Genomic DNA, 115,343 nt, shown 5'->3' with positions numbered 1-115,343 from the left:
TATCGAAAAAGTAAAAGCATTTGCCGGAGTAAAAAATACCGAATCTGTTTTTCCGGATATCAGTAAAATGTACAACCTGCGTGTAGAAAAGAAATCCAACGCCGATGCTCAGAGAAAACTAGATCAGGCTTTTAATTATTTTGTTTCGATGCAGCCAGCAAAAGCAAAACAGTTAATAAACGAAATAAAATAAGAGCCGTAATTAATACCAATACATAATGAGAAACATAAGATATAGATACTGTATAATCGCTTTAGCTTCAATGCTGGTTTTAGCCTGCAGTACTAAAAAAACATATAAAATCAGTTCACCTGGAAAAGTTACTGAATTAATCTTTGAATTAACAGCCTCGGGACAACCGCAATACAGCTTTTCTAAAAACGGTAAATCGGCTATAGAGCCTTCTTTAATGGGATTTGAATTTCAGGGAATTCAAAAAATGACCGAAGGCTTTGAAGTCGTTTCTACCGAAGAAAAAACAGCTGATGAAACCTGGGAACAGCCGTGGGGCGAATTTAAAAAAGTCCGCGATCATCACAACGAATTGATTGTTCACTTAAAAGAATCTAAAGGACAGGAACGTTTGGTTGATATTATTTTCAGGGTTTTTGATGACGGTGTAGGATTTCGATATGAGTTTCCTAAACAGCCTAATTTAGGTAAAGTGAAAATCTCGAATGAAATCACACAGTTTACTTTTAAATCAGATAATGATGTGTGGTGGATTCCGGTGCACCGCGAAAATAGTTATTACGAAAGTGAATACCGCAAAACACCGGTTAGTAAAACGGATACGATTAATACGCCGGCCACTTTTGAAACAAAAGAAAAATTGTATGTTGCGATTCACGAAGCCAATTTAACTGATTTTGCTTCAATGACACTTTTAAAAACAAACGATAAACAATACAAAAGCGATTTAGTGCCTTGGGCAGACGGTGTAAAAGTATATGCTGAAACTCCGTTTAAAACGCCTTGGAGAACCATTGTTGTAGGTGAAAATCCGGGAGAGGTTGCAACTTCCACGATCATGCTGAATTTAAATGAACCTTCAAAAATTGAAGATCTTTCCTGGATTACGCCTTCAAAATACATTGGAATCTGGTGGGGAATGCATTTGGAGAAATTCACCTGGGGACAAGGGCCAAAGCACGGCGCTACCACAAAAAATACAAAAGAATACATTGATTTTGCTGCGAAAAACAATTTTGACGGCGTTCTGGTTGAAGGCTGGAACGAGGGCTGGGACGGCGACTGGACTGCTGACGGAACGGCATTTAGCTTTGTAAAGGCTTATCCTGATTTTAATTTGGAAGAAATTACAAAATATGCGGCCATGAAGAATGTTCGTTTGATAGGGCATCACGAAACGGCAGGTGCTTCTAAACATTATGAAAGCCAATTGGAAGATGCATTTAAATTGTATCAAAAAATGGGCGTGAATTCGGTTAAAACGGGTTATGTAAATAAATATCTGGATAAAAAAGAATGGCACGACAGCCAGTATGCATCACGCCATTACAGAAAAGTAATCGAAACGGCTGCCAAATATCATATCATGATCGACAATCATGAACCAATAAAAGGTACAGGTTTACAGCGTACTTATCCAAACTTTATGTCACAGGAAGGCGGAAGAGGACAGGAATACAATGCCTGGTCTGTTGATGGAGGAAATACACCGCAGCATTTAACGACTTTACCTTTTACAAGAATGCTTTCAGGCCCGTTTGATTATACGCCGGGCAACTTCAATTTTGATTATAAAACGCCATCCGGAGCTCGTGTACAGACAACACTGGCCAACCAATTGGCTTTGTATGTTATTATATTCAGTCCGCTGCAGATGGCTTCAGATCTGCCTGAAAATTATGCAGGCAAACCGGAATTTCAGTTCATAAAAGATGTGCCTTGTACTTGGTCAGATACTAAAGTTTTAGATTCAAAAATTGGAGAGTATGCTACAATTGCCCGTAAAGACTGGGACGAGAAAAACTGGTATCTGGGTTCTATTACAAATAAAGATGCCAGAGATCTTAAGGTTGCCTTGTCTTTCTTAGATTCAGGAAAAGAATACGAAGCCGAAATTTATGCTGATGGACCGGGAGCTAATTACAAAACAAATCCTTATCCGGTTGCGATTTCAAAACAAAAAGTAAATAATAAAACAGTTTTAAATATCAAATTGGCAGCTGGAGGAGGAACAGCTGTAAAATTTACTCCAATCGAGAAATAAGTAGTTTAGTTTGAGTTAAGTTAAGTTTGATGAACCCGATATCTTGAAAAAAGATGTCGGGTTTGTTTTTTTTAGTTTCAGGTTTCAAGTTTCAGGTTGAAGAGGTGGCGAAAATTAACCGCAAAGCACGCAGGTTTTTTACTATTGATTGCGCAAATAGGCGCAAAGTTCGCAAAGCTTTGTCTATATAAAGCTTTGCGAACTTTGCGTTTTTATCAAGACTTGTATTTTAAAACTTGCGTGCTTTGCGGTTAAATCAGCAAAAATGTTCCGTAAAGATTGAAACCTGAAACTTGAAACAAAAAACCTAATGTTTATAAAATTTCACATGATTCCCAAAGCTGTAGGTTGCCGCTATAGTAGGGCCGTTGTACCCCCATTTAAAAAAGCCGTCTATTCTGGGTCTGGTTACGTCTAGTCTGAAATTTAATCCGGTGTATCCTGCCGTTAAGCTGAAATCTTTGTAGACATTGTATAAAACCGATAAATTATAACTGATAATGCGGCCGTCGATATCGTTTATTGCTAAGGCAAAATAATTTACATTAGCATACAACCCGACTTTTTTACCCAAAACAAATTCACCCCAAATTCCAATATCAGGCAAAGGTGCTGTAAAATTGACATTATCGTGATATCCTACCTGAGCTGTGTTGGCTTCCAGCCTCAAACCTACATCAGCAAGCATTATGTGTGCACCAATTAATAAGCCCAGTTCATATTTTGGTTTAGAAATTATGGCATATCCATAGGCAAACCGGACCATTTGATTGTCTAAAAAAGCCGAAACTCTTCCATCAATGGGATATACGTGATCTTTAAATTCAATTTCTTTTTGAAGTGTTTTTTCTGAATTTCTTTTTAAGTAGAAATACTCCAGGTTAAAACGAGATCTTCTTGAAGCCCGCCATTCAAAAGTTCCAAAAAAGGAAACGGTATTGGTTTCAAAACCTAAATCACGTTCAAAATCAATGTCAGTTCCAATCCTTCCATTTGTTCCGTTAACTTCAACCTCGGTATTGTTTACCGGAAAAAAGACACCGGCGGTGGCTTTGAATCGTCTTCCGTGCCAGGGAAGATCTTCTGCATTATAATCCTGAAGTTTATCTGAATTATACTGCGCATTGAGCAAAGTATTTTCTTCGGTTATTTCGGCAGTAGTTTGCGCATTTGCTGAAAGAAAGGAAAAGGGGATTATCAAAAAATAAACTAATTTTTTCATGAGATTGATGTTTAGGTTTATTAATGAAATTTTAACAATTAAAGTTAACAAAAAAAATCATGCAATTTAAATTTATAAGATATATTATTTTGATTTTCAGTGTGATATGGTTTTTGTTGAAAATGTGACTGCGTGAAGGATAGGAGCAGTCTGCCGAAGCAGAGCGGATAGCCCGACAGCATTAAGAAAAATTCCCTTATCAAGGCAAAGCAGATTTGGGGATTTTTTTTAATGGAGGAACGCCCTGATTGAAATAGTGTTAGTAAGCTCAGTTTTAGAAAATAGATTTATTGTAATTTAAGTTTCGAGATTGATTTTTGCTATTGCCATTGTCATTGCCTATATTTGAATATAAACCTTATGATATGAACAAAAACTTGAAAAAATACTTCGTTAAGTCTTTTATTATTTTGGCAATCCTGCATTTGGCGTATTTTTTATACGGCTATTTTACGTTTGCCGGAATTAAAAACATAAATATTTACTCGGAGTTTTACAGGTTTAAGTTTTATGATGATGTTTCGATTTCGCACTTTTTTGTAAGCGGTTTGTTTCTGTTTTTCTTTTTGATTTTTTTGCTGAAAAACCATGCAAGACAGCGTTATTCTTTTGGTAAAATAGTACCGATTGGCTTTTTATTGTTGCTCATTTCCTTTTTTACTTTTACGTTTTTTGTTAGTTTTAGTTTTGGCCAAAATGCAAAATTGAGGGGAGAGCTATCAGAGAAAAACTATAATGAAGATAAAACGCTCCTGAATGTTTTGAATCCGTTTTTGTACAATTCAAATTCGTACCATTCTGAAAAACTGTTCAATTACGAGAATATTTTATATCCAAAACCTTATCCGGTTATTAAGGAAGAAAAGCAGGTTTTGATCTACCACGATCAATTTAATAGCGAAACAACTTATTACAGTATTGATACCTTGAAAGTTTTGACAGAAACCTACAATAAAGTTTCCGGAAAAACCGACTCGATTCTGGATTTTGTGGGACTTGATAAAAATATTCTGAAAGACAGAATCATCAAAAAAACTATTGTTGGAGACAGCACACAGGTTGTTTTTAAAGGTCAGGAAGTAAGTCCTGAATACGATAAAAACATTTGCATTTTCTTGCAGAATAAGTCTTTGTATATGCCAATTCATAACGATTCGGTTAAAAAACAACAATATCAGGCAGCGGTAAAACGCTATAATCTGTTGTATAAATACAAGAAAGATTCGCTGGAATATCAGTTTCAGAAACTGGATACTTTGTTTAAAAGGTATAATGTAGAAACGAATATCAACCCGAAACGATTAACCGCAGAAGTCCTTCATTATGTAAAAAACGCTAATGCAGATTTCCCTTCGCTCAATAATGGATTTGATAAAAAAGCACTGCACGAAAAATTCCAGACTTTAGAGCGTTATTTTTATACTCCAAATTACCTTCATCCCACGATATTGCCAATATTTTTGGCCGTTGTATTTTCGGTTTGGATCGTTTTGTTTCTGTTTTATATAGTGTTTAATAATAAGAAACAGAAAGCGTAAACGGTGTATTTATCACGCTCATACAAGGTTTTCAAACTTAGTAGTTTTTTGTATTATTACTGGTTTTAATTTATAAAAGGTTTTTGGAAAAATCTTCGACTTACTCAGAGTGACTTTTTAGTCTAAAATCTAAAATCTAAAATCTAAAATCTAAAATCAACAGCCTAAACTCTATTGTAATCTGCTCTCCAATGTACGATTGCTTTTTTGATGGCATCTCCGCTGAGGTTGTTTTTTAGGGCATCTTCAAGCAAAGGAAGGATTTCGTCGTCTGGTGCAAATCGCAGGGCAAATATCTGATCGTCTGTTAGTTTGTGTTCAAACTCTTCCAGACGTTTTCCTGTTAAGGTAAAATAGCGGTAACGAAGTTCCAGACGTACAATTCGGTTTTGTAAAGTAAGCGCATAATGCTGGCGAAGCATATAAGCTAGAAAAAATAAAAACACAAATACGACGCTGATAAAAGACCATATAAGGCACTCATTTGTAGTAAAAGCGAAGTATAAACTAAACGCCAAAAACAGCGTTAAAACAGGATAATACACAAAATGGTGCGGTGTGTAAAATCGTATATGGTTGTAATAGGTTTGAATTTTCATAATTAGGTGATTTGAAAACGTGTATAAAAAAACAAAGCTACCCTAAAAATTTAGAATAGCTTTTTTCTCAAAAATAAACTAACATAACCAATGTTCTCTTTATAATCTAAACTTTTTACAGTTTGTCTTAGTAATATCTAATTTAAAAAAGCCTTCCTTCATCATCAATCCGTATAAATCCTGGCTTTGATTTCTTGATTGTAAAATTATAGTATACTGCGAAATTTCGTGTTATATTTTAAAGTTCAAAAGTTATATTATTTCAATATTTGTATTTTTTACAGTCATGAATTTATCAATTGATCTGGCTCCTCACTTTAAAATTATAATGAATTGATAATCTTCCATTCCTCTAATTTGGACTGAAATGACCTGCCGGCGTTTGCGGGACTCGTGGATGGAAGTGTGATAAGTGTATAACTTTTTTGAAGATGAACATACTTTTTAAAAAACGCCGCCGCTTTTTGTCCATTAAATAATATGGTTTTTATTTTCGGATGCTGTTTTAAAAAAGTTTCAAAGTCATTGGCGATTTCATTTTTTATAGCACTGTCCAGACTTCCTATTCTGTCACAGTATTGCAGCACATCCCATAAGGCGATTTTGTTTTTAAGTAAAAGTGCTTTTTTGGTTTCGTAATCGGCTGAGGGATTTTCATTAAAAATAGTAAACATAAACTTCCAGAAATTGTTCTGGCTGTGTCCGTAATACTGGTTTAATTCTAATGATTTAGTTCCGGGCATTGTGCCTAAAATCAATATGTTAGAATCCGGAGAACTTATAGGAGAGAAAGAGTAGCTTTTCATTTATTGAATTAACAAATAGTTTGTTTGAGTTAAAATTATCATCGATAAGTAATTATAAAACAATTGCAGAAAATTATATAACAATTTTGCTTTACGATTAAGCGAACTTTGAATCTGCTTTTTAAACGTAATAATGCTGGTTTAAAAATCTCATTTAAAATTACAGAATTTAAATCGAAACAAAATGAAAATAGTTACTATACATACAGAGAAAATTCAAAACATATTTGAAGAATTGAATACAAACTTCGGCGGGAAAGTAACTTTTGACGTTGATGAATATACACTGGAAGTAAATAACAGCTTTGCAAAAGGGGCAATAAGCGGTGCTTCTTTTAATGATAATATCTCATACGTTCAATTTGATATGACTTTTTCAGCCGATTTAAAATTGAATGTTATTAACGGAATATCATCTCCTATATATTTTGCTTATTGTTCTAAAGGAAATTTATCTCACAGTTTTGGGATTTCCGGCGAAGAGCGAAAACTAAAAACATTTCAAACTGCTATTGTGACTTCAAAATTAAATCAGGATAATGTTTTATATTTTGAAAAAGACAAAAAAACAAAATTTACTTTAATAATTGTAGGTACGCAGCCGGAACCAAGCCACTCAAGTTCTTTAAACCAAATGGTGAGAGAAACATTTTTTCAGGAAAACCCGGAGGAAGAATTCTTTTATGCCGGCTCTTATAATTTAAAAATTGGTGAAAAAATAGAACAATTAAACGCCGTAACCCAAACCGGAATTGTTAGAAATTTATTGAAAGAAGGAATTTTGAGAATTATCCTGGCAATGGAAATTCAACAGCATACAGATGACTTAAATTCATTTGCTAAAGAAACAAATTGCTTGAATTTAAGAGAAATGGAAGAAATAAAAGAGCTGTCGGAAGTTATAAAAGCAAATCCTGAAGAGCCTTTTACCATTAAATCATTAAGTAAAAAATCAGGTCTTTCTCCAAACAAACTTCAGGAAGGTTTTAAAATGATCCATAACAGAACCGTAAACGATTATATCACGCATATGCGTGTTTTAAAAGCCGAAATTTTAATTAGAACTTCTGATTTGAATATTTCTGAGATCGTGTACTGTATTGGTTTTACAAGCAGAAGTTATTTTTCTAAAATCTTTAAACAAAAATTCAACTGCAGTCCAAAAGAGTATAAGTTCAATTTAAATCCGCTGGCTATTACAGCTTGATTTGAGCTGTTGAGGTTCTAAAAAACACTAAGCTTTTTTAGCTGCTTAGAATCGTATTCATTTAGCAGATTTAAAAAAAATTAATGTCGTTAGCTATTAAGCAAGATATATATAAAAGTTACTAAGGTTCTGAGTCGCTGAGGCTCTTAATAAAATTAGAGGCTCCAAACTTAGAATCTTAGTTTCTTTCAAAATTCATTTAAGTCTTAAAAAAATTAATGTCGTTAGCTTTAAGCAAGATATATACTAAAATAAAGTACAAAGGTTCAAAGAAATATAGTGCAAAGTTTAGACTTTGTTATATGTGGCTTTTGAACCTTTTTTTGAAGTTTCAAAGTCTAAAGGCTGCAAAGCAATAAAGCTTTTATGTAAGCAAAAGTCTAAAAATATTTGTACCCAGCAACTTTGAACCTGAAAAAAAATCTTCGCCAAAAGATTTTTTTTATACATTTGCATAACTAGCTATATAATTAATTATAATATGGAATTTTTTGATAAAGTGGGCAAAGCGGCACTGGGAAGTCGTTTGCGTTTAATGACTAAAGTTATTACAGACGATGCTTCTAAGATTTATGAATTGTACGGAGCAGATTTTGTTCCAAAGTGGTTTCCTGTGTTTTATACTCTTTCTGAAGAAAAGGAGCTGACAATTACAGAGATAGCAAATGAAATTGGACATTCGCAGCCGTCGGTAAGTAAAATTATTCAGGAGATGATTGGTGCGGGACTGGTTCAGGAAAGTTTAAACACAGATGATAAACGAAAAAACAATGTTGTTTTAACCGAAAAAGGTCTTTCGCTTGCAAAGAATATACAGCAGCAGTTAAAAGATATTGATGTGGCAATTGATGATTTAATTTCGGAGTCGAAACACAATCTTTGGGCCGCGCTTGAGGAATGGGAATTTTTATTGCAGCAAAAATCAATGTTTAAACGTGTAAGCGATCAGAAGAAACTTCGCGAAAGCAAAAACGTTCAAATTGTAGAATACGCGCCTCAATATAAAGAAGCTTTTAAAGCGTTGAATAAAGAGTGGATTTCAACTTATTTTGAAATGGAAGAAGCCGATTATAAAGCGCTGGACAATCCGGAGGAATATATCCTGAATAAAGGCGGTAAAATTTTGGTGGCTTTATACGAGGATGAGCCTGTTGGGGTTTGTGCCCTTATTAAAATGAACAACCCCGATTATGATTTTGAGATGGCTAAAATGGCCGTTTCACCAAAAGCACAGGGTAAAAATATAGGCTGGTTATTAGGCCGGGCTATCGTTGCTGCAGCCAAAGAGATGGGAGCAAAAAAGATATACCTGGAAAGCAATACCATCTTAAAACCCGCCATCTTTATACTATAAATTAGGTTTTGAGAAAGTCTTTGGCTTAGAAACACCTTATAAAAGATGTAATATTCAGATGGAGTTGGTTCTTTAGGGAGAGTTGCTAAGGTACTAAGGTTCTAAGATGCTAAGTTTTTTTTCTCAGTAACTTAGAACCTTAGCATCTTAGCATCTTAGAACCTTTTTTCTCAACGTCCAAACCTGTAATACTCTAAATCCTGATTCTTTTTATTATTTAAAGAATCTACGATTGAATTCATTCCGATGACACTGAAAGTGATTCCGTTTCCGCCGAAGCCCAGAACGTAATGTTCATTTTTTTTCGGATTTGGTTTCCCGAAATAGGGAAGGCCATCTTTGGTTTCGCCAAAAGTTCCAGCCCAGGAATAATCCAGTTTAAAGTTTATATCAGGAAATCTTCTTCTAAATTGCCTCATTAATGAAGCTTCTTTCTTCGGAATTAATTTATCTCTTTTTTTAGCATCTTTAAATTCTTCGTCGCCGCCGCCCATAATGATTCGGTTATCAGAAGTGGCACGGTAATAATAATAAGGAGAAGAAGTATCCCAGATAATGGCATTTTTTAAGATCGCCGGTAATTCGGGTACACTTTCAGAAGCCAGTGCATAAGTGCTTTTTAAATCCACTATTTTTTCTTCAATCGTTTCTGTGCTTTCATAACCGCTGCAATGTATCACATGATCTGCCGTGATGGTGCATTTATTTTCGGTATGTGCAACGCATTTTCCTTTTTGGGTTTGAATCGAAGTTATGTTTGTTCTGTCAAAAATCTGCATACCGTTTTGATAACAGTAATACAATATATCACTCGCCAGTTTAAACGGATCCATAACGGCAGCCGTTTTAGATTCGATTGCTGCAATGGCATTCAATCCCATTTTTTCGAGTTCGTATTTGTTCAGCCAGGTAACGTCAAAATCATTTTGTTTTCGGGCTTTAAATTCATTTTTTAAAAACGGAATATCTTTTTTATAAGAGGTAAAATAAATACTTTTTTTAAATTCAAATCCGCAGTCGCTTTCTACTGTATCAATTATATTTCGCAGATCGAAGATGGCTTTTTTGCCATTTCTATAACTTTCTACGGCACATTTTTCGCCCCGAAGTTTTATTAATTCATGCAGCGGTACATCAATTTCATATTGAAGCAGAGCAGTACTCGCCGCGGTGCTTCCGTTGCATACGTCGCGGCGGTCTGCCAGTACGATTTTTTTCCCCTGAGTAATTAATTTATAAGCGATTAAAGCGCCAGTTATTCCGCCTCCAATAATTAAAATTTCAGTTTTAATATCGGCGTCAATAGAGGGATAGCTGGTATTCATGGCATTTTTTAAAGGCCAGAAAGTTTCTGTTGAACGTAATTTCATTTTTTATCTGTATTTCGTGCAGCACGATGCTTGGTTCTGTTTTTATCTTTAAATTCATGTTGCGAATGCGCCTCAGCAATTGAGTGAGAAGTTCTTATGCTTTCGTCTTTTTTCGCGAGTTCACCTAAATGATGGTAGTATTTTTGAATGATAATCATTTCTTCTTCGGTCATATTTTCAATATCGACTAAACTATTGCTTGAGCGTTCATTTGAAGCCACCAGTTCATTTAGTTTTAATTGAATTGCCAGCGAATCTTTGTTTTGTGCTTTTTGGATTAAAAAAACCATTAAAAAAGTAATAATTGTGGTTCCGGTATTAATAACCAGCTGCCAGGTTTCAGAGTAATCGAAAATAGGCCCCGAAACTGCCCATGCGATTACAATTATAAAAGCTCCTATAAATGCAGTAGTGCTTCCTGCTGCCTTAGAAACTTTTGAAGCAAATTTTTCAAATGCACTTCCTCCGTTTTGTTTTTTCTTTTTCATCGCATTATCAATTATGTTTTCTTCTTGCTTACTTTTTCTTTTTTAATGACTTTATTATTTTTCTCATCATAAACAGCTCCCATAATTTTTTGACCTGTTTTGCTGAATATTTTAATTTTTGGATCGTTGTGTGTTCCTGTAATTACAATTGGAAAACCAATAATTCCGCCTGGAGGAAGCCCTAAACGCATACGGAGGTCAAGAAGCCCGTCAAAACTGGTAGTTCCTTTAATGGTGGGTTTAAAACTGGCCACACTAAAAGTAAAAGGTTCAATATGAATTAAATTATTATCAATATTCGACTTGATTTCGATTCCTTCCATTTTAGGATCGTCTAAACCTTTTTGTCCGGTTTGCGAACTGACTCCTTCAAATAATTTAAGACCTTTGACTTTTACATCACGAAGATTTATTATTCCGTCTCCTTCAAGAGATTCATAAATTGGTCCCATATTTCCGTTTAAATCACCTTTTATTTTATAATCAACAGAAATAATCCCCTCTGCTTTTTCGGCAGCCGTAACCATATCGTGAAACATCGGAATTTCTTTATAGGCACGTTGTACACTAAAATCTTTGGCTCTAAAATGAGCATCGAAATGGGCTGTAGTTGGTGATTCGTCTTTGTACGATGCATCGATGCCTAAAATACAGTCGATGATATTAAAAGTGGTATTTTCTAAATAAAATCCGCCTTTTGCAATTCCAACTTTTCCCGAAAGTTTGTTTAGGTTCAGGCCGTTATATTCTACTTTATCAGCATTTGCGGTAAGCGAAACATTTAAATTTTTAGGAATCATAACTACACCGCTCATTTTTGGATGATCTTCTTTTGCATATTCGACCTCCAGTTTTTGGTCTTTGTTTTCGCCTTTTTCAAGCGCCATAAATTCATCTACATTAATCAGTTTTGATTTCATGCTGAAGTTACCGCTGAGAGTACCGTGCGATTCCAGAAAATAATTAATGGTATTTAAAAGATATCCGTTTATATCAAAATCAGATTTTCCGTAAGAAGCATAGAATTTTTCAAACCACATTTTTTCGTTTTGAAAACGGAAATTTCCCTGTTTGATAAAAAAGGCTTTCGGAAATAATTCGGATGTAGTTTTGATATTTTTCAGCAGAATTGTACCGCGGTTATCCAGTTTATCGTATTGTCCGGTTGTGGCGTAACTTTGTTTTCCCTTGAGAGACAAATCGGCTTTTGCATAACCCGTTACATCTAAACCTTTTCTTGAAAACACCTGATAGATTCTGCCAACATTCAATTCACCTTTAATTTTGGCATTGTAAGCCAGATCATTAAAGTCTGATAAAGTCATGTTTACATACATCGGATTTCCTTCAAAAACAAAAGAGGCAGGTGCAACAGCTACAATTAAATCCTGAAAAGTTCCGGCTTTGTTAAGCACGTTGGCAACAAAAGTAATATCAGTAATCGGGTTAGGGTAGGAGTCGGTTTTCAGCCAGCCGTTTCTAAGCGAAATACCGCCAATAGTTTTTGGAAATAGTTTTTTTGAAGTACTGAAAAGCCCTCGTGCCTGAATATCGGTTTTTAAAAGACCTTTTAATTCTAAAGTATTTAAACCAATTGCGGCATCGACAACAGCAAGGTCCAAAGCACCTTTTACACTTGCATTGATTTTCATTTCACTTAGTCCTTTGCTATGCAGATAAGCGTTGAAATAATCTTTTTCGCCTACTTTAAATCGCAGGGTTCTAAGGTTTACCAATAATTGTTCTGTATCGAGTGAAGGCAGTATGGCATTCAAATCCATTTGAAAATCAGTTAATGGTACGGGGGCATTTTGATAATTTACCGCACCGTCTTTTACCTTTAAGTTGAAAGCTAAATTGGGTTTTTGTTTTTTGGCCGCATTATAATCTCCTTTGAAAGAAAGGACCAGATCGCTTTTTCCTGAAATTTCGGTTTCATCCAGCCAGGTTAAATATTCCGGCGGCATCACCGATAATAAATCTTTTACGGTTGTATTTTGAGAAGCGGCTTTGATATTAATTTTATACCCATCTCTTAAAATGGTAAATAAACCTGTAAAGGTCAAAGGAAGTTTATTGATTTTTAATTCGTTTTTTTGAAGAATAAACGAAAGCGCGTGTGTATTGATTCGGGTAATTAAATCGGCACGGACAGCTTTTTTTCTAAGATAAGCCGTTCTGTTGTAGTAAAAATCTAAAGTGTCAATTTGAGCATCAGTATTCAAATCAAAAATATCATCGCTCAGATTTCCTTTTCCAATATAGTTAAAACCTTTGGCATCGACTAAAATCTTAGCCGAACGGTCATTGTATTTTACATGGCAGTTTTTTAAATCAATTCGTTCCAGTTTTATTGCAGTTCCTTCTTCTGGTGCATTTGGATCTTCTTTTTCATCTTTTCGGTCTTCGGGTGCAACATAAATATTGTAATTGGCCTGTCCTTTTTCGTTGACCATTACATTTATGAGTGCATTAGAAACATATAATTTGTTGATTTTAACTTCACTGTCAAAAATCAATCTTTTTAAATTAATTCCAAATGCAACCTGATCCGCTTTTAGTAAGGTATCATTTCCAAAAGGAGCAGAACCTGTCATAGACAAATCGTCAAGCGAAACGGTCAGGGAAGGAAAGTGTGTAAAAAACGAAAGTCTGGATTTCGAAAAATCCAGTTTGGTATCTAAACGTTCGTTTGCAATTTTTTTAACTTCTGTGGCAACTTTTCCGGGAAATAGCAACGGAATTAAAAAAAGTAACAGCAGTATTCCTGCTATTACGATTCCCGCCCATTTGAGTATTTTAAGGCTTATATTTTTGTATGAAGTTTTCATGGCTTAGAGTTTTTAATTATTTCTTCTCAGGCTCTTTTTTGGCTTCTTCCTGTTTTTGTTTTTCTTCTTTAGCTTTTTCTTCTTTGGCCTTGGCTTCTTTTTCTTCTTTAGCTTTTTCCTGCTTTTCTTTCTCTTCTTTAGCCTTGGCTTCTTTTTCTTTAGCCGCTTTTTCCTGTTTCTCTTCTTTTTTCTCTTTTATCTCTTCCTGCTTTTTTTCTTTTTCTTTCTCTTTTTTCTTGAAATAGCCTCTAAAAAGGAAATTGCTTTTTGCAGCTTCCATGTTATCACTAAAACCTTTTGTGCCCGTTTCCAGATTAGAAAGCGTATTGGACACGCTGTTTGCCATTTTATCATCGCGGACTAATCTTGCCAGAGCACCGTTTCCGTTATTCATGCTGTGACTGAAAATCGCCAGCTCTTCGGAAATAACTCCAACATTGTCAACACTTTTCTTTACGCTTTTCATGATGTCATTCATTTCAATTCCGTTAATAGAAGCGATAGCACCATTGTCTTCGATAACTTTTGTCGATTTTACGCCGGGAGTAATAGTCAGTACTTTATCGCCCATTAATCCGTCAGAACCAATGCTGGCTCGCGCATCTGTTTTTATGAATTCACGAACTTCATCTTTTATAACCATTGATACCACGACTGAAGAATCGTTAATTAACCTGATTTCTTCGACCGTACCAATGTTGATACCTGAAAAGCGGACGTTGTTTCCTACTTCTAAACCGCTGACCGTTTTAAATTTTGATGTTATATGGAATGTTGAACCAAATAGGTTTTTTTGTTTTCCAATAAAATAAATGGCCATTATAAAAAGCAACAGCCCAACTGTTACAAACATTCCTAATTTCCAAGTATATCCAGATTGCTTCTCCATGATTTCTAATATTTTATTTTGCTTTATTCAAAAAATGAGCGTACCCATTCGTCTTCGTCTTTTTCTAATTCTTCGTAAGTTCCTTCGGCGTGAATTTCACCGTCTTTTAAAACCATTATTCTGTCTGCCGTCATTTTGGCGCAGGCCATGTCGTGCGTAATGATGATCGATGAGGTTTTTTGTTTGTGTTTAATATCCAGAATTAATTCGCTGATTTCTCTCGAAGTAATGGTATCTAATCCTGTCGTTGGTTCATCGTATAAAATGATTTCGGGTTTTAAGATCAATGTTCTGGCCAGGCCGATTCTTTTTCTCATTCCTCCTGATAATTCTGCAGGCATCTTATCAATTGCATCTCCAAGTCCAACACTTTCAAGAGCTTCTATCACTTCGTTTTCAACTTCATCTTCGTTTAAATCTCTTTTGTGGGCACGCAGCGTAAAAGCCAGATTTTCTCTCACTGACATAGAATCGTATAAGGCACCGCTTTGAAATAAAAAACCAATTTTTACTCTGACCTCATTTAATTCACTTTTGGATAAATCCAGCAGGTTTTGGCCAAAAACATTAATTTCTCCTTTGTCCGGCTCGATTAACCCCACAATACATTTTATCGTTACCGATTTTCCGGAACCGGAACGTCCTAAAATCACTAAATCTTCTCCTTTATTCACCGTAAGATTTACCCCTTTTAAAACTTCATTGTCTTTACCAAAAGTTTTATGCAGGTTCTTAATCTCAATAATTGGAACTTGTTTTTTATCTTTTGATTTTGGGTCGGTATTTTTATCTTCTTTAATCATCTTAATAAATTAAATCAGTTAGTTGAACTGCGATCATATCAATAATAAATATGCTTAAAGAGGCTGTAACTACGGCTGAGTTCGCAGCGCGTCCTACGCTTTCTGTTCCGTTTGCGGCATTAAAACCTTTATAACATCCAATCATTCCAATAAAAAATCCAAAGAAGAACGTTTTTACCGTAGCCGGAATCAGATCTGAAAATTCTAATGACTGAATAATCTGGGTTAAATAGCGGTAAAAATTAACATCGCCATGAATGTTTATTCCGGCATAACCGCCTATAATGCCTATTGCATCTGCAAAAATAACTAGTATAGGCACCATTAAAGTACAGGCTAATATTCTGGTTACCACTAGATAATTATATGGATTAATGGCCGAAACTTCCATGGCATCTATCTGCTCGGTTACTTTCATAGAACCTAGTTCGGCACCAATTCCTGACGAAATTTTTCCGGCACAAATTAAGGCTGTAATTACAGGAGCAATCTCTCTGATTAAAGAAAGTGCAACCATTCCCGGAAGCCAGCTTTCGGCTCCAAATTTGACCAGAGTAGGACGTGATTGAAGTGTAAGCACTAAGCCCATAATAAAACCGGTAATAGCTACCAGCGGCAATGATTTATAACCGATGATATAACATTGTTTCAAAAATTCTTTGGCCTCATAAGGAGGAATGAAAACCTCCTTAAAAAACCTTTTGGCAAACAAGGTTGCATCTCCAATTTGTGCGAATGTATTTTTTAAGATGAGAATCAAAATGTTTTGTTTTTAAGTTAGGTGTAATTTGAAAATCAATTATTTAACAGTTTTTTCCACTTTTTAAATTATAGATGAAAGTTACCTCAATACTTGTTAAAATATTTTACACAACTTTTTTCCTGGCTTATATAATTATCATTAAAGCACAATATTTATAATAAATTGACGTTGCAGTTTCTGTAAACAAAAAATCCCTTTCATTAAGAAAGGGATTTTCCGGGTTTAATAGAATTTTGGTCAGTCTATTGCGTTTTAAAAAATTGAATTTTTATAAGTTGATCGCGACACCGGTTCTGGATTTCATTAAGGGAATAACTTTAGATTCTGACATCGAAAATTTCTCCATTAATAATCTCGCTGTTAAATAACATACAGTTGATTCTGCTCCTTGATTTAAGTTTACGTTTTCTTTTTCAAGACCGTCATAACCACCGCCGCTTACCGGATTGTACATAATTTGATTTAAATGATTTTTGCCTAAAAACCAGTTAAATGCCGCTTTCATTTTCTTTTTGTATTCAGGTGTTTTAAAAGCATCATAAAACGCATTTAAAGTCTGAATGGTATAAGTAACATCAATTGGCTGTTCTCCATATTCCTGAGGTTCAGAACCTTTGTGGTACCAGCTTTGATTTGAAATAGCTTTGAAGTTGCCGTCTATAAACGTTTTTGACATTAGGAAATCTAAAGAGTCCAGCGCTACTTTTTTGTAAACGGCCTTATTTGTAATTAGATAAGCATACAGCATTGATTCCGGCAGAACGCCATTTCCGTATGTTAAATAATTTTCAAACCACTGCCAGTCTTCAGAAGCTGTTTCTTCATAGTTTGCCAGTAATTTTGCATTCAGTTTATTGATGATCGCCGCCACATATAAATTTGGAATGGCGTTGTGATATAAGTATAAACCTTTTGTAGCAAAACCAATAGAACGAGGCGATTGAATATTTTCAGCCCATTTTAATGAGTTCAGAAAAACTTTTGCAGCTTTCTTCGAAATATTCTCCGGCAGGATATCCGCATTTGAAACTACAGTTCCTAAGGCCCAGATAGCTCTTGCGTTAGAATCTTCTAGATTAACTTCGGCATTTTGCTCAACGTGCTCGCGATTTTCCTGATCTACATAATTGATAAAATCCCCTTTTGGTTTCTGGCATCTTTCGATAAAATCCAGATAAATTAAAATATAAGGAAGATCATCCTTGTCTTTTGTTAGTTTGTAATGCATGCAAAATGCAATCAAAGCTCGTGCATTATCATCAAGAGTATATCCGGAATCCAAATCGGGAACGGAGATTTTACTAAACTGGATAATACCAAGATCTGTAGTTAATTTTTTGATATGTCTTAATTGAATATCCGGATAACTGTATTTAATATCAGCCGGATTTTCAATTAGTTTTTTATAAGTATTCATGTGTGTTAATCCGGCGTTTTCCCAAGATGAAGCTCTCATTTTGGTAAAAGCCTGAATTCCCATTTCATGTCTTAAATTTTCATCGGCAATTAATTTTAAAGTTGCTTCTGCAAATTGATCTACATTTCCAATATCAACTAAAACACCGCAGTCTTCAGTTAAAACTTCTCTTGTATGCGGAATTTTAGAGGCAACCATTGGACAGGCACAGCTCATTGCATAAGCAAAAGTGCCGCTTACCGCCTGATTTGGATCTTTTGAAGTAAACAAATAAATATCTGTGGCTTTTAAATATTCTAAAAGTTCTTCGGTATCTAAATATTGATTGATAAAACGAACATTCTGGCGTAAACCTAGTTCATCTACCATTGCTTCCAGTTTATCACGATAAGCATCAACACCGTCTTTAATTAAATTCGGATGCGTTTTGCCAATAATCATATAAAGTACATCTGGTTCTTTTTCTACAACTTTTGCCAAGGCTTGCAAACCTGTTTCGATATTTTTTCCTTCACCTAAAAGCCCGAAAGTTGATAAAACAATTTTATTTTTAATATCGAATTTTGCTTTGGCCTGTTCCGGAGTTTCATAAATTACAATATGGGTTCCGTGTGGTACGCATGTAATTATTTCTTCATTGATATCGTAGTCTTTAATCAAAATTTCTTTTGACTGGTTTGTCATTACAAAAACAGAATTGCTGTAGCTTAAAAGTAACTTTACAAAAGTTTTCAGTTCATTATTCGGGTTTGGAATAACGCTGTGAAAAGTATAGGTTACCGGTTTTTTTACTGCATTTAAAAAATCTAATAAATGATCTCCGTAGTTTCCGCCAAATAAACCAAATTCATGTTGAATATGAACTAATTTTACATTTTTATCTTTGTTAATTTCTTCGGCAACTTTTGCATATTCTGCTCTGTCTTTTGTATTTAATGTAAAGGCTTGTGTTGGATTTGCTTTTGGTTCGTTGACCAGTTCGCAGATTTCACAAGTTATCGATTTGCCAAAAACATCGGTAATTCCTTTTATTGTATCCTGAGTATAAGTTGCGATTCCACATTGTGTTGGCGGAAATGTAGAAAGAAAAACAATTTTCGATTTATTTGATATCGTCTTCATGGGAGTTCTGTTTTAGTTCGTTTAATAAGTCGTTAAGGTTCAGAGAGGCCGCCGCAATCTTGTCATCGGCAGCACCGTAATAAATATATAATTGGTCGTCAAAAATGGCTGTTCCTGTAGGGAAAACAACATAATTTACATAACCGTGTCTTTCATAATATTCTGATGGCGTAATAATAGGTTTTGTTAATCGTCCTATTACTTTACCAGGATCATTAAGATCTAATAAAGCGGCGCAGGCGTGATAAACAAGACCTTTTTCGCGTTTTTCGGCGGCGTGATAAATTAACAGCCATCCATCTTTAGTTTCAATTGGAGGAGCACCCGGACCAATATGACTGGTTTCGTGATCGTATTTTGGCTCCATGATAATATGATCGGGCAGGTTTTTTAGATAGTCTTTCCAAAAATCTGCTGTGAGATCTTTTTTCTTATCAAAAGAAACAATTTGTATTGAAGGAAATAATCTGTGTAAAGCCACAAATTTTCCGTTTATTTTTTTAGGAAAAAGAACCACGTTTTTGTCCCATACAAATAAATTATCTTTTATAGTTTCGCTTAAAGGATAATTTCTTTCTGTATTAAAAGCTAATATTCTGGCAATACTTGGATTTTGTAAATGCTTGCGGATCAAATTGGTAAATTCATTTAAAATAAATTTTGGAGTTATTATTCCTTTCTTTTTAAATGAAACCAGATCTTTTGATACAGCAAGTGCTCCACAGGCATTTAAACCGTCGTATGTTACATAAGTCATATAATAAGTATCGTCAATTTTTGTAATTCTCGGATCTTCGACACCATGTATTTCATAAATATATTCGGGTAAAAAAACAGGTTCTGTTCGGCGTTCTACTAAGGTAGTCGGGCCTTCGAACCGGCAGTAGCCTATGGTTGAAAAGTTCCCTTTTTTTGCCGCTCTGTAAAACATATGAACGTTATTTCCATCTTGAAATACAGCTGGATTTAAAACACCTAATTCTTCGAAAGGTCTGTCTGTTTTTTCTAAGATAACACCTAGTTTTACTGCTAAGGTGTCTTGTGTTTTAACCAATTCCATATCTCATTTTTAATTTTGATTAAAATTACCTTGAGAACACAGCGGGAATTGACTCAATCAATCAAAAAATTAACTCAAAAACATTTACATGGGAATTGTATAAAGTTAAAATTGAAATTCTAAAAAAGGCAGATAAAATTATGATTTGTAGTTAATTGCGATAAAAAATTATAGCATTTGAGTTAATGATTTTTGTAAGTAAAGAGGAACTTTGAGAAACAAACAAATCAGGCTCATTTAGAGTCACATTTTATAACTTAAATTTTTATTATTATGTTACGATGGACAGTCACATTTATAATTTTGGCTATAGTAGCCGGAATTTTTGGTTTTGGAGGAATTGCCGCCGGAGCCGCCAGTATCGCAAAAATCTTATTCTTTATATTCTTAGTTCTATTTATTATTTCATTAATAAGCGGAAGATCGAGAGTTTAGATTTTATTGTTAAATCAAAAAAAGCGAAGTTGACTTATATAGGGTTGATTTCGCTTTTTTTTTGTTTCAGGTTTCAAGTTTCAGGTTGTTAGTGTCTGGTGTAAAACTTCTTTGTTATATATGCTATGGGAAGACCAATGCAGAAAATTAAAATCAGAACAGAAAGCAATAAAGGAAAATCAAAATGTTTTTGCGGCAGTTTTGGAAAAACAATTGGCAGCACAATGAGGTTCATTACAATCCAAACAAACATGCCGTATAAAACTCCCGAAAGTAAAAGGCTGTTCCGCAGAAAAGGAAAATATGGATATATTTTAAAGTAAATATAGGCGAAAACAAAGGCAATAAAATAATGCAGCAGTAAACCATAAAAGGCCATTTGAGATCCGCTGGTATAGGCTTCTTGTTTAAAAATGCCGCTGGCAATAGACTGCAGAATTTTTACTGCGGTTGTCTGATGTAGTATAACGGCATAAATTATAATAGCAGCCAGTATATCTAAAGTACCCGATAATAAACCAGAATACAAGATGGTTCTAGATTTAGATCTCATTGCTTTATAGTTTGGTTATATACTGAAATATATTATTCAATTGATGCGTATGTCTCTGTGTATGGACTAAGGCAAAATCAATCCATTCGTACATAGTAAATTTATCAAAACCTGGAACCTGATAATCCAGACAGGTTAAGGTTAAATCGTACTTTTGAGCACAATCTAATAGCTCAGATTCGATTTTGAGCAGCTCGATATTTAAGGCATTTTTATTGTATTCTTTTTTCTCGGGTTTAAGAAAAACAGGTGCATCCATTTTTATAGAGAAGTTTAAAAAAAGGCCTTCAATATCTTTAATCTTCTCATCGGGTTTTCGGCTGGTTTTTTCTGTTTTTCCGGCAAACAATTCCGGAAATCCCGAGCATGCCAGAATAATATGCTGTGCAGTTTGTCCTGCTGTCCAGCTTCCTTGATAGGGAATGATGTTTAATTCGCTTTCGGAAAATTTTGAAAGTACATCATTTACCTTTTTGAATGTCTCAACAATATCTTTTTGAACTTCTGTTTTCATATTATTGATTTAGATTGATTATAGTACAGAGGTTATCCACCAGACATTGCCAAACGGGTCTGTCACGCCGCAGGTTCTCCCGTAATCTTTGTCGCTTAATGCCATTAACGAAACGGCTCCGTTTTCTAATGCTTTTTTATAGGTTTCATCTGCATTGGGAACATATACAAACAAGTGTGAGGTTTGCTTTGCCCAATCTGTAATTTCATCAGTAATCATGATGGTGCTGCCGTTTAAGGTAACTTCGGCATGCATAATAGTACCATCTTCACGCACGGATTTTGTATTGGTTTCGGATGCGCCAAATACATTTTTTGTAAAATCAATGAATTTCGAGGCTCCTTTTAAAATCAAGTAAGGCATTATGGTTTGATGTTCTGCTGGAATATTCATTTTTTGATATTTTAAAAATTAGGATTCTAAAATTACGATTTTTATTTTAATATTTTGTAAATCAGTAAATTAAGATTTTACAAAAGCACTTCGCACTGAAAACCATATGAATTTAGAAGTTCGATTATTTTAGGGTTGGAGATGGAAGAGGCATGAACCCGAAGGATTTTATCGCAATCTTCGAGATCAAAATTGACAATACTATTTGGGAAATGTTCAAGAAGTTTCCCAACAATCATGATAGATTGTTCGACTTCCTGAACATTTGTTTTGAAAACTTCTATCATCGTTAGGGCATTTTACAAAGCAATATTTTTATATCGCTCTATTTTGTGATAATAGATATAAGAGATTGCCAGGATCACTAAAAAGATTAAAGGAAAGAAACTTTGAAAATTCATTCCGTCAACTGCAAAATGGCTGATTGAAGCAAATATAAAATCGAAACCAAATCCGGCATACGCCCATTCTTTTACATTTTTAGGAATAGATGGAATGACTAATACCAAAACACCCAAGATTTTGAAAACGACCAGTGCATTTCCAAAATATTCCGGATAACCTAAATGTCTGATTCCTTCTTTGGCCAATTCAGTTTGGGAAGTCAAAGCCGGCATAACGCCCTCGAAAAGGAAAATAATAGTAGTTGTAATCCAAAAAATAATTTTTGCTTTTTTCATGTGGTTTATTTTTAAATAGTTATTAGTTAATGTATTACAAATGTACTATTCTTATTTTCTCATGAAATAGGTATTTACGACTATTTTAGGGGCATTTGGGACAAGTTCAGTTTGTTGTTTGTTGTTGGTTGCTTGTTGTTGGTTGTTGGTTGTTGGTTGTTGGTTGTTGGTTTGGAACTTAATATACAGTTTGTCATCCCTCGTTCCTCGGGATGGCAGGATTGCGTTGAATGCTTCGACTACGCTCAGCATGAAATGAAATAGGAAAAATTGGAATTTTGAATTTAAGCCAAAACATAGTTCTTTATCAAAAACAAATCCTCAAAACCTAATCGGGTATAAATACCTTTTCCTAAATCAGAGGCTTGTAACTGCGCATATTCACAGCCGGCATCAATAGCTTCGTTCACTGCAAATTTCATAATTTCCTCAGCGAAACCTTGTTTTCGCATTTCTGGAATTATACCAACACCATGAATTCCCATTATCTTTTCGGTTTGAAAAAGAGTAAGAGTTCCTAGTGGTTTTTCGTTTAAGTGAACCAAATAAAATTTTACATTTTGGTAATTAGAGACGAGTGTTTCTTTGCTGATTACATAATTAAAAGATAATGGATAAATATCAGACCAGGTTTCTGCATCCTCTTCATCTAAAACTCTTTTAAAATTCAAATTATTCTCAAGAGTGAATTTTTTCTCCAGTTTTAAAGCCATTGCCACAAGTTGATTTCGAATAGTAAATCTGTTTTTTTCGAAAATTTCATTTGAATTGCTTCCAAAAATATCCCAATACGGAACAACTAAGCCTGGATTTTTTTCGATCGTTTCCAGAATCTGCGGAAGGTTTTCTTCGTTAATATCTTCTCGAAACCATAGACGGTTTGGCCACCCGGAATTTCTGATCTGAGAGAATTCTAAAAAACCATTTTGGTGATAAGAAAGGAGAGGAGTGGCCACGGTTTTCCAAAGAGTGGTAAGATTGTCAATATTGTTTTTTATAAGGTTTGTATGGTTCATTTTAATAACAAGTTTGAATTATAGCACAAAGATAAATCTGGTCTTTTAGAAAAGCCTTTACATATGTTGATTTACAAATCTTTTTCAAGACTTTTTCTGATTCGGCTTAACTGTGTTGGTGTAATACCTAGATGCGATGCAATATGCAATAACGGAACTCTTTCTGCAATACTTGGATGTTTTTCTAAAAGACTGACATATCTTTCGGTTGCGTTCTGCATAACCAATGCGATTTCCCTTTGTTCTTTATCAATAATCCAGTTTTTTTCTAAGTGAGCAATATAAAAGTTCTTAAGATCATCGTTTTCATTAATTAACGAAATGTATCTTTTATAATTAAGATTGATGATAATGCTGTCTTCTAATGCTTCAATTGTAAAATTAGAAGGCGATTCCAGCATCAGTGAAACTTTAGAACCTGCAAAATAATTTTCAAGAAAAAGATTTTTGTTATAGAAATTTCCCTGCTGGTCTGTGATAAAAGCTCTTAAAACACCTTTTACAATAAAATGAAGATTTTTAGCAATTTCTCCGTTTTGCAATAACGTTTCACTTTTTTTAAGGGTTTGAAATGCTGCAATACTCTCAATCAATTTCCATGAATTTTCAGAAATAGGATAGTAGCTTTCGATGGTTTGTTTTAATTGATGGAGGTGTTTCTGTTGGTTAGAAATCATTATGTAATTTTTAAGCTTACCAAAAATAGCGAAATTTTGAGTCAGATTTATTATTCTGAGGAATGAAGCAAACTCATTGGCTGCATCAGTAATGCTGGTGTGGTTACTTCGTTCCTCGCAATTACATAAAATGAGATAAAAAGAACTCTCGCAGATTTTGCAGATTTTTTTTTGAGTCGTACTAAATTATCTTCATAAATCTGCTTACATATTTTCTGCGTGAAACAAACCTTTGCGGCTCAGCGAAAAATATCTGCTTTATCTGCAAGATCTGCGAGAGCTAAAAAAAAACTTAGCGAACCCTGCGTAAACCCTTGCGCTCTTTGCGGTTAAACTAAAAAACGCCATGAAACCCAAAGGTCTCACAGCGTTTTCATCTCAAAAAATAAATAATTAACGGGTAATGTAACAGGTATTATTTCCAGCCTCCGCCAAGAGCGCGGTACAAATCTGTGTTGGCTGTAAGTTGTTGTCTTTTTATATCGGCAAGCTCTAGTTCACTTTGTAATAAATTGGCCTGAGCTGTTAAAACTTCAAGATATTCTGCCATACCATTTTTGAATAATAGATTAGCATTTTTAATAGCCTGTTGTAATGTTTTAACTTTTTCTTTTAGGAAAATTTCCTGCTGCTGTAATTTCTCTACTTTAACCAAAGCATCCGAAACTTCGCTAACGGCAACCAAAACAGATTGTCTAAAACTTAAAACAGCTTTTTCTCTTTCTGCAACAGCTATATTATATTGCGTTCTTACTCTTTTGTTGTTTAAAAGTGGCTGTGTTAAACCTCCGGCAACAGTTCCGAATAAAGAAGCCGGAATGTTAAACCAATTGCTGGTTTCAAAAGAGTTTACACCGCCTTGAGCTGTAATTCTCAATGCCGGATATAAATCAGCTTTTGTGATTCCTACGTTTGCGTTTGCCGCTTTAAGAGCCAGTTCGGCACTTTTTACATCAGGTCTTCTGCTAACTAATGAAGACGGAACTCCGATTGCGGTATTGTGTTTTACTTCAATCGCACTTAAACGAATTGACCTTTCTTTTGAATTTGGGAAAGAACCCGTTAAAACGCTCAAAGCATTTTCCTGAATAGCAATGTTTTGTTCTAATAACGGAATCAATTGCGCTGAGTTTAATTTCTGCGCTTCTGATTGCTGAATTGCTAAAGTTGTTACCTGACCTGCATCGTATTTTAATTTGATAATATTGGTTGTACTATCGTTTAATTTTAGATTTTGTCTGGCAATATCCAATTGCGCATCCAGCATTAATAGATTGTAATATCCTCTTGAAACATTAGCTACGATATTAGTCTGCAAAGCTTTTTTTACTTCTTCAGACTGAAGATATCCTGCATAAGCACCTTTTTTCTGGTTTCTGATTTTTCCCCAGATATCGGCTTCCCAAGAAAGTGAAGCCCCGGCAGAATAATCATCAATATGTTTGGCACCAATTGCCTGGTTTAGGTTCAATCCTGTAAAACTATTATCAGACGGATTGCTTGTGCTCGCATTTACAAATAAATTAACCTGAGGTACATTTCCCCATTTTGATTGTGTAAAACGGTATTGCGCAATTTCGATGTTTTTTTCGGCAATCTGCAAATCGTTGTTTCGGGCAACGGCGCTGTCGATTAGTTTGATAATATCTTTTTCTGTAAAGAAATTTTTCCACTCCACATCGGCAATACTGGTTGTATCACTCGAAACCGATGCATTCCTGAAATTCTCAGGAAATGCATCTTTTGGAGTTTCAATATCCTTCGAAACTTTACAGGATATCAAGGTCGTGATCAGAATGGCGAAGGTCACGATTTTGGTTATATGATTTTTCATTGTTTTTTTATTAGATTTTTCTATCCGTTGGGTGTAATTTTTAAACACATAGGAACATAGTTTTTAGGAGACTTTAAAAGGCGTTTCACTAGTTTAAATGCACATAGTTTAGTTATGTGTAGAAACTGGTTTCTTTTGTATTCTCTTTTTAGACAATCCCGAAGCTTCGGGACTATGTCTCTACGTGTTTAATTTTTTTTTCTATTTTTCACCTAAAGGGTTAAATTTCTGTACAAGTATCTTTTCTGTTTTCAAGATCTTTTGAGATTCTGTACGATATATAAGCGATGCCGATTATAATGGCTACCAAAGCTGTTGTTATATAGTTTTCCATTTATTATTTTTCTTCGTTATGAATTACGGCAACTGGTTTTCCAGAAACCTTTTCTTGTAAATGCTGGAAGATGATGAATAAAACCGGAATGATAAACAAACCTAGAATTACTCCTGAAATCATCCCTCCGGCAGCACCAATACTAATAGAGTGGTTACCCTGAGCTGATGGCCCTTTTGCGCTCATCATTGGCACTAAACCAACAATAAAGGCAAGAGACGTCATGATAATTGGTCGTAAACGTAATTTTGCAGCATCGATTGAAGCTCTTATTAACGCTTGTCCCGATTTTCTTTTCTGCGAAGCAAACTCTACAATCAGGATGGCATTTTTGGCAAGAAGTCCAATCAGCATGACCAATGCAACTTGCACGTAAATATTGTTTTCAATTCCTGTTAAACCAATAGCTACGAATACTCCAAAAATACCTGCAGGGATTGATAAGATTACCGCCAAAGGCAAAATGTAACTTTCGTACTGTGCAGCAAGTAAGAAATAAATGAATATCAAACACAGTAAGAATATAGTTGCAGACTGCCCTCCGGAAGAAATCTCCTCACGAGTCTGACCCGAGAATTCGAACCCGTAACCTGCAGGTAATTGTTGTGCTGCTACTTCTTCAATTGCTTTAATGGCATCTCCGGAACTAAATCCTGGTTTCGGAATCGCATTAATAGAAATTGAGTTAAATAAATTGTATCGTGAAGCGGTTTCTGAACCATAAATACGAGTTAGTTTTACTAAAGTATTTATTGGCACCATTTCGCCTGTTTTGTTTTTTACAAAAACCCTGTCAATTGAGGTTGGATCAGCTCTGTCAGCAATATCAGCCTGAACTACAACACGGTAATATTTACCAAATCTGTTGAAATCTGAAGCCTGTGCGCTACCAAAATAAGCCTGCATGGTTTGTAAAATGTCTTTTACATTAACACCCAATTGATTTGCTTTCTCGTCGTTGATATCCAATTGTAATTGAGGATAATCTGCTTTGAAACTTGTAAAGGCAACTGCAATTTCAGGACGTTTCATTAATTCGCCGATAAAGTTTTGAGAAATACCACTGAATTTATCCAGTTTTCCTCCCGTTTTATCTTGAAGTACTAAATCTAAAGCCTCAACGTTACTAAATCCTGGAACAGTTGGGAAACTGAATACGAAGAAGCTTCCGCCAGATATAGCACCCAGTTTACCACGAACCTGATTCATGATTTCGTCAATATTTTTTAATTCTCCACGGTCCTCATTTGGTTTAAGCAATACGAAAACTACTGCTGAAGACGGGCTTGTAGAGTTAGTCAATAAGTTGAAACCAGAAATTGCGGTTACAAATCGTGAAGCATCTAAACCTCTTAAAGTATTTTCAGCTTCAGTCATTACTTTTTGAGTTCCGTCTAATGATGTTCCAGATGGCGTGTTTACTGCAATTGCAATAAATCCTTGATCTTCTGTTGGAATAAATCCTGCAGGAGTTGTTTTTACCATCACAACAGTTGCTATTGTAATTAAAGCCAATCCGCCTAAACTCAGCCATTTTCTTCTGATTAAGAATTTCAATCCGCCTACGTAACGGTTTGTCAGCGATTCAAAACTGCTGTTGAAAGCGGTAAAGAATTTTTCTTTAAATCCTTTTTTCTCGTAAGGCGCCCCGTGATCGTGTGCTCCGTGATTATCTTTTAAGAATAATGCTGCAAGCGCCGGACTCAATGTTAAGGCGTTAACAGCCGAAATTACAATTGCAATTGCCATCGTAAAGGCAAACTGACGATAGAAAACTCCCGTAGAGCCTTCCATAAAACCAACCGGCAGGAAAACAGCAGCCATTACCAGCGTAATCGAGATAATAGCACCCGTTATTTCGTGCATTGCTTCATGGGTTGCGATTTTTGGAGACAAGCGTTTATGCTCCATTTTCGCATGCACGGCTTCGACAACTACAATAGCATCATCTACCACAATACCAATCGCCAGAATTAATGCGAAAAGTGTTAAAAGGTTGATCGAAAATCCGAATAACTGCATGAAGAAGAACGTTCCTAAAATTGCTACAGGTACAGCAATAGCCGGGATTAATGTTGATCTAAAATCTTGCAAGAAGATAAATACCACAATAAATACAAGTATAAAAGCTTCCAGTAATGTATGCTCCACCTGCTCGATAGACTGGTCAAGAGATACTTTTGTACTATAAAATATATTGTGTTTTATACCTTTTGGAAAATCTTTAGAAGCCTTTTCCATCATTTTGTTAATGGCAATCTGAATATCATTAGAGTTAGATCCAGCTAACTGAATAACCCCGATTACAATTCCTTTTTTACCATTTAAACGTGTTAAACTGTTATAAGAGTAAGCACCAAGTTCAACTCTCGCTACATCTTTTAAGCGAAGTACTGAGCCATCTGCATTAGAACGTATAGCAATATTTTCATAATCTTCAGGTTTGGTTAATTTCCCTTTGTATTTAATAACGTATTCAAAAACTTCTTTGCTTCGTTCTCCAAATTTTCCGGGAGCTGCTTCCAAACTTTTGTCCTGAATAGCCGCCATAACTTCATTTGGCGTCACTTTGTAAGTTGACATTTGTGTTGGGTTTAACCAAACACGCATCGAATAATCTTTTACACCACCAAAAATACTGGCAGAACCTACACCCGGAATACGTTTTAGTTCCGGAATAATATTAATCTGTGCATAGTTGGCCACAAAGGTTTGGTCGTATTTTGCTTCATCATCAGTATACATACCAATTGCCATGATGAAACTGTTTTGTTGTTTTGCAGTAATAACACCCTGCTGTACAACCTCTGCAGGAAGCTGGCTGGTTGCCTGCGCTACTCTGTTCTGTACGTTTACCGCAGCCTGGTCAGCATCTGTACCCAGTTTAAAGAAAACTGTAATGGCTAAAGTACCGTCGTTACTGGCTGTAGAGCTCATGTAAGTCATGTTTTCTACACCATTTATAGATTCTTCCAGAGAAGGTGCCACAGAACGTAAAACCGTTTCTGCGTTTGCTCCAGGATATACCGCTGTTACCAAAACCGATGGAGGCGCAATATCAGGAAACTGTTGTAAAGGCAGTTTAGTTAAACCCAATACCCCCAGAATCACCAATAAAATGGAAATTACGGTTGCCAGTACAGGTCTTTGTATAAATATTTTGAACATTTTCTTTTAGAATTATTTTTTATTAGTTACTTGGGCAACTTTTGTTGATTTTTCCGGCTGAATCGCTTGTCCATCCTGAAGTTTGTCAATACCGCTTAACACGATTTGATCACCCGTTTTTACACCTTCTTTTATTAAATAATTGGTACCGCTTTTACCTACAACCGTGATAGGCATTTTGGTTACTTTATTGTCTTTACCTACAGTGAAAACAAATACTTTATCCTGCATTTCTATTGTAGCTGACTGCGGAACCAAAATAGCATCGTCGTGATTTAAACCTAAACGGATTCTACCTGTGTTTCCAGAACGAAGCGTTCCGTTTGCATTTGGAAAAGTCGCTCTAAGTGTAATCGCACCTGTAGTTTTATCAAACTGACCGTCGACCATATCGATTTTTCCAGTTTTTGGATAATCAGTGTTGTCAGCCAAAATCAAATTAACAGGAGGTAATTTTTTGATTTTATCGCCTAAAGAATTTCCAGCGTATTTTGATTTAAAGTTGATGAAATCTGTTTCGCTCAAAGAGAAATAAGCAAAAACTTCATGAACATCAGAAAGAGTTGTTAAAGGCTCAACATCAGAAGCAGAAACTAAACTTCCTTGTTTTTTAGGCAGTCTTCCTATGTAACCGCTTACTGGAGCTGTCACATTAGTATATCCTAAATTAATTTTAGCAGAACCTACCATAGCTTTTGCCTGTTCAATATTTGCTGCTGCAATTTTTTGAGAAGCTTTAGCTGTTTTTAGCTGATAATCAGAAACTACTTTGTTTTGAACTAAAGGCGTCAATTTATCAACTTCCAAATTTGCATTAATCAAAGCCGCTTCTGCAGCGTGAAGACTTGCCAAAGCATTGTTTAACTGCTCACGAAATGGACGCTCGTTTATTTTGAATAAAGTTTGTCCTTTACTTACATAAGCACCTTCGTCAACAAAAATTCGGTCAAGGTTACCGCTTACCTGCGGGCGAATTTCAACATCAACGGTTCCTTGTATAGCAGCAGGATATTCAGCGTCAGTTGTTGTATTTGCACTTGTGATAGCCAATACAGGTAAAACCGGTGGAGGCGGAGCAGTAGGTGCCTGATTTTTATCGGCACAGCTGCTTAATACTAGGGCCAGAATAAAACTGGTTATAATTACATTTTTCATTTTATTGGTTTTAATTGGTTGAACATTTTCTCGTTTAAAGATTTTAGGTATTCTGGCATTCTCGGGATTCATATCTAATTAAATTAAATTATCTAACGTTGTTAAGTAAATGTGCGCAAATTTTCATACAGTAAGTCCTCTTCAGTTCTTTTCTAAATCAGTATTAAATTATCTAACGATGTTAAGTAAAGGAGTAAAAAAACTCGATTTTACCTTTATTAAATTTTCTAACAGTGTTAAGTTAAGGTTATAAAAAAAAGGATTTTATGTTATCCAGATTAAATTATTTTACACTGTTAAGTAAAAATTGAAAAAAAATCTACTGTATTGATTTGATGATACCACCAATGGCATCCTTCAAAATTTGAGCATTTATAGTTTCTAAAATATCACTTTTGTTAATGATGTTTATGGCGATTAAACCATGAATAACAGAAAAGAAAGTAAAATATTTTTGTTTAATGATATCTTCACTAGGATTGCTGTCTTTCATTACTTCAGCAATAACACCGGTGAACAATTTATAAGGTGCTTCCTGAGCCGAACATCGCTGTGCGCAGCAGGTCATTTGAACACCAAACATCAGTTGGTACATTTCAGTATTAGTAAAAGCGAAGTCCCAGTAAGTCATCCACATGGCTTCTAACTGATCTTCAGGTTTTTCAAATTTGTCTATAGCAATTTGCAATTCTTTAGTCAGCTTGATAAAACCTTTGCCTGTCAGTTCTTCTAATATTGCTTCTTTATTCGAAAAGTATTCATAAATAATAGGAGCAGTATATTCGATTCTGTCGGCAATTTTACGCATACTCAAACCATTCCAGCCTTCTTCTTTTACGATATCATAAGCAGCGCCAAGGATGTTGTTCCTTGTCTCTTCTTTTTGTCTTAAAATTCGATCTTTGCTAGCCATTATATTCGAGTATTAAATTGTTTAACACTGTTAGGCAAATGTATGGCGGTTTTTCTAATTATGAAATATTTTTATCATAATATTTTCTTATCGAATCATAGAGAGTACTAAAATACTAGTAAAATAAGGTATTTCAAAAGTTTTTTTGGTTTTGAAAATTTTCATTTTAAACAAAATTCGAATCAAATTGACATGATTTTAAAGTTTTTTAATTTTGAAAAAAGTCTAATTTCTCACTGAAGAATAAAATTTCAACCAAAATTTTGGCAATTGTTAAAATAAACAAGAGAAATAAGAGCGATGATTATCGATTATTTCATTCCTCGAACGTTCATTTCTATTGTATAAACACTTTTGCCAGCAGTAATAAATAAGGTTTTAAATTTTTTTCCTCCAAAACAAACATTAGCTGTCCAAGGTTCGGGAACATCAATATGAGATATTTTTTCTCCTTGTGGATTGAATATGGTAACTCCTTTTCCGCATAAGTAAATATTTCCCGACTCGTCTATTGTCATTCCATCTGAACCTGAGTCAGCAAAAAGCTTTTTTTTACCTAAAGAACCATTACTTTCGATCTTATAAGAGTACGTTTTATTTCCCGCTATATCCGTAACGTATAAGGTTTTTCCATCCGAAGTTCCAATAATGCCATTTGGTTTCACAAGATCATTCTCAACATTGATAATTTTGGATTTATCCGGAGATAAATAGTAAACGCATTCTTTCTCTATTTGTTTGGAGGTATGGGTCCAGTAATCCCTTTGGTAAAAAGGGTCTGTAAAATAGATACCACCTTTTGGGTCAACCCAAAGATCATTAGGACCATTCAGCCTTTTTCCTTCGAAGTTGTTTATTAATACAGTATAATTTTTGTTTTTGTCTATTTTCCAAAGTTCATTTTTTTCATCGGCGCAAGCCAAAAGATTGCCTTTGTGATCAAAATACAAACCGTTAGCTCTTCCTGCATTTTCCATAAAAACAGAAAGTTCACCATTAACCGACCATTTCATAATTCTATTATTAGGCTGATCAGTAAAATAAATATTTCCTTTTTTATCCGAAGCAGGTCCTTCTGTAAAACTGAATTGATTTGATATTTGTGTGAGAACTGCGCCTTTTGCTATTATGGAATGGCTTTTTTCTTTTGATGTCTGAGCGTATATAAAATTTGTAAAAGTTAAAGTAATAAGAAATAAAAAGTATGATTTTATTTTAAGTTGGAATGGATTCATCATAAATAGGTTTAAAAGTTGCTTTTGAAGCATTTTCAAAAGTAATTTTTATTTTTGATATTCAAATTTCTCGTAGTTGAAGATTTTTTGGAGAATATGATTTTAAAGATAAAAATTAGATTTTTATTTTAATCTCAATTTATCAAAAGCATTTTTTCGTAACATTACAATAAAAAAATGAAAACGCTAACCATCCTAAAAACTACAATTACTGTTTTATTTTTCCAGCAAAGCTTTTGTCAGGAAACCAAAAAGGAAACGGAACAACCGCAATACACTATCGAAAACTGTGTCAATCATTTCGAATTAGATAAAGCCGTAAAAACTAAAGCAGGTTATCAATATTGGTTTGGAGATAAAAACTTCACTCAGGAAAACACACTCAAAATGAGTATTGTTGAACCTGGAAAATCAACTCACGCACCGCATCATCACGTGGAGGAAGAATTTTTCTACATCCTCGACGGCACAGCCGAATTTTACCTCGACGGAAAAACCAAAACTGCCGGACCAAACACCAGTTTTTACTGTCCTTCCAATATGGAACACGGAATTAAAAATGTGGGAAATACTGATTTGAAGTATCTGGTTATTAAGAAGGATTTGAGATAGTCAAACTGATGGCACTTATGCTGTGCAAAGTTTCCCGACTTGAACAGCCGGGGACTTAACGACAGCGAATAAACGAAATAAATCGCAAACGGAACGCTGCAATTTATTACTTCAAAATCACAACTTCTTCTGGTACGATAAACAATAAAGTACACCCCGTTCTTGAAAATACAGAATGCGTGCTTCCCGGCGGCATATACAAGTAGTCGCCTGCTTTTAGTTCGTCTTTTCCAGAGCGCACTTCGCCTTCGAGAACGAAAATTTGTTCTCCTGCGGGATGAATGTGATTCGGATAGGAAGCGCCGGCTTCAAATTTTAATAAGAAAGAAGATGGTCTTTTTGCCTCTTCGTCATAACATAAAATTTTGCCTAAAATACCGTCTGTATTTATCCCTTCTTCAATTAGAGGTTTCCAATTAAGTTCGCTTGTTTTTGTGATTTGTTTTTCCATTTTTATTGATTTTTAATTAGTTATTTTTGCTGTTTTTAGAAAGAATCTGGTCTAAACTCCATTTGTATTCGGGAATTGTATACAAAAGAAAAGAAGCCATAGAAAATGTAAATACCGAATAGTCTAAAGGATCTTTTAATCCGAAAGAGTAGGTCATGGCAAGTGCAAATGCAAATGTTAGAATTGAAGCGCCAATTGCGGCTGATTTGGTTTGATAGCCAGTTAAAAGGAGTGAGGCTAAAGTTGCTTCCAATATTGTGGCAGTTATGGCAATGAATGGAATAACTCTTTTCGGGAGAAATGAATTTACTTTTTCGGTATAAGTTAAAAAACTTTCCCAACCCGAAGAGTACTCTCCCCATAATCCCAACCTGCTTAAAACGGCGGATAAAAAACCTGCTCCAAGTGCAATCCGTAAAAACAAAGCGGCATAATCCTGATCTCTTTTCATAAACTATTTTATTAGTAATTAATCAGATACAAAGATCAGGCAGTGGTTCTCTTTAAAGAATAGACAATCTTGGAAAAAGCATGTAATTAAGTTTTTGTCTGCTTTTTTTAACACAGAGAAACATAGATTTTGTTTTCTTTAAAAAAGGCGTTTCACTTGTTTAAGTAAACATATCTGTGTGTTGAGAACTAGTTTCTCTTTTTACATTCTTTTAAAATGTATTAAAGCCTGTTTACAAATTATCAACCGTTTTTTCTTTAAAGAACTTTGGAGAGGTATTGGTATGCTTTTTAAAGAAGTTGGAAAAATAAAAAGGATCATTAAAACCCAAAGCATAAGCGACTTCTTTTACTGATAATTTTTCATAAGTAAACAATCTTTTTGCTTCAGAAATAATCAATCCAAAAATGATATTTTGAGCAGTTTTATTGCAATGCAGTTTAGAAAGTTCGTTGAGTTTGGTTTCGGTTGTTCCAATTAAATTAGCAGCTTCCGTTACCGAAAGATTCTTTTCGAAGTTTTGTATTACGGTTTCCAGAAACTGCAGGAACAAAGCATCGGGTTTGTAGATTTCATCTCCGCGGTTAATTTTGGTTCTGTTAATTTCGATTAAAATCAATTCGATCCGGCTGTGAATGGAAATTAAATATTGATATGGTTTTTCGTGTATTTCTTTTCCAATTTCTTCTAATTCCTTAATAACGATTTGGGGATTATCCACTTTAATCATTTCATTCATTGCAAAATGGCAGAACAATCCGTTATGGAAAATAAGTTCCATGTCGTTGTCATCTTTGCAGAAGAAAGCATAAGTAAATTCGAGAACAAATCCTGCAGCATTTTGTATGTTTTTAAAGTAATGAATTTGCCCGGATGTAATCGTTAGAACACAGTTTTCGGTTAATATAAATTCATTTTCATCAACAGAAACTGTCGTTTCACCCGATGTGCAAAATACAAGTACATATTTTAAAACACGTCGCGGATTTTGTAAATCTGCTGCTTCACTAAATGTTTTTATATCAATCATTTGTTTTGGATTTAAACACAAAGTTCGCAAAGTTTTTAATTGCTTTGTTTCCTTTGCAAAAAAAAAAACTTGCTATTGATAATTATCGAAAATTGCTTTAAACGAAAAACACCTCTAAACAAAAAATGTCTAAAGGTGCTTTTCTCCAATTTATATATGTAAAATTAAGATTCTGTATTGCTCAAATCTTTTTTGCGGTATACCAGATAAAATACCTGCGGTAAAACCGTTAGTGATAAAATCATACACGTTATTAATCCGCCTACGATCATGATGGCTAAAGGTTTTTGGACTTCAGATCCCATTCCTGTAGACAGTGCTGCAGGTAGTAAACCTAAAGATCCCATAAGTGCAATCATTACAATAGGGCGAATTCTGCTGTGGATTCCGTGTGAAATGGCATCTTTTAAATGCATTCCGGCTCTCATATTTTCCCTAATCATGCCAATGAGGACAATACTATCGATGGCGCTTACTCCAAAGAGAATAATAAATCCAATTCCGGCTGATATTCCGAATACGGTTCCGGTTACCCAAAGTGACAGGAATCCGCCAATAAAAGCATAGGGCATGGCGCTTACAGCTACTAAGGTATCTTTAAAATTACCGAAATTAAAATACAACAGACATAAGATAAGCACTAAAACAACAGGAACAATCATAGCTAATTGTTTCGAGGCTCTTTCTTTACTTTCAAATTCTCCTGCCCATTTCATTATATTTTCTTTTGGAAGTTTTACTTCTGCAGCTACTTTTTTCTGAGCTTCATCAATTGTACTTCCAAGATCTCGTCCTTCAATACTAAATCCTACGGCAATATAACGGCTGTTTCCTTCGCGATAAATGAATGTTGGACCCGTTTTGTATTCGACAGTTGCAATTTCTTTTAACGGTACTTTTTTTCCATTCAGGGTTGGAATCAGAATGCCTTCAATTTTTTCTTTTGAGTCACGATATTCTTTTTCGAAACGAAGCGTGATATCAAAAATCTTTTCGTCGTCGTAAAACTTAGTAGCCGCTTGTCCGCCGATAGTCATTCGGATAACAGCTTGCGCATCGGCAGTCGTAATTGCGTAACGTGCCATTTTTTCGTCATGAAGCTGAATTCTCAATTCGGGTAAACCAATGTTTTTATAGACATTAATATCTTCAATTCCTTTTACATCTTTGATCGATTTGGCAACTTTTGCCGCCATTTCTTCCAGTTGAAAAAGATCATTTCCGAATATTTTAATCACCAGCGGACTTTTTACCCCGGCAACATATTCTTCGACGTTATCCTGAATTGGCTGGCTGAAACCGAATCCGATTCCGGGATAGACATCGAGTTGTTTTTTGATCTCGGCAATCAGTTCTTCTTTGCTAATGTTTCGTTTCCATTCGTCCTGATGTTTGAGTTCGATATGAAATTCAATATTAAAAAAACCGGTTGGGTCTGTTCCGTCATTTGGTCTTCCGGTTTGGGTCAGTACAAATTTTACTTCTTCAAACTTCCTTATTTTAGCTTTCATTTCTTTGGTCAATCTTACCGATTCATCCAGATTGATGCTGTTTGGCAGCGTGGCCCTGACATAAATGGCACCTTCATTCAGCTTCGGAATAAATTCAGATCCGTAAAAAGCAAACTTGGTACAGCAGATTGCTAATAAAGCTAAGAATGCATATATAGTTGCTTTACGATGTTTGGTGCTCCATCTAAATAATTTATAAAGGTTTTCTCTAAAGAAGCGCGAAATCATATTTTCTTTCTCGACAATATTTTTAGTCAACATTACTTTGCACATTGCCGGAACGTAAGTAAGGGATAAAATCAATGATCCTAACAGCGCATAACTTAATGTAAAGGCGAGGGGAGAGAACATTTTTCCTTCTACTTTGGTGAAAGAGAAAATAGGCAGTAAGGCCACAATTAAAATGATTAAGGCGAAGAAAATATAAGTGGCGACACTGCCCACACTTTTCTTGATCAGTCCCATTTTACTCATGTTGTTAAAGCGTTCCATTCCTACTTTATGCGCTTTCTTTTCGAGCGACACAAAGACCTGTTCGACAATAACTAATGTTCCTTCGAGCAGTAATCCAAAATCAAGGGCTCCCATCGAAATTAAATTGGCCGGTAATCCCTGAATTCGAAGCATTACAATGGCAAACAAAAACGAAAGCGGAATTACAGAAGCCACAATCAAAGATGTTCTCCAGTTGTAAAGAAAAATAAATACGATTAATGATACCAGTAAAATACCTTCAACAAGATTTTTGGTAACGGTTTTTACGGTTGTATTGACCAATTCGGTACGGTCTATAAAGGGAATTATTTTTACATTATCGGGTAAAACTCTTTCGTTAAGTTCAACAAGACGATCTTTAAGTCTTTTGATAACTTCTCCCGGATTTTCACCGCGCAGCATTACCACAATTCCTTCTACAACATCATCCTGATCGTCCAGTCCAACTTGTCCTAATCTTGGTTTTGCGGAGATCGAAACTTCGGCTACGTGTTTTACCAATATGGGCGATGATCCTTTGGTTTCAATCAAAATATTGCCAATATCTTCGACTTTATTAATTAATCCAACACCGCGTACTACATAAGCCTGATCGCCGCGCTGAATAACATCGCCTCCAACATTGATATTGCTTTTAGAAACGGCTTCGTATACATCTAAAGCCGAAAGGTTGTAATTTTCAAGCTGCGTCGGATTGATTTTGATTTCGAACATTTTTTCTTCACCGCCAAAACTTACCACATCGGCAACACCGGGAACAGCGATTAATTCTCTTTCGATTACCCAGTCCTGAATGGCTTTGATTTCTTTAATCGGTAAATCACTTTTAATAACATATCTGAATATCTCACCCGTTGCTCCGGATGGCGGTTCGATATCTACATCGGCACCTTCAGGAAGATCCAGTCCGTTAAGACGGTTAGAGGCATATTGCTGTGCGTAAAAATCCTCAACATCATCATCAAATAACACGGTAACCACCGATAATCCGAAAAGCGAAATCGAACGTACTTCGGCTTTTTTAGGAATGGTGTTCATTTGTTTAGAAATAGGAAGTGTGATGAATTTTTCTACTTCTTCGGCACTTCTTCCCGGCCATTGTGTAATGATTCTTGCCCTTGTATTGGTTACATCGGGAAAGGCTTCAATAGGCGTATGGATATAGCTTACTATACCGGCGACTAGTAATATAGCTGTCAGGAAAAAAACGATGAGGGAGTTTTTTAGCGAGAAAGCAACTAAACCTTGTACAAATTTTTTCATGTCTTGTATTGTGTTTATCCGTTTTAGGGATAATTAGTTTTTTAATCTTTCGTGAATCAAAAGCTGATTTTGGGTAATCACCATTTCACCTTCTTTAACTCCTTTATCAAAATAAACCCAGTTGTTGTTTTTGATTACCGGATTAATTTCTCGGGTTTCGATAGTGCAGTCGTTTTTATAGACTAAAATATGATCGCGATTGTTGTCAAAAATGACGGCTTTTGCGGGAACAGCCGCTAACATATCACCGCCCAGGCTTTTATCAATAATGATGTCTGCTGTCATTCCGGGTTTTAGTTTCAGGTTTTTGTTTTCCATTACAATTCGGGCTTTCAAAACGTGTTCATCGGCATCAAAAACTTTAGCAAGCATTTTTATTTTTCCTTTAAAAATTTCTCCCGGATAGGCTGGTGTTGTAACATCAACGGGCATATTTTCGCTTACATTTTTTAAATTGCTCGTATATACATTCACCAGAACCCAGATTTCTTTTAAGTCAGAAATTGTAAAAAGCGGATCGCTGGAATCTGTAATCTGCATTCCCGGACTAATATTTTTGTCTACAATATAACCTTCTGTAGGCGCTTTTATTAAAAAAACCGATCTTTCGCTGCTGGCGCTGAACATGGCCAGATTTGCTCTTACATTTTCCAGTGAAGATTTTAAAACATCGAGTTCGCTTTGTGCCTGCATCAAGTCTTTTTGTGAAGCAATTCCATCTTCAAACATCGATTTAACCGATTGTAAATTACGTTGTGCCACCGCAATTTGCGATTGAAACGATTTACTTTCAGACTGCATGCTGTTTAATTCGGTACTTTTGATCTCGGCTAAAACCTGTCCTTTTTTTACATAATCGCCCAGCGAAAAGGTAGTTTTGGTTATAATTCCTTCAACAAGACTGTTAAACTGAACAACGTGATCGCCGTTATATGTAATATTTCCCGTTAAGTTTATAGATTCGCTCACGGCACGTTTTTGCACCGGCTCAATTGTAATTTTTTCTTTTAAGTTTTTATCGATGCAAAACTTTTCGTCTTTAGTCTCTTTTATTTCTTCTTTTTTGCCGCATCCGTAAACGAGCATTAACCCAAGCATTGGGAGTAAAATAAATTTCTTCATTAGGTTTGTTTTTATTTTGAGATTATCAGTACCGTATTCAATTGTTTTAATTGACTTCTTCTCCTGTTATGTAGCGCAGTTCTTCGAGGTTTTTATTCAGGTCTTTTTTAGAATTAAGCAGGATCGATTTGTTGTCTAAATAAGCATCGACAAAATCCAGATATTCGAGCATGCTGGTATTTTTCTGCATGAAGTTTTTACGGTAAGCTTCTAAAAGTTTATCCAGGTCTCCTTCATAATCTGCCTCAACACTTTCATACAATTTTTTGGTTGCCAGTAAATCTTCATACGATTGCAATACCTCAGATTGTATGCTGATGGTTTTTTCATCTGCCAATAATTTCCCCTGATCAATGGCCAGTTTAGCGGCTTTGATATTTCCCTGATTTCTATTAAAAAATGGTAGATCAAGAGAGAAACCAACCCCCACGAAATCATTCATTAAACTCGCTCCGCGGTCATAACTTACGCCAAGTGTAACATCAGGCGTTCGCATGGCTTTTTCGTATTTGTACTTGTTGTCGTTATATTCATTTCCGAGTTTAATGACTTTCATATCAGGTCGGTTTTCTACGGCCGAAGCCATCAGATTTCCTAAGTTGATGCTTTCTATATTTTTACTATCGGGAACGAAACCTTCATCGGTAAGTTTGATAAAGTTTGCAGCAGGTAAATTCATTAAAACTTTAAGCTCTTTCTGCAAAGCATTGTTTTCCTTTTGCAAATCACTTATTTCTTTTAAGAATTGAAGTTCAGCAGCTTTTAATCGAATATATTCTCCTTTCCCTACATTACCCTGTTTTACCTGATTTCCGTAAGCTTTAAGTAAAGTCTGCATAGCAGAAAGCTGTTTTTGATAAATTGCCTGCTGCGCCTGATTGTACTGCAGTTCGGTAAGATTACCTCTGAATTCGATTTTTAGATTGCGCAGAAAAGTTTTGAAATATTCTTTGGCAATATCAACTCCCACTTTTTCCATGGCAATTAACTTTTTACGTTTTCCGGCTGTTTGAATCAGCTGTTCTAATTCGGCCGTAACTTGCGAAGTTTTACCAAAATTTCCCCATAATGGAGGAAGTTCCTGGGCCGTTGCATTGTTCCAAAGGTTGATTTCGCCGATAGTAAGCGTAGGATTGGGCCATAATTTTGCCTGAATAACCTGTGCATCGGCCATGTCGATATTCAGTTTTTCAGAAATAAGAGAAATATTCTTATCCAGAAACAAAGCCTCGGCCTGAGTTCTGGAAAGTACAATAGTATCGTTTATTGCACTAAGCTGCGCCGCACCTTTGTGCGATACAATAACGAGCAGGGTTAAAAGTATACGTTTCAAATTAAGTTGTTTTTAATATACCGCAAAGTTATCTGCGGTATATTAGCCCTTAATTTGATGTGTGTTATAAGACGGTTAGAGCAGCATTAGAAAACGATTAGAGTGGCGGAAACAGTAAGGTTACCGTGGTTCCTTCGTCTTTTTTGGATGTAATGCTAAAATCAATATTGTTTTGCTTGAAGATGATATTGGCCAGAGAAAGACCCACGCCGCTGCCTTTTATATCTTTTACATTTTTACCTCTGTAAAAGGTTTGTTTTATGAAAGTTAAGTCCTCTTCGCTAATGCCGCTTCCGTGGTCTTCGATTACAATTTTCAGTTGATTGTTTTGCTGAAGCAGGCTTATTTTGATAGGATTTCCGTTAGAATATTTTACGGCATTTTCTATAATATTGTACAGAGCGATTTTAATTTCGTTGCTGTTTCCTTTTATAGAAAGCAGTTTATCGTTTTCCACTTCCAGAACGATTTGTATTGGAGCATTTTTTAAATCGTAAATCTCAGGTAATTGATCGTTTATGTCCCAAACTAATTCATCGACCCTAAAAATTTCATTGAGTTCTGTATTGTTTCTCAAACCCGAAAGCATCATCAAAGTATTCATTGTATCTTCGATCTGATAGACATTTTCCAGTACTTTTTCAGACATTTCTTTGTATTCTGCACTTGATCTGTCTTTTTGTGCAAACACTTCCAGATTTCCCGAAATAGCAGTTAAAGGCGTTTTAAACTCGTGTGAAACATAATTGATAAAGTTTTTCTGGATGATAAAAGTATCCGATAAACGCTTAAATAAATTATTGTACGTTTCTACCAATTCCTGAATATCATCTTTTGTATTTGGAGAAACAATCTGACGGTCAAGAGACGAAGCCTGAATTTCGTTTACCTGATTGATAATGTTTTTTATCGGACTGTAAGCAAGATTAGAAAGTACACGGCTCACTATATAAATAGTAATTAAACCAATGATTAAAACCATAATCATGATAAGCTGCAAACGATCAGTCATGGTTTTAAATTCGACATCATTTTTTTTTACGAAAACCACAAAATCTCCCTGGTTGTCGTGATAGTAACTTCCAAAATAAAAATGATGTCTGGATTTAAAATGCAGTTTTCTGTTTTTCCGAATGTAATCCAGTCTTTCTGTATTTATATTCGAATCTACTTTTTTGTCACCATATACAATCTGGTTTTTATTGTTGTAAACACGCGTTATGATTTCAAGAGAATTTTCCCTGAATTGCTGGCCAATTATCAAATGCTGGTTTTCGGGCAGTTCATCTTTCTCGAGATAGAAAATTCCGGTGAGCAGACAAGTTTTTTGAAGTTCGTTATAAACAATCTTTTCCGAATAATTGTAGAAAGAAAAATACGTGATAACGGAAGCAATGACAAAGACAACGCTGAAAGTAAAAGACGATATTAAAGTAAATCTATTGCGTATTTTCATAACTCTTCTTTAAGCATATATCCTGTTCCTTTTATGGTATGGATAAATTTATGATTCTGCTCAATTTTGTTTCGCAGATAAGAAATATAGACATCAACAACATTCGTATTATTGTCGTAATTAATGCCCCAAACAGCATTTAGTATCTGCGTTCTCGGCATTACTTTATTTCTGTTTTCTAATAAAAATAAAAGCAGTTTGTATTCTCGTGGCGATAAATCGATGAGGTTATTGTTTTCGGTAACCTTATGCTCTTCGGGATTTATGGTTAAACTTCCTAAAGTATATAAGATTTCTACTTTGTCATAGTTAAATTTTGTTCTGCGGGTAAGAGCGTTGACTCTCGAAATTAATTCCTTAAAATGAAACGGTTTTACCAGATAATCATCGGCACCGGAATCTAATGCATTTACCTTATCATCAGTATCGCTCAAAGCGCTGAGCATTAAAACGGGCGTATGATTTTTTTTAAAACGCATTAGTTTTACAAGCTGAATGCCGTCGATTCCCGGAAGCATAATATCCATTAAAATAATATCCCAAATCTCCTGTTGGATGAGGTCTCTCGCAATCTCGCCCGTTTCGGCCAGATGCACAGTAAAGTTGTTTTCCTCTAAACCTTTTACTATAAATTCGCTGATGCGTTTATCATCTTCAATGAGTAAAACATTCATAAATGGTATAATTATAATGGTTGCTGTGATTAAAACGGAAATGTTTTAATCATCTGATAAATTGTTTTCAAAAAAAGGAATATCAAAAATAACATTTATTTTTTGAACCATACAATGTCATAGAAGTTATTGAAGTTTTTAATTGAATTGCCTTCAGCTTTAGCTGGAGGTTTGAAAGATTTGCATCCTATAGGGCTTTAGCCAAAAACACGTGTTTTTTGACTAAAGCCATTTTGTACTTGATCAAATGAATCTCCATCTAAAGATGCAGGCAATTGATTTTTTAAATTAAAATGTGTTTTTTAAATCTGTAAAAGAGAAGCCGAGCGACATAATTTATATAAGCATTTCTTTAGCTTTCATGGTATAAAATAGTAATGTAAATTGACCTGAATCTTATATAATTATAGTTTAATTTTTAATAAAAACTTGCTATTCAATTAATTAACTTTTATTAAAGAAAGGTTTAACATAGTGCGTTTTCGCTGGCTGTCTGAAATACCTAATTTTAGGTAAATCAAAATTAATAACGTTTAAATATTTAAAATTATGAAAAAGAATATCGCCATATTAGCAACAAACGGATTTGAAGAATCAGAATTAGCATCTCCAAAAGCCTATCTCGAAGAGCAAGGGTGGAACGCAGATATCGTCAGTTTGAAATCTGGAACTATTAAATCCTGGAAAGACGGAAACTGGAGCAACGAATATAATGTTGATGTCGTTTTAGATCAGGCAAATGAAGCCGATTATGATGCGTTGGTTCTTCCGGGAGGAGTTATAAATCCTGATTTATTGAGAAGAGAAGAAGCTGCAGTAAATTTTGTCCGTTCTTTTTTTGAAAGTAAAAAACCAGTAGCAGCTATTTGTCACGGACCTCAAATTTTGGTTGATGCCGATGTTTTGCAAGGTCGAAAAGTAACTTCGTTCTTCTCTGTTAAAAACGATTTGAAAAATGCCGGAGCACAATGGGAAGACTCAGAAGTTGTCGTAGACAATGGATTAGTAACCAGTCGAAACCCGAATGATTTGCCCGCTTTTAATAAAAAAATGGTGGAAGAAATTAAAGAAGGAATACATGAGCGCCAAAGAGTCTAAAAAAGAAATTTCTATTTAGATTTATCAAATTAAAAAAAGCAAGATCAATTTTGGTCTTGCTTTTTTTTATTGAATAGCCCCTAGTTTTAACTTGGAAATTAAAAGGTTCAATAGTAACAAGGCTTTAGCCAAATGCGTATTTTGGCTAAAGCCTTTTCCAGCTTTATTTATACCTCCAGCTAAAGCAGGAGGCAATTGATTCTTTTAATTAATTGAAGATAGGACTAAAATATTAAGACAAGTAAACTGCATTTTAGCCCTCGCCGTAATGCGACAACACGAAACCCTCCAAATTGGATTAACAAATTTTGAAGACAATTATTTTTGGCTCAATGAATTCGCGGAGATCTTGAATCCTTATTTGAGTGAGGAGTAAGGTTTATAAAATGGAAAAACCTCGATTTTTTGGGATCGAGGTTTTAGCTATTGTAGAGCTACCGACTATCAGGTTATTCTGTAGCCATTGAGTCTATACTTATAGCCATAGTATCAACTCCTTCTGAACTATTTTCATAGCTATTTATTTCATCATTATTAAATGCTTTATTTACTTTTTCAGAAAGAAAAACATTTCCAAATAGACCGTATCCAATACTTTTGCTCTTACCTTGCCATGTAATTTTAGTAATTGAAAATAGTATATAATTATCTCGAGTTACAGAATTCTCAATTAACTTTTCTGCCAATGAACTTCCAAACAAAATTCCTAATTTTTCCATATCAGAACCATTTTCTGATATAGAATTCTGAACAACTTGATTTATTACTGATTTTACAGCTTGTTTATGTTCTTCACTACTTGGGTTAGTTAAAACTGCAGCCAAAATGATAACAGCAAAAACTATAAGTATAATATTCGATTTTTTCATAATATTTTTATTTGGTTATCATTTTCCAGTAAAATAAGACTTCCATTTCTGGAAGTCTTAAAATAAACAATAAGCTGTTATGCATATCGAATTAACTTCCATGTTACAGCTTTGTTGTTGTAAGGAGGAAATTGATTACCCTTAGCTAAAGGTATAGTTGTTGATGGAGAAGATTGTGCTTCCCAAACTCCTGATTCAGGACATGTTTCACCGGTTTTGCCAGTCGTTCCTAATGGTAATGCCATAATTTAAATAATTAAGGGTTAATAATTAGTAAACTTAAAACCAATCATTATCTAATTATTACGGAAAACCTTCTTTTAATTATTTTTATAAGATAATTTATTTTAGTTAGATTATTTGGTGCTTTCGAGTCCAAGTGAGGTGTTCGTATTAACAAGAAGCAAACAGGGGGTAAAATTTATAAATGTAAAAATCTCGATTTTTTGGAATCGAGATTTTAGTTCTTATAGATAATTGATTGATTACTTTGCGTGCACGGATTGAAAATCCGCGCTATCGTTGTGGAGATATAACTGCGCGATCGCGTTGCAAATACGCGTTGTCAGGTTGTAAGCATTATTTATTCTAATTGTTTTTTTAAAAAATGAGTAATTTTTATGAGATTTTGGTCGTTATTGTCAAATAAATAATCAACAATCATTTCCACAATTTCATCTCTGTTTTTATTTCGGGCTCTTAATTCATTATCTAAGTATTTATAAAATATTTTCCCATTATCATCTCTTTTTATTCCATTTTCATTCTTATATTCTTCTATTAAACTTGACAAACTTTTTTGTTGAAATATAAAATCATTCAAAATTCTGAAAAGTTTTTTGTCAACATTTTCAATTAGGTGCTTTTTTAGAAATTTTTCTAAACTTTCTATAGGAAGGTAGTTTAATGGGATATTATTATTATAATTTCTTTTAGCTATATATGCATTCGCTTCGACTTTTACATCACCATCAAGAATTATCATTATTTTTGAAGTTTTACCAATTAAATTGCTATTAACAACCTCTTCTGCTAAGTCAATGACATTACTATAGCCACCGCAAGGTAAAACATGAATAAGTCTATTAGATAGTAGATTATATTTTTTTAATATTCTATTAATTATAGATTTTGCTAAGTCATCTTCAACTAAAAAAACGGAATCATATCCCGAATGATCATATAATATTCTAGTAGCATATGCTGGATAACAGGGATTTAAAATTTCAAGACTATCATCAGAATATCTTTCAAGAAAAAAAATGTTGTCAGGTTTAATACCTCCAATTAATTCAATTGAATGTGTTGAAAAATATACAGCATAGTTAAATTTGTTAGATAAGTCCTTGAGAAAATTTATTAATCTTTTTAGTGAAGATGGATGTAAGGCAAGTTCTATTTCATCTAGAAACATTAAACAAGGTTTCATTAAACTAGCTCTGTCGTTGTTTCTAATAAATATTGAATTTAAAATACTGACCATTAGATTTTCACCTGTTGACATATGAAATTGGCTAACTCTCTTTTCACCTTTCTCATAATAGAATATATCTCTGTAAAAATTAAACTTGCTATCAATATTTTTACCCTCTAAGATATATAATTTCTCATAAAAATTTTTATTATTTTGGAGAATTATTCCAAGGTTTTCTTTTATAAAATTTGGAGCTTCTGCAAGCTTCGTATTATCAATAAAATCTAATTTTTTAAGTGTTTCAAAATTTGTATTCCTAAACCTGTTTCCGAAAATTAATGAACCTTCATAAAATCCTTTAATAGACATTTTTCCTTCCGAAGATTTTTTCCAATTCGTTTTTTCTTTAAACCAAGCCCTCTTTGCTCCATTAAGTTCAAAATCAATTCTGGCATCCTCGTCTGTTTTTCCAAAATAATCATTCATCGGCATTGTGAAAAATACACTTGAAGCACAGGTCACAACTGTACTTTTTCCCGACCCATTTTGACCTGTAATTGCGTATAATCCTTTTTCAATGGGCAATGAAATAGTAAGATTCTTAATGGATTTGATTTTGTTAATAGTAATGTTTAATTTCATACGTGTTTTTTATTATGTCTTTTCGAATGTTTCCTTCTTACTTTTTCGTCAAAAATATCAATTTACAAATCTCCACAACCACGTATTTTTACCTGAAATCATTAAACAAAAAAACAGCCCCTCAAAAAAGAGGAGCTGTCCTTAGGCAAATTTTAAATTTGCATTCCTAAGAATGCGTACAGTTTTTGGTAATCTACTAAAATGAAGACTTAAACGCAGGTTATTCGTTTATGACATCGCCTTCCTTAGTTTCTTCGCTGGCAATTTTCACCAGTTTATCTTTCGGGTTTAAATCGCCGAAAATTTCGATTTTATCGTCGATTTCTCTTCCTTTTTTAATTTCAACTCTTGTAGCTTTATGGTTTAGAACTTTAACCACGTATAAACCTTCTGCAGAACTCACTACCGCCGATTTTGGAACTACATACGTGCTGTCTTTTGCGTTAAGCGGTAATAAAACTTCGGCAACCATTCCGGGAAGTAAGTTTCCTTTGGTGTTGTGAACGTCCATTTCGACTCTTTCAGAACGTAGTTTTAAATCTAATGCGCCGGACATTCTGGTGATTTTAGCTGTGAAAGTTTCCGGTAACGATTTTACATTAAAACTCATTTCGTCGCCTGGGTGTAAATATCCGGTATACAATTCCGGAACAGAAACTGCCAGACGTAATTTGCTTTGCTCCTGAATCGTTAATAAAGGCAAATCAGAGCCTTTTCCTGCTGGGCCTACAAATGTTCCTAAGTTTACATTTCTGGCCGCTACAACTCCGTCAAAAGGCGCACGGATTTCAAGGTAGCCTCTCATGATCGAAACTTCTTTGTGTGCCGCAATTGCTGCCTGGTATTGTGCGTAATCAGAATTCTTTTTACCGCTTGCCATTTCCAAGTCGTTTTTAGAAATCGTTCCTTCAACCTTGCTTGTTTCATACAAACGGTTGTAGGTGCTTTTGCTGGTTGCGTAAATCGCTTCCATCGATTTCAGTCTCGATTCGGCAGCTGCTAATTGCGAACTGATTTCAGGTGCTTCCAAAACAATTAAAAGTTGTCCTTTTTTTACTTTCGTTCCAATATCAACTTTTAAGACTTTTACGAAACTGCTTACTTTAGCGTATAAATCTACTTGTTGAAAACCAGTTAATTCAGCTGGTAAACGCAATTCTGTCGTTAGTTTTTCTTTTTCTAAAAGAAACGTTTCTGTTTTAGGTTCGATTTCTGCCTTTACCGTTTCTTCTTTTTTCTTTTCGCAACCGCTTAATACAACTAATGCTGTAAATAATAATGCAGATGATTTTATAATGTTACTTTTCATTTTTTGGTTTTATATAATGAATATGTTTAACTCTTTGGGATTAATTATTTTAACACATAGATGCATAGCTTTTCTTTGTGCATAAAAGGCGTTTCACTTTTTTAAATTCATCCCGTCCCGAAGTTTCGGGATCGGGAATATGTGTGAAAACTAGTTTTTTCTTTTACCTTTTTTTATTTAAAACTAAAATCTATGTTTCTATGTGTTAAAAAAATAACTACACTCACCGAATTATGACTTTCGACTTTATGACTTTCCAACTTTCGACTTATTTATTGATGAGATATAATGGATACTTTCTTCGTCTTCAGGGTCTAAAGAAACAGATTGTGTCGTTGTTTTTTCTTGCGCCCAGGCAAATATCTGCGGCAGGATCAATAATACGGCAAAAGTAGAAAATAATAGTCCGCCGATAACTGCTCTTCCCAATGGAGAAACCTGGTCGCCTCCTTCGCCGTGTCCAATTGCCATTGGCAGCATTCCCGCAATCATCGCAACCGAGGTCATGATAATCGGACGTAAACGCAGCGCCGCCGCTTCACGCGCAGATTCTAAGGCATTGCCGTTTATTTTTCGAAGCTGTTCAGCATTCGTAACCAATAAAACGGCATTGGCAATCGAAACCCCAACCGACATAATGATTCCCATATACGATTGTAAATTTAGTGTAGAACCTGTAATCGTAAGCATTAATAAAGCTCCTAAAACTACCGCTGGCACTGTTGTTAAGATTACTAATGAAACTTTGAACGATTGGAAATTAGCGGCCAACATTAAGAAGATTACAAACACGGCAACCAATAATCCAGATTGTAAACTGCTTAATGTTTCAGTCAGTACAGTACTTAATCCAATAGGCGTAATAAACAAACCACGTGGTAATTCGCCTAATGAAGTAATTGTTTTGCCCACATCTTTTGTAGCCGTTCCTAAATCGGTCTGGTTGATGTTTGCTGTAACGGTAATGTACGGCATGGCCCCTAAGTTATCATTTTCACCACTTACAACAGTTGGTGTAATTTTAGCAACGTCACTTAAAACAGGACGAAGTGAGTTTTTTAATACCGGAATTTCTCCCATATCGGTTTTGCTTTTCATTTTGTTCAGCGGTACCTGAACCTGAACGTTGTATGATAATCCGGCTTTTTCATCTACCCAGGTATTTTTTTCTGTGTATCGTGATGATGAGGTTGAAGCTACCAACGAGCGGGAAATATCATTCATATCGACTCCTAATTCAGCCGCACGGGTTCTGTCGATATCAATATTCATAGCCGGATAATGAATTGGCTGACCAATTTGTACGTCTCTGAAATACGAAATCGCTTTTAGTTTCTCTACAATTTGCGTGGCATATAATTCATTTCGTTTTTTGTCTTTTCCTGCTACTCGAATCTCAATTGGAGTAGGGGAACCCTGGCTTAAAACCTTGTCAGTTAATTCAATTGGTTCAAAAGAAAGTTTTGTATCAGGAAGCACTTTTTTGAGTCTTGCTCTGAAATCATCTTTAAAATCATCCATATCAGTATGATACTCTTTTAAACTTACCTGAAAAACTGCTTCATGAGAACCTGCCATGAACAAATAAATGGGGTTAATCGAGAACAGAGATGGGTGCTGGCCTACATAAACAGAAGATATTCCGATATGCTCTTTGCCTACCATTTTTTCCAGTTCTTTTAAAACAATTCGGGCTTGTTCTTCTGTTCTTTCTAAACGCGTTCCATCAGGAGCACGCATTCTTAGCTGAAACTGACTTGAATTTGTTTTTGGGAATACGTCTTTCCCGATAAAACCAATTAAGATAACAGCCAAAACCGTAGCCGAAACCAGATACACAATACTGGTTGCTTTTTTATGAACAAATAATCGGTCTAGAGTTCTCATAAAACGAACTCTGAAGCGTTCGAAAGCGCTTATTTTTCCGTCCTGATTCGTATCTTCTCTTTCAACCATTACTTTTTTCTGGCTGATTAAATCTTTTTCTGATTCGGGAGTTAAACCACAGGCGTTAAATTCGGCTTCGTCGTCTGTAATCTCAGGCGTATGCTGGTGCTTTGGATGAGCTTTCATTAACCAGTTGGCCATTACAGGTACAAAAGTCTGCGATAATAAGAATGAAATTACCATCGAGAATCCAATTGCTAATGCCAAAGGAAGGAACAACGCTCCCGGAATACCTACCATGGTAAATGCCGGAGCAAATACAGCCAGAATACAAAGTAAGATCAGTAATTTTGGTAAAGCAATTTCCTGACAGGCATCCCAAATGGCGAGTGCCTTGGGTTTTCCCATGTCGAGATGCTGGTGAATATTTTCGATCGTTACCGTACTTTCATCCACCAAAATACCAATTGCCAGCGCTAATCCTGATAATGACATTAAGTTGATCGTCTGCCCGAATAGTTTCAGGAATAAAACTCCCGAGATAATCGAAATTGGAATGGTTAAGATTACGATTAACGCCGCACGTTTATCACCCAGGAATAATAAAACCATTAAACCCGTTAAAACCGCACCGATAATTCCTTCGGTAATCAAACTTTTAACCGAGTTGATTACATAAACCGACTGGTCAAATTCGTATGATAATTTTACATCTTCAGGTAATGTACTTTGAATTTTAGGCAGTTCCGATTTTAGTTTCTGAACTACATCCCAGGTTGAAGCGTCTCCCGCTTTTGCAATACTGATATAAACCGAACGTTTTCCGTTTACTAAAGCATAACCTGCCGTGATATCGGCACCGTCTTTTACAGTAGCTACATCGCCTAATTTTAAGTTTTGAACGCTTCCTTTAAATAACGGAATCTGCTCAAAATCTTTAACTTCCTTAATCGTATTATTTGTTGGCGTAATATAGTTTTTATCGCCCATTCTCACGTTTCCGGATGGAGCCGTCTGGTTGTTTAGGCGGATTGCTTCAACAATTTGATCTGGCGTCATATTATGCGAACGTAATAAATCCGGATCAACGTTTACCTCAATTGTTCTTGGGCTTCCGCCGAAAGGAGCAGGAGATAATAAACCTGGAATCGAAGTAAATGAAGCACGGACATAAACGTTGGCTAAATCCTGTAATTCATTGTTTGAACGTATCTTACTGCTCAAAACCAATTGACCAATTGGAAGTGAGGAAGCATCAAAACGAATAATAAACGGAGGCTGTGTTCCCGGAGGAAAGACTGCCTGGATTCTGTTTGAAAGCGCACTTAACTCGGCAGCAGCCTGAGCCATGTTTGTTCCTTCATAATAGGTTAATTTCATAATCATTAACCCCTGAATATTTTTGGTTTCTACCGATTTGATACCGTTCGAAAAAGGTAAAACATTCACGTAGTTTTTGGCAAAATAAGCTTCCATCTGGTCTGGCGTGTAACCTCCAAAAGGATGCGCAATATAGATAACCGGCAAATTCATTTTCGGTAAAATATCTACCTTAATGTCTTTGATGGCACCAATTCCGAAGAAAAATAGACCCGCAACCAATACTAATATGGAAATGGGTTTGCGGAGTGCAAAACGTATTAAATTCATTTGGATCTATAATTAAAATTCATTTATAAATAAGTCAAAATTGCCCGTTGCAGCAACTTTTAAGAGAAACGACTGCCATACATTATTGTTGACAATATCACGGTCGATTTCGGCACGGTTCAAAGTGTAAATCGTTTGTGTTAAATCGGTTAAATCAGTTAAACCGTTTTTGTATAAAGTCGATTTTTGAATGTAAGCTCTTTTTGCCGCGTCAACCTGAATGGGTGCTTCGGCGTAATTATCCAAAGTAATTTTGATCTTATCTTCGGCAAAAGTCAATTGCGACTTCAGTTCTCTATCAGCCTGATTGTATTCTTCCTGCAGTGCCTGAGAAACAAATTTTTGGGCGCTGACCTGCTTGCTTGATCTAAAAGGTGTAGTTAAATTCCATGTAATTCCAACTCCAACCAAATAATTGGTACGATCTGGATTTACACCATCCCAGTAATTTCTGGTAAAAGCATGCTGGTCTGTAGCATAACTATTTTCAAATCCCGAAGCCCTGGTTTGTAAAACACCAAAAGCAGTCATAGTGGGATAATAAAAACGTTTGTATAATTTAACCTGCTGGTTGCTGTAATCGATTTTCGTTTTATAGAATTGAAGTAAAGGATGCAGACTGTCTGTAACCGCATTTTGTTTAATTAATTCTTTTGGAATCTGCGTTACAAAAAGCGTATCGGTAACAAAATCCTGAGGTGCAACTCCCATTAAATCGACCAGTTTATTGTTTTGTTCTTTCACGAAATTCTTCGCCAGGTTCAAAGCAATTTTAGCTTTTGAAACTTCGGCAGTTGCCAGTGTAGAATCTACTCCGGCTAATAATCCGTTTTTAACTCTTGCAACGGCTGTTTTTTTGAAAACTTCGGCGCGATCCAGATTTTTTTGCTGTGAAATCAACAGTCTCTGGCTGGCCAGCAGATTTAAATAAGCAGCGGAAATTTTGATTTCCTGCTGGAATTTTTCCTGCTGTAAATCTTTTTCTTTGGCCTGAACATCAATTTTAGATAAATTGATTTTTTCCTGTGTTTTTCCAAAAGTGAAAAAATCCCAGTTCATATTGACCAGATAAAGCGCGCCAAAAGCGGAATTCCAGTTTTGTTCCGGAAGAGGTAATCCGGATGAAGCAACTCCAAGACCTCCAAAACCATAAAGCGGCCCGTTCTGCCCATTTACAGTTCCGTAATCCTGCTGTGCCGATAAATTCAGGTTAGGCAGGTAATCACGTCGAGATTGTTTGAGAGTCTCTTTTGATGCATTGGTGTAATTGTTTTTTGCTCTAATCGAACCGTAGTTTTCAAGCCCGGTTTTTACTGCTTCTTTTAAAGAAAGGGTTTGAGAGTAACCGATTGAGACAAAAATCAAGAAAAATAATAAGGTAATTTTTTTGAAATACATAAACTCAAGGTGTGAAATTATAGAACAAATTTATTTGTCTTACGCTGATAAAAGTCAGGTTAAGTGATGTACTGCAATAATAAATGACGAATTGAATTTGTCATTTTTACGAAATAAAAAATAAATATTTGTCCGTACTTTGTAAACTATTTAAGTTTTAAAAATGAACAGAAAATTTGATAATATACTGGATAACAAATGGTGGCAGGAAATTGCCGTCGTCGGTTTTTCCTTTACCATTTACACCTTAAAAAACGACTGGATGTTATTTAGTTCTTTAACATCAGTTTTAATGGGCATTTTTTTCTACTTCATTCTTTATATGCATGCCCAGTTTAATCGTTTTTTTCTTCTTCCAATATTATTTAAAACCCGCCGTCCGGCAACCTATATATTCTTAACGCTTTTTGGAGTTCTCGTTTTCTCGATTGTTTTGTATGAGATTACAATGCTCGATATGTTCAGCAATTGTCATCTATATCAAAATTCGCATCAAAGGAGTTATGTGTATCAGCTGGCGAGCGTTTTAGGGACTTTGGTTTGTATTTTGAGTCCGATTATTGTTTTTAAATTTTACAGGATTCACAGAAAACGTACAGAGGAAGCACTGCTGTTGAATCAAATGCAGCTCAATTCCTTGAAAGGACAGTTGAATCCGCATTTTTTATTTAATACCTTTAATACGCTTTACGGAATCAGTTTAGAATTTCCGGACAGAACGCCGGATTTAATTATGAAGGTTTCGCAGTTAATGCGTTATCAATTAGAAAGTAACAGCAAACAATGTGTATCTTTAGAAGATGAACTGGAATTTATAAACAGTTACGTACAGCTCGAAAAAGAGCGTGTTGGCTATCGATGTGACATCACATTTGATTCTAAAGTAGACAATCAAAATGCGTATAAGATTTCGCCTATGCTTTTAATTGCCTTTATCGAAAATGCATTTAAACACGGAACCTGCGCCATAGAAAAATGCTTTGTTCAGATTTTTATAACGGTAGAAGACGGACAGCTTCATCTGCATGTTGTAAATTCAATTCCAAAGAAAACTGATGTGGTTTCTACTAAAATTGGTTTGAAAAATACGATTGAAAGACTGAATTTGATTTTTGGAAAAAACTATAATCTCGATATTCAGGACAATAAAAATACTTATATAGTCGATTTAAAACTGCAGTTGAAAAGATTTGCTAATGAGAGATCCTAAAAAATGCATAATTGTAGATGATGAGCCTGCTGCGCATTACGTTTTGGCGAATTATATCAAGCAGAATCCGCAGTTAGAATTGGTTTTTCAAGGCTATAACGGTATTGAAGCGATGGATTATCTGAGAGAGAATAAAGTCGATTTGATGTTTTTGGATATTAATATGCCGGAGATTTCGGGTATGGAATTGTTGAAAATTATTCCCAACCATCCAAAGACGATTTTAACAACCGCTTATTCTGAATTTGCACTTGAAAGTTATGATTACGGCGTAATAGACTATTTGTTGAAGCCTATTTATTTTCCGAGATTTTTAAAAGCTGTCGATCGTTTTTTTTCGACAGAAACAGTAAAAGCAAAAGAAGAAGAAATTACCATTAATACAGTTAGTGTAAAAATTGACGGCTATTTTATCGAAATAGAACTAGATCAGCTTTTATACGCACAGAGTTTTGGAAATTATGTAAAGCTCCATACAACAAAAAGAACGTATCTGGCATCCATTACAACAACAGAGTTTGAAAAATGCCTGCCCGAAAAGAATTTTATGCGCATTCATAAATCTTATATCGTGGCACTGGATAAAATTGAAACAACTGATAAAGATTATGTTGTGATTAAAAATGAAAAATTGCCAATTGGAATAACTTACAAAAGAGAACTTACAGATCGATTAAAAAAGTAATATTCTTTTTATAAAAAAATATTTGAAATTTATTTTAAAAGTAATACTTTTATTACGCACATTTTAATCTTCAATTTAAATATTCAGGTAATGAGAAACATATTTTTAATTATAGTTTTATTCTGGAGTAGTTTTTTAATTGGACAAAACGATGTAGTAACGCCTCCGGAAAAAGTGAAGTTTACTTTTGAAAAAGAGTATCCAAACAAAGTTCCTGTGTGGTCATTAAAGTATGTTGGCGATGATGATGATGAAATTAGATATGAAGCAAAATTCAATACCGATAAAAACACCAAAGCGCTTGCAGTATATGATAATTTAGGAGTTTTAAAAGCTTACGAATTACAAATTCCTTTAAGCCAGCTGCCTTTAAAAGCACAGACTTACTTAAAGAAAAATTATCCGGCAAAAGCAATTAAAGAAATTGCTGTAGTTGTAGATGATAAAAACAAAACCACTTATGAAGTTGGTGTAGAAAAAGACTCAAAATTCTATGATGTTGTTTTTGATAAAAACGGAGGATTTGATGTCGCAGTCCAAAAGGACTAAAAAAAGTACTTACTAATTCAAATATATTTGAAACGGCAGACCCGGCAAGTTTTTTAAGCTTGCCGGGTTTTGTTTTTTATTTAAAAAGAATTTATTTTAAAGTAGTAATTTTACTACTTTTGTGCGGGTTGTTTAAAATGTAAAAATGAAAAATATTTTTTTAGCAGGTGCTTTTTTATGGTGTGGTTTATTGCTGGCACAAAATAGTTTAGTAGTACCGCCGCAAAATATTAGAACAGCTTTTGAAAATCAATATCCTAAGAAAAAGGCAGTTTGGGATATTGAGTATAGTGGTAAAAGTGATGATATTATTTTTGAAGCGCAATTTAATGAAACAGCAAAAAACAGTAGCTTTTGCCAGATATGATAAAGACGGACTTTTTAAAGCATACAAAGTACAAATACTCCTCAATAAATTGCCCCAAAAAGCACAGACTTATCTTAAAAAAAACTATTCCGCTAAGTCTTACAGGCAGTTTTTTTCTGTTGTAAATGATTTAAATGTAAATACTTATGAAGCAAATGTGATTAAAGACGCCAAGTTTTACAGTTTAAATTTTGATAAAAACGGCGAATTTTTCAAGCGAGTACAAATAAGATAGATGATGGTAATTGAAATGAAGAAAACCCGACAAGTTTTTTAAGCCTGACGGGTTTTGTTTTTGAATCAAAAGTCGAAAGTCAAAAGTCAAAAGTCAAAAGTCAAAAGTCGAAAGTTAAAAGTTCATGTTTTAATACGAATTATTACCACTAACGGCAAACAATTAACAATTAACAATTAACAATTAGAAATTAGAAATTAACCTTATAGCATCATACCACCTGAAGCTTCAATTCGCTGTGCATTGATCCAGCGTGCATCTTCGGTGCATAAAAATGCAACTACACCGCCAATATCATCTGGTAATCCAACACGTCCTAAAGCAGTTACAGAGGCAATCTGCTGATTCATCTGCTCGTTATCTCTAACAACACCGCCTCCAAAATCAGTTTCTATCGCTCCCGGAGCAACAACATTTACTCTGATTTTTCTGGCGCCCAATTCTTTTGCCTGATATTTGGTTAAGGTTTCAATCGCACCTTTCATAGAAGCATATGCCGCATAACCAGGAAAAGAAAATCTTGCTAAACCAGTAGAAATATTTACGATTCCGCCCCCATCATTCATTACATTTAATCCTTTTTGCGTTAAGAAAAACGGTCCTTTAAACTGGATGTTTGTCAATTGATCAAACTCAGCTTCTGTTGTGCCAATGAATGAATTGTGAATCCCAATCCCAGCATTGTTTATTAAAAAGTCGAATTTATCTGTTTTGAAAGTGTCTTTTAAAACCTCAGATACGTTCGCGAAAAACGAATTAAAAGTTCCAGAATCCGCCACATTTAATTGAAGTGACGCGGCCTTTTGGCCTAAATTTTCAATTTCTTTTACCACCAGTTCAGCTTCTTCTTTTTTGCTGTTGTATGTGATGATTACATCAATTCCTTTTTTAGCAATTGCAACTGCCATGTTTTTTCCTAATCCTCTGCTTCCGCCTGTAACCAGAGCTATTTTTGTATTTACTGCCATTTTTTATAGTATTTATTGTTTATTGTTTGTTGTTTATTGTTAACTGTTTTGCTGTCAGTCTGAGCGAAGTCGAAGACCTCTACGTCACGAATGTCCTTCGAGTACGCTCAGGAGGACAATGAATCGGTTTTGTTTATTGCTTTTAGTTTATTGCTTTTTGTTTTCTTTTGTCAGTCTGAGCGAAGTCGAAGACCTTCGTTATCAATGTCCTTCAACTACGCTAAGGAGGACAGAGCGTTGAGTTCTATTTTTAAACACATAGAAACATAGATTTTATTTCTTTAGAAAAGAGTTTAAAAAGAAACTAGTTTCTAACACATAGCTGTTTAACTGCATTGCTATGTTTGTTTAAACAAATGAAATACCTTTTAACGGTTTACAATATTTATGTTTCTATGTGTTTAAAATTTAATATTATAAATTAGAATGCAAAGCCACAAATGACGCTTTTAGTTCCGGAACACTTGCGTTTAATCTCGTTTCGCTTGTTCCAAAAGTAAGTTCGTTTCTGCCTTGTTTTAATTGCTCAAAAATAGACTCTATAAAACTGCTTACGCTTGGATGTGCGTCGTGCAAACCAACACCGCCCAAATCAGTATTTAAGGCAGGTGGAATAATTTCGATTACTTCAATATTTTTCGCTTTTAATAAATGACGAAGCGAAAGTGTAAACGATCTGAAAAATGCTTTTGTAGCTGAATAAACCGGTACTTTTGCAAAAGGAGAAAAAGCCAATCCGGAAGTTACATTCATTACCGTTGTCAAAGATTTCAACTGAATGAACAATGAAGTTAAATGTAAAGGAGCTTCAATATTAGTGCTGATTTCGGCTTTCATGCTTTCGTAGAAATCAGCATCGGTAACAGAAACCCATTTTTGAATTCCGGCATTGTTGATTAAAACGTTTAAATCAGGATGATTTTCAGAAATCCAATTGTAAAGTTCGATTCGTTCTTTTTCTAAAGATAAATCGCAGACTTTTGTAATTACCGATGGAAATTGTGCTTTCACTTCATTTAAAACAGATTCTCTCCTGCCGCAGATAATCACGGTATTGTTTTCCTGAATGAATCGTTCGGTAAGTCCAAACCCGATTCCGCTTGCACCGCCCGTTATTAAAATTTTGTTGTTTGATAAATTCATCTTTTCGATCTTTTAAATTGATAAGACAAAGGTAGGAGCGAGGCAGTGTTGGGGAGTTGTAAATATCAAACCGATGTTTGCGAAATTCAAATCAGAAATAATAAATCTCAATTTTTAAATTCCAAATTCCATTTTTCTGACCTCGCTCAGGAGGACAAGCAGTGCGCTAAACTTTGTTAAAGTTTCAAACTTTGACAAAGTTCTACCAAACCTGAAACCTGAAACAAAAACTAACTCCTAAAAGCCAAAGGCGTAAAAGAAGTTTGTTTTTTAAAGAAGTTCGAAAAATGTGCTAATTCTTCAAAACCCAGTGAATAGGCTATTTCAGAGATATTCCAGTCGGTTTGTTTTAAAAGGATTTTAGCTTCGTTTGTTAGTCGGCTGCTGATCAACTCGGTGGTGGTTTTTCCGGTGTTTTCTTTTAAAACTTTGTTTAAATGATTAACGTGAACGGATAATCTTTCGGCAAAATCTTTGGCAGTTCTTAATTCTAAACGCTGGTTTGGAGATTCTATAGGGAATTGTCTTTCTAATAATTCAGCAAATAATGAAGAAACTCTAGCTGCCGAATTGTGTTTGGAATAAAGTGCCGTTATAGGCTGTAATTTTTGTCCGAAGTGAATTAATTCAGCTACATAATTCCGAATCAAATCGTATTTATAAATATAATCAGAATTGATTTCTTTTTGTATTTTGTTGAAAATCAAGGCTACTTCTTCAACTTCTTCATCTGTAAGCTGAAAAATAGGATAACCGTCTGCACCAAAAATGGGAAGTTCGTCGAGATCAATGCCGCTTTTGTTTTTCGATAAAAATTCGCTTGTAAAAACGCAAAACTGCCCGCCCTGGTTAGTGTCTTGCGGTAAATAATTATACGGAATTTTAGGAGTAGCAAATAAAAGTCCCTGTTTTTTTATTTCGATTATTTTATCGGCGTATTCGGCTCTGTTATGGCCTCTTATCAAACTTATTTTGTAATAAGCCCTTCTGTCATAAGGCATAACTGATTTTCCCTGCATTCTTTCCAAAAGTTCTTTAATGTCGAAAACATTAAAATGACCAATTTCTTTTTGAATGTCATTGGGAAGTAATGAAGTAGGATCAACAGCCGAGCCTTCAGTAATATCTTGATAAAATGAATCGAGGGATTTCATATTGGTGAATTGTAAAATTCAAATATACAAAATGTTATTTTTAGTTTCAGGTTTCAGTTTTTTTTAGTTTCAAGTTTCTTTGCTTGTGTTTATTTAACCGCAAAGAGCGCAAGGTTTTTTCGCAAAGTTCACAAAAAAAACCTGCGTTCTTTGCGTAAATCTTAGCGAGCCTTGCGGTTAAAACAAACTTCCCTGAGTTAATTCTGGCTGAGGATTACTGCCAAAAGGAAAAGTTTCTAAGATAAAGTATTGTCTTTTAATCGGATCAAATTCTCTTAATATAATGGCATCACATAAAAAATCCATATTAATTGTAGTAAATAAATCACGGGCAATTTGGATGTTTTCAGGGGTTAGATTTCGTCCTATTGAAATATGAGGATCGTCGCTTCTGTCTTTACTGGAAATCAGAAGTGTTTCCTGAATTTTTTTCATCATAGGTTTTAAATTTGCTTTAGAATCTTCATTAGGAGATATGAAGAAAGCCCGACTTTCCTCATAAGCACCAAAATGATCTAAATAAATTTGTACGGGAGTTAAAGTGTCAGCGATTTTAGAAAGCTTTTGTCTGTATTTTTCAAGCTGATTTTCATTCGCTTTAAATCCACCAATTGTAATATGTGCGACAGAATTGCAGCTGCTGTACCATCCAATTATATTAAATAATTCTAATTTTAGTTTTTTGATTATCTCAATTCCATCTTTTGAAGGATGAAAAACAACTGAATATTTCTTTTCCATTGCATCTGCTTTTCTGCAAATTTAAAATTTAAATTGTGCCGTCAAAGCTGCATAAAAATAATCTTTTCCTGTACCGGCTTCTTTTAAGAACGGCCCAGCATTAAACCAGCCTGATTCTAAGGTAAAGGCTAAAAAATCATTTGCAGTATAATCTAAATTCGAAATTAACTGCGAACCTATAAAACGTTCAGTTGTATTTTTTCCGGAATATAAAAGCTGCATATTTGGGGCATATAAACCATCGCTTCTGGTTTGTCTCCAGAAAATATCGTAATCAATTCCGAGCCCCCATTTTTCAGATAAAGTTAAACTAATGGAAGGATGAATATCAATTAAATTGGATGGGCCGATTAAAGCAACCAATCCAAAATAGGCACCTCTCGGATATAACGGATTAAAAGTTTCCAAATGGGCATCTCCGGATGTTTTATCTCCTGAAATAATTTCTGTTTTAAGTCCAATTTCGGGACTGAATTTGATGTTTTCGAAAGTATAACAAGCAAAAGAGGAAAGTGTCCAGGCCGAAATTGTCTTTTGATTGATTTTTCCAAATTGATAAACGCCTTCAAAATCATATTTCCAATTTCCTTTGTTTTTCCAGATTCGGGTTCCAATAGATTGTCGGTTTTCTTCTCCAACGGCATCATTAAAAACAGCACGGCTTTTCCACAATCCCAAATAATACAAATCGATATTCTGAATAAAAGGAACTTTGTGAAGTACCGTATAACTTCCCCAAAACTGGGCGTTTTCATTAAAACTGTCATTAAATGTTCCGGAGATATTAGCAACCGGATGTGTAAAAAAAGCATCTGTCTGCCAGTTTTCTTTTTTATAAAATAATTTTACTCCATCAAAGGCAAGCCGGCTGTTTGGGCCTTCACGCACGGCGACTAAACGTTGTGAACCGTACATCATTTCTTGTCTTCCGAAACGCAGCGTTAACTGCTGTTTTTCTTTTCGGATAAAGTCAATATCCAGAAATGCCTGATGAACATCTAGTTGATTTTCATCAACAGGACTTGGATCAATTTTACTGCTGGCTAAACTGCTCTGTAATTCAAAAAACGTTCTGAATATTCCCAAATGAACATCGGCATGAAGCAGATAGCGCGAAAGTAAATAACCGTCGCCTTCATCAGATTCGTCACCCCATTTATCATTTACGGTGTTGGTATACTGCAGTCGTGCTTCGCCTCCAAATGAGGTAAAATATTTTTCGTTTCGGCTTAATGGAATATATTTGATTTTCTCGTACCAGTTTCTGGAAGAATCTTTTAGATAGGTTACATCATCGTCATATCGCAGCTTTTGAAATAGTGGTTTCTGTTGTGCATTTGATGAAAGAAGAAATCCTAAAAGCAGCCATAATCGGAAAATAGTTTTCATAATTAATTTTTCTGATAACCTCCAAAGTAATTTACCGGACTCCAGTCTGGAATTGCTTTTGGTGTTTCGTTTGCAAAAGTTCTAAAATCATGGTCGGCATAAACGATTTTTCCGTTTACAACTGTCAGTTTTGATTCGATATTAAGGATTTTATCTTCGGGAGCATTAAAATAATCATCAGAAAGAATAGCAAAATCGGCTAATTTATCTGCAGTCAGCATTCCGCGGTCTTTTTCAATATTGATTAATTCGGCACTTCCGTAAGTAAATAATTTTAGCGCCGTTGTTCTGTCAACGATATTTTCGTCATTCATATATTTTAAGCCTCCAAGTGTTTTTCCGGTTGTCAGCCAGTATAAGCCCACCCACGGATTATAACTTGCTACACGGGTTCCGTCAGTTCCCATTCCCACTTTAATTCCTAATTCTAAAATTTTCTTAAGCGGAACTGTATTGGCGGCGGCGGTTTTCCCGTATCTTTTAATGAAACTTTCTCCCTGATACGCCATTCTATGCTGAATTGCTAATCCTCCGTTCAAAGCTTTTATGCGTTTTAAGTTTTCTACAGAAACGGTTTCTCCGTGATCAAAGAACCATAAAAGACCATTTAGCGGAGTTTCCTTGTTGATGTCTTCTATAACATTTAAAAATCTTGTAATACTTTCGTTGTAAGTAGCGTGAATTCTAAACGGCCATCTGTTTTTTACCAATAATGATAAAACTTCTTTCAGTTGTCCTTCCATCGCCGGGCTTAATTCCGGACGTGGTTTGTCGAAGTTTTCAAAATCTCCGGCACTCATAACCAGGTTTTCCCCTGCACCCTGAACATGATATTCAACTTTATCAGAATGATGATCGTCGTCACAGCCTTCGCCAATTTCAACGGTATTAATCCATTTGGTGTAATCGTTTAATTCGCTTCCTGCTTTTTGTGCAAACAAATAATATGGCATTCTAATTGTTAAATCGCTGTCTTTGCATAAACCGTTTGTTACGCCGTAATCGTCTGGAAAATTTTGAAATCCGCCCCCTGCATCCATAATGGCTGTTACGCCAAGACGGTTCATTTCGGTCATAAACTGTTTTGTAGAGTTTATTTTTTCTTCTGGTGATAATTCAGGAAGTTTGGCAAGAGTAGAGTACAGGATAAAAGCATTTGGCTCTGCAACTAGCAATCCGGTTGGGTTGCCGCCGGCATCTTTTTCAATTAATCCCGCATTTGGATTTGGTGTATTGGAATCAATTTTTAAGGCTTTTAACCCGGCTTTGTTTAAATAAGCATGTCCGTATAAGTGAAGAATAAAAGCAGGAACATCACCGGTTGCTTCGTTTATTTCGGCTAGAGTAGGAAGTCTTTTTTCTTCAAACTGATAAGCGTTCCAGCCGCCAACAACGCGAACCCACTGCCCGTTTGGAGTTCTTTGTGCCTGTTCTTTCAACATGGCCAAAGCTCTTTTTAGAGAGCGAACCCCATCCCAGCGCAATTCGGTGTTATAGAATCTTCCGCCGCGAATGATGTGCATGTGCGAATCGAATATTCCGGGAATGATTACTTTTCCTTTTGCATCGATTACAGTTGTTTTGTTATTTTTTAGTTTTAGAATTTCGCTGTTCTTTCCCGTTTTTAGGATTTTTCCATCGGCAATGGCCATCGCTTCGGCAATTGTGTTTTTATTGTCCAAAGTGTGAATTATGGCATGATGGACGATTAGCGTGGCTTTTTTGCCCTGAGCGGAAACAGGCAGAGAAATGATTAAAAGAAGCGCTGTTATTTTAGTAATAAGTTTCATGGTTGTGGTATTTTTGTTTGGCTTTTTTTTAAAATTATAAATTAAAAATCGAGAATTAAAAATCTCCTGAATCTGTGGAAAATTAAAAGATAGAAACTGGTTTTTAAACTTTAAAATAGTTTTACAACAACTAAAAGGTTTAAACTTTTTTAATTTTTAATTCTCAATTTTTAATTTAGAATAGAATTAGTGTTTTAACATTTCGTGAGCATATTGAACGCCTACACCATAAGCACCGCCATATTTTTTTACTAAATCTGTTACAGGTACATAAGTTTCCTGACGAGCCCAGTCGCGTTGTAATTCTAATAAATACTGCAATGAAGTTACCGGATGAGCACCAGCCTGAACCATACGTGTTACGGCCATTTCATGCGCTTCTTTAGATACGTCTCCGCTTGCATCTGTAATTACATAAACATCATAACCTTCGTTGATAGCTGATAAAACCGGCCCAACGATACAAACACTTGTCCACAAACCGCCAAAAACAATTTTCTTTTTGCCTGTTGCAATAATGGCTTTACGTGCCGGAGCATCTTCCCAGGTATTCATTGTGGTACGATCGATATAGTTGGAAGTTTTTTGTGGATAGAATTCTTCAATTTCTCTAAAAACAGGTCCGCTGAATGATTTCTCTGCAACGGTTGTTACAATAGTGGGAACTTTAAATATTTTAGATGCTCCTGCTACTAATGCCGTGTTGTTTCTAAGCTGATCGATTGGAATATTGCTTACTGCAAATGCCATTTGGCTTTCGTAATCGATTAATACTAAAGTGTGATTTGACGGATCTAATAATGATGGACTTGGTTTTTGAGCGAACCCAATGAATGTTACTACTAATAAAACTGCTGTAAGGATTAATTTTTTCATGATAATGTGATTTTGTCGTTAATTAAAAGGTTTAAAAATATTTTGTATTTGATTTTCAGTGTTTTGCATTCAAATTAAATGCCTTGTTTGTAATGTCTTGATTTTAAAAGGATTTTCAGAAAAGGCAATAGTGAGCCTAACGATATATCGTCAATAAAAATTGGATATTCGTGAATGGATTATTCTAAAGCTTTTAGTGAATTTTTAAAAAGGAAATTTCTGGTACCTAAATTTTTCCTTTTAGATGTAAACGGTGAAGAATTTCTGATTTTAATAAACCGCTTCCTCCGCCAAAATGTTCAATTACTTCTACGTCTGGCTGTTGTTTTAAGCAAAATAAAGTAAACTCTTTTTCGATATGATCTTCGATTCCGGAACTCAAAAGAACAACGTCGATTTTGTGATGCTGAAAATATTCCTGAGCTTCTGCTTCATTGTTGAAAGAAACAGCGTTCCAATCTTCGTAAGCATTTACAAGGCGAAGTAAAATGGCCAGGATCGCTTCGTTTTTTCCAAGTAATAAGAATTCAAGTGTTTTCATTTTTTCTAAGTTTCTAAGATTCTAAAATACTGAGGTTCTAGGTTTTTTACTTTGAAATTTCAGTGCCGCAGAATTTATGATTTTACTTTACAAATTTATTTGTTTTGTTTTTGCTTCAACTTAATCTAGAATAAGAAAGTTTCTAAGGTTCTTAGCGGCTAAGTTTCTAAGTTTTTCTACTCTTTTTAATTTCAGTTTTTGACAGAACTTGTAATTTGTCTGGCAAAGATATTGGGTAAGTTAAAATGAGCGGCTTAATCTAGAATAAGAAAAACAGCTGTCTTGTTTTTGAAGACATTTTTTTAATGTGTTAAATACGAGAGATTTAAAATTACAGACACGTAGAGCCTTAATTACTTAGGCACAAAATGAAAAAATCTTTTATTGGAATGTGGAAAACCGTATAGAAATTTGAAAAACAGCCTTTAGCTTTGCCATGTAGAAACTTGAGAATATGGTTTTACCTTTTTAATTATTTTCTAAAGGTTTCTGCAGTTAAAAATGTTTTTGGAGAGACGATTTTTAATTTTGAAAATTTGACATATTCATTTGATCGTGGGTAACTTGTAGAATTTGTAATTATACAGCAATGTCCAATTTTTTTCTAGGTTTTTAGGTTTTGTTATTGATATAACTTAATCTAAAAACCTTTTTTTTTAACCCAACAAGAATAATCCCGAAATCCAGAAGTAAATAAACTCCAAATGGCTTTTGAATTTTTGTGGAGAAGAACCATAGAAACTCTTAAAAGCGGCGGAGAAATGTGAAATGTCCTTGTAACCGCATTTATAAGCAACTTCGCTTACGGTAGATGTTTTTTCTTTAAATAATTCTTTGGCATATTCCATTCTGAGTTTAATGATATAGCTTTTAACAGTGGTTCCAAAACAAGCCTTAAAGCCTTTTTTGAGTTTGAATTCGTTTAACGAAATCATTCTGGACAGTTCTGATAGGGAAGGAGCATGAACATAATCCTTTTCCAGAATCTGCTTTGCGTGCTGTAGTTTTGCATAATCCTCTTCGTCTATACGATCTTTCTCCTGAGGCTGTGTAATTATAGATTCGAGCTGATGGATAAGAAGTTCCCGAATTTTTGTTTCGATGTACATTTTTTTCAATGCTCCATTGCGGCCGCAGTTTTTTATTTCAGAAAGCACCCATTGAATAGAAGGCGTAAACGGAATGTACTTTGAAGTTAAATAGCCTGACTTTTTAAAAAGTATGTTTTTTGAAAACTTTTCGTGAAGTTTCCAGTCTTCGTTTATAATGTTATAGTAAAATTCTTTTGAGAAAATTATGGAAAGATAATTTACCCTTTCGAATGCCGGAATTTTAAAAGTTCCTCTAAATTTTGTGGTGTAAAAAATATTATGGGTATTTTCCCTAAGGTATTTTTCACTTTCTAACTGGTCAATTTGAGTTTCTATATTACTGCAGCTTATAAAATCCATCACAACACATTCCTCGCTGATTTCAAATATATCTGTCTGTGGTTTCGAAAAACACATCTGAGTATCAATCAGAACCATTCCGTCAGTAGATAGGATATGACTTTTTATTTCTTCGGAGTCTTCGTTTTTTATATCAATATTTTCTTCTTTTAAAATACTGCCGGCATGATATTGATCGGAGATTTCTATGGTAAATATTGGTTTTTCGTGGGCTGATAGTGTCGATTTGATTCTCAAAATATAATCCGTTTTTACAAAATAATAATCCGTTTTTCCCTAACTTTTTTAATGCAGTTGATGGTACTTTTGCGCCAAAGTTATTTATAATTAGTCTAATTAAAGATATGACAACTCACAAATTTTTATTTTTTATTTTATTTTTACTTTCCACGTTCTTATCATTTTCCCAGCAAAAACAAGGTTTAACGATATTCGGACAGGTTGCGGAAAAATCTGGGCAAACAATTCCGTATGCTACGATTGTTGTAGAAAAAACTGACTTAAGTGTGATTTCTGATGACAATGGAAATTTTGTTTTTAAGAATGTCAAGCCCGGAAAGTATACTTTGAAAATTTCCGCAATAGGTTTTTCGAACTTCAAAAAGCATATAGAAGTTTCGCCTAATAATAACAATGTTAACCTTTCTATAAAATTAGAAAATGAGTTAAACGAATTGGAAAGTGTATCCGTAATAGGGCGTTCGGCAGTTAATAAGATCAATAAGCAAGCTTATAATGTAACAGCTGTCGATGCAAAAAAACTGCATAACTCTACTTTAGATCTGGCACATGCCTTAGATAGAGTATCAGGTGTACGTTTTCGTGAAGCCGGCGGAGTAGGATCCCGATCAGAATTATCGATTAATGGTTTTTCCGGAAACCAAATTAAAATTTTTATTGATGGTGTGCCGATGGATAATTTTGGTTCATCTTTTCAAATTAATAATATTCCAATTAATCTGGCTGATCGTGTAGAAGTTTATAAAGGTGTGGTGCCCATTTGGCTGGGCGGTGATGCTTTAGGAGGAGCTGTTAATATTGTAACGAACAGCAAACCTCGTACATATGTGGATGCTTCTTATTCCTTTGGATCATTCAACACATTTAAAACTGCTGTAAACGCAGGCTATACTTCAAAAAGTGGTTTTACTACAGAAATTAATGCCTTTCAAAATTATTCGGATAATAATTACTGGGTAAATGCTGAAGGCCAAAATTTAGAAACGGGTAAATATTATCCAGAAAAACGAGTAAGAAGATTTCATGATAATTACCATAATGAAACAGTAATTTTTAATATTGGAATTACGGGTAAAAAATATGCCGATAAATTAATGGTTGGTTTTACAGCCGGACAAAATAAGGCCGATATTCAAACCGGAGCCAGAATGGCAGCAGTTTTTGGTGAAAGGTATAGACGCGGGAATACTTTAATGCCTACTTTAAAATATCAGGTAAAAGATTTGTTTACAAAAGGACTGAATGTGGATGTAACGGGAAATTTTAATTTTGGTTATGAACAAACTGTAGATACTGTAAATAGACGATACAATTGGTTTGGGCAATATACAACAAACGATGGTCCGGGAGGAGAAGCCGGAAGATCCCTTTATAAATTTAAAAATAACAACGGAGTAGCCACTTTCAATGCCACTTATGCTATAGGACAACATCATTCTTTTATGTTAAATAACACTTTCAATACTTTTGATCGTAAAGGAAGTGATGAACTTTATCCCGAATCTGTAACCTATCAACAGCCTCAAAAAACACAAAAAAATATTTTAGCGGCGGGCTATAAATTTGACTACAATGAAAAATGGAGTACTTCTGTGTTTTTTAAAGATTATAATTTAAAAAGTACTTACATGTTTAGTTATAATCCTTCAGGAAATTGGGGGGATGTCGCTTATCGCAAACTCACTGACAATCTATCTGTTTTAGGATATGGAGCAGCAAGCAGTTATTATTTAAAGCAAAATCTGCAATTAAAAGCCTCTTACGAAAAGTCCTATCGATTACCTACTCCGACTGAAATTTTTGGAGATCCAAACGAAAATATACAAGGTAATACAGAATTAGACCCGGAATCCAGTAACAATTTTAATTTGGGACTTAGTTATCAAACCAGCTTTAATGCGGTTAATGCCTTGTCATTTGATATTAATGGAATATATCGTAATACTACTGGTTTTATTCGTACAGAGCTTAATAATAACCAAAACAAATATGTAACTACAAACCAAGACAATGTAAGAACTCAGGGAATTGATGGTGAGATTCGATATTCTTATAAAAAAAGATTCACTTCTGGTCTTAATATGACTTATCAAAATATTCGTAACAGAACAGAATTTCAGCCAGAACAAAATTATGTGTCTTATATCTATAAAGACAGATTGCCTAATATTCCTTATTTATTTGGGAATCTGGACGCGACGCTTTTCTTTAATGATGTATTTAAAAAAGGGAATAATTTATCTGCAGGTTATAATCTTCTTTATGTGCATTCTTATTATTTGTATTGGCCAAGCAGTGGTACATCGTCTGGAAAGCATGATATCCCTGTACAGTTTAAGCATGATTTAAATGTGGTTTACACTATGGCTAACGGAAAATATAACGTGGCATTGGAGTGTCAAAATTTAATGGATAACGAACTCGTTGATAACTTTTCGCTTCAAAAGCCAAGTCGTGCCTTTTATGTGAAATTTAGATATTTCTTTAATAAATCGAATAAATAATTTTAATATATAAAACAATTAATACTATGAAAACAATTAGCAAATTACCTTTACTATTAGCTGCATTGGTTTTGTCATTTTCCTCTTGTGAAAGTTCTGACGATGCGCCGAAAGGAGACGTTAGTGGAGATACATCAAAAACAAAATATATAGTTACAGTTACTACAGGAGCGCAAGGTGTAGCTGATTATCTATTAACAGCTGGTGATATTTCAACAGGATCAATAACAACACAAGGAAACGGACTAGAACAAGACGGTACTTACCGTTATTATTTATCAACACAAAACAAGTTTTTTAGTTTCCTTTACGGTCAGGGAAATCCGGGAGCTGTTACTACTTACGGCTTAACTGCGAATGGAGATTTAACTAAAATTTCAAATTTCCAAGCAGAGACAGTTCAGGTTTTTGCACCAGTTAACAAAGATATTTTAATGGTAAAAGTACCTAGAAGCGGTGCTTCAATTTCATATATGTATAAAGTTGATGCGGAAAAATCAATACTTACAGGAACAGTGTCACAAGATACCAGACTTTTAATTGGAAATAAAAATCCGGATTTAGCAGAAAGAGCTCATTTTACCTGGGCAACTCAGGTGGGAGATAAAGTATTTATGCCTTACATGAAAATTAATGGTATTGCTCCGGATACTTTTGGATCAAGACATGCAGATAGTACTTGGGTAGCTGTATATAGTTATCCAGATCTAAAATTAGAAAAAGTGATTAAAGATGACCGTACAAGTTACTTAGGAGCTTATTTTACTAATGGATTGTTTCAGGATGAAAAAGGAGATGCTTATGGATTTTCTGGCGCTATTGCAACATCTAATAACGTAGTTACTTCTACAAAACCTTCGGCTGTTGTTAAAATTAATAAAGGTACTACAGAATTTGACAAATCTTACTTCTTTAACGTTCAGGAAAAATCCGGAGGATATAAAATCTCTTCAACAAGTTATATTTCAAATGGTAAGTTCTTATTATTAATGTACGGAACTCCAGGAACTAATGCAGGAGCTGTTAGGTTAGCTGTTGCTGATGTGTACAACCAAACCTTCAAGTGGGTTACTGGTATGCCTGCAGTATTATCAAATGCTACTACTCGTTATAATATTACAACAGAAGATGGAAATTCAGCTGTTCTTGGTGTAAATACTCCCGATGGTAACTGGATCTATACTATCAATGGTACTTCTGGTGCAGCTACACAAGGTATGAAAGTGGAAGGCGGACAAATTACTGCTATCCAAAAATTAAAATATTAATAATTTTTTAAACCGTAAGTCTTTTGGCGGGGACTTACGGTTTTTTTATTTATCCTATTTATCTATCAAAAAATATGTTTTCTTCTTCCAAACCAAAACCCAATACTAAGAAAAAAAGTAAAAAATCGCTTTTTAAGCGTGTTATGGCCTGGCTGCATTTGTGGCTCGGACTAGCATCCGGAATTATTGTAGTCATTGTCAGCCTTACAGGCTGTATTTATGTTTTCGAAAATGAAATTAAAGATTTTATCGAAGACTGGCGTTATGTAAAACCACAGGAAAAAGCTTTTTTACTTCCCTCTCAGCTGGTGACAATCGCAGATAAAACCATGAAAGGCAATCATGCCACCAGCGTTACTTTTGGATCAAAAGATGAAGCGGCTATTGTGGGATACTTTATTGAAAAAAAAGAAGATAAAGAGAAAGGCGGAAAAGGAGAACATAAAAGAGGCGGAGAAAAAGGTGAAAAAGGAAAATCTGACTTAAAAGTACAGGGGAAAGGGAAAGAAAAAGATAAGGAAAAGGAGAAGGGAAAAGGTAAAAAAGAAGAAAAGCCACGAAAGAGAAGAAACGGTGTTTTTACCAGCATTTATATGAATCCCTATACAGGAGAAATATTAAATGTAAAATCTTTTTCGAGAGGCGATTCGCCTGATTTCTTCCGTTGGATATTAAACGGACACCGTGCTTTATGGCTTCCTTATGATATAGGAAGACCAATTGTGGGTGTAGCAGTTATAATTTTTGTGATACTCTTAATCTCGGGTATTGTGCTTTGGTGGCCAACCAAATGGATTAAGTCTATCATTAACAAAAGTTTTAAAATAAAAATGGATGCCAGTTTTAAACGTGTCAATTATGATTTGCATAATGTGCTGGGTTTTTACAGCTGTATTTTTCTTTTCTTTATTGCTGTTACTGGTTTAGTATGGAGTTTTGGCTGGTGGAGTAAATCGTTATATTGGGTTACATCAGGAGGAAAACCTTTGGTAGAAAGCCGTGAATCTCCAAAATCAGACACAACCAATATTAAAACTTTTAATATCACTACAGCGGACAGGGTTTTACTGAAAATGAAAAAAGAAAATCCAGAAGCTGCCGGAATCCTGATTTCTATTCCTGCAAAACCTGCAGATCCTATTGGAGCCTTTATTTACAAACAAAGAAATACCTACTATAATATGGACAGGTATAATTTTGATCAGCAGACTTTAAAAGAAATTTCTATAAAATCACCTTTTTCAGGAAGATATATAGACGCTAACATCCCAGACAAAATCCGCAGAATGAATTATGATATTCATGTGGGCAGTGTACTGGGGCTTACAGGAAAAATCATTGCTTTTCTGGCCAGTTTAATTTCGGCCAGTTTACCTATTACCGGATTTATTATTTGGTGGGGAAAACAAAAATTTGGAAAAAAATCGCCCGCAGCTAAACCAAAAATAACGGCTAAAGCGACTCCTGCTCCAAAACAAAATATCGCAGAAGAAGTTACTGCGTAAGACTTTAAAATTGGTTTTTAATTCTTTTTTTGTTTTTTTTGATCAAAGGCAAAACTTTTATTAAAGTTTTGCCTTTTTTCTATTTTTAGTTATAACCGTTTGCTTTAAGCCATTCCTCGCAGTCTCTTGTCCAGAATTTGCTTGTGTCTTTTACGCCCAGACCAAATCCGTGACCTCCTTTTTCATATAAATGTAACTCGGCTGCAACTCCATTTTTCTTAAGTGCCAAATAGTAATTTATGCTGTTTTCCGGTAAAACAGTCGCATCATCTGTTGCATGAATTAAAAAGGCAGGAGGTGTTTGTGCCGTAACTTTCTTTTCGTTAGAAAATGAGTTTATTAATTCCTGAGATGGATTATTTCCCAGCAGACTGGTTTGAGAACCTTTATGCGTTATCTGGTTTTCCATTGAAATTACAGGATAAAGCAAAAGAGAAAAATCAGGTCGGGCACTTACTTTATAAGCAGATTCATAAACTTTGTCATCATAATGAGTAGATAAGGTCGAAGCTAAATGTCCGCCGGCCGAAAAGCCCAAAATTCCAATTTTGTTTGGATCAATATTCCATTTTGCTGCATTTTGTCTTACATAACGCAAAGCTTCCTGTGCGTCCTGCAGCGGACCAATGTTTTTATTTTTCATGATTAAATCACTCGGAAGCCTGTATTTTAGTACAAAAGCCGGAATTCCTAAACTATTTAGCCATTGTGCCACTTTTGTTCCTTCTTTGTCAATGGCCAGATGCTGGTAACCGCCTCCAGGCAGAATAATAACAGCAGTTTGATTTGGCTTAGTAACGGCCGGGAAAAATGCCGTCAGGGTTGGAATTGTAACTAAACTGGTACTTTGCACCTTTCCGTCCGTCATTATTTCTTTCTCTTTGTAATCTGCGGATTTTACTTCATCAGGGACTTTATTCCACAGTGTAATTACTTGGTTTTGCGCATTGGCATGAAATAGTATTCCTGATAAAAGCATAATATTTAAAGCGATTTTTCTTAAATATTGATTTTTTGTATTTTTCAATTTTAAAGTATAATTAATTAGTATTCAGTTGCTTGTGTGCTTTTTTGATAAAATTCATTTTCAAAAAGGAAAGGTAAGTAAAAAGTATTTCAAAACGACCTGTTTTAGGGACAATTTTACCCCCAAATACGGATGAATTTCACCTGTTGCCTTTTAACAAATATATTGTTTAATGTGTAATTTTGAGTTCTTTTTTTTAAGCAATATGTTAATTTAAATACGCAAAATAATTTTTTATATAATTTATTTGGAATATAAAGATTAAAAACTATATTTGTGCAATCGATTACATTATTACAATTTTATAATTTTAATATGTTGATTTTAACGTGTTTAAATTATGCGTATTATGTATAGATTTTCCAAAAAAAAATATCTAACTATAATAAACCGTTACCATGAGTCAAACCGATGCTGTTACAGTAAATGAAACCATTAAATCCGCAGGAAAATATCGCTGGAGTATATGTGCGCTTCTCTTTTTTGCAACCACAATTAATTATCTGGACCGACAAGTTCTTTCGTTAACATGGAGTGATTTTATTGCACCGGAGTTTCATTGGACAAATAACGATTACGGAAATATTACTGCTCTTTTCTCTATTTTTTATGCCGTTTCTTTATTGTTTGCAGGACGATTTGTAGATTGGTTAGATACCAAAAAGGGTTTTCTTTGGGCAATCGGAATCTGGTCTATAGGTGCTTGTCTTCATGCATTTTGCGGAATTGCAACTTCAGGAATTATTACAGGCGAATGGTTTGTAGGATTTCATGGTTCAAAAGAAATAATCAGCACAGTAAGCGATACTGCATTGGTAATTAATGTAAGTGTTACATTATTTATTTTTGCACGTTTTATTTTGGCAGTTGGTGAGGCTGGAAACTTTCCTGCTGCAATTAAAACTACTGCAGAATACTTCCCTAAAAAAGACAGGGCTTTTTCGACTAGTATATTCAACGCTGGTGCTACAGTAGGTGCATTGGCAGCTCCTATAACAATTCCTTTTATTGCAAAATCTTTTGGATGGGAGATGTCTTTTATCATCATCGGAGCTTTGGGTTTTATCTGGATGGGATTTTGGATTTTTATGTATGACAAACCAGAAAGACATCCAAGAGTAAGTGCAGAAGAATTAGCTTATATTCAACAGGACGATATTGCGGACAGTAAATTAGTTGGGTATGTGCCTGAAACTAAAACAAAAGTTTCTTTCGTAGACTGCTTTAAATACAAACAAACCTGGGCTTTTGCTTTTGGTAAATTTATGACAGATGGTGTTTGGTGGTTTTTCTTATTCTGGACTCCTGCTTACCTAAGCTCCGTGTACGGAATGGATTCTACAGAAGCTGCCCTGCCGTTATTTGTGTTGTATATGATTACATTGTTGTCTATCATTGGCGGATGGCTTCCTACTTATTTCGTAGAAAAAAAAGGAATGAACCCATACGAAGGAAGAATGAGAGCGATGCTTATTTTTGCATTTTTTCCTTTATTAGCTTTAATAGCACAGCCATTAGGATATATTAGTTACTGGATTCCGGTAATTATTATCGGAATTGCTGGAGCTGCGCATCAATCTTGGTCGGCTAATATTTTTACTACAGTAGGAGACATGTTTCCTAAAAAAGCGATTGCAACTATTACAGGAATTGGAGGTTTAGCAGGTGGAGTTGGATCAACTTTGATCAATAAAGGATCAGGAGTTTTGTTTGATCATGCTAAAGAGACAAATATGGCTTTCATGGGATTTAAAGGAATTGAAGCAGGGTATTTTATCATATTTTCTATCTGTGCAGTTTGTTACTTAACGGGCTGGATTGTAATGAAAACATTGGTTCCAAAGTACAGACCGATTACAGATCTCTAACCAGGATTTCTTAAAACTAACTAACCAACCTAAACCAAAACCACAAATGAACCAAGCTGATGCAGCAATAGGAAAATACCGATGGACTATTTGCAGTTTAGTGTTTTTTGCTACAACTGTCAATTATCTGGATAGAAATGTAATAAGTTACCTTCGGCCTTGTTTGGCAGAAGCTTTTCACTGGACACCGGAACAAGAAGTAATTGATTATTCTAATATTGAATTGGCTTTTAAAATTGCTTACGCTTTAGGAATGCTGGTTGCAGGTGGAATTATTGATAAGTTAGGAACGAAATTGGGTTATGCAATTGCAACAGGGTTATGGAGCTTAGCGGCAATTGGACATGCGCTGGCAACCGGAACAGGAGGATTTTTAATTGCCCGTGTGTTCTTAGGAGTAACAGAGGCTGGAAATTTTCCTGCGGCAATAAAAGCAACAGCCGAATGGTTTCCGCAGAAAGAGAGAGCTTTAGCAACGGGGATTTTCAATTCAGGAAGTAATATTGGTGCTATAATTGTACCTTTAACGGTTCCTTTTATTGCAGAAACATATGGATGGCAGTGGGCTTTTATTTTAACTGGTATAGTTGGTTTTATCTGGCTGGCTTTATGGTTTTTGTTTTATGAAGTACCACAAAAACAGAAACGCTTGTCTCAGGCAGAATTAGAATATATTACTTCTGATAGAGTTGAGGAAGTTACAGAAGAATCGAAAGAAAAAGTTTCGTGGATCAAATTGTTGTCATTTCGCCAGACCTGGGCTTTTGCAATAGGTAAATTATTGACAGATCCTGTTTGGTGGTTTTATTTGTTCTGGCTTCCGGATTTTTTGATGAAGCAGTACAAACTTACGGCAACAGAAATTATCTGGCCTTGTGCGCTGGTATATATGATAGGAAGCGTTGGAAGTATTGGCGGAGGCTGGCTTCCGTTAAAATTAATAAACAATAATTGGCCAGCTTACAAAGCTCGCAAAACAAGCATGCTGCTTTATGCATTTGCTGTTCTTCCGGTTTTGTTTTCACAATATCTGGGAACAATAAATATGTGGTTTGCAATTTTGGTTATTGGTTTGGCGGTTTCAGCACATCAGGCCTGGAGTGCCAATATCTTTACAACTGTTTCAGATATGTTTCCAAAAAAGGCAACGGCATCGGTTACAGGAATGGGTGGAATGTTTGGTGCGCTTGGCGGTATATTATTGACATTAGTGGTTCAGAAAAACATGTTTGTGTATTATACTAAAATAGGCAAAATAGAAACAGGATATTTTATTATGTTCTGTATTTGTGGAGCTTCTTATTTGTTAGCCTGGCTGATCATGCATATTCTGGTTCCGAGAATGAAAAAAGTGGAATTATAAAGAAAAAATGATTTGGAGTGAAATAATTTTTGGTTTGAATTATGGTTTTTCAATATAAAAAATTAATTTTGTGCAATCGATTACATTAAAATAAAAATTATGACAAAATATAGCTCACGATACGCGTCAAGCCCAGAAGCAGTAAAAAAATATGATACGCAGCAGCTAAGAGAAGAATTCTTAATTGATGATTTAATGCAGGAAGATGAAGTTGTATTAGTTTATTCGCATTATGACAGATACATTGCGGGTTCTGCAGTTCCGGTAAAAGGAGATTTGGCTTTAGAAACAATCGATCCGCTTAAAGCGCCTTATTTTTTAGAGCGTAGAGAGCTGGGAATTATAAATGTTGGAGGAAGCGGTTCTGTTATAGTAGAAGGAACTGCTTATGAATTGGGTTTTAAAGATGCGCTTTACATTGGAAGCGGTAATAAAGATGTAATTTTTAAAAGTGACGACAGCAGTAATCCTGCTAAATTTTACTTAAACTCTGCACCGGCTCACACCACTTACCCAACGGTAAAAGTAAGCCTTGCGGAAGCAAATAAATTAGAATTGGGTACAATGGAAACGGCTAATCACCGTACAGTAAACCAAATGATTATTGGAAGCGTGGTAACAACCTGCCAATTGCAGATGGGAATGACAGAATTGAGACCCGGAAGTGTTTGGAATACAATGCCGGCACACGTACACGATCGCAGAATGGAAGTGTACTTTTATTTGGATATTCCGGAAAATCAAGCGGTTTGTCACTTTATGGGACAGCCTCAGGAAACAAGACACATCTGGATGAACAATCATCAGGCTGTAATTTCTCCGCCTTGGTCTATTCACTCAGGTTCAGGAACCAGCAATTATACTTTTATCTGGGGAATGGCAGGTGAAAATCTGGATTATGGAGATATGGATGTTTGTAAAATTACAGACTTAAGATAAGCATTATGACAAACTTATTTGATATAAAAGGAAAAGTTGCCCTTATCACAGGTTCTACACACGGACTTGGAATGGCAATGGCAAAAGGACTGGGTCAGGCCGGAGCTACAATTGTAGTGAACGGAAATTCATCTCAGCAAAAAATTGATGATGCTGTTGCAGCACTTCAAAGCGAAGGAATTAATGCAGTGGGTTATAAATTTAATGTAACCGAAGAAAAAGAAGTTATTGAGGCTGTTCAGAAAATCGAAAATGAAGTTGGGCCAATTGATATCTTAATCAACAATGCCGGAATTATCAAAAGAATTCCGCTTCTTGAAATGGAAGTTGCAGATTTTAGAGAAGTAATCGATATTGATCTGGTAAGTCCGTTTATCGTTTCTAAGCATGTTGCAAAAGGAATGATCGATAGACAACAAGGTAAAATAATCAATATTTGCTCTATGATGAGTGAGCTGGGCCGTAATACGGTTTCTGCTTATGCTGCTGCAAAAGGAGGCTTAAAAATGCTGACTAAAAACATGGCAACAGAATGGGCAAAATACAATGTTCAGATCAACGGAATCGGGCCTGGATATTTTGCTACAGAACAAACAAAACCTATCAGAGTTGACGGGCATCCGTTTAACGATTTTATTATCAGCAGAACGCCGGCTGCAAAATGGGGAGATCCTGGAGATTTAGCCGGAGCAGCTATATTTCTATCTTCAAAGGCCAGTGATTTTGTTAACGGGCACATTTTATATGTTGACGGCGGTATACTGGCAACTATCGGAAAACCTTCAAACGAAGAATAATTCTCAAATTATATTTTAAAAAGACATGAGCGCGAATCAGACATTCATAAACGATAATTTTTTACTGGAAAATAAATATGCTGAAGAGTTGTATCACAATTACTCTAAAAACCAGCCTATAATTGATTATCACAATCACCTAAATCCACAGTTTATTGCCGAAGACAAAATCTTTGACAATATCACGCAGGTTTGGATAAACGGAGATCACTACAAGTGGCGCGCCATGCGTACATTGGGAATCAACGAGCAGTTTGTAACCGGAAACGGATCTGATAAAGATAAGTTCCTCAACTGGGGAAAAACAGTTCCGTATACAATGCGTAATCCTTTGTACCACTGGACACATTTAGAGCTGGCCCGTTATTTTGATATTTATGATTTGCTGAATGAAAAATCTGCTGAGAAAATTTACATCGAAACTTCGGAAAAAATAAATTCTCAAGCTTACAGCACACAGAATCTTCTTAAAAAAGTAAACGCTGAATTAGTTTGTACTACAGAAGATCCAATTGATTCTTTAGAATATCACCAAAAATTCGCAAACAACTCAGTTGGAATTAAAATGAGTACGGCTTTCAGACCTGATAAAGCCATCTTAATTTCTAATGATGGTTATAATGCATATCTGGACACATTAGGGGATGTGTCCGGAGTTGCAATTAATACTTTTGCTGATTTGCAAACTGCATTAAGAAATAGAATCGAATTCTTTAATGCAAACGGATGTAAATTAAGCGACCACGGATTGGATCAGATTTATTTTGAAGATTTTACAGAATCTGAAATAAATGCCATTTTCAAAAAGAAAAGAGAGAACAGAATTATATCGCCGGAAGAAGCTTTAAAATTCCAAAGTGCGGTTTTAGTATTCTTATCTGAAACATACCACGAGTTCGGCTGGGTACAGCAGTTTCACTTAGGTGCATTGCGTAACAATAATGCTCGTATGCACAGAATTTTAGGCCCTGATACAGGGTGGGATTCTATTGGAGATTATCCGCAGGCACAAAAATTGTCAAGTTTTTTAAATGCTTTAGACAGCAAAGATAAATTGACAAAAACAATTATCTACAACTTAAATCCGGCTGATAACGAAGTTATGGCAACGATGATTGGAAATTTCAACGACGGAAGTGTTCGCGGAAAAGTACAATTTGGTTCCGGATGGTGGTTTTTAGATCAAAAAGACGGAATGACAAAGCAGTTAAATGCGCTTTCTAATATGGGATTAATCAGCTGTTTTGTTGGAATGCTGACAGATTCAAGAAGTTTCTTATCATTCCCAAGACACGAATATTTCAGACGTATTTTATGTAATCTTCTGGGAGATGAAATCAAAAGAGGAGAACTTCCTGCTGATATGGAATGGATTGGAAAATTAGTTGCTGATATTTCATACAACAACGCTAAAGAATATTTCAAATTTTAATTAGAAGTTAAACGCAAAGCTCACAAAGATTTACGCAGGATTCGCTATCCCGAACTTCGAGATACAGCCCTTGCAGTCTGTGGCAAAAAAAATATAATATGAGTAGAGTAGTTGCATTTGGAGAAATCATGCTGCGTTTATCGACAGAAAGACATTTACGTTTTTCACAATCTACGGCATTTGGTGCTACGTATGGTGGTGGTGAGTTTAATGTATGTGTTTCTTTGGCGAATTACGGTGTAGATGCCGAATTTATTACAAGATTACCTGAAAATGAAATTGGTTTTTCTGCATTAAAAGAAATCAGAAAAATGAATGTCGAGTCCAAAAACATTGTTTACGGAGGAGAACGTTTAGGAATCTATTTTCTGGAAACCGGTGCCGGAACACGAGGAAGCAACGTAGTATATGATCGTGCGCATAGTGCCATGGCAACTATTAAAAAAGGCCAGATCGACTGGGAAAAAGTTTTGGCAGGTGCAGAATGGTTTCATTGGAGCGGGATTACGCCGGCAATTTCTCAAAGCGCTGCAGAAGCTTGTTTAGAAGCTATTAAAGTGGCTCATAAGCTTGGAATTAAAATTTCATGCGACTTAAATTACAGATCAAAATTATGGCAGTACGGTAAAACGCCAAGTGAGGTGATGCCGGAAATGCTGCAATACAGCAATGTCATTTTAGGAGATATTGATACGGCTTATTTCATGTTAGGAATTCCAAAAGTGAATCCTAATTATCAGGATGAAAAATCACTTCCTGTTTTATACACGAAGTTATTTGATTTAATGCCGAATTTAAAAATTGCCGCTACTACGCTTCGCTATTCAGTAAGTGCTTCTCATCAGAGAATTGGCGGTGTTTTGTTTGACGGGAAAGCAATTTATCAGGCAGCGGTAAAAGAAGTGACTCCTGTTGTTGACAGGGTAGGAAGCGGAGACGCTTTTATGGGCGGATTGATTTACGGACTGCTGGAATATCAAAATAATAACCAGAGAGCATTAGATTTTGCAGTAGCAGCCTGCTGCCTAAAGCATACAATTGCAGGAGATTACAATTTGGTTACTTTAAAAGAAGTTGAAAATATGATTGATGGTGATGGTTCTGCATTAGTATCAAGATAATTAATAAGAAATATGGCAAAATATTCAAGAATAGAGGTTGCACAGACAATGAAAGATAACGGAATGGTGCCGTTGTTTTTTCATTCTGATATTGAATTAAGCAAGAAAGTTTTAAAAGCTTGTTACGACGGAGGTTCAAGATTAATGGAATTTACAAGCAGAGGAGACTTTGCACATGAAGTTTTTGGAGCTTTAAATAAATATGCTTTAGCAGAACTGCCGGGAATGATCTTAGGTGTTGGTTCTGTTACAGATGCAGCTTCGGCTTCATTATATATGAGTTTAGGGGCTAACTTTATCGTAACTCCGGTATTTAGAGAAGATATAGCAATCGCCTGTAATCGTAGAAAAGTATTGTGGTCTCCGGGCTGCGGTACGCTTACGGAAATTGCAAGAGCAGAAGAATTAGGTTGTGAAATTGTAAAATTATTTCCAGCCGATACTTATGGACCAGAATTTATCAAAGCAATAAAAGGTCCTTGTCCGTGGACAAACATTATGCCTACAGGAGGTGTTTATCCAACGGTTGAAAGTTTAAGTTCATGGCTTAATGCTGGAGCAACCTGTGTAGGTTTAGGATCACAGCTGATTTCAAAAGACATATTAGAAAATAAAGATTTTGACGGTTTAACTGCAAGGGTTAGTCAGGTTCTTGATATCATAAAAAATATAAGAAAATAAATAAGGAGTAATCATGCCAATCCTTATTTAGATGCGTTTTTTTTAGATTTTAGAGATTGTAATTGAGCATTACGCTTGCATATAATCCCTGTCACTCCTCACAGCAGGTTTTATTTTAATACAGGTGTAATGTTTCATTTACAATGTTATAAAAAAAGAAGAATAAGGTTTTAAGTGATTATTTATAACACTTTTAAAGAGAAAATTAAAATGAAAAAATTAAATAGAGTAAATACAGGATTAGAAAACTTACAGCCAGTTAAAGTAGTTCAGTTTGGAGAAGGTAACTTTTTAAGAGCTTTTGTTGATTACGCTTTTCACAAACTAAACAAAGAAGTTGATTTTAATGCCGGTATTGCAATAGTTCAACCTTTGAAAGACGGTATGGTGAACATGATTAATGATCAGGACGGCCTTTATACTTTGTTTATGAACGGAATTAAAAAAGGCGAAAAGATACAAGATATTGAGTTGATAACTAATATTGTAAAAACGGTAAATCCATATACTGAATTTGCAAATTATTTGGCTCTAGCCAAAGAAGAAGAACTTCAGTTTATTGTTTCTAATACTACCGAAGCTGGAATTGAATTCATTGAAAGTGATACTCCGGACATGCAGCCACCGGTATCATTTCCTGCAAAGCTGACTGTTTTATTATATGAAAGATTTAAACATTTTAATGGAGATGCTTCTAAAGGAGTTACAATAATTCCTTGTGAATTGATTGATTATAACTCAGAGACGCGTAAAAAATATATTTTACAATATGTTGATTTGTGGAAATTAGAAGATGTATTTAAAGCTTGGGTATCAGATGCTTGTACATATCACAGTACTTTGGTCGACAGAATTGTTCCTGGATATCCAAGAGCTGAAATTGAAGAATACAATAATAAATTAGATTATCAGGACAATTTAATTGTTGCTGCTGAACCTTTTTTCCTTTGGGCTATTGAAGGTGGAGATGATTTAAAAGCAAAATTGCCATTTCATAAAACAGACTTAAATGTAAAAATCGTTGATGATATACGTCCTTTTAAAATGATTAAAGTTCGTATTTTAAATGGTTCTCACACGGCAATGGTTCCTTTTTCACTTTTGTATGGTAACAAATTAGTGATGGAAACGGTTAACGGAGATTTTACAGGAAAATTTGTAAATAGCGTTATTAGTGAAATTAGTGAAACGCTTGATATGGACAAAAATGAAATTACAGCCTATTGTGAGGAAGTGATGGACCGATTTAAGAATCCATTTATCAAACATGCACTTGCTGATATTGCATTAAATTCTGTTTCGAAATTCAAAGTAAGAGTTTTACCTAGTTTATTAGGCTATTATAATGCTAACAAAAAATTACCAGTTAATTTGACTTTTTCATTAGCGAGTTTAATTCGTTTCTACAAAGGAACATGGAATGGTCAAAGTTTACCGGTTAAAGATGGTGAAGATATTGTTTCATTTTTTGATGGTTTATGGAAATCAGATGATTATGAGAAAATTGCAAGACTTACATTGCAGAACAAAAGTTTCTGGGATGAAGATTTAACTGAAATACCTTCTTTAACAAAAGCAATTACAATTGCTTTGGAAGAAATTGATGGCAAATGGCATTGAAGCCGGTTTTGCTAAATTTCAGGAAAGAATAAAATAAAAAGATAAAAAAACAAAAAGAACAAGGGTTAATTATGGCAACGCAGAAAAAATTAATAAAAGTTCACCCAACCGACAATGTTGCGGTTGCTTTGGTGAATCTTACAGCAGGCGAAGTAATTGATTTCGAAGGAGAATCAGTTACTGTTGAGTCTGATGTAAAGATGAAACATAAGATTGCAATGGTTCCTTTTAATGTAGGAGACAGAATCATTATGTATGGAGTTTTGGTAGGTAAAGCAAGCGCCAGAATCGAAAGAGGAGGGTTGCTTTCTACAGCAAATGTAAAACACGAAAGTGATAAAGTTACCGGTAAAACGGAAACTATTGGCTGGACTGCTCCAAATGTTGACAAATGGAAAGACAGAACATGGCAGGGATATCACAGAGAAGACGGACAGGTTGGAACTGAAAATGTATGGTTGTTTTTTCCGTTAGTATTTTGTGAAAACAGAAACATCGAAATCTTAAAAGATATTTTTGAGAAAGAATTGATGAAACCTAAAGAAAACGATTATCAATTATTGCTTCGTTCTTTAGTAAAATCAGAAACGGGAGGAGCAGGAAATCAAGAAGCTTCAAACGATGCGAATTTATTCAACAATATCGAAGTAAAATTCATTACACACCAAGGCGGTTGCGGCGGAATTCGTCAGGATTCTCATAGTCTGGCTAAGTTATTGGCTGGTTATGTAAACAATCCAAACGTTGCCGGAGCTACAGTTTTGAGTTTAGGATGTCAGAATCTTCAAATTCAGATTTTCAAAGATGCTCTTGATGCTATTAATCCAAACAGCAAAAAACCGGTTTTAATTTACGACCAGCAGTCAATTGGTACAATTGAAACCATGTTGAGCAGTGTTGTAAAAGATACTTTTGAAGCTATTAAAAAAGCAAATGAAATAAAAAGAGAACCAGCTCCATTGTCTAAACTAAGAATTGGTTTAGAGTGCGGTGGATCAGATGGATTCTCTGGGATTTCAGCTAATCCTACTTTAGGAGTTACTTCAGATTTGTTAGCTGCTTTGGGCGGTACTACGATTCTTTCTGAATTCCCGGAATTATGCGGTGTTGAGCAGGAATTGGTTAACAGATGTGTGGAAGACGAGAGCGGAAAACGTTTCTTGGACTTAATGCAATGGTATGAAAAAACAGTTGTAGATGCTGGTTCAGGATTTGATATGAATCCGTCTCCGGGTAATATTAAAGATGGTTTAATTACAGATGCAATGAAATCTGCAGGTGCTGCTAAAAAAGGTGGAACTTCGCCTATTACAGGAGTATTTGACTATGGTGAATATATTACTAAACCAGGTTTAACGCTGCTTTGTACTCCAGGAAACGACGTGGAATGTACAACTGCAATGGTAGGTTCTGGTGCTAATATGGTATTGTTTACAACAGGTTTAGGAACACCAACAGGAAACCCGATTGCTCCGGTTGTGAAAATTTCATCAAACACTCAGCTGGCAAACAAAATGTCTGATATTATCGATATTGATACAGGAGGTATTATTACCGGAGAAAAATCAATTGATGAAATGGCAGATGAAATGTTAGAGTTTATTATTGATGTAGCGAGTGGTACGGTTAAAACCAAAGCTGCGCTATTAAATCAAAACGACTTTATCCCTTGGAAAAGAGGAGTTTCGCTTTAATTTTTTAGGTACAAAGGTACAGAGATGTAAAGCAACAAAGATTTATAGTTAAAGACGCACTGCTGTGCGTCTTTTTTTTTGCTGTAATTTTTCTACCGTATAAGTGATATAAGTAATTTAAGCTTGTTGGGTACAATTGATTTTAACACATAGAAACATAGATTTTATTAATTATGGCTGATAGGTTAGGTAATTTAAGATTGTTTTAAATAAAAAAAAAGGCAGCTCTTATAGAAGCTGCCTTTTGTGTTGTAAGTATAATCTAAAATGAACTTATATCACTTATATGGTAATACAAAAAAAATTAAAAGCTGGTTCTCGATGAAGATTTTCGAATGTGTAACTCAGGAGCAAGAACTACCTTTTTTTCGATCTTTATGGTGTCTGTTTTGTCTACTTGTTCTAAGAAAACACGAGCTGCCATTTTTCCCATTTCAAGAGGTGACTGGTCTACAGAAGTAATCGACAGCTCCATGAATTTAGTAAAAGGCTCGTTACTAAAGCCCGCTACGCAGAATTCGTTTGGGATACTGATATTTCTTTCTTTTAATTCCTGAATGGCGCCCAATGCAGCAAAATCACTCGACGAGAATATAGCATCGGGAGGTGTTTCTAATTGCAATAGTTTGTCAACTGCTTCTTTTCCGGCTTCTACCATACTTTTAACGGGTAAAACATATTCTTCTTTAAAAGTAATTCCGTGGTCTAAAAGCGCTTGTTTGTAGCCTAAAAACCTGTTTTTAAAGATTTCAAGCGATTGATCTCCGGAAAGATGTGCAATATGTCTGCATCCTTCATTGATTAGATGTTTAGTGGTAAGATAACCACCTCTAAAATCATTTATAGTTACAGAACTTACACCATCAATATGTTTACTTCTATCGAAAAAAATCAGCGGAACATTCTTTTGTAATACATTATTAAAAGCATCATCATTTTCGTTTGTTACATCTGTTACAGACATAAGTATACCGTCTACCTGAGCATCAATTAAAGTATATAAATTTTCGTTTTCTCTTTTTTTGCTTTCATGGGTCTGGCAGATAATTACCTGATAGCCATGAGGGTGGAGTTCTTCTTCGATTCCTCGGATAACAGAAGCAAAAAAATTACTGTCAATGCGGGGTACAATTACTCCAATATTATTACTTCGGCCGCTTTTTAATGCTAAAGCAAGTTTATTCTGCTTATAGTTCATTGAGGCAGCGGTTTTAATAACCAACTCACGAGTGCTTTCTTTAATCTTCGGGTTGTTATTCAACGCTCTGGAAACAGTAGCTGCAGTGATATTTAATTTTTCAGCAATATCATAAATGGTTACTTTTTCACTCATTAAAAAGGGTTTTACAAGTTAAATTCTACGACAAAAATACATTTTTTTTAGATAATCTAATATTTAATGTTATCGATTACCATAATCAATTACTACAACGTTTTATATTCTACAATGATAATAAATTATAATAATTTTTGCATTAAATGTAATTATAATTCTTAATAAAAATTAAAAATACAATTTATTTCTAAATAAATTTGGTTGGTTGAAACATATTTTCTAATTTCGTGTAATCGATTACATAATTATTGATGTTTTCGTCTCTTTAAACTACAAACTCCACACAGATGATTACAAGTAAGGTTATAGGGTTAAGGTCAATTGTTTTTTTAAGTATAACGGTCATTATGACTATATCATGCTCGAAAAAAACCGCCGCTATTTCTGAATCTGATCCGTGGAAAAGAATGGAATTGGTTATAAAAAGCATTCCTCAGACCAATTTTCAGGATAAGACTTATAATATAAATGATTTTGGAGCTGTGGCAGATGGTAAAACTTTAAACACAGCCGCTTTTGAAAAAGCAATTAAAACCTGTTCGGCAAATGGAGGCGGAAAAGTGCTGGTTCCAAATGGAAAATACCTAACCGGAGCCATTCATTTAGAAAGCAATGTAAACCTTCATTTAGAGGATAATGCTGAGATTCTTTTTAGTTTAAACCCAAAGGATTATCCGATTGTTCATACTTCATGGGAAGGAACAGAAGTTATGAATTATTCGCCGCTTATCTATGCGAAAAATAAAACAAATGTTGCCGTAACAGGAAAAGGAATCTTAAACGGCCAGGCAGACAGCACAAACTGGTGGATTTGGTCTGGAGGAAAAAGTTACGGATGGAAAAAAGGGATTCCATCTCAAAATGATCCGGCAAATCGTGAAGTTCTGGTTGATATGGCCGAAAAAGGTGTTCCGGTTGCGGAAAGAGTTTTTGGAGAAGGAAGATACCTGAGACCAAACTTTATTGAGTTTTTTGAATGTAATACGGTTTTGGTAAAAGATATCACGGTGATCAATTCTCCTTTTTGGATTTTGCATCCCATCAAAACCAACAATATGATTATTGACGCAGTAACTGTAAACAGCCACGGACCAAACAATGACGGCTGTGATCCGGAGTATTCCCAAAACATTGTAATTAAAAACTGCACATTCAATACCGGTGATGACTGCATTGCCATTAAAGCCGGACGTGATGCAGATGGAAGAAGAGTAGCAGTTCCGAGTAAAAATATCATTGTTCAGAACTGTAAAATGATCGACGGACACGGAGGCGTTGTTATTGGAAGCGAAATATCGGCCGGAGTAAATAATGTTTTCGTTGAAAACTGTGTAATGGACAGTCCAAATCTGGACCGCGCCATCCGCATAAAAACCAATTCAAAAAGAGGCGGTGTTATCGAAGATATTTTTGTTAGAAACCTGGAAGTAGGAACAGTAAAAGAATGCGTGCTGAAACTGAATATGTTTTATAATGTTTACGGGTCACAAACCGGAAACTTTATTCCAACAATCAGAAACGTAGTTCTCGAGAATGTAAACGTAAAAAACGGCGGTAAGTATAGTGTCTGGGCAGAAGGCTATGAATCCTCACCTGTAGAGAATATCACGCTGAAGAACGTAAAAATTCAAAAAGTAGACTCAGTCTATTTATTAAAAAATGTGAAGAATATCAATTTTATAAATACCTATATCAATGAGAAGAAAGTAGAATCAATTAAAAACTAATATGACTATTAACCAAAAAACCACTTAAAAAACTTATGAACATTAAACCACAATTAAAGAAAAAAATAAAGTACAATCTTGTATTTTTATTTTTCCTGAATTTTCTGCTGAGCAATACTGTAAATGCTCAATCTGCCACAATAGAAGGGAAAATTACAGATGCCACGGGATTATCACTGCCAGGTGTAAATATCCAGGAAAAAGGAACTAAAAACGGAACTTCGACAGATTTTGAAGGAAGTTTTAAAATTAACATATCAAATAATAAAGCTGTATTAATTATCAGCTACTTAGGTTTTCAAACGCAGGAAGTAAGTGTTGCCGGAAAATCAAAAATAAATGTAAGTCTTGCAGAACAATCCAATTCTTTAAATGAAGTTGTGGTTGTGGGGTATGGTTCTGTAAAGAAAACAGATCTTACAGGTTCAGTAAGCACAATCAGTGCGGCAACAATTACTGAAAGAAATACAACAAGTGCTCTGGAGGCCATTCAGGGAAGTACTCCGGGAGTTCAGATTTCATCTTCTTCAGGACGTTCAGGGGATGGATTTAAAGTTGTCATCAGAGGAAACAACTCCTTAGTAGGTTCTTCTCCTTTATATGTTGTAGACGGGGTTCCTGTTGACAATATCGACTTTTTGAATCCACAGGATATTTCCAGAATGGATGTATTGAAAGATGCTTCATCTGCCGCTATTTATGGATCAAGAGGAGCAAGCGGGGTTATTATCGTCACTACAAAAAGCGGTGCCAATGTAAAATCAGGTATAAATGTAACTTTTGATACTTCTTACGGTACTAAAACGGCAGCCAGAATGCCAAAAATGATGAATGGAGAAGAATGGTGGAAATTTCACCAGGTTGCCTATATGAGCGCAACGCCGGCAACGCAGACTCCGGCTCAGCTTGCAGCTTTGGCAGGAAATCAAAGTCCATTGCTGGTTTCAAGAGCAAACAGCGGTTATAATTTTGACTGGGCAGATGCTGTTCTTAAACCGGGTATGACTCAAAATAATTATTTAAATATTACCGGCCGTTCAGATTCTGGATTGAGCTATAACTTAGGATTTGGTGTTCAGAGTGATGAAGGTTTAATTGATAACGATTCGACTGATAAATATTCTTTCAAGCTGGGCTTAAATCACAAAATAAACGATAAATTTTCTGCAGGAGCAAATGTTACGATTGCACGTCTTGATACACAATTAGGAAGTGATTTAGCCATGCAGGATGCTTTCAGATTGAGTCCGCTTATGTCGCCTTGGGCTGTTGATGCGCAGGGAAGAGAGCAGGTTGGAAATTTATTTTTCCTGCCGGGTAAATTAACTTATCCTGATGGTTCCTGGGCAATTAATAAAACTAGTACAGTGAATCCTTTAATGGAAATTGCCAACTCTTCTCAAACCGAAAAAACATGGCAGACTGTTGGAAATGTTTTCTTTCAATACCAGCCGTTAAAATGGCTTTCGTTTAAAACAACATTTGCCGCCGGAATAGAAAATACAGATACAAGTACAGCTTACTCGGCCCAAACAAATGCCGGTGTAACATTAAACGGAAAAAATTCTGCATCAATTAAAAACTTCAGTAATTTCAATTATACATGGGATAATCAAATTGATTTAAAACACACATTTAATGAAGTGCATGATTTTAGCGTTTTGTTATTACAGAGTGTGTATTCAAATGTGGATGAAACTAATTATATGTATTCTAACAATCAGCCGTTTGATGTTGGTTCTAACAATATGGGATCTGGAGTTCAAACCAGCTATAATATAAGTTCAGGTTATCAAAAAAATACTTTAAATTCTTATGCAGTTCGTTTGAACTATAGCTTTAAAGACAAATATTTATTGACAGCCTCTACAAGATGGGACGGTTCGTCTGTATTATCAGAAGGAAATAAATGGCAGAGTTTCCCTTCTGTAGCTTTAGGGTGGAAAATCAGTAAAGAATCTTTCTTAGCAAATAGTTCAGTTGTTTCAGATTTAAAACTGCGTGCGAGTTTAGGTTATACAGGAAATGATAACGTGGCGCCATATACTTCTCAGGCTTTATTAAACCAGCAGACTTTTTATGCCAATGGAGCCAATGTGGTTTCAGGATGGCAGACAGAGAATTTAGCAAATCAGGCTTTAACCTGGGAGAAAACAAGAGAGATCAACTTAGGTCTTGATTTTGGATTCTTAAAAAACAGAATCTCAGGAAGTGTGGACGTTTATGACAGATTATCTGAAAAGTTAATATATAAGCAGGAATTACCGCTGGAAACGGGGTACAAAAATACTTTTGCTAATGTTGGTTCTGTTAGTAATAAAGGAGTTGAAGTTTTATTAACAACAAAAAATATTAAAAGTGAAAAAGTAAATTGGGAAACTACTTTTACGTTTACTAAAAACGTTAATAAACTAGAGTCAATTTACAATCAGGATCAGGTTAGTGATATTGGAAATAAATTAATTCTGGGTTCTCCTTTAAATCCTAATTACAATTATGTTTATGATGGTGTATGGCAGGAAAGCCAGGCGGCAGAAGCAGCAAAATACAATATGCTTCCGGGTCAGGCAAAACCAAAAGACTTAAACGGAGATGGTAAATTTAATACAGATGACAGAACGGTAATTGGCAACCCAAATCCGGAATGGCAGGGAAGTTTCTATTCTAAACTTACAGTGGGTAATTTTGATTTTAATTTCTCAGTAATTACAAGTCAGGGACAAACCGTTTTGAGTACTTTTCACCAAAACTTCGCTGACGTAAGTGACAGGGGACGTCAAAAATTAGCAATGGATTACTTTATTCCAACAAATGGAGCAGGAATTGAGGCAAATGCTAATAACACAAATCCAAGACCAGGACCTGTAGCAACAGGAGCGGGTGCTTACTGGACTACTTTATTTGGGTATTACAGAGATGTTTCTTATGTAAAAGTTAAAAATATATCTTTAGGTTACACGTTGGATTCTGAATTATTGAAAAAACTAAAAATCAGTAATTTAAGAATATATGTAAATGTTTTAGACCCTTTTGTATTTACTGATTTTGATGGATATGATCCAGAATGGGCAGCTGCTTCTTTTGGAGTAAATCGTCCGGCATCAGTTACAACGCAATTAGGATTAAGTGTTAAATTTTAATAAAGATATCAAATGAAAAAAATAATAATAATGATAGGGTTAATTGTTACAAGTTTAAGTTCTTGCAGCGATTATATTGAAGAGGAAAGTTTATCAAACGTGCCTGCTGATGAAACCTATAAAACGGCATCAGGATTTCAATTATTGATTAATACCAATTATGCATGGCTTAAAAGTATTTATGGAGGAAATCCATGGATGTTTGAATCAGGAACAGATATGTATGCAGAAGGAAGATCTCCGGAACCTGCCGGTTTAAGCCAGTATTCGCTTTTAATTCCAACATCAGACAACGTGGCTGATTTATATCGTCCTTGTTATCAGTTAATTCAGTCAGTAAATAAAGCGATATATTATTCGACTGTAACAGAGCAGACAAGTAATTTGAATACCTTAATTGGAGAAGCACGATTTTTAAGAGCACAGGCTTACTTTCTATTGGTTCAGAGTTACGGTGGGGTTCCTATTGTAAATGAGCATATTACAACTCCGGTTTTGTCTTTCTCAAGAAATACTGCTGATGAAGTGTATACTCAAATCATTTCTGATTTAGATTTTGCTTTAGCAAATGTTGGAACATCAGTTTACAGCACCAGCGGAAAGGTAAACAAAAGAGCGGTTAATGATTTACTGGCAAAAGTTTATTTAACCAGAGGATATGAAACTTTTGGCAAACCAGATGATTTTTCAAAAGCTGCTGCGTATGCAGATGCTGCCATTGCAGGCCAGCCTTTAGCTATTGCTTTTGACCAATTATTTAAACCAGGAAATGATTTAAATGCAGAAACAATCTTTTCTGTTCAGTATGACAAAGCTTCGACCAGTACAGATCCTACAAAACTAGGGAATAATCAGTTTTACTATTTTAGTTCGTACTTAGGAGGAGCCGAAACAGGAGCACCATTAAGAAGTTATAATTTATGTCCAACTGCTTATGCTTTAGGTCTATATGAAAAAGGCGATGCACGTTGGAATGCTACTTTCATGACAGAAATTCTGGAAGGACCTGAAACAACAAATGGAGTTACGAAAACTATTTTGTATTATCCTTATTACAGAAGCACAAATCCGGCTTCATTAAAAGTGAGACATTTTTATGAGCCAAAATGGTTTACACCAGCAGACAGACTGGCTTGGGAAACAGCAAACGCTTCCAGAAAAGCAGCAACTTTTGTATATCATCCGTGGGGACAATATGATGCAGCGCATACACTAATTGACAACCGTGACTGCTATACTATTCCGGTTAAGAAATTTGACGATCCGGATCCAACAACGCCTTCAAGCACAGGTCCTGTTAGTACAAGAGATATTATTCTTTCGAGATTAGGAGAAACATATTTAATTGCCGCCGAAGCGTATTTAAAAGCAGGCGTGCCTTCAACAGGTTTAGATCGTTTAAACGAAGTAAGAAGAAGAGCCGGCGTGCCAAATGCAGCGATTGGAGAATTCAATATCGATTATATTCTGGATGAAAGAGGAAGAGAACTGGTAGGAGAATATAAAAGATGGTTCGATTTAAAACGCACCGGAACTTTAGTAGCCAGAGCTTCAGCTCATAATTATAAAATTAAGGCAGCTAATTTCGTTGGAGTCGACGGACAGCTGAAAATTTTAAGACCAATTCCGCAGACGGCATTGGACTTAAACCAAAATAAAGATTTTCCTCAGAATCCTGGTTATTAGTAATTTGTTAGTTTTTTGAGACTATTTGTTTTTTTGAAGAAGGTTAAAAAGGAGTCTGGCCAGAGTGCCGGACTCCTTTCTTAACTAAAAAGAAAATTGATTTTAATGCGAAAAATTGTATTGATTTTATTGTTGTTTTCCTCTGTGATTAATGCGCAGAGAACTTACAGTGTCGACACTTCGTACACCGTAAAAAGCACTTACAATAAATTGATAAAAAAGTACCCGTCGATAACAGTTCCGATAATTGCTAAAAACGAAAATGCTGGTCAGATAAATGACGTAACTTATTTTGAATCAAAAGACAGAATGCTTCATTTAGATGCTTTTGTAAACAAAAAACAAAAGAAGAATCCGGCAGTTATCATGATTCATGGCGGAGGCTGGAGATCGGGAAATAAAAACCAGATGAATCCTTTGGCGCAGGAAATTGCTTCAAAAGGCTATTCTTGTTTTACAATAGAATACAGATTATCACTCGAGGCGAAATATCCTTATGGAGTTTATGATGTTAAAAATGCAATTCGATTTATAAAAGATAATGCAGGGAAATTCAATGTAGATCCAGACAAAATTGCGGTGCTGGGATGCTCTTCGGGAGCACAGATGGCAGCTTTGATTGGTACAACAAATGAAAATTCGGCTTTTGATGATCCTTCAAACAAAAGTAAATCATCTTCAAAAGTAAATGCAATTATTAATGTAGACGGTATTTTGGCATTCAGGCATCCGGAATCTTCTGAGGGAGAAATGGCATCGTTTTGGCTGGGAGGTTCTTATGAAGAAAAAACAGAGAACTGGAAAAACGCTTCGGCTTTAACTCATACAAACAAAAACACACCGCCTGTATTGTTTATAAACAGCAGTATCGACAGGTTTCATGCCGGGAGAGATGACATGATAAAAATTTTAAAGCAATATAAAATTTACAGTGAGGTTCATACATTAGAAAATTCGCCTCATTCCTTTTGGTTTTTTCAGCCTTGGTTCAGCCAAACCGTTGACTTTACAACTAATTTTTTAAACAGGATATTCAAACAATTACAATAAAAATGAAAACAAAAATTACAGTCGCAGCTTTATTATTAATGGGAATTTCATCAGTAAATGCTCAAAAATATGATATTAAAACCGCTAAAACGTATGCCGAAATTTCTGCAAAAACAGATGGACACTGGGAAGGAAGAAAGTATAAAGGCGGCACGGTTTTTAAAAATGTTGACAGACTTAAACTGGCTCCGGAGCATACAGATCATTCTTTTGATATACGCTATGAAGGTCCGGGCTGGGAAAATAACCGAATTGGATACCGCTTGTATCTGGACTGGAGAAACGCGATTGATATTTTTGGAAAGAAAACTTCTGCCATGATTTTACCTATCGTAGGCCAGGATAATTTTGATTCATACCACGAAATGAGCGATTGGGGAGCTGATATTTTAAAAGCCGGAAAAGGAATTGGAATTGGGTCTATTGATCGTTATTTAAACAACGAAAAACTGCATTTCCGCGAAGTAGATTCTACTATTGCAGCGGTTGTAAACAAGAACAACGAATCGGGTGTAAAAGTGAATTATTACGGGTGGAAAACGGCTTCGGATAAAATTGATTTTACTTCTGCTTTAACGATAAAACCAGATCAGCTTTATACCAAACACAGTATTAAAGCTTCCAAAGAAATAAAAGGAATATGTACAGGAATTGTAAAGCAAAAGAATACGGAACTGCTTAAAAAAGAAAGCAAAAACAAAAAATGGGCTTATCTGGCTACTTACGGGCAGCAATCATTGGTTCCGGACAAATTAGGAATGGCTATTTTTTATGAAGTAAAAACAATCGAAAATATCGCCGATACAGATTTGGACTATTTATTGGTTTTTAAACCAACGACTAAAAAAACTTCTTTCTATCTTTTAGGTGCCTGGGAACAAGAACAAAACGGAATCAAATCGCAGGAAGATTTCGTAAAATATTTAGATGCTCAATTAGAAATTTTAAATAAAAAAGGTAAGATGTAGTTTTTTGCCGCAGATTAAATGATCTGCTGCAAAACAAAAATGATAATCTGTTTTTAGATATGAATTATAAAAGAATAATCCCTGTTTTGTTTCTGTTCTGCAGTATTTCTGCTTTTTCACAGAACAATGATAATCAAACCAGAATGGCTGTTTCAGCCAATTCAAAATGGTCAGAGAAAACAGCGGCTGCAATCATCAATAAATATCCAAAAGCCTGGCAGATCGACGGAACCGAGAAACCAAAATGGGATTATAAAATGAGTTTGACCTTGTCTGCTTTTGAGAAATTATATCTTAAAACTAAAGACAAAAAATATCTCAATTACATTAAGGAGTATGCCGATGAACTCATTGACGGCAACGGAAATATAACCAAATACGACATCAAAGAATACAATATCGATTATGTAAATCCAGGGAAACTGTTGTTTAATTTATATGATGAAACAAAAGACAATCGGTATTTAACGGTAATCAAACAATTGAGAACGCAGATCGAAAGCCAGCCAAGAACAGCAAGCGGCGGATTTTGGCACAAACAAATTTATCCCAATCAAATGTGGATTGACGGTTTGTACATGGCTGAACCCTTTTATGCGCAATACACCGTTAAATTTGAAAATGGTAAAAGTTTAGATGATATTGCCAAGCAGTTTGAATTGGTTCACAATCATTTGTTAGATACAAAAACAGGTCTGCCATATCAGGCCTGGGATGAAAGCAAAGAAATTGGCTGGGCAAATCCGGAAACCGGGACTTCGCCAACAATTTGGAGCAGGGGAATTGGCTGGTATATGATGGCGCTGACAGAAACGCTTGATTATTTTCCAAAAAATCATCCCAAACAAAAAGAATTGGTTAGATATTTAAACGAAATAGCAGCAAATGCAGTTAAGGCACAAAACGCTTCAGGATTATGGTATCAGGTGGCTGATAAACCGGAACTGCAGGGAAATTATCTGGAATCTTCGGGTTCGGCGATGATTATTTACGCTCTGGCAAAAGGTGCAGATAAAGGATATTTAAAAGCATCTTATAAAAAAACCGCGCAGCAATCTTTTGACGCCTTTGTAAAAGAATTTGTCAATGCAAATGAAAATAATGAAATTACGATTTCAAATGTTTCATCAAATGTTGGATTGGGAGGAAAACCTTTTCGCGATGGTACAAACGAATATTACGCTAAAAGCAAAACAAAAGACAATAGTTCGCCGGCTTTGGCCGCATTTTTATTAAGCGCAGTCGAATTGAATAAGTAACAAAAAATCGATATGATAAAGAAAAGCCATTTTAGTGTTTCGAAAATCCTGCTTGTTTGTATGATCGTCCTTTCGTTTGTCGAAATAAAAGCGCAGGAAACTTCAAAAACAATCGCTAAAGATCTTAAATGGTCAGAGAGAATGGCACTTTCTGTTATCAAACGTGCACCTCAGGCGTGGCAGGTCGATAGTAATGAAAAACCAAAATGGGATTATAAATTAGGATTGCTGATGACTTCTTTTGAAAAGCTGTATCAAAAAACTAATAATCCGGTTTACGGAAATTACATTAAAACCTATGGCGAAACCGTAATTAATCCTTCGGGAGAAATTATGAATTACAAACTCGAAGACTACAACATCGATTATGTAAATCCGGGGAAATTTTTGTTTGAACTTTATAAAAGAACAAATGACAACAGGTATCTCATTGCCATGCAGACTTTACGCAGACAGTTAGAAACGCATCCAAGAACGAATTCGGGAGGATTTTGGCATAAAAAAATATATCCGTACCAAATGTGGCTTGACGGTTTATACATGGGAACGCCCTTTTATGTCCGCTATACCGTTGAATTCGACGGCGGAAAAGATTTGGATGATGTCGCTAAACAATTCGAACAAATACACCAGCATACGCTGGATCAAAAAACAGGATTACTTTTTCATGCCTGGGACGAAAGCAGGCAGATGCCCTGGGCAAATAAAGAAACCGGAACATCACCAAATTTCTGGTCGCGTTCAATAGGATGGTACATGATGGCTTTGGTAGATGTATTAGATTATATGCCAAAAGAACATCCGAAGAGAAAAGAACTCATTCAGTATTTAAATGATATTTCAAAAGCCGTGGCAAAATATCAGGATAAATCAGGATTGTGGTATCAGGTTACAGATGCCGGAAATAAAGAAGGGAACTATCTGGAAGCTTCCGGATCTGAAATGTTTATTTACGCTTTCGCGAAAGGAGTAAACAACGGATATTTACCAAAAGAATATAAAAAAGCAGCCGTAAAAGGTTTTGATGCCCTTACCAAAAAACTGGTAACGGTTGATGCCGATGGCGAAATTCATATCACACAGGTATGTGCAAGCGCGGGATTAGGCGGAAATCCGTATCGCGACGGATCTTTTGAATATTATATTAAAGAAAAAATAAAAACAGATAACTCACACGGCTTAGGACCATTTATTCTGGCCGCCTTAGAATTAGAAAAATAGTAGAATTTAAATATATTTTGAAATGAAAAATAGTAGGAAACACAGTTTTATGTCGGTTTTGTTAGTTTGCGCAATGGCTTTTACAAGTTGTAAAGTGACTTCTCAGGAACCTTCAAAAAAAGAAATCGTTATTTCTAAAGACATGAAATGGTCAGATAAAATGGCTTTAACTTTAATGAAACGTCATCCTGAAAGTTATATGCTTGATGATGCAAAAAAGCCAAAATGGGATTATGTTCACGCCTTGGTTTTGCATTCAATCGAAGAATTGAACAAAAAAAATCCGGATCCTCGTTACAAAGCCTACATTAGAGGTTATGTAGACGAATTGGTTCAGGAAGACGGAACTATCAAAACCTACGAACTGGACAAATACAATATTGACCTGGTGGTTCCGGGACGTCTGCTTTTTGCTGTTTATGACGAAACAAAACAAGATAAGTATTTAAAAGCAATGCAGTTAGTGCGCAAACAATTAACAGAACAGCCAAGAACAGCAAGCGGCGGATTCTGGCACAAACAAATTTATCCAAACCAAATGTGGTTAGACGGTTTGTACATGGGAGAACCATTCTACGCACAATACACGTTGATATTTGAAAACGGAAAAAGCTTTGATGATATCGCCAAACAATTTGAGTTGATTCAACAGCATGCAACAGACCCAAAAACCGGATTATTATACCACGCCTGGGATGAAAGCAGACAAATGCCGTGGGCAGATAAAGAAACAGGAAATTCGCCAAATTTCTGGTCAAGAGCTTTAGGATGGTATATGATGGCATTGGTTGATGTTTTAGATTATATGCCAAAAGAACATCCAAAAAGAGCTGAGTTAATTAAATATTTAAACAATGCTTCTGCAGCTTTGGCTAAATATCAGGACAAATCGGGATTATGGTATCAGGTTACAGATAAAGGCGGAGAAAAAGGAAACTATTTAGAAGCTTCGGGATCTTCAATGTTTGCTTATGCTTTTGCAAAAGGTGTAAACAAAGGATACTTACCGGCAAAATATAAAAAACTAGCCAACAAAGCTTTTGACGGATTAACTAAAATCTTAATCAAAAAAGTAGATGAAGACGGAGGTATTACCTTAACAAACTGCTGTCAGGTTGCAGGTTTGGGAGGAACTCCATACCGTGATGGTTCTTACGAATATTATGTAAACGAAAGAAAAAAAGACAACGATCCTAAAGCAACAGGTCCATTTATTTTGGCGGCTTTGGAATTGAATAGATAGTTTTATAAGTTAAACGGAAGCCCGACAGTCCCGATCCCGAAGTTTCGGGACGGGATAAAACCTGTCGGGTTTAATTGGAATGCATAATGACCAAAAAATGAAAAATCTAAAAGCCTTCTTTCTCTTATTATCGATATTCCTGATACAAAATAACTTTGCCCAGGTCTGGACGCCGGATAATGGAGACGGAACATATACTAATCCTATTATTCATGCTGATTATTCTGATCCTGATGCAGTTAGAGTTGGAGATGATTTTTATATGACGGCTTCTTCCTTTAACTGTATTCCAGGACTGCCTATTCTGCATTCTAAAGATTTAGTTAACTGGAAAATTGTAAGTTATGCACTTCCAAAACAACCGCCGTTTGATGTTTTTAATAAAGTGCAGCACGGAAACGGTGTCTGGGCACCAAGTATAACTTTTCATAACAACGAATTTTATATTTACTATCCGGATCCTGATTTTGGGATCTATATGATAAAAGCAAAAAAAGCGGAAGGACCGTGGTCAGAACCACTTTTGGTAAAAGCCGGAATTGGGTTAATTGATCCGAGTCCGCTTTGGGATGATGACGGAAAAGTGTATCTCGCGCACGCATTTGCAGGAAGCCGTGCTCAAATCAAAAGTTTATTGGTAGTCTCAACCATGAACACCGAAGGCACAATTGCCAATAACGATGAAGTGATGGTCATTGACGGACATAAGGACGAAGGCACAATAGAAGGTCCAAAATTCTATAAACGAAACAATTATTACTACATTTTTGCTCCTGCGGGCGGTGTCGCAACCGGCTGGCAGACTATTTTAAGGTCAAAAAATGTATTTGGACCTTACGAAAAGAAAAAAGTCTTAGAACAGGGATCAACCAAAATAAACGGTCCGCATCAGGGCGCGTGGGTGCAGACGCAAACCGGAGAAGACTGGTTTATTCATTTTCAGGATAAGGGCGCTTATGGAAGAATTGTGCATTTACAGCCAATGAAATGGGAAAAAGACTGGCCGGTTATGGGACAGGATTTTGATAAAAACGGAATTGGAGAACCTGTTACGACTTTTAAAAAACCAAACGTTGGTAAAAAATATCCAATTGAAAATCCCGCAGCTTCAGATGAGTTTAATGAACCAAAATTAGGACTTCAATGGCAGTGGCAGGCAAATTCACAGACTAACTGGGGTTTTCCTACCAGTATGGGATATTTGAATTTGTTTTGTGTAACGCCTATTAAAGACTCAAAAAATATTTTTGATGCGCCTAATTTACTGCTTCAAAAATTTCCTGCCGAAGAATTTTCGGCTGCAGCCAAAATAACATTCAACACGAGACTGAACGGAGAAACAACCGGATTGATAATCATGGGCTTAGATTACAGTTATTTGTGTTTGAAAAATGAGAACGGAAAATTGTATCTAAACCAGAAAACAGGAACTTTTGATAAAACAGTTTCAGAAACAGAAACCAAACCGGTTTTAATTTCAAATAACACCATTTACCTGAAAGTTAAAGTAAAAAAAGGCGGTATCTGCAGTTTCTTTTATAGTTTAGATGATAAAAAATACGAGCCGATTGGTGCTGATTTTAAAGCGAAAGAAAGAAGATGGATTGGTGCCAAAACAGGGCTTTTTGCTTTAGGTGAAAAAGTAACCAATGATTCTGGAAATGCTGCTGTTGATTGGTTTAGAATAACAAAATAAGATTTATAAAATGATTCAGTTAAAAAAATATCTATTGCTTTTTCTTGTTAGTTTGAGTGTTGGAGCAAATGCACAAAACACGTATAAAAACTGGCCGGACATTATTCGTAAAAATGATGCATCCTGGTTTGGCACCGAAGAAGCCAAAAAAATTGCCGAAAATGTTTTGCTTTATCAAAGAGATATTGGCGGCTGGCCAAAAAACATTCAAATGCAGAATGAGTTAACGCCTTCGCAGAAAAATGATTTAATTGAAAATAAAAAATCGACCAAAGAAATCACGACAGATAATGGAGCAACCACTCAGGAAATGCTTTTTATGTCTAAAATGTACGCTCAGGTAAAAGATGAACGTTACAAAGAATCTTTTTTAAAAGGTTTGAATTATCTGTTCGAAGCCCAGTATGCAAATGGCGGCTGGCCTCAGTTTTATCCTTTGAAAAAAGGGTATTACACGCATATTACGTATAATGACGATTCGATGGTTCGAATTTTAAATGTAATGAAAGAGATTGGCGAAGAAACTGATTTTTACAGCATTAAACCATCAAAAGAAATTACAGATAAAGCAAAAACGTCTTTTAATAAAGGAATTGACTGCATTGTAAAAACGCAGTACAAACAAAATGGTGTTTTAACGGCATGGTGCGCCCAGCATGACGAAGTTACACTGCTTCCTGCAAAAGCCAGAGCGTATGAACTTCCTTCGCTTAGCGGAAAAGAATCGGCTAAAATTGTTTTGTTGTTAATGTCGATTAAAAATCCTTCGCCGGAAATTATTACGGCCGTTAAAAGTGCAGATGCCTGGTTTGAAAAAACTAAGATCACCAATCTGGAGGAGAAACGTGTATTGAACGATGCAGGAAAAATCATCGACAAAAAAATGATTCCGGCTCAAAATGCTGCGCCAATTTGGGCGAGATTTATGGAATTGGATACTAACGAACCTTTCTTTTGTGACCGCGACGGAGTAAAAAAGAAAACATTAGACGAGATTGGTGCAGAGCGTAAAAACGGATATGCCTGGTATACAGACGAACCAAAAGAAGTACTGAAAAAATATGCTTCGTGGGCCGTTAAAAACGGAGTAAAAGTTTCGGAAGCAGCATCAGATAAAAAAAAAACTAATTTTCTAACCGTTGCCCAGGACGGTTCGGGCGACTTTACAACCATACAGGAAGCCATTTATGCAAGTCCGTCTTTTCCTTATGAAAAATTTACAATCTTTATAAAAAACGGAATTTACAAAGAAAAAGTAAGAGTGCCGGAATGGAATACGAATCTGGTTTTTTTGGGTGAAAGTAAAGAAAACACAATCATAAGGTTTGATGATAATTTTTCTAAAATCAATTTAGGACGCAACAGTACGTTTTACACGTCAACTGTTTTAATTGAAGCCGATGATTTTGCAGCATCAAACTTAACAATTAAAAATGCATCTGGAGATAAAGGGCAGGCTATTGCATTGTCTGTTGTGGGAAACCGTGTTAAAATTGTAAATTGCATTATATCTGGAAATCAGGATACACTGTACTTGTCAGGAAAAAATGCCAGACAATATTTTAAAGATTGTTTTATAGAAGGAACAACTGATTTTATTTTTGGCGGAGCAACGGCATTATTTGAAAACTGTACCATTCACAGCATCAAAAGTTCGTATGTTACGGCAGCATCAACTCCTCAGGGTCTAGAGTACGGATTTGTTTTTAAAAACTGCAAACTCACCGCTGAACCTGCTGCAAATGCAGTTTATTTAGGAAGACCGTGGCGTTTTTATGCAAAAACAGTTTTTATAAACTGCGAGTTAGGGAAACACATTAAACCGGAAGGCTGGGAAAACTGGTCGAAACCAGAGGCTGAAAAAAACGCTTTTTACGCCGAATATAATAACAGCGGAGAAGGATTTCAACCTGCAGAAAGAGTTTCATGGTCCCGCCAGCTTACAAAAAAAGAAGCAGAAAAATATACAATAGAAAATATCTTAAAAGATTCAAGCAAGTGGTATTTGAACTGAGTATCTAAGATGCTGAGTTTTGATTTTTATTATCAAAGCTTTACTCCCTGAAAACTTTATAACAAAACCTCAGTGTCTCAGTTCTTTAAAAAAAACATACAATATGAAATATATCCTTTTACTATTGATTTCATGGAGCTGTCTGGCCCAGAAAAATGAATTTCCAACAGCGAAAGTGGATTCGATTGTAAAGCGAATTCAGCTGCCGGTTTTTCCTGCCTACCAGGTTAATGTGGTGAAATTAGGAGCAAAAGGAGATTCGATTACAAATAACAAAGCCGCATTTGACAAAGCGATGGCATTGTGTAAAAAAAACAAAGGAGGTACAATTGTAGTTCCGAAAGGGATTTATAAAATAAACGGGCCGATCCACTTTGTAAGCAATGTAAATTTGAGAATTGAAAAAGGCGCCAAGATAAAATTCAGCGACAATCCGCAGGATTACTTACCGATGGTTTTAACAAGCTGGGAAGGTACAATGCTGTACAATTACAGTCCGCTGATTTATGCCTATGAATGCACCAATATTGCGATAACGGGCGAGGGAACAATTGACGGAGAGGGAGGAAAAACATGGAAAAGCTTTAAGGCAGAAGAAGGGCCGGGTAAAAATTTAAGCCGTGATATGAACCATAATAATGTGCCGTTAAAAGACAGGAAATTGGGCGAAGGCTATTTTCTGCGTCCGCAGATGATCCAGTTCTTTAACTGCAAAAATATTCTGGTTGAAAATGTGCGTATCGAAAATTCACCCTTCTGGTGCCTGCATCTTTTAAAATCGCAGAGTATTACCATCCGCGGCATCAGTTACAAATCTTTAAATTATAACAATGACGGCATTGATCCGGAATATGCTAAAGATGTTTTAATAGAAAATGTCACTTTTGATAACGGCGATGATAATGTGGCCATTAAAGCCGGACGCGACCATGAAGGAAGGGCAAATACGGCAACGCCAAGTGAAAACATAGTAATAAGAAACTGTAATTTTAAAGGACTTCACGGGGTGGTTATTGGCAGTGAAATGTCGGCAGGAGTACAGAATGTATTTGTAGAGAACTGCAGAACAATCGGCTATTTAAAAAGAGGGATTTATTTGAAAACCAATGCCGACAGAGGAGGTTTTATCAAAAATGTTTTTGTTCAAAATATTCAATTAGATCAAGTTGAGGACTGCATTTACATGACAGCCAATTATCATGGAGAAGGAAAAGGATACCAGTCTGATATTTCAAACATTCATTTTTCAAATATTACCTGCAATAAAGCATCAGAATCCGGAATTGTCATTCAGGGATTTCCCGATAAAAAGATCCGAAACATATCGTTGAAGAATATAGAAATCAAAGAGGCTAAAAATGCTCTGTCCAATGAAAATGCTGAGAATGTTTTAATCACTGATGTTTTTATTGGTAAAAGAGCAACGGTGCCTTCAGCAGTTTCTAAGCATTAATTTAAGGGCAGAGCGCCCGGAGGATTTTATCTGCGTATTGTCAGGTAAAAGGCAAAACGCAAGGCTGAAAAAAATGCAGTTCTTTTTAGTTTAAAAAAAATAAAAATGAAAAAATACATCTTCTTAACATTTCTCATCTCCGCTGTTTGTTTTGCACAAAAGACGACTCTGTACACCATAGGCGATTCTACAATGGCTGATAAAAAAGATCCTGAACGAAACCCCGAGCATGGCTGGGCGCAGGTTTTACAGCCGTTTTTCAATGATGACATTACTGTGGTAAATAAGGCGGTAAACGGAAGAAGCACCAAAAGTTATATCAATGAAAAAAGATGGGATTCGATTTATAAAAAGCTTAAAAAAGGGGATTATGTTTTTATCGAATTTGGACATAATGATGAAAAGATAGAAGATTCTGCACGTTATACCAATCCGCATACGGCCTATAGATACAATTTAATCAAGTTTGTAAAACAGAGCAGGGAAAAGGGTGCAGTGCCTGTCCTGCTTACTTCAATTGCGCGACGTAATTTCAATGAGAAAGGCGTTCTGGTGCCCACACACGGGGATTATCCTTTGGAGACTCGTCTTGTAGCCCAGGAATATAAAGTGCCTTTTATTGACCTGGAATATTATACAGAAAGACTTGAGCAGTCATATGGACCGGAGAGGTCAAAAAAACTTCACCTGCATTTTAAAGCCGGCGAGCATCCCTATTATGAGAAAGACAAATCAGATGATACCCATCTCTCACTGGAAGGGGCTCTTGAAATTGCGAAGATTGTAATCAGCAGCATTCAGTCTTCACAGGATGCCGCTCTTTTAAAACTTAAAAAAGCCCTGAGATAGAAGTATCCGCCCTTTATAATCCGGAGGCAGTCTTTGCTTTTTTAATTGTCTTTAGATTCTTCAGGGAAGCATTTTCTCCCCGGCGCAGTTTTATGTATTTGTTTTTAAGGGTGCTTTCAATAAAGACGGTTTTTGCAGCATAGTCTGTATAACTGATCCTCAGCACATCTCCCTGCATATTCTTTTCTAAAACAGCCGAAATGTTTTCCCTGCCCAGGCGAAGGATAAGATCTCGGAATGATGCGCATCGGGACAGGGCCGTGTTTACTTTTTTTCTGCTCTGCGACCTCAAGACGGCACCCTGAAGAGCATTGGCCCTGAATAGATTCTTCAGAAAAGCCAGAGTGGGTTTACCAGGCAGGCTGCTGGCTTTAAAGGGAATGCCGGCAGGTTTTCCCTGCTCGTTTAATATTTTGTACAGCAGTCCTTTTCTTAAGAATGTTTTGGAATTTTTATTTCCTCTGTCAGCTGCAATATTGTAGTGAGCCAGCACGGCATTAAGCGAGCGCAGGCTTGTAAAACTGTAGGTTTGCAGTATATAAGCCAGTACTCCTGAGAGAGCTTTTTTTGATTCGGTCTTTCCATAGAGCACCTTTGCAGGTGCATCGCTCAGGCTGTGGTCTTCTGTGTTTTTGGGTATCTTGCCTGCTTTTGCCAGTCCGAAGATCATCTCAACCTCTCTTCTGGCCGGTTCAGATTTTCGAGCCGCCAGATTATGAATATAAATACGGCTGCCATCCCTTTTTATATTCAGTGTGATAAGATGAAGATGGGGATGACCGGCATCATGGTGCTGATAAACAAGATAAGGCTGCCGGCCAAAACCGATCTTATTGATATAACTTCTGGCAACAGCAAGAAGCTTTTCCGGGCCGTAGTTCTCCGAAGGGGCAAAATTGAGCGAAATATGAAGAATGCAGCTTCTGGCATTTTCGTTTAAAGATGTTCTAAGTGTGAAACGCTTTAATTTCATTTCATAGGTGATGCGTTCCAGATCTACAGGATAATTACCGGCTCCGATGCACTGCGCGAGTCCTTTTTGTACTTTATTCTCATTATAGCGCAGTGTTCTAAGTATTGAAGTGCCTGTTTTTATTACTGCAACCATTTGAGTGTGATTTTTTCAAGTTGTAATTTAATTTCTTCCATTCTCAGGCTCAGTGCCCTGGTCTGAACCAGGAGGTCTTTGTCTCTGCAGTTTTCATAATCTCTGCATACTGAAGGGCGGGGGCAGGCCATGAGATCTTTCAGGGCATTGATCTGCTGGTTTAAAACCGCGGCCTCCTCAATGAAATCATCTATTGATTTATTCCTGTAGAAAAGGGTGAGGGGCTTTTGAAATAAAACTTTACGGATAAACTCGCTCATATTCCTGCAGGTGCTGTTTTTGTACTGTTGCTCAAACTGCTGGTATTCCTGGGGTTTTAACCCCACATAAATGCTTCGGATTCTAAATGGATTATCTTTTCTCATATCACAGCGGTTTTAAATAAGTAAAAATTCCGGGATTGAACCGGCAGAAAAATATGTACCAGCAGATTCAATCGCGGGGTTATAAAACTTTAGGGGGGGGCTATTTTCTAATTACCAGACAGGAGAGCTCCGGATCACTTACCAGCCGGTCCATTTCACTCTGGATTATATCCTGAATATCGCGTTTTATCTGCAGGTAGCAGTTCTGGATGTCCTCATCGCTGAGGCTGCGCACAATTGGAATACTCCTGTATTGGCCGGTTTCTCTCTTCAGGGCTTTATGATCATTTACTACCGCGCAGTGAAAGGTTTTAAGTGCTATTGGGCAGTCAGGGTCATCTGCTGTCATCCCTACAAATTCCCCGGAGCTCAAAGCGGCAATCCGGGATGCGGGCACTGCAGATTCCAGCTGTCTGGATAGGCTCACAGAGGTATCTGAACTGTTTATTGAAAAACTTTCCCGGCGCTGCATGATTCTGCCGAAACGCTCCGATAACTGTTTGGCGCTTTCCCCGGTGACCTGTCCGCTGATAATGTTTCCTGTTATATTGGCAATAACATCGGCCTGCTCGCGTCCGTACTCTTTTCTGAGCTGGCTGAAATCCTGAATTCCAAGGCAGGCAGCCACTTTATTGCTCCTGGCTGTTGCAATAAGGCTGTCGATATTGTTGAGATAAATTGTGGGAAACTCATCGAATATCAGACTGCTTTTCTGTTTTCCTTTCTGATTGACAAGTTTTAATAAACGGTTCACATAAAGTGAAAGGACAGCTCCGTAAATTTGTATTTTCTGGGGATTGCTGCCCATGCAGACAATCTTTGGATCGGCGGGATTATTAATATCAAGGGTGAAATCATTTCCGGAGAGCACATAATAGAGCTGGGGAGAAGAGAGTCTGGCCATGGCCACCTTAGCCGATGCAATCTGCCCCTCAAGCTGCTCCATGACGTCATTGAGATAAGCATTTACAAATGGATTGATGAGCACCTCAATTTCCTTTTCTGTTCTCAAAAGGGTAAAAAGATCATCATACTCGGCCTGCATCAGTTCAATGACATGCGGAAGGGTGCAGAACCTGCCGTCTTTATATTTTCTCAGGTACCATATAACGGCTGTGAGAAAGTTGATGGGAGATTCCACAAAGAAATCTCCCTGGCGTTTGATCCATTCTCTGTTGAGTCCCAGCAGAATGGTGCGGGCGGATTCTGCCGAATCGGTAATATCGGTCATGGCCGAAGGCACTAAAGGATTACAGCGGTGGCTGCGGCCCAGGTCATCAAAATTGATGCAGTAGAATGCAGGCACGCAGGCTCCGGTCTTTTTAGAATCCAGCCAGGTGTTATAGGCAATAGTGGTGAGATCATCAAATTTGAAATCGTAGATAAACATCGTAAATCCCTTTTTAATATGCTGTGTAATGACGTGGCGTATCACAAAATAAGACTTACCCGAACCCGGAGTTCCCAGCACCAGAAGGCCCCTGAAAGGATTAATGATATTGATCCAGCTTTTTCTTATTTTATTTTTCAATGCGTACCGGGCAGGCAGATTAATTGAATACTCATTCTCCAGAAGGCGCTCCTCCTGCGGAAAGGTTTCATTTTCTTTATTGAAGATATCCTCAGAATTAAGTCTTTTTTTTATAATCCTCGATAGAAGCGTGCCTGCGGTGAGGATCATTATAAATCCGGAGCAGGTCGCAATAATGTAATAAACCGCGGCCCGGGAGCTGTCTATCTGCAGCAAAAGCACATAAAAACTTAGAAAGAAAAGCAGTAAACCCGCCGCTGCATAATTCAAAGCCCGCCTGCAGTTTATTTTTTCATCCTTTCGTCCTTTAACCCCCAGAAGAGAAATCAGCAGGAGGATAAGAGACAGGATTTTGGAGACATGAAAATTATTAAAGAGACCCGTTCTGAAGAGTGCTTCCAGAATCCGGATGCCCAGACTGTTTACAAGACTTTGGTGCTGGAAAAGACCATAGAACCAGTAATAGACATGTATGGCCAGAACAAGGATGCTCAGCAGTCTTGTCATATCGAGTATTTTTCGAAGGGCCTGTTCATTTTCTCCGCCTGCCATGGCATAAAGTTTTAGTCTTAATTATTTTTTCAAAGTCTTCAGGGTTTAAGCCCGGGGCGTAATTTTCTGCGCTCTGTTTCTGCGCAGTTCATAAACCATTCGCTTACATCTTTGTAACCGCTGTACATGGGGCTCTCATCTTTATATTTACTGCTCCATTCCAAAGCCCGCCGGGCGGTTTCCATCCCTGCCTGGTCCCGGTCTAAGAACAGCCTGATTGTTTTGTGCTCTTCCATAAAGGGCCGCATTTTTTCAATAAAGGAAAGGGAGTTCAGTATAACGAAATCCTTTTTTTCTTTATGCTGTGCCGTCGCTGCTCTATAGGATAGAAAATCAAAAAATCCTTCGAAAACCAGAACTTCTCCCGAATTACAGCTCAGAGTGGTGGCTGCTTTTGGAGAAGAGCTGGATTTAAAGTATGGATTTCTAATCTCAAACCCGCCCATGTCATTTTTAAAACCGATGCCGTAATAAGAATGATCATTTATCTTATAGCTGATTTCCCTGCAGAACCTGCGGGCAATGCCCATGGGAATCTTTCTCTGGCGCAGGTATTTTACAAGAGCCTGCGACTCCAGGGATTTTTCGCGGTAAATGATAATTTTAGACTCCTTTTGCGATATGCCGCCCGGCAGAGGCGCCTGCACTGCAGGCTGAGAAACAGCACTGCCGCCGTTTTTTAAAAATTCTGCAAAAGAGCATTTAAAAAAGAGCATGCCAAAGTCAATTATGCTGCCTCCTTTTCCCATGCCGTGGTCATACCAGCGGTTGAGTCTGCGGTTGATTTTAAATGAAGGGGTATTCTCGGTGCGAAGAGGCGAGCGGTACCAATAGTCATCGCGGACTATCTTGGAAGGTTCAAATCCTAAGCTGTAGAGATAGGAAACCATATCAAGAGCCTTTAGCTGGTCTATGGAAATACTGCTGAAATTCATAATTAAACGCAATCAGATTCATTATTGAGTTAGCAGTACAAAATTATGCAAGTGCTTCCAGAGAGCCAATCCTCGTTATATTTTGAATCTTAATACGGCCTGTTTTAGATAAATGCGGGATTCATTTATTTTAAGAAATAAACTTTAGGGTATTGCAAAGGCAGGTTTACGCAGAAAAGAACCAAAAGAAACAGGATATCACTCAGTGAGTATTTCTCTTTATCAGGTTTCATATTATATTCTGCAACGTATTTTTTTAATATATAAATCAGTTTAGCAGTATTTTTAGGTGTATGTTATAATTAATATAAGTATGGATTTACCTGAGGAATTACACAGCATGAAATTTGCAGAATGTTTTGAATCTGTCAAAATGCTTTATTTATCGGATGATTATTTTAAGATCATCTGCGATGAGTACTGCTTGAGGAAAAAAATGGCGGAAAATTATAAAATAAAATTAAAAAAGCATCTGCGCCGAAGAGCAGTATTTGAAAATTTATCTAAAGAATTAGAAGAGGAAATCTTAATTTATATCATCAGAAATGAACAATTTTAAACCAGAGGAAAACACCGGTTCTAAAAATCCTGCTGCATTGAGCAAACGCACAATATAAGACTCATTAACATTCATGGCAGTGTGTATGATCCTGTAATATTAGGGAATTTTATGGAAGATGACTTAAATAAAATAAATATGCTAAATCTATGAGAATCAATATAGGTTTAAATGATTTTTAAATTAGAGGACGAATTCAAAAATCATTTAAACATAAAATGCCTTAAGACGTTTGTTTTTAAGTATAAAATATAAATTTGTTGAAAAAGTATTTTCATAAAACAACAGAAATTTAATCCATCTTAGTGTAAATTAATAAACCTTAAATGAGGATGAAATATAATTTATTAAAAAAAATAATTGGTCTTGAGAATTTTGAAACTCAAAATGACAATTTATTATATATATGTACGAGTAAGAATTTGATTTTAAATAATGAAATAATTTACGACCAAAATAATCTTGTAAGTTTTGTTAAGGATTTTAATGGGAATATTGTTTTTTCAACCTCAGATAATAACATTTATTTTTATGATTCTAGTACAGCATTATTGGTAGAAGATTATAGTTTAAGTGAGAAAAAGTATAATAATGAAAAAATATACATTAGTAAAAGAATCTCAAGAGGAGTATTTGAAACATTTTTATTTTCGATTAAGGAAAATAAAAAAACATTAATAACTGAAATCCCATGGTTTGTAGAAAATGAATATAATATATTTTGCAATGGTTCAGTTCTAAAAAAGGAAAACATCTTAAATAATATAATTGATTGGGAAATTAATTTAGGAGATTGCGGAGTACTAAGGAAGATATTAGGCGTAATCAATAAGAAATTATGGGTCTCAATGTATCGCGGAGGGATTGATAAAAATAAAAATACGCTGATTGCTTTAGACATTGATTCTGGGCAAATTAATTATCAAATTCCAAATAACTACGACATATCAGATTACTTCGTAGAATTAATTCCGGAGCAAAGTAGCATTTTAAGCATTCATGGAAAAATAAGCACACATCCTGCAGACAGTCCATTGATAGAAATTAATGCAAACACGGGAGAAATAATCCGGAATCAAAGAATTGAGAGCTTGTACAGTGAAAACCTAAAAATAGGTTTTTGGAAAGTTCTAAACGATAAGATTTACTTCACAGCAAATAAAGATGTCCTGAATGGCACACATATCGGTGTTTTGGATTATCATACTTTAGAAATCCTTTGGGCATCAAAGGTTGATGAAATGAGAGGGAACTTTATAGATTTGCAAGTTACTGAAAATAAAATCTATGCCTTAGATACCGGCAGTCAATTGCATGTTTTTGCACGGGAATAATCGAAACATCAAATTTGGCTTTATAATTTATTTAGGTCATATAAAATCGAAAACGATCGGAAAGAAGTTTTTTTTGTTTTATTCCTATCAAGACACACATATTTTAATAACGTATGTTTAGAGGACGCTTATAAAAACTTCGATATCCAGTTTGACTTAACAGGACTCGAACCAATTTTCATAGGAATTACAGGCTTTGATATTTCAATACAAAATAGTGATGTTTTTGTCGAACCTAAAAAAAGCCTGAGAAATATATAATTCTCAGGCTTTACATTCTTTTCGTAGCCCCAACGGGACAATTCTCTATCCATTTTCAAGACGATTGGAATAAAATAAATATGAGAGAATATTAAATTTTCAGTTCAAGTCCGAGGATCGTCACTAGTTTTAAAAGCTTCTTTCTTTATGCAAGAATTTGGGTTGAACCCTATCATGGATTTCTTAATTTTTTATTGTCTAAATGCTTTAAATTTAAGGTTTAGTTCCAAAAAAGTATTTAATATTAATTGCTCCACTATTCGGTAATAGCAAAAGGTTTATTCCACTTATAAAGAATTTACATTATCTGAGCAAGACATTTTGCTATTGTAAATTTGGCAGTAGATTCTTCTTCATTTTTTATCAGTAAATCGATTTGATCTGCTGGTATAATTTTTTTGTATGTTTGTAGAGTACAGCCAGCTTCTCATTCTAAAAAAATGTTCCAAAGCCAATCGATAACCCCTAATATAACACATTTGAGATTTCAAAAAAGCGCACAATTAATACTGTTGGCAATGAAGAATCAAGATATATTAGTTTAATTTTTTCTATGACTTTATAAAAATTAAGTAATGATGTATAATCTAATTGACCAAAAACATAATATAAATTCTTTTATGCTTTCAGGAACAGATATCATTCTAAAAAATGAAAAAAAGGAGTTATTTGTTAATGACAAATTCATTTGTGAAAACGTTGATGACTTTTTTATTTCTGGCGATAATCAATCTGTACTTTTTAATACTATCGATGGTCTTTCTTCTTTGGATAAAAACTTTAATTTAATCCATAAAAAATCTCGTTTTTTTTTAAATGCGGTATTAAAATTTAGCAATTTTACTTTTCAGACTGATATTGAATCGAATACTATCCTATATTTAAACAATAACAAATTAGAAAAAGAAGTAGAATTAATTTCTGATTATGATTGGGAATTTCTTTTCAGTAATCAAAGTTATCTCTATATATATGATAAATTTATAATTAAGGCATTCTGTTATTCTTCGCACAATTTTATATGGAAGAATATATTACAAGAATATGGTGAAATAAGAAAAATTCTTGGAATTGCAAATGAAAAAATATGGATTTCAATGTATCGCGGAGGAATTCATAAGAATAAAAACACATTGATTGCTTTGGATAGTGATTCTGGCCAAATGATTTATCAAACTCCAAATAATTTCGACATATCAGATTGGTTCGTAGAATTAATTCCTGAACATAATAGCATTTTAAGCATTCACGGAAAAATAAGTACACATCCAGCAGACAGCCCCTTGATAGAAATAAATGCTGCTACGGGAGAAATAATCCGAAATCAAAAAATTGAGAGCTTATATAATGAAAACCTAAAAATAGGTTTTTGGAAAGTTCTAAACGATAAGATTTACTTCACAGCAAATAAAGATGTCCTGAATGGCACACATATCGGTGTTTTGGATTATCACACTTTAGAAATCCTTTGGGTATCTAAAGTTGATGAAATGAGAGGTGGCTTTAGAGATTTACAAGTTACCGAAAATAAAATTTATGCTTTAGATACAGGCAGTCAATTGCATGTTTTTGCAAGGGTATAATCGAAACATCAAATTTGGCTTTATAATTTATGTAGTCATATAAAATCGAAAACAATAGGAAAGAAGTTTTTTTGTTTTATTCCTATCAAGACATACCGTATTTTAATAACGTAAGTTTAAAGCATGCTATTAATAACTTCAATGTTCAGTTTGACTTAACAGGACTTGAACCAATTTTCGTAGGATTTGCAGGCTTTGATACTTCAATACAAAATAATGGTGTATTTGTAGAACCTAAAAAAAGCCTGAGAAATCAATATTTCTCAGACTTTACATTCTTCCTAACAGCCCTAACGGGACAATTCTCGAACCATTTTAGAGAAGATTTAATTAAAATTAATATAGAGTCTTAAATTTATTTGCCATTTCAAATTAAATCATCATGACTTGATGAGTATAAAAAAATAGCAATATATTTGGATTAAATAAAGTATGATGCTTGTCATTCTTATCTATCCAAAATTGGGAAGCTTTGTATGATTTTGATATGTATATATATAAGTTAGCAATAATACAAATGCAGAAATGGATAAAATAAAAACTACGGTTACTAGTATATTAATTTGTTTTATTATGCAAGCGCAGAAAAATTCAGAAGCTGAAAATTTTGTTAATGCCTATTTTAAAAATAAAAAAATAGAGAAAATTTACTATACCGAAAAAATATTACCCTCTCATTTATTATCGATAAAAGAAGCATTAAAAGAAACCAAGTTTCAAATTTGGGATACAAGATTTCCAAAATTAATTAATGAAATACCTAGTGTCTTACAATTCACCGATAGTGAATTGGATTATGTATATAAAGAGATTGAAAAAAACGACAATAAGGATTGGGCAAAGGGCAAGCTAAAAAATGCAGAATTTATTAAAAGTGAAGATAGCGAAAAATATTATGGCATTTATAGCTTTTCAAAACCTGTGTTTTTAAGGAAAAATACAATTTGTATATTTTATTCTGAAGGTAATGAAAGTGGTAATCTCGCTACATATATAAAAATTAATGATGAATGGAAATATTACTCTGGTTTTTTTGAATGGGTCAATTAAGTACTACTAGTAACACTTGCTACAATAGATTTGGGTATTTAGCTTAATTTAGAAATAGTTTTGTATTGGGGAGTTTTGGCAAATGAGAAAATAAGGTTTAATTTAATCCGAAACGTCTTTTAGCAAGAGGAGGTTTTGTGGCATTTTAAAAACCAACACGATAAATAGAAATGACAACTTTAGGGAATAAAGGAAAACTTATTTTAACAACAAAAATCAGTGACAAAATTGTTGCCAGTTCTGTTATTATGGATGATAATACTAAAGAAGCTTTTTTGAACTTGTCAAAATATACAAGAGATCTTTTGATAAAAGAACCTAAAATGAATTTATACGGATTGAACTCATTAAAAAATGCACTTTTGACCTATTGGAATGAAAGCATAAATCCTGACACGGAAAAATTTTGGGCAGAAATAAAAGCAGAGAATATTGACTATGAAAGAAAAGAACCGTTGAGATTTGCATTAAGCAAAAATCGTTTCAGAAGAGTTGATCAAGGGATGGATGCAAGAAAGCATTGGATTGAATTAAAGAAACTCAAAGGAATTAAAGCTAATTATACAACTTCAGAAATTGAACAAATTGAAAATATAATTTCGGAAGACGAAAAACGAAGACTTGGAATCTTAAAAAAGTGTTTAATAAAAAAAGAAATTACGCAGTCACAATACCTGAAATTTGGGGAGTGTTGGGCGTATATGAGCAATTGTGATCTTTGGGACAGATATTTTAGGAAAGATGAAGTTGAAGAATTATTAAACATTTGGAAAAACTTTGAGAGTAAATAACTTAAAGGTTAAAAAAAACGTTACATAACACTTCAAAAATTAGTAGCTCTAAAAAAGGAAAAAATCCATGACGGGATTCGAACCGAAATTATCCGTAAACATTGAAGTTTGTAAAAAGAAAAAAAATATAAAATATTTTTCGAACCATAAAAAAAAGCCTGAGAATGTAGATTCTCAGGCTTTACCATTTTTATAGTAGCCCTAACGGGACAATTCTCGAACCATTTTGTCAATGACTTAGATAAAATAAATATCAAACAGTAAATTTTTCGGTTCAAATACCACGAAGTTTTTTTCATCAATAATGTAGTTAATATTATCCAACACAAAAACATTTTTTCATTAAAGCCAATTGCCTAAATCCGTTATAGTAGCTGTTACCTTTTGGCTTTTCTACTAAAGTTTCTATTTACTTTTTCCTTTTTCAGAATCGTCTTTGAACTTATAAGGGTAGTTTATTTCAATTAAATCATTTTCAAGTTGCTTCCAATCTTCAAGCTCGTCAACAATTGATAAGACCATTTCTTTTGTCAAGATTTGTCCATTATATATTTTTGAAACAGTGTCAAGTGGAATTCCACTTTCTTTATAACTTTCCTCAAAATACTCTGTTGCACAGTCAATATAAGTTTGAGGCTTTCCATCGAATATATTGAGCATTTCTTCTGAATTATCTTCAAAATTTTCAAGTTTTCCAACTTGCCAATTTTCAATTCCGTTGATGAATATTATTTATCTAAATGATATTATTAAAAAATCAAGATTTTATACTTGACTAATTTAAAATTGAAAGTATAAAGAATATTGATATTGTTTCTTTGAATCCCGTAAAGAGAATCTAAAAAAAAGGTAAAAACCAAAAAAAGCTGCAGATTTCTCTGAAGCCTTTTCTTAGTAGCGGGAAGCATTTTCTATTTCTGAATTATCTTTTTTTCAGATAATCACTCATTTAAATTGTTTTTTAATTCATCGGCTATTCTTCTGTCATCAAAGTTAAATTCTCTTGAAACCTGTGAGCTAACAATAAATTTTATAATTTCATTTTTCTATCTAAATATTTTGTTTCTTAACTTCTTTACTTAATTGTTTGTTTTTTTATATTCTCTTATTGATTTCGAAGTATTTATTTTCAGATTCGATAGTATACCGTTTAAAAAATTCAATACCTTTTGCAATGAATTCAACTGCACCGACAG

General features: G+C 35.2%; 93 protein-coding genes and 2 pseudogenes (1 of these 95 running past the window's edge). 42 read left to right on the top strand and 53 right to left on the bottom strand.

Features of this window, described 5'->3' with window-relative positions; all coding sequences use genetic code 11:
• Both BKM63_RS21235 and BKM63_RS21230 read left to right on the top strand, forming a co-directional pair.
• Window positions 1-193, top strand: the 3' portion of a protein-coding gene (locus tag BKM63_RS21235) for a glycoside hydrolase family 71/99-like protein (RefSeq protein WP_071638594.1). It extends 1,052 nt beyond the left edge of the window; only the last 193 of its 1,245 coding nucleotides appear in the window; its start codon lies beyond the left edge, outside the window; it ends in the stop codon at window positions 191-193.
• A 25-nt stretch (window positions 194-218) separates the two neighbouring features.
• Complete coding sequence (locus tag BKM63_RS21230) at window positions 219-2,237, top strand: glycoside hydrolase family 97 protein (RefSeq protein ID WP_071638593.1); 2,019 nt, start codon at window positions 219-221, stop codon at window positions 2,235-2,237.
• A 307-nt stretch (window positions 2,238-2,544) separates the two neighbouring features.
• Here BKM63_RS21230 and BKM63_RS21225 read toward each other — a convergent pair whose 3' ends face one another.
• Window positions 2,545-3,459: a hypothetical protein gene (locus tag BKM63_RS21225; protein ID WP_071638592.1), complete on the bottom strand. Its 915-nt coding sequence runs from the start codon at window positions 3,457-3,459 to the stop codon at window positions 2,545-2,547.
• A gap of 365 nt (window positions 3,460-3,824) precedes the next feature.
• On the opposite strand from BKM63_RS21225, the gene BKM63_RS21220 reads away from it, so the two are divergent.
• Window positions 3,825-4,997 (top strand): hypothetical protein, encoded by a 1,173-nt coding sequence (locus BKM63_RS21220; RefSeq protein WP_071638591.1) that lies wholly within the window; start codon window positions 3,825-3,827, stop codon window positions 4,995-4,997.
• Window positions 4,998-5,161: 164 nt separating this feature from the next.
• On the opposite strand, the gene BKM63_RS21215 is transcribed toward BKM63_RS21220, so the two are convergent.
• Both BKM63_RS21215 and BKM63_RS21210 read right to left on the bottom strand, forming a co-directional pair.
• The gene (locus BKM63_RS21215; RefSeq protein ID WP_071638590.1) at window positions 5,162-5,596 is read right to left on the bottom strand and encodes a DUF6526 family protein; all 435 of its coding nucleotides are present in this window, start codon (window positions 5,594-5,596) and stop codon (window positions 5,162-5,164) included.
• Window positions 5,597-5,919: 323 nt separating this feature from the next.
• The gene (locus BKM63_RS21210) at window positions 5,920-6,402 is read right to left on the bottom strand and encodes a DNA-deoxyinosine glycosylase (protein ID WP_071638589.1); all 483 of its coding nucleotides are present in this window, start codon (window positions 6,400-6,402) and stop codon (window positions 5,920-5,922) included.
• A 184-nt stretch (window positions 6,403-6,586) separates the two neighbouring features.
• Here BKM63_RS21210 and BKM63_RS21205 point away from each other — a divergent pair, with 184 nt between their 5' ends.
• Window positions 6,587-7,609, top strand: coding sequence for a helix-turn-helix domain-containing protein (locus tag BKM63_RS21205; protein WP_071638588.1), 1,023 nt, complete (start codon window positions 6,587-6,589; stop codon window positions 7,607-7,609).
• 481 nt (window positions 7,610-8,090) lie between these two features.
• Window positions 8,091-9,039, top strand: a pseudogene (locus BKM63_RS21200) (bifunctional helix-turn-helix transcriptional regulator/GNAT family N-acetyltransferase).
• A 94-nt stretch (window positions 9,040-9,133) separates the two neighbouring features.
• On the opposite strand, the gene BKM63_RS21195 reads toward BKM63_RS21200, so the two are convergent.
• From BKM63_RS21195 to BKM63_RS21160, 8 genes are all read right to left on the bottom strand, one after another.
• On the bottom strand, window positions 9,134-10,333 hold the full coding sequence (locus BKM63_RS21195; RefSeq protein ID WP_071638587.1) for an NAD(P)/FAD-dependent oxidoreductase: 1,200 nt from the start codon (window positions 10,331-10,333) through the stop codon (window positions 9,134-9,136).
• Entirely contained in the window at window positions 10,330-10,821 is a 492-nt protein-coding gene (locus BKM63_RS21190) for a low affinity iron permease family protein (RefSeq protein WP_071638586.1), read from the bottom strand. The genes BKM63_RS21195 and BKM63_RS21190 overlap by 4 nt, the downstream gene beginning before the upstream one ends.
• An 11-nt stretch (window positions 10,822-10,832) precedes the next feature.
• A complete protein-coding gene (locus BKM63_RS21185; protein WP_071638585.1) occupies window positions 10,833-13,652 on the bottom strand; it encodes an AsmA family protein in 2,820 nt (939 codons plus the stop codon).
• A 16-nt stretch (window positions 13,653-13,668) separates the two neighbouring features.
• The gene (locus tag BKM63_RS21180) at window positions 13,669-14,541 is read right to left on the bottom strand and encodes an MlaD family protein (protein ID WP_071638584.1); all 873 of its coding nucleotides are present in this window, start codon (window positions 14,539-14,541) and stop codon (window positions 13,669-13,671) included.
• A 23-nt stretch (window positions 14,542-14,564) separates the two neighbouring features.
• The gene (locus BKM63_RS21175; RefSeq protein WP_071638583.1) at window positions 14,565-15,344 is read right to left on the bottom strand and encodes an ABC transporter ATP-binding protein; all 780 of its coding nucleotides are present in this window, start codon (window positions 15,342-15,344) and stop codon (window positions 14,565-14,567) included.
• A gap of 1 nt (window position 15,345) precedes the next feature.
• Window positions 15,346-16,104: an MlaE family ABC transporter permease gene (locus tag BKM63_RS21170; RefSeq protein ID WP_071638582.1), complete on the bottom strand. Its 759-nt coding sequence runs from the start codon at window positions 16,102-16,104 to the stop codon at window positions 15,346-15,348.
• A 271-nt stretch (window positions 16,105-16,375) separates the two neighbouring features.
• Window positions 16,376-18,646, bottom strand: coding sequence for a glycosyltransferase (locus tag BKM63_RS21165; RefSeq protein ID WP_071638581.1), 2,271 nt, complete (start codon window positions 18,644-18,646; stop codon window positions 16,376-16,378).
• Window positions 18,627-19,706 (bottom strand): pesticidal protein Cry7Aa, encoded by a 1,080-nt coding sequence (locus BKM63_RS21160; protein ID WP_071638580.1) that lies wholly within the window; start codon window positions 19,704-19,706, stop codon window positions 18,627-18,629. The genes BKM63_RS21165 and BKM63_RS21160 overlap by 20 nt, the downstream gene beginning before the upstream one ends.
• Before the next feature lie 273 nt (window positions 19,707-19,979).
• On the opposite strand from BKM63_RS21160, the gene BKM63_RS21155 reads away from it, so the two are divergent.
• Window positions 19,980-20,141 (top strand): DUF1328 domain-containing protein, encoded by a 162-nt coding sequence (locus tag BKM63_RS21155; protein WP_071638579.1) that lies wholly within the window; start codon window positions 19,980-19,982, stop codon window positions 20,139-20,141.
• An 88-nt stretch (window positions 20,142-20,229) separates the two neighbouring features.
• Here BKM63_RS21155 and BKM63_RS21150 read toward each other — a convergent pair whose 3' ends face one another.
• The 12 genes from BKM63_RS21150 to BKM63_RS21095 form a co-directional block, all read right to left on the bottom strand.
• On the bottom strand, window positions 20,230-20,694 hold the full coding sequence (locus tag BKM63_RS21150; protein ID WP_071638578.1) for a DUF1440 domain-containing protein: 465 nt from the start codon (window positions 20,692-20,694) through the stop codon (window positions 20,230-20,232).
• Window positions 20,695-20,698: 4 nt separating this feature from the next.
• Window positions 20,699-21,208, bottom strand: coding sequence for a DinB family protein (locus tag BKM63_RS21145; protein ID WP_071638577.1), 510 nt, complete (start codon window positions 21,206-21,208; stop codon window positions 20,699-20,701).
• A gap of 18 nt (window positions 21,209-21,226) precedes the next feature.
• Window positions 21,227-21,601, bottom strand: coding sequence for a VOC family protein (locus BKM63_RS21140; protein WP_071638576.1), 375 nt, complete (start codon window positions 21,599-21,601; stop codon window positions 21,227-21,229).
• A 77-nt stretch (window positions 21,602-21,678) separates the two neighbouring features.
• Entirely contained in the window at window positions 21,679-21,888 is a 210-nt protein-coding gene (locus BKM63_RS21135) for a hypothetical protein (protein ID WP_071638575.1), read from the bottom strand.
• 12 nt (window positions 21,889-21,900) lie between these two features.
• Window positions 21,901-22,281: a DoxX family protein gene (locus tag BKM63_RS21130; protein ID WP_071638574.1), complete on the bottom strand. Its 381-nt coding sequence runs from the start codon at window positions 22,279-22,281 to the stop codon at window positions 21,901-21,903.
• Window positions 22,282-22,565: 284 nt separating this feature from the next.
• Window positions 22,566-23,297, bottom strand: coding sequence for a GNAT family N-acetyltransferase (locus tag BKM63_RS21125; protein ID WP_071638573.1), 732 nt, complete (start codon window positions 23,295-23,297; stop codon window positions 22,566-22,568).
• Window positions 23,298-23,368: 71 nt separating this feature from the next.
• Window positions 23,369-23,974 carry a Crp/Fnr family transcriptional regulator gene (locus BKM63_RS21120; RefSeq protein ID WP_071638572.1) on the bottom strand — a complete coding sequence of 202 codons (606 nt, stop codon included), beginning with the start codon at window positions 23,972-23,974 and terminating at the stop codon, window positions 23,369-23,371.
• 415 nt (window positions 23,975-24,389) lie between these two features.
• Window positions 24,390-25,808 (bottom strand): TolC family protein, encoded by a 1,419-nt coding sequence (locus tag BKM63_RS21115; RefSeq protein WP_071638571.1) that lies wholly within the window; start codon window positions 25,806-25,808, stop codon window positions 24,390-24,392.
• A gap of 337 nt (window positions 25,809-26,145) precedes the next feature.
• Window positions 26,146-29,310 (bottom strand): efflux RND transporter permease subunit, encoded by a 3,165-nt coding sequence (locus tag BKM63_RS21110; RefSeq protein ID WP_071638570.1) that lies wholly within the window; start codon window positions 29,308-29,310, stop codon window positions 26,146-26,148.
• A gap of 12 nt (window positions 29,311-29,322) precedes the next feature.
• Window positions 29,323-30,537 carry an efflux RND transporter periplasmic adaptor subunit gene (locus BKM63_RS21105; protein WP_071638569.1) on the bottom strand — a complete coding sequence of 405 codons (1,215 nt, stop codon included), beginning with the start codon at window positions 30,535-30,537 and terminating at the stop codon, window positions 29,323-29,325.
• 247 nt (window positions 30,538-30,784) lie between these two features.
• Window positions 30,785-31,378, bottom strand: a complete 594-nt coding sequence (locus BKM63_RS21100; protein ID WP_071638568.1) for a TetR/AcrR family transcriptional regulator — start codon at window positions 31,376-31,378, stop codon at window positions 30,785-30,787.
• A gap of 311 nt (window positions 31,379-31,689) precedes the next feature.
• Window positions 31,690-32,616, bottom strand: coding sequence for an SMP-30/gluconolactonase/LRE family protein (locus BKM63_RS21095; RefSeq protein ID WP_242661208.1), 927 nt, complete (start codon window positions 32,614-32,616; stop codon window positions 31,690-31,692).
• A 174-nt stretch (window positions 32,617-32,790) separates the two neighbouring features.
• Here BKM63_RS21095 and BKM63_RS21090 point away from each other — a divergent pair, with 174 nt between their 5' ends.
• Window positions 32,791-33,225 carry a cupin domain-containing protein gene (locus tag BKM63_RS21090; protein ID WP_071638566.1) on the top strand — a complete coding sequence of 145 codons (435 nt, stop codon included), beginning with the start codon at window positions 32,791-32,793 and terminating at the stop codon, window positions 33,223-33,225.
• A gap of 106 nt (window positions 33,226-33,331) precedes the next feature.
• On the opposite strand, the gene BKM63_RS21085 is transcribed toward BKM63_RS21090, so the two are convergent.
• The 8 genes from BKM63_RS21085 to BKM63_RS21050 form a co-directional block, all read right to left on the bottom strand.
• Window positions 33,332-33,676, bottom strand: coding sequence for a cupin domain-containing protein (locus BKM63_RS21085; RefSeq protein ID WP_071638565.1), 345 nt, complete (start codon window positions 33,674-33,676; stop codon window positions 33,332-33,334).
• A gap of 16 nt (window positions 33,677-33,692) precedes the next feature.
• Entirely contained in the window at window positions 33,693-34,127 is a 435-nt protein-coding gene (locus tag BKM63_RS21080; RefSeq protein WP_071638564.1) for a DoxX family protein, read from the bottom strand.
• Between the two features lie 232 nt (window positions 34,128-34,359).
• Window positions 34,360-35,157: a helix-turn-helix domain-containing protein gene (locus BKM63_RS21075; protein WP_071638563.1), complete on the bottom strand. Its 798-nt coding sequence runs from the start codon at window positions 35,155-35,157 to the stop codon at window positions 34,360-34,362.
• A gap of 164 nt (window positions 35,158-35,321) precedes the next feature.
• A complete protein-coding gene (locus BKM63_RS21070) occupies window positions 35,322-38,426 on the bottom strand; it encodes an efflux RND transporter permease subunit (RefSeq protein ID WP_071638562.1) in 3,105 nt (1,034 codons plus the stop codon).
• A 33-nt stretch (window positions 38,427-38,459) separates the two neighbouring features.
• Window positions 38,460-39,548 (bottom strand): efflux RND transporter periplasmic adaptor subunit, encoded by a 1,089-nt coding sequence (locus BKM63_RS21065; protein WP_071638561.1) that lies wholly within the window; start codon window positions 39,546-39,548, stop codon window positions 38,460-38,462.
• Window positions 39,549-39,594: 46 nt separating this feature from the next.
• Window positions 39,595-40,881, bottom strand: a complete 1,287-nt coding sequence (locus tag BKM63_RS21060) for a TolC family protein (RefSeq protein ID WP_071638560.1) — start codon at window positions 40,879-40,881, stop codon at window positions 39,595-39,597.
• Between the two features lie 97 nt (window positions 40,882-40,978).
• Window positions 40,979-42,337, bottom strand: a complete 1,359-nt coding sequence (locus BKM63_RS21055) for a sensor histidine kinase (protein WP_071638559.1) — start codon at window positions 42,335-42,337, stop codon at window positions 40,979-40,981.
• The gene (locus BKM63_RS21050) at window positions 42,334-43,011 is read right to left on the bottom strand and encodes a response regulator transcription factor (protein WP_071638558.1); all 678 of its coding nucleotides are present in this window, start codon (window positions 43,009-43,011) and stop codon (window positions 42,334-42,336) included. The genes BKM63_RS21055 and BKM63_RS21050 overlap by 4 nt, the downstream gene beginning before the upstream one ends.
• Before the next feature lie 549 nt (window positions 43,012-43,560).
• On the opposite strand from BKM63_RS21050, the gene BKM63_RS21045 reads away from it, so the two are divergent.
• Window positions 43,561-44,109, top strand: a complete 549-nt coding sequence (locus tag BKM63_RS21045) for a type 1 glutamine amidotransferase domain-containing protein (protein WP_071638557.1) — start codon at window positions 43,561-43,563, stop codon at window positions 44,107-44,109.
• A 449-nt stretch (window positions 44,110-44,558) separates the two neighbouring features.
• Here BKM63_RS21045 and BKM63_RS21040 read toward each other — a convergent pair whose 3' ends face one another.
• The 6 genes from BKM63_RS21040 to BKM63_RS21020 form a co-directional block, all read right to left on the bottom strand.
• Window positions 44,559-44,978, bottom strand: a complete 420-nt coding sequence (locus tag BKM63_RS21040) for a DUF4359 domain-containing protein (protein ID WP_071638556.1) — start codon at window positions 44,976-44,978, stop codon at window positions 44,559-44,561.
• Window positions 44,979-45,055: 77 nt separating this feature from the next.
• On the bottom strand, window positions 45,056-45,223 hold the full coding sequence (locus tag BKM63_RS23730; protein WP_017495593.1) for a hypothetical protein: 168 nt from the start codon (window positions 45,221-45,223) through the stop codon (window positions 45,056-45,058).
• A gap of 338 nt (window positions 45,224-45,561) precedes the next feature.
• Window positions 45,562-47,034: an ATP-dependent nuclease gene (locus BKM63_RS21035; protein WP_071638555.1), complete on the bottom strand. Its 1,473-nt coding sequence runs from the start codon at window positions 47,032-47,034 to the stop codon at window positions 45,562-45,564.
• Between the two features lie 220 nt (window positions 47,035-47,254).
• Window positions 47,255-48,343: an efflux RND transporter periplasmic adaptor subunit gene (locus BKM63_RS21030; protein ID WP_071638554.1), complete on the bottom strand. Its 1,089-nt coding sequence runs from the start codon at window positions 48,341-48,343 to the stop codon at window positions 47,255-47,257.
• Window positions 48,344-48,589: 246 nt separating this feature from the next.
• A complete protein-coding gene (locus BKM63_RS21025) occupies window positions 48,590-51,880 on the bottom strand; it encodes an efflux RND transporter permease subunit (RefSeq protein WP_071638553.1) in 3,291 nt (1,096 codons plus the stop codon).
• A 12-nt stretch (window positions 51,881-51,892) separates the two neighbouring features.
• Window positions 51,893-53,278 (bottom strand): TolC family protein, encoded by a 1,386-nt coding sequence (locus BKM63_RS21020; RefSeq protein WP_071638552.1) that lies wholly within the window; start codon window positions 53,276-53,278, stop codon window positions 51,893-51,895.
• A gap of 163 nt (window positions 53,279-53,441) precedes the next feature.
• Between BKM63_RS21020 and BKM63_RS21015 the strand changes: the two genes are divergently transcribed.
• From BKM63_RS21015 to BKM63_RS20995, 5 genes are all read left to right on the top strand, one after another.
• Window positions 53,442-54,488 (top strand): sensor histidine kinase, encoded by a 1,047-nt coding sequence (locus BKM63_RS21015; RefSeq protein WP_071638551.1) that lies wholly within the window; start codon window positions 53,442-53,444, stop codon window positions 54,486-54,488.
• Window positions 54,475-55,173, top strand: coding sequence for a LytR/AlgR family response regulator transcription factor (locus tag BKM63_RS21010; RefSeq protein ID WP_071638550.1), 699 nt, complete (start codon window positions 54,475-54,477; stop codon window positions 55,171-55,173). Before BKM63_RS21015 ends, BKM63_RS21010 begins: the two co-directional genes overlap by 14 nt.
• 90 nt (window positions 55,174-55,263) lie before the next feature.
• Entirely contained in the window at window positions 55,264-55,722 is a 459-nt protein-coding gene (locus BKM63_RS21005; RefSeq protein WP_071638549.1) for a hypothetical protein, read from the top strand.
• 145 nt (window positions 55,723-55,867) lie between these two features.
• The gene (locus tag BKM63_RS21000; protein WP_071638548.1) at window positions 55,868-56,089 is read left to right on the top strand and encodes a hypothetical protein; all 222 of its coding nucleotides are present in this window, start codon (window positions 55,868-55,870) and stop codon (window positions 56,087-56,089) included.
• The gene (locus tag BKM63_RS20995; RefSeq protein WP_071638547.1) at window positions 56,052-56,324 is read left to right on the top strand and encodes a hypothetical protein; all 273 of its coding nucleotides are present in this window, start codon (window positions 56,052-56,054) and stop codon (window positions 56,322-56,324) included. The genes BKM63_RS21000 and BKM63_RS20995 overlap by 38 nt, the downstream gene beginning before the upstream one ends.
• A gap of 203 nt (window positions 56,325-56,527) precedes the next feature.
• Here the strand turns inward: BKM63_RS20995 and BKM63_RS20990 are convergent, their stop codons facing one another.
• The 9 genes from BKM63_RS20990 to BKM63_RS20950 all read right to left on the bottom strand — a co-directional run bounded on the left by BKM63_RS20990 (window position 56,528) and on the right by BKM63_RS20950 (window position 66,614).
• Complete coding sequence (locus BKM63_RS20990; RefSeq protein WP_071638546.1) at window positions 56,528-57,292, bottom strand: SDR family oxidoreductase; 765 nt, start codon at window positions 57,290-57,292, stop codon at window positions 56,528-56,530.
• A 414-nt stretch (window positions 57,293-57,706) separates the two neighbouring features.
• A complete protein-coding gene (locus tag BKM63_RS20985) occupies window positions 57,707-58,435 on the bottom strand; it encodes an SDR family oxidoreductase (RefSeq protein WP_071638545.1) in 729 nt (242 codons plus the stop codon).
• Window positions 58,436-58,665: 230 nt separating this feature from the next.
• The gene (locus tag BKM63_RS20980; RefSeq protein WP_071638544.1) at window positions 58,666-59,589 is read right to left on the bottom strand and encodes a helix-turn-helix domain-containing protein; all 924 of its coding nucleotides are present in this window, start codon (window positions 59,587-59,589) and stop codon (window positions 58,666-58,668) included.
• A 177-nt stretch (window positions 59,590-59,766) separates the two neighbouring features.
• A complete protein-coding gene (locus BKM63_RS20975; protein ID WP_071638543.1) occupies window positions 59,767-60,330 on the bottom strand; it encodes a 2'-5' RNA ligase family protein in 564 nt (187 codons plus the stop codon).
• A gap of 21 nt (window positions 60,331-60,351) precedes the next feature.
• Complete coding sequence (locus BKM63_RS20970) at window positions 60,352-61,719, bottom strand: alginate export family protein (protein ID WP_071638542.1); 1,368 nt, start codon at window positions 61,717-61,719, stop codon at window positions 60,352-60,354.
• Between the two features lie 2 nt (window positions 61,720-61,721).
• Entirely contained in the window at window positions 61,722-63,509 is a 1,788-nt protein-coding gene (locus BKM63_RS20965; protein WP_071638541.1) for an amidohydrolase, read from the bottom strand.
• 186 nt (window positions 63,510-63,695) lie between these two features.
• Window positions 63,696-64,385: a hydrolase gene (locus tag BKM63_RS20960; protein WP_071638540.1), complete on the bottom strand. Its 690-nt coding sequence runs from the start codon at window positions 64,383-64,385 to the stop codon at window positions 63,696-63,698.
• Between the two features lie 226 nt (window positions 64,386-64,611).
• On the bottom strand, window positions 64,612-64,926 hold the full coding sequence (locus BKM63_RS20955; RefSeq protein ID WP_071638539.1) for a hypothetical protein: 315 nt from the start codon (window positions 64,924-64,926) through the stop codon (window positions 64,612-64,614).
• Window positions 64,927-65,582: 656 nt separating this feature from the next.
• Complete coding sequence (locus tag BKM63_RS20950; protein WP_071638538.1) at window positions 65,583-66,614, bottom strand: helix-turn-helix domain-containing protein; 1,032 nt, start codon at window positions 66,612-66,614, stop codon at window positions 65,583-65,585.
• A 107-nt stretch (window positions 66,615-66,721) separates the two neighbouring features.
• Between BKM63_RS20950 and BKM63_RS20945 the strand changes: the two genes are divergently transcribed.
• The 3 genes from BKM63_RS20945 (at window position 66,722) to BKM63_RS20935 (ending at window position 71,894) form a co-directional block, all read left to right on the top strand.
• Entirely contained in the window at window positions 66,722-69,121 is a 2,400-nt protein-coding gene (locus BKM63_RS20945; protein ID WP_071638537.1) for a TonB-dependent receptor, read from the top strand.
• Between the two features lie 26 nt (window positions 69,122-69,147).
• Complete coding sequence (locus tag BKM63_RS20940; protein ID WP_071638536.1) at window positions 69,148-70,389, top strand: DUF4374 domain-containing protein; 1,242 nt, start codon at window positions 69,148-69,150, stop codon at window positions 70,387-70,389.
• A gap of 74 nt (window positions 70,390-70,463) precedes the next feature.
• On the top strand, window positions 70,464-71,894 hold the full coding sequence (locus BKM63_RS20935; RefSeq protein ID WP_071638535.1) for a PepSY-associated TM helix domain-containing protein: 1,431 nt from the start codon (window positions 70,464-70,466) through the stop codon (window positions 71,892-71,894).
• An 85-nt stretch (window positions 71,895-71,979) separates the two neighbouring features.
• Here BKM63_RS20935 and BKM63_RS20930 read toward each other — a convergent pair whose 3' ends face one another.
• Entirely contained in the window at window positions 71,980-72,921 is a 942-nt protein-coding gene (locus tag BKM63_RS20930; RefSeq protein ID WP_071638534.1) for an alpha/beta hydrolase, read from the bottom strand.
• A 398-nt stretch (window positions 72,922-73,319) separates the two neighbouring features.
• Between BKM63_RS20930 and BKM63_RS20925 the strand changes: the two genes are divergently transcribed.
• The 9 genes and pseudogenes from BKM63_RS20925 (at window position 73,320) to BKM63_RS20885 (ending at window position 84,436) form a co-directional block, all read left to right on the top strand.
• Window positions 73,320-74,789, top strand: coding sequence for an MFS transporter (locus tag BKM63_RS20925; protein ID WP_071638533.1), 1,470 nt, complete (start codon window positions 73,320-73,322; stop codon window positions 74,787-74,789).
• A 46-nt stretch (window positions 74,790-74,835) separates the two neighbouring features.
• Complete coding sequence (locus BKM63_RS20920) at window positions 74,836-76,152, top strand: MFS transporter (RefSeq protein ID WP_071638532.1); 1,317 nt, start codon at window positions 74,836-74,838, stop codon at window positions 76,150-76,152.
• A 99-nt stretch (window positions 76,153-76,251) separates the two neighbouring features.
• Window positions 76,252-77,091, top strand: coding sequence for a 5-dehydro-4-deoxy-D-glucuronate isomerase (gene kduI, locus BKM63_RS20915; RefSeq protein ID WP_083572304.1), 840 nt, complete (start codon window positions 76,252-76,254; stop codon window positions 77,089-77,091).
• A 5-nt stretch (window positions 77,092-77,096) separates the two neighbouring features.
• Complete coding sequence (locus BKM63_RS20910; RefSeq protein WP_071638530.1) at window positions 77,097-77,888, top strand: gluconate 5-dehydrogenase; 792 nt, start codon at window positions 77,097-77,099, stop codon at window positions 77,886-77,888.
• A gap of 25 nt (window positions 77,889-77,913) precedes the next feature.
• Entirely contained in the window at window positions 77,914-79,320 is a 1,407-nt protein-coding gene (gene uxaC / locus BKM63_RS20905) for a glucuronate isomerase (protein ID WP_071638529.1), read from the top strand.
• A gap of 98 nt (window positions 79,321-79,418) precedes the next feature.
• Window positions 79,419-80,441 (top strand): sugar kinase, encoded by a 1,023-nt coding sequence (locus BKM63_RS20900; protein WP_071638528.1) that lies wholly within the window; start codon window positions 79,419-79,421, stop codon window positions 80,439-80,441.
• A gap of 12 nt (window positions 80,442-80,453) precedes the next feature.
• Window positions 80,454-81,122 (top strand): bifunctional 4-hydroxy-2-oxoglutarate aldolase/2-dehydro-3-deoxy-phosphogluconate aldolase, encoded by a 669-nt coding sequence (locus tag BKM63_RS20895; protein WP_071638527.1) that lies wholly within the window; start codon window positions 80,454-80,456, stop codon window positions 81,120-81,122.
• A 210-nt stretch (window positions 81,123-81,332) separates the two neighbouring features.
• Window positions 81,333-82,779, top strand: a pseudogene (locus BKM63_RS20890) (tagaturonate reductase).
• Between the two features lie 34 nt (window positions 82,780-82,813).
• Entirely contained in the window at window positions 82,814-84,436 is a 1,623-nt protein-coding gene (locus BKM63_RS20885) for a UxaA family hydrolase (RefSeq protein ID WP_071638526.1), read from the top strand.
• A gap of 304 nt (window positions 84,437-84,740) precedes the next feature.
• On the opposite strand, the gene BKM63_RS20880 is transcribed toward BKM63_RS20885, so the two are convergent.
• Window positions 84,741-85,769, bottom strand: coding sequence for a LacI family DNA-binding transcriptional regulator (locus tag BKM63_RS20880; RefSeq protein WP_071638525.1), 1,029 nt, complete (start codon window positions 85,767-85,769; stop codon window positions 84,741-84,743).
• Between the two features lie 350 nt (window positions 85,770-86,119).
• On the opposite strand from BKM63_RS20880, the gene BKM63_RS20875 reads away from it, so the two are divergent.
• The 12 genes from BKM63_RS20875 to BKM63_RS20820 all read left to right on the top strand — a co-directional run bounded on the left by BKM63_RS20875 (window position 86,120) and on the right by BKM63_RS20820 (window position 104,078).
• Window positions 86,120-87,499, top strand: a complete 1,380-nt coding sequence (locus BKM63_RS20875; RefSeq protein ID WP_431733035.1) for a glycoside hydrolase family 28 protein — start codon at window positions 86,120-86,122, stop codon at window positions 87,497-87,499.
• Window positions 87,500-87,534: 35 nt separating this feature from the next.
• Window positions 87,535-90,639 carry a SusC/RagA family TonB-linked outer membrane protein gene (locus tag BKM63_RS20870; protein WP_071638523.1) on the top strand — a complete coding sequence of 1,035 codons (3,105 nt, stop codon included), beginning with the start codon at window positions 87,535-87,537 and terminating at the stop codon, window positions 90,637-90,639.
• Window positions 90,640-90,651: 12 nt separating this feature from the next.
• Window positions 90,652-92,325 (top strand): RagB/SusD family nutrient uptake outer membrane protein, encoded by a 1,674-nt coding sequence (locus BKM63_RS20865; protein WP_071638522.1) that lies wholly within the window; start codon window positions 90,652-90,654, stop codon window positions 92,323-92,325.
• Window positions 92,326-92,430: 105 nt separating this feature from the next.
• A complete protein-coding gene (locus BKM63_RS20860; protein ID WP_071638521.1) occupies window positions 92,431-93,375 on the top strand; it encodes an alpha/beta hydrolase in 945 nt (314 codons plus the stop codon).
• Window positions 93,376-93,377: 2 nt separating this feature from the next.
• Window positions 93,378-94,343: a DUF4861 family protein gene (locus BKM63_RS20855; RefSeq protein WP_071638520.1), complete on the top strand. Its 966-nt coding sequence runs from the start codon at window positions 93,378-93,380 to the stop codon at window positions 94,341-94,343.
• A gap of 59 nt (window positions 94,344-94,402) precedes the next feature.
• On the top strand, window positions 94,403-95,602 hold the full coding sequence (locus BKM63_RS20850) for a glycoside hydrolase family 88/105 protein (protein ID WP_071638519.1): 1,200 nt from the start codon (window positions 94,403-94,405) through the stop codon (window positions 95,600-95,602).
• A 12-nt stretch (window positions 95,603-95,614) separates the two neighbouring features.
• Window positions 95,615-96,823 (top strand): glycoside hydrolase family 88/105 protein, encoded by a 1,209-nt coding sequence (locus BKM63_RS20845; RefSeq protein WP_071638518.1) that lies wholly within the window; start codon window positions 95,615-95,617, stop codon window positions 96,821-96,823.
• Window positions 96,824-96,845: 22 nt separating this feature from the next.
• Entirely contained in the window at window positions 96,846-98,066 is a 1,221-nt protein-coding gene (locus BKM63_RS20840) for a glycoside hydrolase family 88/105 protein (protein WP_071638517.1), read from the top strand.
• A gap of 97 nt (window positions 98,067-98,163) precedes the next feature.
• Complete coding sequence (locus BKM63_RS20835) at window positions 98,164-99,762, top strand: glycoside hydrolase family 43 protein (RefSeq protein WP_071638516.1); 1,599 nt, start codon at window positions 98,164-98,166, stop codon at window positions 99,760-99,762.
• Window positions 99,763-99,772: 10 nt separating this feature from the next.
• Entirely contained in the window at window positions 99,773-101,776 is a 2,004-nt protein-coding gene (gene pelA, locus BKM63_RS20830; protein WP_071638515.1) for a pectate lyase, read from the top strand.
• 103 nt (window positions 101,777-101,879) lie between these two features.
• Window positions 101,880-103,229, top strand: coding sequence for a glycoside hydrolase family 28 protein (locus BKM63_RS20825; RefSeq protein WP_071638711.1), 1,350 nt, complete (start codon window positions 101,880-101,882; stop codon window positions 103,227-103,229).
• A 105-nt stretch (window positions 103,230-103,334) separates the two neighbouring features.
• The gene (locus BKM63_RS20820; RefSeq protein ID WP_071638514.1) at window positions 103,335-104,078 is read left to right on the top strand and encodes a rhamnogalacturonan acetylesterase; all 744 of its coding nucleotides are present in this window, start codon (window positions 103,335-103,337) and stop codon (window positions 104,076-104,078) included.
• A 13-nt stretch (window positions 104,079-104,091) separates the two neighbouring features.
• Here BKM63_RS20820 and BKM63_RS20815 read toward each other — a convergent pair whose 3' ends face one another.
• From BKM63_RS20815 to BKM63_RS20800, 4 genes are all read right to left on the bottom strand, one after another.
• On the bottom strand, window positions 104,092-105,186 hold the full coding sequence (locus BKM63_RS20815; protein ID WP_071638513.1) for a relaxase/mobilization nuclease domain-containing protein: 1,095 nt from the start codon (window positions 105,184-105,186) through the stop codon (window positions 104,092-104,094).
• Complete coding sequence (locus BKM63_RS20810; protein ID WP_071638512.1) at window positions 105,174-105,551, bottom strand: hypothetical protein; 378 nt, start codon at window positions 105,549-105,551, stop codon at window positions 105,174-105,176. The genes BKM63_RS20815 and BKM63_RS20810 overlap by 13 nt, the downstream gene beginning before the upstream one ends.
• 100 nt (window positions 105,552-105,651) lie before the next feature.
• A complete protein-coding gene (gene mobC / locus BKM63_RS20805; RefSeq protein ID WP_071638511.1) occupies window positions 105,652-107,634 on the bottom strand; it encodes a conjugal transfer protein MobC in 1,983 nt (660 codons plus the stop codon).
• A 38-nt stretch (window positions 107,635-107,672) separates the two neighbouring features.
• Window positions 107,673-108,569 (bottom strand): toprim domain-containing protein, encoded by an 897-nt coding sequence (locus tag BKM63_RS20800; protein WP_071638710.1) that lies wholly within the window; start codon window positions 108,567-108,569, stop codon window positions 107,673-107,675.
• A gap of 313 nt (window positions 108,570-108,882) precedes the next feature.
• Here BKM63_RS20800 and BKM63_RS20795 point away from each other — a divergent pair, with 313 nt between their 5' ends.
• The 5 genes from BKM63_RS20795 to BKM63_RS20775 all read left to right on the top strand — a co-directional run bounded on the left by BKM63_RS20795 (window position 108,883) and on the right by BKM63_RS20775 (window position 114,147).
• Window positions 108,883-109,128 carry a hypothetical protein gene (locus BKM63_RS20795; protein WP_071638510.1) on the top strand — a complete coding sequence of 82 codons (246 nt, stop codon included), beginning with the start codon at window positions 108,883-108,885 and terminating at the stop codon, window positions 109,126-109,128.
• 332 nt (window positions 109,129-109,460) lie between these two features.
• Window positions 109,461-110,462, top strand: a complete 1,002-nt coding sequence (locus BKM63_RS20790; RefSeq protein ID WP_123907106.1) for a hypothetical protein — start codon at window positions 109,461-109,463, stop codon at window positions 110,460-110,462.
• 836 nt (window positions 110,463-111,298) lie between these two features.
• Window positions 111,299-112,306 (top strand): hypothetical protein, encoded by a 1,008-nt coding sequence (locus tag BKM63_RS20785; protein WP_123907105.1) that lies wholly within the window; start codon window positions 111,299-111,301, stop codon window positions 112,304-112,306.
• A gap of 525 nt (window positions 112,307-112,831) precedes the next feature.
• A complete protein-coding gene (locus BKM63_RS20780) occupies window positions 112,832-113,356 on the top strand; it encodes a hypothetical protein (RefSeq protein ID WP_071638507.1) in 525 nt (174 codons plus the stop codon).
• 248 nt (window positions 113,357-113,604) lie between these two features.
• Entirely contained in the window at window positions 113,605-114,147 is a 543-nt protein-coding gene (locus BKM63_RS20775; protein WP_123907104.1) for a hypothetical protein, read from the top strand.
• A gap of 405 nt (window positions 114,148-114,552) precedes the next feature.
• On the opposite strand, the gene BKM63_RS20770 is transcribed toward BKM63_RS20775, so the two are convergent.
• Window positions 114,553-114,807 carry a hypothetical protein gene (locus tag BKM63_RS20770; RefSeq protein WP_071638505.1) on the bottom strand — a complete coding sequence of 85 codons (255 nt, stop codon included), beginning with the start codon at window positions 114,805-114,807 and terminating at the stop codon, window positions 114,553-114,555.
• Between the last annotated feature and the right edge of the window lie 536 nt (window positions 114,808-115,343).

This window comes from Flavobacterium johnsoniae (assembly GCF_001879205.1).
Classification (GTDB): domain Bacteria; phylum Bacteroidota; class Bacteroidia; order Flavobacteriales; family Flavobacteriaceae; genus Flavobacterium; species Flavobacterium johnsoniae_A.
The sequence above is the reverse complement of the archived record's forward strand: the minus strand, read 5'-3'. Positions and strand labels throughout refer to the sequence as shown.

What these genes read in the sequence shown, in the direction of transcription:
- BKM63_RS21230 (WP_071638593.1), top strand. Translation starts at nt 219, where the DNA reads ATGAGAAACATAAGATATAGATACTGTATAATCGCTTTAGCTTCAATG.
- BKM63_RS21225 (WP_071638592.1), bottom strand. Translation starts at nt 3,459, where the DNA reads ATGAAAAAATTAGTTTATTTTTTGATAATCCCCTTTTCCTTTCTTTCA.
- BKM63_RS21220 (WP_071638591.1), top strand. Translation starts at nt 3,825, where the DNA reads ATGAACAAAAACTTGAAAAAATACTTCGTTAAGTCTTTTATTATTTTG.
- BKM63_RS21215 (WP_071638590.1), bottom strand. Translation starts at nt 5,596, where the DNA reads ATGAAAATTCAAACCTATTACAACCATATACGATTTTACACACCGCAC.
- BKM63_RS21210 (WP_071638589.1), bottom strand. Translation starts at nt 6,402, where the DNA reads ATGAAAAGCTACTCTTTCTCTCCTATAAGTTCTCCGGATTCTAACATA.
- BKM63_RS21205 (WP_071638588.1), top strand. Translation starts at nt 6,587, where the DNA reads ATGAAAATAGTTACTATACATACAGAGAAAATTCAAAACATATTTGAA.
- BKM63_RS21195 (WP_071638587.1), bottom strand. Translation starts at nt 10,333, where the DNA reads ATGAAATTACGTTCAACAGAAACTTTCTGGCCTTTAAAAAATGCCATG.
- BKM63_RS21190 (WP_071638586.1), bottom strand. Translation starts at nt 10,821, where the DNA reads ATGAAAAAGAAAAAACAAAACGGAGGAAGTGCATTTGAAAAATTTGCT.
- BKM63_RS21185 (WP_071638585.1), bottom strand. Translation starts at nt 13,652, where the DNA reads ATGAAAACTTCATACAAAAATATAAGCCTTAAAATACTCAAATGGGCG.
- BKM63_RS21180 (WP_071638584.1), bottom strand. Translation starts at nt 14,541, where the DNA reads ATGGAGAAGCAATCTGGATATACTTGGAAATTAGGAATGTTTGTAACA.
- BKM63_RS21175 (WP_071638583.1), bottom strand. Translation starts at nt 15,344, where the DNA reads ATGATTAAAGAAGATAAAAATACCGACCCAAAATCAAAAGATAAAAAA.
- BKM63_RS21165 (WP_071638581.1), bottom strand. Translation starts at nt 18,646, where the DNA reads ATGAAGACGATATCAAATAAATCGAAAATTGTTTTTCTTTCTACATTT.
- BKM63_RS21160 (WP_071638580.1), bottom strand. Translation starts at nt 19,706, where the DNA reads ATGGAATTGGTTAAAACACAAGACACCTTAGCAGTAAAACTAGGTGTT.
- BKM63_RS21155 (WP_071638579.1), top strand. Translation starts at nt 19,980, where the DNA reads ATGTTACGATGGACAGTCACATTTATAATTTTGGCTATAGTAGCCGGA.
- BKM63_RS21150 (WP_071638578.1), bottom strand. Translation starts at nt 20,694, where the DNA reads ATGAGATCTAAATCTAGAACCATCTTGTATTCTGGTTTATTATCGGGT.
- BKM63_RS21145 (WP_071638577.1), bottom strand. Translation starts at nt 21,208, where the DNA reads ATGAAAACAGAAGTTCAAAAAGATATTGTTGAGACATTCAAAAAGGTA.
- BKM63_RS21140 (WP_071638576.1), bottom strand. Translation starts at nt 21,601, where the DNA reads ATGAATATTCCAGCAGAACATCAAACCATAATGCCTTACTTGATTTTA.
- BKM63_RS21135 (WP_071638575.1), bottom strand. Translation starts at nt 21,888, where the DNA reads ATGATAGAAGTTTTCAAAACAAATGTTCAGGAAGTCGAACAATCTATC.
- BKM63_RS21130 (WP_071638574.1), bottom strand. Translation starts at nt 22,281, where the DNA reads ATGAAAAAAGCAAAAATTATTTTTTGGATTACAACTACTATTATTTTC.
- BKM63_RS21125 (WP_071638573.1), bottom strand. Translation starts at nt 23,297, where the DNA reads ATGAACCATACAAACCTTATAAAAAACAATATTGACAATCTTACCACT.
- BKM63_RS21120 (WP_071638572.1), bottom strand. Translation starts at nt 23,974, where the DNA reads ATGATTTCTAACCAACAGAAACACCTCCATCAATTAAAACAAACCATC.
- BKM63_RS21115 (WP_071638571.1), bottom strand. Translation starts at nt 25,808, where the DNA reads ATGAAAAATCATATAACCAAAATCGTGACCTTCGCCATTCTGATCACG.
- BKM63_RS21110 (WP_071638570.1), bottom strand. Translation starts at nt 29,310, where the DNA reads ATGTTCAAAATATTTATACAAAGACCTGTACTGGCAACCGTAATTTCC.
- BKM63_RS21105 (WP_071638569.1), bottom strand. Translation starts at nt 30,537, where the DNA reads ATGAATCCCGAGAATGCCAGAATACCTAAAATCTTTAAACGAGAAAAT.
- BKM63_RS21100 (WP_071638568.1), bottom strand. Translation starts at nt 31,378, where the DNA reads ATGGCTAGCAAAGATCGAATTTTAAGACAAAAAGAAGAGACAAGGAAC.
- BKM63_RS21095 (WP_242661208.1), bottom strand. Translation starts at nt 32,616, where the DNA reads ATGATGAATCCATTCCAACTTAAAATAAAATCATACTTTTTATTTCTT.
- BKM63_RS21090 (WP_071638566.1), top strand. Translation starts at nt 32,791, where the DNA reads ATGAAAACGCTAACCATCCTAAAAACTACAATTACTGTTTTATTTTTC.
- BKM63_RS21085 (WP_071638565.1), bottom strand. Translation starts at nt 33,676, where the DNA reads ATGGAAAAACAAATCACAAAAACAAGCGAACTTAATTGGAAACCTCTA.
- BKM63_RS21080 (WP_071638564.1), bottom strand. Translation starts at nt 34,127, where the DNA reads ATGAAAAGAGATCAGGATTATGCCGCTTTGTTTTTACGGATTGCACTT.
- BKM63_RS21075 (WP_071638563.1), bottom strand. Translation starts at nt 35,157, where the DNA reads ATGATTGATATAAAAACATTTAGTGAAGCAGCAGATTTACAAAATCCG.
- BKM63_RS21070 (WP_071638562.1), bottom strand. Translation starts at nt 38,426, where the DNA reads ATGAAAAAATTTGTACAAGGTTTAGTTGCTTTCTCGCTAAAAAACTCC.
- BKM63_RS21065 (WP_071638561.1), bottom strand. Translation starts at nt 39,548, where the DNA reads ATGAAGAAATTTATTTTACTCCCAATGCTTGGGTTAATGCTCGTTTAC.
- BKM63_RS21055 (WP_071638559.1), bottom strand. Translation starts at nt 42,337, where the DNA reads ATGAAAATACGCAATAGATTTACTTTAATATCGTCTTTTACTTTCAGC.
- BKM63_RS21050 (WP_071638558.1), bottom strand. Translation starts at nt 43,011, where the DNA reads ATGAATGTTTTACTCATTGAAGATGATAAACGCATCAGCGAATTTATA.
- BKM63_RS21045 (WP_071638557.1), top strand. Translation starts at nt 43,561, where the DNA reads ATGAAAAAGAATATCGCCATATTAGCAACAAACGGATTTGAAGAATCA.
- BKM63_RS21040 (WP_071638556.1), bottom strand. Translation starts at nt 44,978, where the DNA reads ATGAAAAAATCGAATATTATACTTATAGTTTTTGCTGTTATCATTTTG.
- BKM63_RS23730 (WP_017495593.1), bottom strand. Translation starts at nt 45,223, where the DNA reads ATGGCATTACCATTAGGAACGACTGGCAAAACCGGTGAAACATGTCCT.
- BKM63_RS21035 (WP_071638555.1), bottom strand. Translation starts at nt 47,034, where the DNA reads ATGAAATTAAACATTACTATTAACAAAATCAAATCCATTAAGAATCTT.
- BKM63_RS21030 (WP_071638554.1), bottom strand. Translation starts at nt 48,343, where the DNA reads ATGAAAAGTAACATTATAAAATCATCTGCATTATTATTTACAGCATTA.
- BKM63_RS21025 (WP_071638553.1), bottom strand. Translation starts at nt 51,880, where the DNA reads ATGAATTTAATACGTTTTGCACTCCGCAAACCCATTTCCATATTAGTA.
- BKM63_RS21020 (WP_071638552.1), bottom strand. Translation starts at nt 53,278, where the DNA reads ATGTATTTCAAAAAAATTACCTTATTATTTTTCTTGATTTTTGTCTCA.
- BKM63_RS21015 (WP_071638551.1), top strand. Translation starts at nt 53,442, where the DNA reads ATGAACAGAAAATTTGATAATATACTGGATAACAAATGGTGGCAGGAA.
- BKM63_RS21010 (WP_071638550.1), top strand. Translation starts at nt 54,475, where the DNA reads ATGAGAGATCCTAAAAAATGCATAATTGTAGATGATGAGCCTGCTGCG.
- BKM63_RS21005 (WP_071638549.1), top strand. Translation starts at nt 55,264, where the DNA reads ATGAGAAACATATTTTTAATTATAGTTTTATTCTGGAGTAGTTTTTTA.
- BKM63_RS21000 (WP_071638548.1), top strand. Translation starts at nt 55,868, where the DNA reads ATGAAAAATATTTTTTTAGCAGGTGCTTTTTTATGGTGTGGTTTATTG.
- BKM63_RS20995 (WP_071638547.1), top strand. Translation starts at nt 56,052, where the DNA reads ATGAAACAGCAAAAAACAGTAGCTTTTGCCAGATATGATAAAGACGGA.
- BKM63_RS20990 (WP_071638546.1), bottom strand. Translation starts at nt 57,292, where the DNA reads ATGGCAGTAAATACAAAAATAGCTCTGGTTACAGGCGGAAGCAGAGGA.
- BKM63_RS20985 (WP_071638545.1), bottom strand. Translation starts at nt 58,435, where the DNA reads ATGAATTTATCAAACAACAAAATTTTAATAACGGGCGGTGCAAGCGGA.
- BKM63_RS20980 (WP_071638544.1), bottom strand. Translation starts at nt 59,589, where the DNA reads ATGAAATCCCTCGATTCATTTTATCAAGATATTACTGAAGGCTCGGCT.
- BKM63_RS20975 (WP_071638543.1), bottom strand. Translation starts at nt 60,330, where the DNA reads ATGGAAAAGAAATATTCAGTTGTTTTTCATCCTTCAAAAGATGGAATT.
- BKM63_RS20970 (WP_071638542.1), bottom strand. Translation starts at nt 61,719, where the DNA reads ATGAAAACTATTTTCCGATTATGGCTGCTTTTAGGATTTCTTCTTTCA.
- BKM63_RS20965 (WP_071638541.1), bottom strand. Translation starts at nt 63,509, where the DNA reads ATGAAACTTATTACTAAAATAACAGCGCTTCTTTTAATCATTTCTCTG.
- BKM63_RS20960 (WP_071638540.1), bottom strand. Translation starts at nt 64,385, where the DNA reads ATGAAAAAATTAATCCTTACAGCAGTTTTATTAGTAGTAACATTCATT.
- BKM63_RS20955 (WP_071638539.1), bottom strand. Translation starts at nt 64,926, where the DNA reads ATGAAAACACTTGAATTCTTATTACTTGGAAAAAACGAAGCGATCCTG.
- BKM63_RS20945 (WP_071638537.1), top strand. Translation starts at nt 66,722, where the DNA reads ATGACAACTCACAAATTTTTATTTTTTATTTTATTTTTACTTTCCACG.
- BKM63_RS20940 (WP_071638536.1), top strand. Translation starts at nt 69,148, where the DNA reads ATGAAAACAATTAGCAAATTACCTTTACTATTAGCTGCATTGGTTTTG.
- BKM63_RS20935 (WP_071638535.1), top strand. Translation starts at nt 70,464, where the DNA reads ATGTTTTCTTCTTCCAAACCAAAACCCAATACTAAGAAAAAAAGTAAA.
- BKM63_RS20925 (WP_071638533.1), top strand. Translation starts at nt 73,320, where the DNA reads ATGAGTCAAACCGATGCTGTTACAGTAAATGAAACCATTAAATCCGCA.
- BKM63_RS20920 (WP_071638532.1), top strand. Translation starts at nt 74,836, where the DNA reads ATGAACCAAGCTGATGCAGCAATAGGAAAATACCGATGGACTATTTGC.
- kduI (WP_083572304.1), top strand. Translation starts at nt 76,252, where the DNA reads ATGACAAAATATAGCTCACGATACGCGTCAAGCCCAGAAGCAGTAAAA.
- BKM63_RS20910 (WP_071638530.1), top strand. Translation starts at nt 77,097, where the DNA reads ATGACAAACTTATTTGATATAAAAGGAAAAGTTGCCCTTATCACAGGT.
- uxaC (WP_071638529.1), top strand. Translation starts at nt 77,914, where the DNA reads ATGAGCGCGAATCAGACATTCATAAACGATAATTTTTTACTGGAAAAT.
- BKM63_RS20900 (WP_071638528.1), top strand. Translation starts at nt 79,419, where the DNA reads ATGAGTAGAGTAGTTGCATTTGGAGAAATCATGCTGCGTTTATCGACA.
- BKM63_RS20895 (WP_071638527.1), top strand. Translation starts at nt 80,454, where the DNA reads ATGGCAAAATATTCAAGAATAGAGGTTGCACAGACAATGAAAGATAAC.
- BKM63_RS20885 (WP_071638526.1), top strand. Translation starts at nt 82,814, where the DNA reads ATGGCAACGCAGAAAAAATTAATAAAAGTTCACCCAACCGACAATGTT.
- BKM63_RS20880 (WP_071638525.1), bottom strand. Translation starts at nt 85,769, where the DNA reads ATGAGTGAAAAAGTAACCATTTATGATATTGCTGAAAAATTAAATATC.
- BKM63_RS20875 (WP_431733035.1), top strand. Translation starts at nt 86,120, where the DNA reads ATGACTATATCATGCTCGAAAAAAACCGCCGCTATTTCTGAATCTGAT.
- BKM63_RS20870 (WP_071638523.1), top strand. Translation starts at nt 87,535, where the DNA reads ATGAACATTAAACCACAATTAAAGAAAAAAATAAAGTACAATCTTGTA.
- BKM63_RS20865 (WP_071638522.1), top strand. Translation starts at nt 90,652, where the DNA reads ATGAAAAAAATAATAATAATGATAGGGTTAATTGTTACAAGTTTAAGT.
- BKM63_RS20860 (WP_071638521.1), top strand. Translation starts at nt 92,431, where the DNA reads ATGCGAAAAATTGTATTGATTTTATTGTTGTTTTCCTCTGTGATTAAT.
- BKM63_RS20855 (WP_071638520.1), top strand. Translation starts at nt 93,378, where the DNA reads ATGAAAACAAAAATTACAGTCGCAGCTTTATTATTAATGGGAATTTCA.
- BKM63_RS20850 (WP_071638519.1), top strand. Translation starts at nt 94,403, where the DNA reads ATGAATTATAAAAGAATAATCCCTGTTTTGTTTCTGTTCTGCAGTATT.
- BKM63_RS20845 (WP_071638518.1), top strand. Translation starts at nt 95,615, where the DNA reads ATGATAAAGAAAAGCCATTTTAGTGTTTCGAAAATCCTGCTTGTTTGT.
- BKM63_RS20840 (WP_071638517.1), top strand. Translation starts at nt 96,846, where the DNA reads ATGAAAAATAGTAGGAAACACAGTTTTATGTCGGTTTTGTTAGTTTGC.
- BKM63_RS20835 (WP_071638516.1), top strand. Translation starts at nt 98,164, where the DNA reads ATGAAAAATCTAAAAGCCTTCTTTCTCTTATTATCGATATTCCTGATA.
- pelA (WP_071638515.1), top strand. Translation starts at nt 99,773, where the DNA reads ATGATTCAGTTAAAAAAATATCTATTGCTTTTTCTTGTTAGTTTGAGT.
- BKM63_RS20825 (WP_071638711.1), top strand. Translation starts at nt 101,880, where the DNA reads ATGAAATATATCCTTTTACTATTGATTTCATGGAGCTGTCTGGCCCAG.
- BKM63_RS20820 (WP_071638514.1), top strand. Translation starts at nt 103,335, where the DNA reads ATGAAAAAATACATCTTCTTAACATTTCTCATCTCCGCTGTTTGTTTT.
- BKM63_RS20815 (WP_071638513.1), bottom strand. Translation starts at nt 105,186, where the DNA reads ATGGTTGCAGTAATAAAAACAGGCACTTCAATACTTAGAACACTGCGC.
- BKM63_RS20810 (WP_071638512.1), bottom strand. Translation starts at nt 105,551, where the DNA reads ATGAGAAAAGATAATCCATTTAGAATCCGAAGCATTTATGTGGGGTTA.
- mobC (WP_071638511.1), bottom strand. Translation starts at nt 107,634, where the DNA reads ATGGCAGGCGGAGAAAATGAACAGGCCCTTCGAAAAATACTCGATATG.
- BKM63_RS20800 (WP_071638710.1), bottom strand. Translation starts at nt 108,569, where the DNA reads ATGAATTTCAGCAGTATTTCCATAGACCAGCTAAAGGCTCTTGATATG.
- BKM63_RS20795 (WP_071638510.1), top strand. Translation starts at nt 108,883, where the DNA reads ATGGATTTACCTGAGGAATTACACAGCATGAAATTTGCAGAATGTTTT.
- BKM63_RS20790 (WP_123907106.1), top strand. Translation starts at nt 109,461, where the DNA reads ATGAAATATAATTTATTAAAAAAAATAATTGGTCTTGAGAATTTTGAA.
- BKM63_RS20785 (WP_123907105.1), top strand. Translation starts at nt 111,299, where the DNA reads ATGATGTATAATCTAATTGACCAAAAACATAATATAAATTCTTTTATG.
- BKM63_RS20780 (WP_071638507.1), top strand. Translation starts at nt 112,832, where the DNA reads ATGGATAAAATAAAAACTACGGTTACTAGTATATTAATTTGTTTTATT.
- BKM63_RS20775 (WP_123907104.1), top strand. Translation starts at nt 113,605, where the DNA reads ATGGATGATAATACTAAAGAAGCTTTTTTGAACTTGTCAAAATATACA.
- BKM63_RS20770 (WP_071638505.1), bottom strand. Translation starts at nt 114,807, where the DNA reads ATGCTCAATATATTCGATGGAAAGCCTCAAACTTATATTGACTGTGCA.